At 73.0% G+C, this 89,184-nt stretch carries 78 protein-coding genes; 40 read left to right on the top strand and 38 right to left on the bottom strand.

Annotation, left to right across the window (positions count from 1 at the left end; genetic code table 11):
- Positions 1-90 precede the first annotated feature (90 nt).
- A complete protein-coding gene (locus ACZ6I1_RS27060) occupies positions 91-666 on the bottom strand; it encodes a DUF2231 domain-containing protein (protein ID WP_469291405.1) in 576 nt (191 codons plus the stop codon).
- Positions 667-831: 165 nt separating this feature from the next.
- On the opposite strand from ACZ6I1_RS27060, the gene ACZ6I1_RS27065 reads away from it, so the two are divergent.
- Positions 832-987: a hydrophobic protein gene (locus ACZ6I1_RS27065; RefSeq protein WP_469291407.1), complete on the top strand. Its 156-nt coding sequence runs from the start codon at positions 832-834 to the stop codon at positions 985-987.
- A gap of 53 nt (positions 988-1,040) precedes the next feature.
- Here ACZ6I1_RS27065 and ACZ6I1_RS27070 read toward each other — a convergent pair whose 3' ends face one another.
- The 3 genes from ACZ6I1_RS27070 to ACZ6I1_RS27080 all read right to left on the bottom strand — a co-directional run bounded on the left by ACZ6I1_RS27070 (position 1,041) and on the right by ACZ6I1_RS27080 (position 4,515).
- Complete coding sequence (locus ACZ6I1_RS27070) at positions 1,041-2,057, bottom strand: glutathione S-transferase family protein (protein ID WP_469291409.1); 1,017 nt, start codon at positions 2,055-2,057, stop codon at positions 1,041-1,043.
- Positions 2,058-2,134: 77 nt separating this feature from the next.
- Positions 2,135-3,775 carry a phospholipase D family protein gene (locus ACZ6I1_RS27075; protein WP_469291411.1) on the bottom strand — a complete coding sequence of 547 codons (1,641 nt, stop codon included), beginning with the start codon at positions 3,773-3,775 and terminating at the stop codon, positions 2,135-2,137.
- 71 nt (positions 3,776-3,846) lie between these two features.
- Complete coding sequence (locus ACZ6I1_RS27080) at positions 3,847-4,515, bottom strand: HAD family hydrolase (RefSeq protein ID WP_469291413.1); 669 nt, start codon at positions 4,513-4,515, stop codon at positions 3,847-3,849.
- 317 nt (positions 4,516-4,832) lie between these two features.
- On the opposite strand from ACZ6I1_RS27080, the gene ACZ6I1_RS27085 reads away from it, so the two are divergent.
- From ACZ6I1_RS27085 to ACZ6I1_RS27105, 5 genes are all read left to right on the top strand, one after another.
- Complete coding sequence (locus ACZ6I1_RS27085) at positions 4,833-5,486, top strand: nucleotidyltransferase family protein (RefSeq protein WP_469291415.1); 654 nt, start codon at positions 4,833-4,835, stop codon at positions 5,484-5,486.
- Positions 5,483-5,737, top strand: coding sequence for a hypothetical protein (locus ACZ6I1_RS27090; RefSeq protein ID WP_469291417.1), 255 nt, complete (start codon positions 5,483-5,485; stop codon positions 5,735-5,737). The genes ACZ6I1_RS27085 and ACZ6I1_RS27090 overlap by 4 nt, the downstream gene beginning before the upstream one ends.
- Positions 5,734-6,519, top strand: a complete 786-nt coding sequence (locus ACZ6I1_RS27095) for a metallophosphoesterase family protein (protein ID WP_469291419.1) — start codon at positions 5,734-5,736, stop codon at positions 6,517-6,519. Before ACZ6I1_RS27090 ends, ACZ6I1_RS27095 begins: the two co-directional genes overlap by 4 nt.
- 136 nt (positions 6,520-6,655) lie before the next feature.
- Positions 6,656-7,192 (top strand): hypothetical protein, encoded by a 537-nt coding sequence (locus ACZ6I1_RS27100; RefSeq protein WP_469291420.1) that lies wholly within the window; start codon positions 6,656-6,658, stop codon positions 7,190-7,192.
- Between the two features lie 45 nt (positions 7,193-7,237).
- Positions 7,238-7,717, top strand: a complete 480-nt coding sequence (locus ACZ6I1_RS27105; RefSeq protein ID WP_469291422.1) for a hypothetical protein — start codon at positions 7,238-7,240, stop codon at positions 7,715-7,717.
- A 437-nt stretch (positions 7,718-8,154) separates the two neighbouring features.
- On the opposite strand, the gene ACZ6I1_RS27110 is transcribed toward ACZ6I1_RS27105, so the two are convergent.
- Together ACZ6I1_RS27110 and ACZ6I1_RS27115 are read right to left on the bottom strand one after the other, a co-directional pair.
- Positions 8,155-8,388 carry a DUF6213 family protein gene (locus ACZ6I1_RS27110; RefSeq protein WP_469291424.1) on the bottom strand — a complete coding sequence of 78 codons (234 nt, stop codon included), beginning with the start codon at positions 8,386-8,388 and terminating at the stop codon, positions 8,155-8,157.
- A gap of 78 nt (positions 8,389-8,466) precedes the next feature.
- Positions 8,467-8,889 carry a CBS domain-containing protein gene (locus tag ACZ6I1_RS27115; protein ID WP_469291426.1) on the bottom strand — a complete coding sequence of 141 codons (423 nt, stop codon included), beginning with the start codon at positions 8,887-8,889 and terminating at the stop codon, positions 8,467-8,469.
- Positions 8,890-9,080: 191 nt separating this feature from the next.
- Here ACZ6I1_RS27115 and ACZ6I1_RS27120 point away from each other — a divergent pair, with 191 nt between their 5' ends.
- A complete protein-coding gene (locus tag ACZ6I1_RS27120) occupies positions 9,081-9,317 on the top strand; it encodes a hypothetical protein (RefSeq protein WP_469291428.1) in 237 nt (78 codons plus the stop codon).
- Here the strand turns inward: ACZ6I1_RS27120 and ACZ6I1_RS27125 are convergent.
- The 3 genes from ACZ6I1_RS27125 to ACZ6I1_RS27135 form a co-directional block, all read right to left on the bottom strand.
- The gene (locus ACZ6I1_RS27125; RefSeq protein WP_469291543.1) at positions 9,290-9,850 is read right to left on the bottom strand and encodes a type 1 glutamine amidotransferase domain-containing protein; all 561 of its coding nucleotides are present in this window, start codon (positions 9,848-9,850) and stop codon (positions 9,290-9,292) included. The two genes, ACZ6I1_RS27120 and ACZ6I1_RS27125, sit on opposite strands and share 28 nt — an antisense overlap.
- Before the next feature lie 14 nt (positions 9,851-9,864).
- Positions 9,865-11,139 carry a cytochrome P450 gene (locus tag ACZ6I1_RS27130; RefSeq protein ID WP_469291430.1) on the bottom strand — a complete coding sequence of 425 codons (1,275 nt, stop codon included), beginning with the start codon at positions 11,137-11,139 and terminating at the stop codon, positions 9,865-9,867.
- A gap of 157 nt (positions 11,140-11,296) precedes the next feature.
- Positions 11,297-11,809 (bottom strand): EF-hand domain-containing protein, encoded by a 513-nt coding sequence (locus tag ACZ6I1_RS27135; protein ID WP_469291432.1) that lies wholly within the window; start codon positions 11,807-11,809, stop codon positions 11,297-11,299.
- A 195-nt stretch (positions 11,810-12,004) separates the two neighbouring features.
- Here ACZ6I1_RS27135 and ACZ6I1_RS27140 point away from each other — a divergent pair, with 195 nt between their 5' ends.
- Both ACZ6I1_RS27140 and ACZ6I1_RS27145 read left to right on the top strand, forming a co-directional pair.
- On the top strand, positions 12,005-12,709 hold the full coding sequence (locus ACZ6I1_RS27140; RefSeq protein ID WP_469291434.1) for a dioxygenase family protein: 705 nt from the start codon (positions 12,005-12,007) through the stop codon (positions 12,707-12,709).
- Positions 12,710-12,870: 161 nt separating this feature from the next.
- The gene (locus ACZ6I1_RS27145) at positions 12,871-13,380 is read left to right on the top strand and encodes a DinB family protein (protein ID WP_469291545.1); all 510 of its coding nucleotides are present in this window, start codon (positions 12,871-12,873) and stop codon (positions 13,378-13,380) included.
- A gap of 57 nt (positions 13,381-13,437) precedes the next feature.
- Here ACZ6I1_RS27145 and ACZ6I1_RS27150 read toward each other — a convergent pair whose 3' ends face one another.
- A complete protein-coding gene (locus tag ACZ6I1_RS27150; protein ID WP_469291436.1) occupies positions 13,438-14,091 on the bottom strand; it encodes a DUF4232 domain-containing protein in 654 nt (217 codons plus the stop codon).
- 472 nt (positions 14,092-14,563) lie between these two features.
- Between ACZ6I1_RS27150 and ACZ6I1_RS27155 the strand changes: the two genes are divergently transcribed.
- Positions 14,564-14,842: a DUF817 family protein gene (locus ACZ6I1_RS27155; protein WP_469291547.1), complete on the top strand. Its 279-nt coding sequence runs from the start codon at positions 14,564-14,566 to the stop codon at positions 14,840-14,842.
- A gap of 10 nt (positions 14,843-14,852) precedes the next feature.
- On the opposite strand, the gene ACZ6I1_RS27160 is transcribed toward ACZ6I1_RS27155, so the two are convergent.
- Positions 14,853-15,938, bottom strand: coding sequence for a DUF5954 family protein (locus ACZ6I1_RS27160; protein WP_469291438.1), 1,086 nt, complete (start codon positions 15,936-15,938; stop codon positions 14,853-14,855).
- Between the two features lie 233 nt (positions 15,939-16,171).
- Between ACZ6I1_RS27160 and ACZ6I1_RS27165 the strand changes: the two genes are divergently transcribed.
- A complete protein-coding gene (locus ACZ6I1_RS27165) occupies positions 16,172-16,936 on the top strand; it encodes a class E sortase (protein WP_469291441.1) in 765 nt (254 codons plus the stop codon).
- An 11-nt stretch (positions 16,937-16,947) separates the two neighbouring features.
- Here ACZ6I1_RS27165 and ACZ6I1_RS27170 read toward each other — a convergent pair whose 3' ends face one another.
- The 6 genes from ACZ6I1_RS27170 to ACZ6I1_RS27195 form a co-directional block, all read right to left on the bottom strand.
- Positions 16,948-19,485 carry an ABC transporter permease gene (locus ACZ6I1_RS27170; protein ID WP_469291443.1) on the bottom strand — a complete coding sequence of 846 codons (2,538 nt, stop codon included), beginning with the start codon at positions 19,483-19,485 and terminating at the stop codon, positions 16,948-16,950.
- A gap of 118 nt (positions 19,486-19,603) precedes the next feature.
- Positions 19,604-20,371, bottom strand: a complete 768-nt coding sequence (locus ACZ6I1_RS27175; protein ID WP_469291549.1) for an ABC transporter ATP-binding protein — start codon at positions 20,369-20,371, stop codon at positions 19,604-19,606.
- 233 nt (positions 20,372-20,604) lie between these two features.
- Positions 20,605-21,885, bottom strand: a complete 1,281-nt coding sequence (locus ACZ6I1_RS27180) for a sensor histidine kinase (protein ID WP_469291445.1) — start codon at positions 21,883-21,885, stop codon at positions 20,605-20,607.
- A gap of 4 nt (positions 21,886-21,889) precedes the next feature.
- Positions 21,890-22,636 carry a two-component system response regulator CseB gene (cseB, locus tag ACZ6I1_RS27185; protein ID WP_469291551.1) on the bottom strand — a complete coding sequence of 249 codons (747 nt, stop codon included), beginning with the start codon at positions 22,634-22,636 and terminating at the stop codon, positions 21,890-21,892.
- A gap of 174 nt (positions 22,637-22,810) precedes the next feature.
- The gene (locus tag ACZ6I1_RS27190; protein ID WP_469291448.1) at positions 22,811-23,671 is read right to left on the bottom strand and encodes an FkbM family methyltransferase; all 861 of its coding nucleotides are present in this window, start codon (positions 23,669-23,671) and stop codon (positions 22,811-22,813) included.
- A gap of 69 nt (positions 23,672-23,740) precedes the next feature.
- On the bottom strand, positions 23,741-27,313 hold the full coding sequence (locus ACZ6I1_RS27195; RefSeq protein WP_469291449.1) for a tetratricopeptide repeat protein: 3,573 nt from the start codon (positions 27,311-27,313) through the stop codon (positions 23,741-23,743).
- Between the two features lie 122 nt (positions 27,314-27,435).
- Here ACZ6I1_RS27195 and ACZ6I1_RS27200 point away from each other — a divergent pair, with 122 nt between their 5' ends.
- A complete protein-coding gene (locus tag ACZ6I1_RS27200) occupies positions 27,436-27,864 on the top strand; it encodes a NosD domain-containing protein (RefSeq protein ID WP_469291451.1) in 429 nt (142 codons plus the stop codon).
- Between the two features lie 27 nt (positions 27,865-27,891).
- On the opposite strand, the gene ACZ6I1_RS27205 is transcribed toward ACZ6I1_RS27200, so the two are convergent.
- Positions 27,892-29,322, bottom strand: a complete 1,431-nt coding sequence (locus ACZ6I1_RS27205) for an amidase (RefSeq protein ID WP_469291453.1) — start codon at positions 29,320-29,322, stop codon at positions 27,892-27,894.
- Positions 29,323-29,441: 119 nt separating this feature from the next.
- On the opposite strand from ACZ6I1_RS27205, the gene ACZ6I1_RS27210 reads away from it, so the two are divergent.
- Positions 29,442-30,053 (top strand): TetR/AcrR family transcriptional regulator, encoded by a 612-nt coding sequence (locus ACZ6I1_RS27210; RefSeq protein ID WP_469291455.1) that lies wholly within the window; start codon positions 29,442-29,444, stop codon positions 30,051-30,053.
- A gap of 213 nt (positions 30,054-30,266) precedes the next feature.
- Positions 30,267-30,707 carry an RICIN domain-containing protein gene (locus ACZ6I1_RS27215; protein WP_469291457.1) on the top strand — a complete coding sequence of 147 codons (441 nt, stop codon included), beginning with the start codon at positions 30,267-30,269 and terminating at the stop codon, positions 30,705-30,707.
- Positions 30,708-31,054: 347 nt separating this feature from the next.
- Here the strand turns inward: ACZ6I1_RS27215 and ACZ6I1_RS27220 are convergent, their stop codons facing one another.
- Entirely contained in the window at positions 31,055-32,161 is a 1,107-nt protein-coding gene (locus ACZ6I1_RS27220) for a sugar ABC transporter substrate-binding protein (RefSeq protein ID WP_469291459.1), read from the bottom strand.
- Positions 32,162-32,516: 355 nt separating this feature from the next.
- On the opposite strand from ACZ6I1_RS27220, the gene ACZ6I1_RS27225 reads away from it, so the two are divergent.
- The 6 genes from ACZ6I1_RS27225 (at position 32,517) to ACZ6I1_RS27250 (ending at position 41,307) form a co-directional block, all read left to right on the top strand.
- On the top strand, positions 32,517-33,806 hold the full coding sequence (locus ACZ6I1_RS27225) for a ClC family H(+)/Cl(-) exchange transporter (protein ID WP_469291461.1): 1,290 nt from the start codon (positions 32,517-32,519) through the stop codon (positions 33,804-33,806).
- A 162-nt stretch (positions 33,807-33,968) separates the two neighbouring features.
- Positions 33,969-35,453 (top strand): aldehyde dehydrogenase family protein, encoded by a 1,485-nt coding sequence (locus tag ACZ6I1_RS27230; protein ID WP_469291463.1) that lies wholly within the window; start codon positions 33,969-33,971, stop codon positions 35,451-35,453.
- Between the two features lie 12 nt (positions 35,454-35,465).
- Positions 35,466-37,013, top strand: a complete 1,548-nt coding sequence (locus ACZ6I1_RS27235; RefSeq protein ID WP_469291465.1) for a GMC family oxidoreductase — start codon at positions 35,466-35,468, stop codon at positions 37,011-37,013.
- Entirely contained in the window at positions 37,010-38,098 is a 1,089-nt protein-coding gene (locus ACZ6I1_RS27240; RefSeq protein WP_469291467.1) for a quaternary amine ABC transporter ATP-binding protein, read from the top strand. The genes ACZ6I1_RS27235 and ACZ6I1_RS27240 overlap by 4 nt, the downstream gene beginning before the upstream one ends.
- A gap of 58 nt (positions 38,099-38,156) precedes the next feature.
- Positions 38,157-40,271 carry an ABC transporter permease subunit gene (locus tag ACZ6I1_RS27245; protein WP_469291469.1) on the top strand — a complete coding sequence of 705 codons (2,115 nt, stop codon included), beginning with the start codon at positions 38,157-38,159 and terminating at the stop codon, positions 40,269-40,271.
- Positions 40,272-40,401: 130 nt separating this feature from the next.
- The gene (locus ACZ6I1_RS27250; RefSeq protein WP_469291553.1) at positions 40,402-41,307 is read left to right on the top strand and encodes an ABC transporter substrate-binding protein; all 906 of its coding nucleotides are present in this window, start codon (positions 40,402-40,404) and stop codon (positions 41,305-41,307) included.
- 68 nt (positions 41,308-41,375) lie between these two features.
- Here the strand turns inward: ACZ6I1_RS27250 and ACZ6I1_RS27255 are convergent, their stop codons facing one another.
- Positions 41,376-42,590 carry a S8 family peptidase gene (locus ACZ6I1_RS27255; protein ID WP_469291471.1) on the bottom strand — a complete coding sequence of 405 codons (1,215 nt, stop codon included), beginning with the start codon at positions 42,588-42,590 and terminating at the stop codon, positions 41,376-41,378.
- Positions 42,591-42,929: 339 nt separating this feature from the next.
- Here ACZ6I1_RS27255 and ACZ6I1_RS27260 point away from each other — a divergent pair, with 339 nt between their 5' ends.
- On the top strand, positions 42,930-43,253 hold the full coding sequence (locus ACZ6I1_RS27260; RefSeq protein WP_469291473.1) for a putative quinol monooxygenase: 324 nt from the start codon (positions 42,930-42,932) through the stop codon (positions 43,251-43,253).
- A gap of 40 nt (positions 43,254-43,293) precedes the next feature.
- Here the strand turns inward: ACZ6I1_RS27260 and ACZ6I1_RS27265 are convergent, their stop codons facing one another.
- Together ACZ6I1_RS27265 and ACZ6I1_RS27270 are read right to left on the bottom strand one after the other, a co-directional pair.
- Complete coding sequence (locus ACZ6I1_RS27265; protein WP_469291475.1) at positions 43,294-43,911, bottom strand: 2'-5' RNA ligase family protein; 618 nt, start codon at positions 43,909-43,911, stop codon at positions 43,294-43,296.
- Positions 43,912-43,994: 83 nt separating this feature from the next.
- Positions 43,995-45,338 carry a phytase gene (locus ACZ6I1_RS27270; RefSeq protein WP_469291477.1) on the bottom strand — a complete coding sequence of 448 codons (1,344 nt, stop codon included), beginning with the start codon at positions 45,336-45,338 and terminating at the stop codon, positions 43,995-43,997.
- Positions 45,339-45,532: 194 nt separating this feature from the next.
- On the opposite strand from ACZ6I1_RS27270, the gene ACZ6I1_RS27275 reads away from it, so the two are divergent.
- The 5 genes from ACZ6I1_RS27275 to ACZ6I1_RS27295 all read left to right on the top strand — a co-directional run bounded on the left by ACZ6I1_RS27275 (position 45,533) and on the right by ACZ6I1_RS27295 (position 53,271).
- Complete coding sequence (locus ACZ6I1_RS27275; RefSeq protein WP_469291479.1) at positions 45,533-46,459, top strand: cyclase family protein; 927 nt, start codon at positions 45,533-45,535, stop codon at positions 46,457-46,459.
- Between the two features lie 108 nt (positions 46,460-46,567).
- Complete coding sequence (locus ACZ6I1_RS27280) at positions 46,568-49,393, top strand: SpoIIE family protein phosphatase (protein WP_469291555.1); 2,826 nt, start codon at positions 46,568-46,570, stop codon at positions 49,391-49,393.
- Between the two features lie 105 nt (positions 49,394-49,498).
- Positions 49,499-51,049 (top strand): sugar ABC transporter ATP-binding protein, encoded by a 1,551-nt coding sequence (locus tag ACZ6I1_RS27285; protein ID WP_469291481.1) that lies wholly within the window; start codon positions 49,499-49,501, stop codon positions 51,047-51,049.
- Positions 51,046-52,083: an ABC transporter permease gene (locus tag ACZ6I1_RS27290; protein WP_469291483.1), complete on the top strand. Its 1,038-nt coding sequence runs from the start codon at positions 51,046-51,048 to the stop codon at positions 52,081-52,083. The genes ACZ6I1_RS27285 and ACZ6I1_RS27290 overlap by 4 nt, the downstream gene beginning before the upstream one ends.
- A 51-nt stretch (positions 52,084-52,134) precedes the next feature.
- A complete protein-coding gene (locus tag ACZ6I1_RS27295) occupies positions 52,135-53,271 on the top strand; it encodes a substrate-binding domain-containing protein (RefSeq protein ID WP_469291485.1) in 1,137 nt (378 codons plus the stop codon).
- An 8-nt stretch (positions 53,272-53,279) separates the two neighbouring features.
- Here ACZ6I1_RS27295 and ACZ6I1_RS27300 read toward each other — a convergent pair whose 3' ends face one another.
- Positions 53,280-54,296, bottom strand: a complete 1,017-nt coding sequence (locus ACZ6I1_RS27300) for an alpha/beta hydrolase (protein ID WP_469291487.1) — start codon at positions 54,294-54,296, stop codon at positions 53,280-53,282.
- A 65-nt stretch (positions 54,297-54,361) separates the two neighbouring features.
- Positions 54,362-55,096, bottom strand: coding sequence for an SOS response-associated peptidase (locus tag ACZ6I1_RS27305; RefSeq protein WP_469291489.1), 735 nt, complete (start codon positions 55,094-55,096; stop codon positions 54,362-54,364).
- 110 nt (positions 55,097-55,206) lie between these two features.
- Here ACZ6I1_RS27305 and ACZ6I1_RS27310 point away from each other — a divergent pair, with 110 nt between their 5' ends.
- Positions 55,207-55,587 carry a hypothetical protein gene (locus tag ACZ6I1_RS27310; RefSeq protein WP_469291491.1) on the top strand — a complete coding sequence of 127 codons (381 nt, stop codon included), beginning with the start codon at positions 55,207-55,209 and terminating at the stop codon, positions 55,585-55,587.
- Here ACZ6I1_RS27310 and ACZ6I1_RS27315 read toward each other — a convergent pair.
- From ACZ6I1_RS27315 to ACZ6I1_RS27340, 6 genes are all read right to left on the bottom strand, one after another.
- The gene (locus ACZ6I1_RS27315; protein ID WP_469291493.1) at positions 55,574-56,992 is read right to left on the bottom strand and encodes an ATP-binding protein; all 1,419 of its coding nucleotides are present in this window, start codon (positions 56,990-56,992) and stop codon (positions 55,574-55,576) included. The genes ACZ6I1_RS27310 and ACZ6I1_RS27315 overlap by 14 nt on opposite strands.
- The gene (locus ACZ6I1_RS27320; protein ID WP_469291495.1) at positions 56,989-57,729 is read right to left on the bottom strand and encodes a response regulator transcription factor; all 741 of its coding nucleotides are present in this window, start codon (positions 57,727-57,729) and stop codon (positions 56,989-56,991) included. The genes ACZ6I1_RS27315 and ACZ6I1_RS27320 overlap by 4 nt, the downstream gene beginning before the upstream one ends.
- Positions 57,730-57,738: 9 nt before the next feature.
- Positions 57,739-58,326, bottom strand: coding sequence for a hypothetical protein (locus tag ACZ6I1_RS27325; RefSeq protein ID WP_469291497.1), 588 nt, complete (start codon positions 58,324-58,326; stop codon positions 57,739-57,741).
- The gene (locus ACZ6I1_RS27330) at positions 58,323-59,090 is read right to left on the bottom strand and encodes a thioredoxin family protein (protein WP_469291499.1); all 768 of its coding nucleotides are present in this window, start codon (positions 59,088-59,090) and stop codon (positions 58,323-58,325) included. The genes ACZ6I1_RS27325 and ACZ6I1_RS27330 overlap by 4 nt, the downstream gene beginning before the upstream one ends.
- A gap of 312 nt (positions 59,091-59,402) precedes the next feature.
- Positions 59,403-59,966, bottom strand: coding sequence for a hypothetical protein (locus ACZ6I1_RS27335; protein WP_469291500.1), 564 nt, complete (start codon positions 59,964-59,966; stop codon positions 59,403-59,405).
- Positions 59,967-60,092: 126 nt separating this feature from the next.
- A complete protein-coding gene (locus ACZ6I1_RS27340) occupies positions 60,093-60,944 on the bottom strand; it encodes a CAP domain-containing protein (protein WP_469291502.1) in 852 nt (283 codons plus the stop codon).
- A 297-nt stretch (positions 60,945-61,241) separates the two neighbouring features.
- On the opposite strand from ACZ6I1_RS27340, the gene ACZ6I1_RS27345 reads away from it, so the two are divergent.
- From ACZ6I1_RS27345 to ACZ6I1_RS27355, 3 genes are all read left to right on the top strand, one after another.
- Positions 61,242-62,375 carry a NucA/NucB deoxyribonuclease domain-containing protein gene (locus tag ACZ6I1_RS27345; protein WP_469291504.1) on the top strand — a complete coding sequence of 378 codons (1,134 nt, stop codon included), beginning with the start codon at positions 61,242-61,244 and terminating at the stop codon, positions 62,373-62,375.
- A gap of 107 nt (positions 62,376-62,482) precedes the next feature.
- Positions 62,483-62,989 carry a hypothetical protein gene (locus ACZ6I1_RS27350; protein WP_469291506.1) on the top strand — a complete coding sequence of 169 codons (507 nt, stop codon included), beginning with the start codon at positions 62,483-62,485 and terminating at the stop codon, positions 62,987-62,989.
- A gap of 111 nt (positions 62,990-63,100) precedes the next feature.
- On the top strand, positions 63,101-65,254 hold the full coding sequence (locus ACZ6I1_RS27355) for a protein kinase domain-containing protein (protein ID WP_469291508.1): 2,154 nt from the start codon (positions 63,101-63,103) through the stop codon (positions 65,252-65,254).
- A 26-nt stretch (positions 65,255-65,280) separates the two neighbouring features.
- On the opposite strand, the gene ACZ6I1_RS27360 is transcribed toward ACZ6I1_RS27355, so the two are convergent.
- Together ACZ6I1_RS27360 and ACZ6I1_RS27365 are read right to left on the bottom strand one after the other, a co-directional pair.
- Complete coding sequence (locus ACZ6I1_RS27360) at positions 65,281-66,510, bottom strand: PP2C family protein-serine/threonine phosphatase (RefSeq protein WP_469291557.1); 1,230 nt, start codon at positions 66,508-66,510, stop codon at positions 65,281-65,283.
- 129 nt (positions 66,511-66,639) lie between these two features.
- Complete coding sequence (locus ACZ6I1_RS27365) at positions 66,640-69,192, bottom strand: discoidin domain-containing protein (protein WP_469291510.1); 2,553 nt, start codon at positions 69,190-69,192, stop codon at positions 66,640-66,642.
- A gap of 195 nt (positions 69,193-69,387) precedes the next feature.
- Between ACZ6I1_RS27365 and ACZ6I1_RS27370 the strand changes: the two genes are divergently transcribed.
- Positions 69,388-69,804, top strand: a complete 417-nt coding sequence (locus ACZ6I1_RS27370) for a VOC family protein (RefSeq protein ID WP_469291512.1) — start codon at positions 69,388-69,390, stop codon at positions 69,802-69,804.
- A 161-nt stretch (positions 69,805-69,965) separates the two neighbouring features.
- Positions 69,966-72,359: an ATP-binding cassette domain-containing protein gene (locus ACZ6I1_RS27375; protein WP_469291514.1), complete on the top strand. Its 2,394-nt coding sequence runs from the start codon at positions 69,966-69,968 to the stop codon at positions 72,357-72,359.
- Between the two features lie 78 nt (positions 72,360-72,437).
- On the opposite strand, the gene ACZ6I1_RS27380 is transcribed toward ACZ6I1_RS27375, so the two are convergent.
- From ACZ6I1_RS27380 to ACZ6I1_RS27390, 3 genes are read right to left on the bottom strand one after another with little or no spacing between them, the layout of a single operon-like run.
- Positions 72,438-73,586: a winged helix DNA-binding domain-containing protein gene (locus ACZ6I1_RS27380; RefSeq protein ID WP_469291517.1), complete on the bottom strand. Its 1,149-nt coding sequence runs from the start codon at positions 73,584-73,586 to the stop codon at positions 72,438-72,440.
- The gene (locus ACZ6I1_RS27385; RefSeq protein WP_469291519.1) at positions 73,583-74,839 is read right to left on the bottom strand and encodes an anhydro-N-acetylmuramic acid kinase; all 1,257 of its coding nucleotides are present in this window, start codon (positions 74,837-74,839) and stop codon (positions 73,583-73,585) included. The genes ACZ6I1_RS27380 and ACZ6I1_RS27385 overlap by 4 nt, the downstream gene beginning before the upstream one ends.
- Positions 74,836-76,296 carry an MFS transporter gene (locus ACZ6I1_RS27390; RefSeq protein WP_469291521.1) on the bottom strand — a complete coding sequence of 487 codons (1,461 nt, stop codon included), beginning with the start codon at positions 76,294-76,296 and terminating at the stop codon, positions 74,836-74,838. Before ACZ6I1_RS27390 ends, ACZ6I1_RS27385 begins: the two co-directional genes overlap by 4 nt.
- A 176-nt stretch (positions 76,297-76,472) precedes the next feature.
- On the opposite strand from ACZ6I1_RS27390, the gene ACZ6I1_RS27395 reads away from it, so the two are divergent.
- The 5 genes from ACZ6I1_RS27395 (at position 76,473) to ACZ6I1_RS27415 (ending at position 82,100) form a co-directional block, all read left to right on the top strand.
- Positions 76,473-76,895 carry a YjbQ family protein gene (locus ACZ6I1_RS27395; protein ID WP_469291523.1) on the top strand — a complete coding sequence of 141 codons (423 nt, stop codon included), beginning with the start codon at positions 76,473-76,475 and terminating at the stop codon, positions 76,893-76,895.
- A gap of 110 nt (positions 76,896-77,005) precedes the next feature.
- Positions 77,006-78,217: a Shedu anti-phage system protein SduA domain-containing protein gene (locus tag ACZ6I1_RS27400; protein WP_469291525.1), complete on the top strand. Its 1,212-nt coding sequence runs from the start codon at positions 77,006-77,008 to the stop codon at positions 78,215-78,217.
- Between the two features lie 82 nt (positions 78,218-78,299).
- The gene (locus ACZ6I1_RS27405; protein WP_469291527.1) at positions 78,300-79,091 is read left to right on the top strand and encodes a DUF2785 domain-containing protein; all 792 of its coding nucleotides are present in this window, start codon (positions 78,300-78,302) and stop codon (positions 79,089-79,091) included.
- Positions 79,092-79,257: 166 nt separating this feature from the next.
- Complete coding sequence (locus ACZ6I1_RS27410; RefSeq protein ID WP_469291529.1) at positions 79,258-80,655, top strand: hypothetical protein; 1,398 nt, start codon at positions 79,258-79,260, stop codon at positions 80,653-80,655.
- Between the two features lie 122 nt (positions 80,656-80,777).
- Positions 80,778-82,100 (top strand): LCP family protein, encoded by a 1,323-nt coding sequence (locus ACZ6I1_RS27415; RefSeq protein ID WP_469291531.1) that lies wholly within the window; start codon positions 80,778-80,780, stop codon positions 82,098-82,100.
- Here the strand turns inward: ACZ6I1_RS27415 and ACZ6I1_RS27420 are convergent.
- Genes ACZ6I1_RS27420 through ACZ6I1_RS27430 form a run of 3 tightly spaced genes read right to left on the bottom strand, consistent with a single transcriptional unit; the run spans position 82,090 to position 83,761 of the window.
- Positions 82,090-83,061 carry an NAD(P)-dependent alcohol dehydrogenase gene (locus tag ACZ6I1_RS27420; protein ID WP_469291533.1) on the bottom strand — a complete coding sequence of 324 codons (972 nt, stop codon included), beginning with the start codon at positions 83,059-83,061 and terminating at the stop codon, positions 82,090-82,092. The two genes, ACZ6I1_RS27415 and ACZ6I1_RS27420, sit on opposite strands and share 11 nt — an antisense overlap.
- Positions 83,058-83,318 (bottom strand): helix-turn-helix transcriptional regulator, encoded by a 261-nt coding sequence (locus ACZ6I1_RS27425; protein WP_469291535.1) that lies wholly within the window; start codon positions 83,316-83,318, stop codon positions 83,058-83,060. Before ACZ6I1_RS27425 ends, ACZ6I1_RS27420 begins: the two co-directional genes overlap by 4 nt.
- Positions 83,312-83,761, bottom strand: a complete 450-nt coding sequence (locus ACZ6I1_RS27430) for a hypothetical protein (protein WP_469291537.1) — start codon at positions 83,759-83,761, stop codon at positions 83,312-83,314. The genes ACZ6I1_RS27425 and ACZ6I1_RS27430 overlap by 7 nt, the downstream gene beginning before the upstream one ends.
- 113 nt (positions 83,762-83,874) lie before the next feature.
- Here ACZ6I1_RS27430 and ACZ6I1_RS27435 point away from each other — a divergent pair, with 113 nt between their 5' ends.
- From ACZ6I1_RS27435 to ACZ6I1_RS27445, 3 genes are all read left to right on the top strand, one after another.
- Positions 83,875-84,969, top strand: a complete 1,095-nt coding sequence (locus ACZ6I1_RS27435; RefSeq protein ID WP_469291559.1) for a M20 family metallopeptidase — start codon at positions 83,875-83,877, stop codon at positions 84,967-84,969.
- A 131-nt stretch (positions 84,970-85,100) separates the two neighbouring features.
- Entirely contained in the window at positions 85,101-87,062 is a 1,962-nt protein-coding gene (locus tag ACZ6I1_RS27440) for a serine/threonine-protein kinase (RefSeq protein WP_469291539.1), read from the top strand.
- Between the two features lie 67 nt (positions 87,063-87,129).
- Positions 87,130-89,067: an MFS transporter gene (locus ACZ6I1_RS27445; RefSeq protein ID WP_469291541.1), complete on the top strand. Its 1,938-nt coding sequence runs from the start codon at positions 87,130-87,132 to the stop codon at positions 89,065-89,067.
- Positions 89,068-89,184: the final 117 nt, after the last annotated feature.

Raw genomic sequence — 89,184 nt, forward strand, 5'->3', positions numbered from 1 at the left:
CAGCGATCTGGCACAACCGGGCCAACGGCACAGCCATCACACGATCACTCATCGCCTACGACCACTGACGAAGACTTCGGACTTACTCGTCTAGGCCGCGGGATCGGCTCCGATGGCCTGCCGGTAGGCCATGTGGCCGCCGAGGGCCCCGGTGACGGCGACCGCCGTCATCCCGGCCCACGACCACAGCCTGCCCTTCACGGGGCGTCCGCGCAGGCGGGCGGCCAGGGACGCCGTGTAGCAGCCGACCGCGGCGACGTTCGACACGGCGTGGACGAGGCCGACGCGGGCCTGCTCGGGCGGCAGGTCGGCCCAGTCGACCCAGCCGGCGACGGCGGCCGGGGCCACGCCGGCCAGGCCGACGGCCGTCAGGGTGGTGACCGCGCGCTGCGAGCCCGGTACGACGTCCAGTACGGCAGCCGAGAGCCAGCACCCGATGGGCATCTGGACGAGCACGGGATGGAGGGGATGGCCCAGCGGCCGGCCCCGCAGCACGGCGCGTGCCGCACCCAGCGGAACCGCCCGGATCCCCCGCCGGAGGACCCGGATGGCCGGATCGGCCGCTGTGCTCCGCTCGATCCGGCCCAGGGTCGTCAGCCACCACGCCGACGCGGTGTCCAGGACCGGTGTGACCTTGGTGGGAGTGTCGAGAGCATGTGAGTCCATGCCTCCCGCCTACCCGGCTCGACGGGTCCGTCCCACGTTCCTGTGGGCCGAACGGGAAGCCGGCCGGTCACAGCGGCGGCCCGCATGAACGGGCCGAGCGGGGGCAGCCGCCCCATAGGCCGACGCGCCCATCCGGCGCGGGTTTCCGTTGATCGGAGGTAGACGATGGTTCCCCTTCTTCTGGTTCTGCTGTTGATCCTGGTGCTCTTCGGGGCCGGTTTCGCCCTGGAGGTGCTGTGGTGGGTCGCGATCGCCGTGCTGGTGCTGTGGGTGCTGGGCTTCTTCGTCCGGGGCTCCGGGGGGCGCTGGTACCGCTGGTGAGGACGTGCGCAGGACCGGACCGTGGGGGCGGTTGACGGCGTCCAGTCCAGGGTTCAGCCGAGGGGGTTGTGGCCGGTCGGTACGGCTTCGTCCGGAGCGACCGGCCCGGGTGCGGTGCCGTCGCCGAAGGGGCGGCCGCCCAGGCCGCCCAGGACGGCGCGGCCGTGCGGCGCGAGCCAGGCCGACGTGTCGGGGCCGGCCGGTACGACACCCGTGGGGTTGATGTCGGTGTGCACCAGGTAGTAGTGCCGTTTGATGTGGTCGAAGTCGACGGTGTCGCCGAACCCGGGCGTCTGGAACAGGTCCCGTGCGTACGCCCAGAGCACCGGCATCTCGGTCAGCTTGTGCCGGTTGCACTTGAAGTGGCCGTGGTAGACGGCGTCGAAGCGTACGAGCGTGGTGAACAGCCGTACGTCCGCTTCGGTGAGGGTGTCGCCGACGAGGTAGCGGGACCGTTCCAGCCGGGCGGACAGCCAGTCGAGCCGGGCGAACAGCCGCCCGTACGCTTCGGCGTACGCCTCCTGGCTGCCGGCGAACCCGGCTTCGTAGACGGCGTTGTTGACGTCGCGGTACACCACCTCGTTGACGGCGTCGATGTGCGGACGCAGGGCGGACGGGTAGAGGTCCGGCGCTCCGGGGCGGTGGTATTGCGTCCACTCCAGCGACATGTCGAGCGTGATCCGCGCGAAGTCGTTGGTCACCACCTTCCCGCTGGGTACGTCCACGATGGCCGGCACCGTGATGCCCCGGTCGTAGCCGGGGTCGCGCGCGAGGTACGCCTCCCGGAGCCGTTCGATGCCGAGCACCGGGTCACGCCCGCCGGGATCCAGGTCGAAGGACCAGCTGCGCTCGTCGTGCACGGGCCCGGCGACGGCCATCGGGAGTGCCTGTTCCAGCCCGAGGAGCCGCCGTACGATCACCGCCCGGCTCGCCCACGGGCAGGCCCTGCTGACGACCAGGCGGTAGCGGCCGGGCTCCACCGGGTAGCCGTCCCGCCCGTCGGCGGTGATCCGGGTGGTGATGTACCGGCTGTCACGGGAATAGCCCTTGCCGCGGCTCACATAGCTCACCCCCGGCGCCTACCCGCAATCGGCGGACGGACCCACTGCCCGACGCTCGACGCTCCACGCGGCCGCGGTGTGGTCGCTCAGAACGCGTTGCGGCGCCGCAGGAGCAGCGGGCGTCCGTCCGGGTCGACCAGGACGTGGTGCAGCGGCGTGGCGAGCAGCCGCTTCACCGCGGACAGCTCGGGCGGCACGTACCGGCGCAGGCGGCCCGGCGGCCGGGGCCCGCGGCCGCCGGCCCGGTGCCAGGCGTCCAGGCGGGCGGCGGCTTCCTCGAAAGCGTCGAAGGCCGTCGCCGGGTCGCACAGCGCGTCCTGCGCCCGCTCCTCCCGCTGCTCCTCCCGCTGCTGCTCCGGCTCGTCCGGTGCCTCCAGGTGCTCGCGCATGAGTTCCAGGCGCAGCTCGCGGGCGAAGACGCGCGCGCCGTCACCGAGGCCGCCGGGGTCGGACGGTTCCCGCAGGTCCGGGCTCTGGTCGAGCACGACGCAGCTGAGTTCCGAATCGTGCGTCCACGAGCGCAGGTTGATGTTGTCGGAGCCGACGGAGGCCCAGGCGTCGTCGATCACGCACACCTTGGCGTGTACGTAGACGGGGGTTCCGGCCGGGTTCTCCAGGCCGTACACCGCGACGCGGTCACCGCCGGCGCGGCGCAGTTCGTCGAGGGCCGTGATCCGCCCGATCAGGTTCATCGGCAGGGTGAGCCGCCCGTCCTGCTCGGGGACCGAGGGGATGACGGCGATCAGTCTCAGCTGCTGGTGCGTGCTCAGCGCCCGGGCGAAGCAGTCCACGACCCGCGGGGACCACAGGTACTGGTCCTCGAGGTAGATCAGGGACCGGGCCCGCCGCAGCGCTTTGAGGTAACCCCGTGCGATGCTGCGCTCGCCGTCGGGTGCGAAGGGGTAGCCGTACAGCAGACGGTTCGGGTACGTGCGCAGCACCTGCACGGTGTGCGTGCCGCAGGGCGCCGGATCGGCTGCCTGCGGCGGCAGGGAGCCCGCGCTGGTGTCCTCCCGGTGTACGCGCTCCCGCAGGCGGGCGAGGGGGCTGCGGCTGAGCGGCGCCGGGTCGTCCCAGCGTTCGCGGAAGACGGCCTCGATGTCGCCGACGACCGGACCGCGCAGGGCGAGCTGGACGTCGTGCCACGGCGGATGCGGCCCGTACGCGCGGGCCAGGGGCAGCGACTGGCGGTCGCCGCGGTGGGCAGCGTCGTCGTTGCGGTTGTGGCAGAGGTCGATGCCGCCGACGTACGCGACGTCCAGCTCGGGGCGGCCGGGGTGGCGCAGGACCACCAGCTTCTGGTGGTGTGACCCGCCGGGCCGCACCCGCAGGTCGAGCAGGCACTCGCCGCCGGCCTCCTCGATCTCCTCGCCGAGGTGGCGGTTCTCCTCTTCGCTGAAGTGGAGGCTGTCCAGGTGCGAGCGCCACAGCAGCCCCTTGACGGTGACACCGGCTTGCGCCGCCCGGCACAGGACGGTGCCGATCTCGGTGCCGGGTCCGTCGAGGCGTTCGTCGGGGTCGCCTCGCCAGTCGGTGAACAGCAGGAGGTCGCCCGCGTGCATCGCGCGGATTCCCGCCAGGAGCTCCGCGAAGTAGGCGGAGCCGTGGACCAGGGCCCGTGCACGGTTTCCCTCGGACCAGGCCGTCCCGCCCGGGTGGCGTGTGTCCAGGCGTGTCGCGGCGTTGCCCCGTTCGTCTGCTGTCAGCAGCCAGTCTGCGCGTGTCACGGCATCGGTCCTCCGGCTGGCGCCTACCCACGGCGTGCCCCCTCATCCGCCGGCGCTTCGGGGGGAGCCTGCTACCGCGGTGCGTCCGCGAACGGGCTGCGCTCGAGGCCGGCCAGCAAGTCGGCCGGATGGCGGTACACGGCGCGCGCCCCCGCCTCCTCGAGGTCGCGGCGGGGGATCCCACCGCTCAGCAGGCCGACGCAGGTGACTTCGGCGCGGGTGCCGGCCTTCATGTCCCACACGGTGTCGCCGACGAAGACGGCGTCGCTCCTGTCCGCGCCGGCGAGCTCGAGGGCTCGGATGACGGGCTCCGGATCCGGCTTCCCCTCGCTGACGTCGTCGGAGCTCGTGGTGGCGGCGATGGCGTCGTCGGCGTCGATGGCCCGTGTCAGCGCGTCGAGCTCGGTACCGCTCGCGGAGGTCACCAGGACCACCCTCCAGCCGCGGCGGTCGAGGGCGCGCAGCAGCTCGGCGGCCGAGTCGAGGGGAGGCAGCCGGTCGAAGTACGTGCCGTAGAGCGTGTCGTGCGCCGCGCTGATCCCGTCGTCCTCGTCCGTGTCACGGTCGTCTCCCAGGAGGTGGGCGAGCAGGTCCTCGCCGGGAAGGCCGATCGCGCGGTGGATGTCGTGCATGGCCACCAGGTGACCGGACTGCCGGAGCGCCTCCCACCAGCAGGTGACGTGCAGGTGGTTGGTGTCGGCGAGGGTTCCGTCGACGTCGAACAGCGCGGCGCGGTTCATGTCCGCCTCCAGGGTGAGTCCGTGGGAGGGCGCGCGCGGGAGCGGTCGGCCACGGGAGCGATCATGTCCGGCGCCTACCCGCCCGGCGCCGGCCCACTCGCCCGTACGCCTGCACTCCGGACGTTCCCACGACCACGCCCGCGACCCCGACCCCGACCCCGACCGCGGCCGCCACGGCGCCCGGGTTTCGACGGTGCGGAAACGGATAGGCGCCTGCCATGACGGCCGGGGCTCCGCAGGAGCCCTGCGCCCGTCCCGAGCGCATACTTGATTCCCCGGACGTGCGGGTGTTGTCGCCGTGAGTGAGCGAGGCCCCCATGAGCAGTCATCGTGTCCTCCAGCCGGGCGGCCTCGCGGCCGCGGAAGGCCTCGGCCCCCCGGCCCTCTCCAACGGCCAGCTGCCGAAGGACCACACCCAGGCGATCCTGGAGGTCACCAAGCACGTGGCGGCGCTCCTCAAGCAGTCCGGGCAGCCGTTCGCGCTCGCCGGCAGCGTGGCCGCGTTCGCCCATGGAGTACCGGCCCGCTTCCAGCACGACACGGACTTCTGCCTCCGCCCCGAGGACGCCGACGCCGTCATCCAATCGCTGGAAGCCGGGGGCATCGAGATGCGCAGGGCCCCCGAGGACTGGCTGGTCAAGGGCAGAACCGGCGGGGAGGAGATCGATCTGATCTTCGAGCTGGCCCGGAAGCCGGTGAGCACGGAGCTCCTCGACCGGGCAGCCGTGAAAGCGGTGGACTCGGTCTGGATGCCGGTCCTCTCCCCCACCGACCTCATGGACAGCCGGCTGGCCGCGCTGTGCGAGCACTACTGCGACTTCGGCGATCTGCTGCCGATGGCCCGGATGCTGAGGGAGCAGATCGACTGGGAGCGGCTCGACCGGGCCCACCGGGCCGACCCCCTGCCCGACGCCTTCCTGTACCTCCTGGAACGGCTGCGCGTCATCGATCCCCGCGAGGCGACGCCATGACCTCCGCCGACAACATCGAGTACCGCGTGGAGCACCTGCGCGAGCGCCTGGCGCGGGAGGAGGTGTCCGAGCTCGGTGTACGCATCGAAGTACGCGGCGCCGGGGCGTTGATCTGGGGAAACGTCTCCGGGGCCGACACCCGGGCGGCCGTTTTGCGGATCGCCGCGGAGGAACTGGCGGGCCTGCGCTGGCAGGAGGACCTGACCGTGAACCGCGCGGGTCCTCCCGACCACGCCGAGGAGCTGTCGTGATCCGCGTCGCGGCCGTGGGGGACATCCACCTCGGCCCGGGCAGCGCGGGCATGCTGCGCCCGGCGTTCGACACCCTCGGAGACTGCGCGGACCTGCTGCTGCTGGCGGGCGACCTCACCCGGCACGGCACCCCCGAGGAGGCACGGGTGGTGGCCCGCGAGGTGTCCGGGCTGCCGGTGCCCGTGGTCGCCGTCCTCGGCAATCACGATTACCAGAGCGATCAGCAGGACCTCGTCATCCGGGAGCTGGCGGAGGAAGGCGTCCGGGTCCTGGAGGGCGAGGGCGTGGTCCTCGACCTCGACGGTACGAGGGTCGGCGTCGCAGGGACCAAGGGGTTCTGCGGCGGCTTCGCCGGGCGCAGCGCGAGCGAGTTCGGCGAGCCGGAGATGAAGGCGTTCATCCGGTACACCCGGACCTGTGCGGACGGCCTGGCCGGGGCGCTGCGCGAGCTGCAGGCCGACGGCTGTGCGCTGCGGATCGCGCTGACGCATTTCTCTCCGGTCAGGGACACGCTGGCGGGCGAGCCGCTGGAGATCTACCCCTTCCTCGGAAGCTACCTGCTGGCGGAGGCCGTGGACGAGGCCGGTGCGGACCTCGCCGTACACGGGCACGCGCACCTCGGCACGGAACACGGCCTGACGTCGGGCGGCGTCAGGGTGCGCAACGTCGCCATGGCCGTCATCGACCGCGCGTTCGCGCTGTACCACCTGTCCCCTCACGGGAGTGCGGCCCTCGACACCGGCAGCGGTGCGGGCCTCTCCGACGGGCTTCGGCGCGAGTGAGCCGCGCCGGCGCAGGCGGACCCCGAAGACGGCCGTCGAGGCCGGCACGGCCGGGCATCCGTTTGAGCAGGCGGGTTCAGGGCAGACGCCGTTGCGTCGAACACCGGTACAGCAGAGACGGCTCTGGGAGGATCAGATGTCCACCAGCACACTTCTCGCCGTTCTGATCCCGGTCGCCGTCGTACTGGTCCTCGCCGGCATCGCCGCGTGGATGTTCCGGCGGCGGCGCCGGTTGCAGGAGCGGTTCGGTCCGGAATACGAGCGGACCGTGGATCGCATGGGCAGCAAGCGCGCCGCCGATGCCGAGCTGCGGGAGCGCGAGGTCCGGCACGACGACCTCGACATCAGGGAACTCCCCGCCGAGGACCGGCACCGCTACGCCGACGCGTGGACCACCGTCCAGCAGCGCTTCGTCGACCGGCCGGAAGGCGCGGTCTCGCAGGCGGACGAGCTGGTCACCCGGCTGATGCGGGACCGCGGCTACCCCACCGAGGGGTACGAGGAGCAGCTGCGCGAGCTGTCCGTCGAACACGGGCGGACCCTGGAGCACTACCGCGCGGCGCACGAGGTCAACATCCGCAGCAGCAAGGGACAGGCAACCACGGAGGAACTGCGCGGGGCCATGGTGCACTACCGCGCGCTCTTCGACGAACTGGTCGGGACGACGAGGTGACTCGAGATGCAGAGGGACGAAGAAAACCGGGCAGAGGAACAGGGCTTGACCACCGAGCAGCTGGCCCATCCGGGAGGCGGTGAGCCGCAGCCGGTGTTCCCGGGTGAGGCGACCCCCGGCGACACCCCGGCGGAGGAGACCCGGGGGGAGGACCGCGACGAGATGCGGCAGGAGGCCGACGCCACCGACGCGCAAGAGGCCGCGTACGGGGAGAGTCCGGCCGCGGAGGGCACGGCGGACGTCCCCCAGGAGGAGACCGAGGCGCTGCTCCCCGAGCAGGAGGCCACGGAGTACCAGAAGACCTGGGGTGAGATCCAGGCCCGCTTCGTGGACGACCCGCAGGGTGCGGTCCGCGACGCCGACGGCCTGGTCGCGGAAGTCATGCAGACCCTCGCCGCGACCTTCTCCGAACACAAGCGGGGGCTGGAGAGCCAGTGGCAGTCGGGTGAAGAGGTGGCCACCGAGGACCTTCGGCTGGCCCTGCAGCGGTACCGGTCCTTCTTCGGGCGGCTGCTGCGGACCTGACGTCACCGGCGCGCTCCGTGGCCGGGCGGAGCGGGGCAGGCCAGGGGCGGCTCGGCCGCTTCGAGAAGCCGGCGGAACTCGCGTCCAACGTCACGAGCTCCGGCGGCCGGGCTCGCACCGCTGGGGTTGTCGTTTGACACTGGGGGCGGGGGAAAGCGCGTCAGCGGGGGCTGACCGCCGGGCTCGGCGTCCTGAGGACGCCGTTGACGGAGCCCGGCTCGGACGACTGAGGTGAGAGCCTGATGGAGCGGACCGTGGAGTGGACCACAGAGCCTGGCCCCCAGGGCCCTGCGCCCGTACCGGAGCGACCGGATCCGGTCCCTCGCGATCCACAGCCCGCCGGTCCCGACGAGGAGCCGCCCCCGCCTCCCCCGGCGCCGCCCGAGCCGACTCCCAGCGAGCGGCCGGTGGTACCGGAGCCGCCCGACTGACGGCGGTCAGTCCTCTTCCTGGAGCGGCATGAAGGCGATGCACTCCACGTCGATCTGGTCGGCGAGTTCCATCAGGACGGTGGCCAGGCCGAGGGTCGTTCCCGGGTCGAGTTCCGTCTCCCCCGTGTACACGGAGTGCAGCCATCCCGAAGCGAGATGGCGCAGGAGGGCGGTCACCTCGTCGGCGGGGATGAGCAACCCGCCGCCCGGCAGGGAGATCAGGGGTACTGACGCGTTCACGGCGGCATCTCCTTCACTCCGGTTTCACTCCGGACCCCGGTTTCACTCCGGCGGGGACGGTCGAGGGTTCGAGGGGCCTCAGTGGTCGGGTTCGGCTGCCGAGATGGCTGCGAGAGCCGATCCCGGATCCCGTTCCACCGTGAGATCGCCCAGGGTGACGACGCCGACGAGTTCCCCGTCCTCGGTTTGGACGGGAAGGCGCCGCAGTGCGTGCCGGCGCATGAGGTCCATGGCCTGGTCGACGCCGTCGTCGGGCTGCACGGTGACCGGTTCGGTGCTGCAGATCGCCTGCACCGTGGTCTCGGCAGGGTCCCGGTTCTCGGCCATGGCGCGGATGACGAGGTCCCGGTCGGTCACGATGCCGCGAAGCCGACCCTCGTCGACGACCAGCACGTCCCCGATGTCGGCATCCCGCATCACCCGTGCGGCTTCGGCCAGCGAGGTCAGTTTCTCGACGGTCACCGGCTTTTCCGTCATCACCTCGTGGACTCGTCGGGTCATGGCTCCTCCCGCTGCTGGAAGCGGTTCCTGCCGGGCGCATACCCGCCACGGCGATCACTAAGCGCCCGCTGCACCGGGGCGCCGGAGCGTTTGGGGCATCGGGAAGGGGTTAGACGCTGCGAAGGACCGATCACCTGAAGGCCGCCTCCGGACCGGTGTCCGGAGGCGGCCTCCCCCACTCGGAGCGTGACATGAGCAAGCGAGAGCCGAGGCGTCGCAACAACCCGGCCACCTCTCCGCCGACGACGCCGACGACGCCGGCGGAGGCGGACGAGGCCCGCGAGGCCCAGGCCCCCACGGACCGCCCCGGGGACACCGCTCCGGGCGCCGGCAACGGGGGTGGACATACCGCCAAGCGGCAGCGGACCGGTGTGGGGCGCGAGGAGCAGATCCGCCCGCATCAGCGGCGTGCGGCCGAAGAAGGCTGACTGCCGGCGAACTCCCGCCCGAAGACGGTACAGAAGGCGTCCAGGTCGGCCGGTTTGCGGCTGGTGACGAGTGTCGCGGGCGCCGCGTGGCAGACCTGCACTTCCTCGTTCACCCAGGTGCCGCCCGCGTTGCGGATGTCGGTCGCCAGACTCGGCCACGAGGTCAGCGTCCGGCCCCGTACGACGTCCGCCTCCACCAGGGTCCACGGTGCGTGGCAGATCGCCGCGACCGGCTTGCCGGCCTCGAAGAAGCTGCGGACGAAACCGACGGCCCGCGCGTTCATGCGCAGGGCGTCGGGGTTGGCGACTCCGCCGGGCAGGAGCAGCGCGTCGAAGGCGTCCGAGGTGTCCCCGGCGAGTACGTGGTCGACGGGATACGTTCCCGCCTTGTCGAAGTGCCGGAACGCCTGCACCCGGCCGGGCGCCGTCGAGACCAGCTGCGGGTTCCAGCCGTTCGCCTCGACCGCCTTCCAGGGTTCGGTGAGTTCGATCTCCTCCACGCCTTCGGGCGCGGTCAGGAACGCGATGCGCACAACGCTCACTTCCTTCACTCGAGTCGGGACGGGAACGGCGGGGCATGGTGGCTGAGCGGCACGGGTTCGAGTGCGATGACGAACCCGCTGCGTGGCCGGGTGGGGATCCGGCTCAGCGGGATGGACAGGTCTTGCTGCGGTACGGCGAAGTCCCTGTGGGCGAGGGCCGACGCAACAGTGGCGAGCAGGGCGAGGGTGATGTCCTCGCCCGGGCACCGGTGGCCGGTCCGCGGATCGCCGCCGCCCTGGGGGATCAGTTCGCCGGGGCCGGGTTCGTGGCCCAGGAAGCGCGCCGGGGCGAAGTGGTACGGCCCCGCCCACAGCGCGGGGTCGTGGTGCTGCCCGTACACGTCCAGGAGGAGGAGGGTGCCGGCCGGGAGGTGCTCGCCGGCGTACGTGAGGTCCCGGGCGGCGAGGCCTCCGATGAACGGTACGAAGGGGTAGAAGCGGCGCACTTCGTGGGCGAACGCGCGGGCCTGGGCGGGATCGTCGGTGCGCAGCTTGTCGCGCTCGCCGGGATGGCGGTGGAGCGCGTGGGCGGCGAAGGTGACGAACCAGGCGATGGCGACGGTGGGGCGGATGATGTTGAGGAGCTCGACGGCCGCGGTGTGGGGATCGAGGAGGGTGCCGTCCGGCTCGCGGTGCAGGGCGACCGTCTCCAGCACCGTCCCGCCGATCAGGTGCGGGTCGCGTGCGCGGACGCGGGTGACGGCGGCCATGAGCGCCTGCTCCTGGCGGTGGCGGGCGCGGCGGGCCCGCAGGTGCCGGGGTCCGGCGGTGGCGAAGCCGTCGACCATGGCCACGCAGTCCTCGGCGACCTCACGGGCCGCGCCGTTCAGGGCGGGCATGCCCGCCCAGTCGCATATCGCGCCCGCGAGCAGGCTGGCCACTTCGTCGAAGAGCACCACCTCGCGGCCCTCCCAGCCGGCCACGGCCTCCCGCCAGCCGCTCTCGACGCGGGCGGTGAGGCCGCCGATGCCCTGCGGTGACATGAGGAGCGAGGCCAGCAGCTGCTTGCGCCCCCGGTGCTGTGCTCCGTCCAGGGTGTGCACCGCTCCCCTGCCGAACAGGGTGTCGAGTACGGGCGCGGGTACGGCGCCGTGCCGCTGTACGTGGTCCTCGTCGTAGAAGAAGGCGACGGCCTCGGGCCCGTGCAGCAGTGCCGTGGGCCGCCCCATCAGGCGGGTGTGGACCACCGGCGCGCCGTCATGGGCCCGACGCAGGTCCGGGGCCCATGCGTAGCCGTTGGCCAGCAGGGACAGGGTGCTGTCTATGACATGACCGGACATGCTGTTCGCCTACCCGGGGCCGGGTCGCCCATTCGGGCCCGCCTGCCGCGCAGGGCGCGGAGCGCCTTCCAGCGGGACGAAGAGCGCGGCCCCGGCGCGCCGGTCCCTCGCAGGGACCGCGCACCGGGGCCGCGGGTCAGCGCCGGTCCGCAGCGGGTCAGGCGCGCGCACCGGCGTGCAGGGCCTGCGCCATGGGAGAAGATCCGTCGGTGACGAAGGAGCGGATCTGCGCCAGGTACGCGTCCCGGTCCACATGCCCGTCACCGTCCTCGTCCAGCGCGTCGAACGCCTCGCGGGCGTTGTCGGCGGGGTTGCCCAGCGCGTGGCGCAGCCGGGTGAACTCCGCCCGGTCGAGGCGTCCGTCGCCGTCGGCATCGGCCAGGTCGAACAGCGAGCCCAGCGCCGGCCGGCACACCTCGTCGAAGGAGCGCTCCCCCGCCCACGCCTCGTACTCCGCGAAGGTCACCTGCCCGTCCCCGTTCGCGTCCATCGCCTCGAACACCCTCTCGTGCGCGGTACGCGCCGACGAGAGGAGCGGGTCGTCATCGGCGCGGCCCAGAGCCGCCGCCGCGCGTTCGACGCGGGCCAGGTACTCCTTGCGGGAGATGGTCCCGTCCCCGTCCACGTCGAGCATCGTGAAGATGTGCCGCTTCGCCGTGATGGTGCTCACTCTGATCCGCTTTCCGAGGGGGAGCGGCAGCGGCTGCTGCCTCTGGCCCGGTGAACGATCACCGGGACACCAGGTCACTGCCGCCGGCGCGGCCGGGCGACCACGGATGCCGGTGTGTCGGTGCCGGTCCGGAACGCCGGCGTCCGGCACGGTGGGGCGCAGTGATGGGACCCAGGGCACCTGTGAGGGGTTCGCATGGCCGAGAACGACACCTCCCGGACCAGCCGTCGTGCCGTGCTGCTGGCCGCCGGCTCGGCCGGCGCCGCCGCGCTGACCGCGGCCTGTTCCGGCCCGGCCGGCATCCGGGGTGCGGCCGGGCAGCCGTCGGCTCCGCCGTCCCGGCCCTCGGGGTCCGGCACCGCCCCGGCCTGTGTCCTGACCCCGGAGGCGGGCGCGGGCCCGTACTACCTTGACCTGGACCGGGTCCGGTCGGACATCACCGAGGACCGGCGCGGAGTCCCGCTCCGGCTGGACCTGACGGTGGTCCGGGTGTCGGACGGCTGCCGGCCCCTCGCGGCCGCCACCGTCGACGTATGGCATGCGGACGCCGCGGGGGCCTACTCCACCGGCGGGGAGACCTTTCTTCGCGGCACGCAGGTCACCGACAAAGCGGGCCGGTGCGTGTTCCGGACGATCGTGCCCGGCTGGTACGCGGGCCTGGCACCGCACATCCACTTCAAGGTGCGCCCCGACGCCCGCACCGAGACGACCTCTCAGTTCTTCTTCCCCGAGGACCTGCTGCTGAAGGTCTACGCGCGCCAGCCCTACGCCCGCCGCCCCGCACCCGAGCACCCCAACCAGCGGGACAGCCGCTACCGGTCCACGGGCGCCGCCATGACGCTGGCCCTCTCACCCGAGGGCGACGGCTACCGCGCCGCGCACACCGTCGGCATCGCCTGAGCCGGCCCGGCGCCGCCCCCGCAGCCGGACCACCAAAATCGATACCCCGTACGGCCGGAGGCTGAAAAGCTGTGCGGGTGACTGAGACGACCCCTTACAGCGACGGCGCGCAGCCGGGTGACGTACCCGCGCGATGGACCCAGGCCACCGTCTACCCCGACATGTGGGCCGACCCGGACGACGACCCCCGCAACAACGAGGACAGTCCGGAGGGCGAGCTCGCGACGCTGCAGGACTTCCTGGCGAACTACCGCATCACCCTGCGGATGAAGTGCGAGGGCCTGGATCCGGAGCAACTGGCCCGCCGGTCGGTTCCGCCGTCGACGATGTCGCTGCTCGGCCTGCTCCGGCACGTCGCCGAGGACGAACGGGACTGGCGCAACTGGATCACCGACGGGGAACCGCTGCCGAAGCTGTACGGCCGGCGTGACGCGGACTTCGACGAAGCCGTGGCCGACCAGGCCGTGGTCGACGCCGCCTACGCCGACCTGGAGCGCGAGCAGGCCGCGATGGATGCCGCGCTGGCCGAGCACCCGGATCTGAGCGAGCGTCTGGGGAAGGACAAGATCGCGGTTCGGGAGCTGATGGTGCACAGGATCGAGGAGTACGCCCGTCACTGCGGGCACGCCGACCTGTTGCGCGAGTGCATTGACGGACGGGTCGGGCAGTAGCGCGGGCCGGAACCGCGTACGGCGCCGGCCCGGCCCGGCCCGGCCCGCGACGCACCGTCAGGAGGGCTTGGTCGGCGAGAAGGCGGTGACGGTCGCCTTGTCGTCGCATTCGGCGAAGACGCCGTCGTCCATGGCGATCTGGTGCTTGCCCGCGCCGGGCACGCCGAGGACGAGCGTGGGGAAGCTTGACGGCGTGGCACCGGATACGCAGTAGCCGTCGGCCTCGCCTTGTACGTTGACGAAGGTGAGCTTGGTCCAGGCCCGGGCGCCCGGGGCCAGGGACACCGTGGAGGCCGGACCGCTGTGGGTCACGGCGAGCGGGACGTTCTTGTCCGGCGAGCCGTTGCCGGCTCCGGCGACCGTCGGGAACCCGTGGAGGGTGCAGGGCTTCGCCGAGGTGTTGGTGACCGAGACGATGGCCGCACCCGTCCCCGTACCCGGCGGTCGGACGTCGGCCTGGTGGGCTTCGGAGACCTTGACCTGGTCGATCGCGCAGGCCTTCGTACCGCCGCCCGTACCGCCGCCCGTGCTGCCGCCCGTACCGCCGCCCGTAGGCGTCGGCTTGGGGGCCTCCGAGGCCGCGGGCGGCGTCGACGGCCCGGCGATCGCGCCGTCGTCGCCGACGGGTGTGCAGCCCGCCATCACGGCGGTGACCGCCACCGCCGTCACCAGCGCCGCCGCGGTCCGACTGACGCCTGCTGTGTACTGCATGAGCGCTCCCCGAGGTTCGCTACCGGTCCCGCACCGGCACTCGCCGGGGGACACGGCTCCGCGCCCCGCCCGAGTTCCCCGGAGCACCACGCTGTGGCGGTTCCGTGACGCACCCATGACGTACGCACGTACGGCCCCCGGCCAGGCCCCGGTCGCCCCCTCGGCATGCGCCCCGCCCGCAGCCCGAAACACGCACCCCCCGCGGGCGTCCTGAACGGCATGCACCTGCCCACAGCCGCGCTCGTTCACGGGGTTGCCCACGCCCTGCGCCAACTGGTCCGCTTCGGCCTGCTCCAGGCCGCCGGCTGCACGTTCGCCGTGACCCTGCTCGCCGGGGTGGGGCTGTCCGGGCTGCTCCCCGGCCTGCCCGTGGCCCGCTTTCACGTACTCGAAGACCAAGCCCAGCAGATGGCAGCCGGCGAACATCAGCCACCACTGGCTCCCCGACCTGCGCTGGCCGCTCGCCGCCCTGCTGGTCGCGGTCACCGCCTCCGCCTCCGCCCGGGTGCACTACACCGTGGGCGAGCACACCTACTGGATGCCGATGCCGCTGACCTTCGTCCTGATCGGCTTCTTCCTCTGGCTGGCGGAGAACATCGCCACCTACGCCGGTGCCTGGCGGTACCCGTACCAGCTGGACGGCTGGGAGCCGGTGTCCCTGCAGAAGTTCGGCGCGTGGGCGCTGCTGGTCAGCGTCCTGTGCGTGCGGGGAGCCGCAGCGCACCACCGGACCGGGCCCGGGGCCGTCTGACCGCCCCGCCTCAGTCTTCGGGAACGACGCGGCCGTCCTCGTCGAGCGTGAGGTGGATCCGGGCCGGGGCCTGGCTGTTGACGTCGGAAGGGCGCGGTCCCTCGGGACCGTCGGGGCCCCAGCGCAGCAGGCGGCGGGTCCGGACGATCTGGTAGACGGTGCCCTGGAAGACGAGCCGGTTGACGCGTCCAGCCCTGAGCCTGTCGGCGGCCTCGGCGTACGCGGCCAGCTGCGCGGCCCGTGCGTCGGCCGCCGCCGCGCCGCCCGCCGCCCAGGTACGGGCGTCGCTCTGCGGGCCGGCGTCGTCGGGGATGTCCCCGCGCATCCGCGGCCACATCCACGTCAGGGCGAAGTCCAGCGACCTGCGGGCGGCGTGCGCCGATTCGTGCGGCCCGCTGACCGGCCTCCAGCCGTCCGCGTTCTGCTCCGCCACGGTGAACGTGGCGGGCAGGAGCAGGGTGTCCGGGTGCGTGTCCAGCGCCTGCCTGGAGTCGGCCCGGACGTCTTCGGGGAAGCGTCCACCCGTGTAGCACAGGTCGCGCAGCGCCAGCTGCTCGATGGCCTGGGTGGGGGTGACGGGCGCGTCCGGGTCCAGGACCAGCGCGTGGTCCACCTCCGGTCCCTTGGCGGCACGGTCCCAGTCGGGTACGGGGGGTTCCGGATCGGTCGGGCGCGGCGGTTCGATGCCGCCCGGGCCGGAGGCGGCGTACTCCTCGGCGCGCACGACCCGGTACCGGGTTCCGGCCGCTTCGAGTTCGTCGACCCGCTCGGTCTCCAGCCGGGCCACCGCCGCCAGCAGTGCGCGCCGCTCCGCCCTGTCCCGGGCCTCGTCCTTCGCGCGGAACCACAACCGCGAGTTCAGCGAGTCGCGCGCCTGCTGGGGGCAGCCGGCCGTCACCGGGACCACCACCTGCCACCGCGGCCCGTCCCCGGCCCGCTGCGCCGCCACCCCGAAGAGGGGGCCGCGCACGACGACGTCGCCCGCGAGCGTGACGGCGTCCGCCGCGTCGGCCTCCATCGCGGCTTCCACCGGTTCCAGCGGCACGCGCACCACGATCGGCCGCGACCCGGCCGGCCTCGCTTCCCCATGGTCCATGCCCTCATCTTGGCCACCACGGCAGGACTCCGTACCCGATTCGCCGATTCCCCGTCCGAAAGGTCCCGCGTGCTCGGGCTCGGACCCGGGTGCAGTCCGCGTCCGCGACGGTCGGCGCCGCCGACCCCGGCAGGGTGCTCGATGCCATAGGCCGGGGGGCTTATGGACGGCTTGCTCCGTATGTCACCCTGTCCGCACCCCTCGAGCCTCCGATCGACCTACGGAACGCGCCCATGCCCCTGCCGTACCCGCCCCGCGCGATGTCCGCCGCGCTCGCCGCCGCCGTGACCGCCCTGCTGGCAGCCTGCGCGCCCGAGGCCGCCGCCGGACCGGCGAGCTCCGCGCGGACGGCAGTGGCCCCCGTTTCGGCCCCTGCCCCCCAGGTCCCGGCCTCCCCCACCGCCACGGCCACGGCCACGCCCGCGGCGGCGCCGGTAGCGTCCCCGGCGGCCGCCGTGCCCCACCGGGAGTCCACGCTGTCCATACCCGCGGCCGGGGTCAGCGGGCTGCGCGTGGTCCCGTACGAGGGCACCACCGACGACGTGCCCGGTACCCGCATCCAGGACCTCGGCGTGGCCGCCAGCCCCTACGGCGAGCGGGGCGGAGTCGGACCGGGACAGGTCGGGAACTTCCTGGTCACCGCGCACCGGCTGTCCGCGGGCGGACCACTGCGCGACCTGCCCGCTCTGAAGAACGGCGACCCGGTCCTCGTGACGGTGGGTGACGTGGTCCACACGTACGAGATCGTGGCGACCCGCAAGACGTCCTTCCGGTCCGAGCGCTCACTGGGCGAACAGCGCGCCGCGGTGCCCGGCGAGCCCGGCACGCCCCCCACCCAGGCGATGATCACCCTCTCCACCTGCGCCACCCCGGAGGACCACGCCGAGGGGAACTACTGGAGCGACGCCCAGGGCAATCCGGAGCACCGCATCGACAAGATAGGCGTGCTCCGCAAGACCGCCGCGGTCGCGGCCCCCCGCCCGTCCGGCGGCGAGTAGCGCGGCCGCCGTCACTGCGCCGCCGTCGCGGCGGGAATGTCCACGCGGGCGGCCCTGCGGGCCGGCCAGAGCGAGGCGAGCAGCGCGCCCGCCAGGGCGATGAGCACGCCGAGGGCGAGGCGCCCCCAGGGGAGGACCAGCGCGTAGCCGGCGACGCTCTCCTGGAGGGTACGGCCGAGCGCCCAGCCCAGGAACACGCCCAGGGCGGTGCCGAGGGCCGCGCCGAGTCCGCCGAGGAGCAGGGCCTCCAGGCGGATCATCCGGGTCACCCCGGCACGGTCCACACCGAGGGCGCGCAGGGTGCCGATCTCCTTGCGGCGTTCGAGGACGGACATCGCGAGGGTGTTGGCGATACCGAGCGCGGCGATCGCCAGGGCCATGCTCAGCAGGGCGTAGAAGACGTTGAGCTGGTCGCCGATGGACCCGCTGTCCTGGGCCCGGATGCCCGCCTCGTCGAGGACGGCCAGGGCGGGGTTGTCACCGAGGGCGTGGGTGATGCTGCCGAGCGCGGCCCGCCCGGGTCCGCCGTCCGTGGCGATCAGGATCCCGTCGGTGTGCGGACTGGAGTCGTGGCGGGCGACGAGGGAGTCGGGTGCGGTGATGCTGGGCAGCAGGTTGCTCTGCTCGTCGGCCCGGTAGACGGCGCCGATGGTGACGCTGCCGCGGTGCTCGTCCTGGCGCTGGAGCGGGAGGGTCTGGCCGACGTGCCAGCCGGCTGCCGCGGCCTTGTAGTCGGCCACGGCGATCTGGCCCTTGGCCAGGCAGTCGAGCGAGCCTTCGAGCACGTCGTAGCGCAGCAGCCGCCCGATGGTGGCGGGGTCGACACCGGTCAGGACCGAGGGGGCGCCGGCGAGGCGGTATTCGGTGGACTGGTTGAGCGGGCTGAACACGGTCCCGGGCAGCTTCTGGAGGGGCGCCGCGGTGGCGGGGGTCATCCGCATGCCGCCCTCCGCGGGCTTCACCAGGTAGTCGGCGCTGAAGTCGTGGGTGGTGGCGCGGTCGAGGTACTGGGCGGCGGAGGCCCCGAGCACGGACAGTCCCGAGGCGAGGGTGAGGGCGATGGCGAGCGCGGCGGCGGTGGCGCCGGTGCGGCGCGGGTCGCGCACCGTGTTGCGGGCCGCGAGGGTTCCGTACACGGGGTGGAGGCGGGTGAGCAGCGGCTGGAGCAGGGCCACGAACGGCCGGGACAGCAGCGGGATGAAGCAGATCGCCCCGGTCAGGGTGAGGGCCGCGCCGAGGCCGATGACGGTCCGGGCGTCGCGTCCCGTGGTGAGGGCCCCGTACACCGTGGCGGCGGCGCCGGTGAGGACGAGGGCGGCGGCGAGGCCGGTGCGCAGGCTGCCGGCGCGCGCGGGCGGCGCGGGTTCGGCGGCGCTGAGCGCGGCGACGGGCGGGATGGCCATGGCCCGGCGGATCGGAAGCCACGCGGCGGCCATGGGCAGGGCGGTGCCGACGAGCAGGGCCGTGATCACGGTGGTCGGGGTGAGGACCAGCGGGGCGGCCGGGGTGTCGGCGGGGGCGAAGAGCCTCTGCAGCAGGGCGGCGGCCCCGGTGCCGGCGGCGAGTCCGGCGGCGGAGGCGACCGCGCCGACGAGGAGGGTTTCGGTCAGCAGGATGCGGCGTACCTGCCGGCGCGAGGCGCCGACGGCCCGCATCAGGGCCAGTTCCCTGGTGCGCCGGGTGACGAGCATGGTGAAGGTGTTGGAGATGAGGAAGGTGGCGACGAACAGCGCGACCGCGGCGAAGCCCAGCAGGATCTGGCTCATGGTGTCGCTGTCGCTGGTCGCGAGGTTCGCCTGGATCCGCGCGAGCTGGGCCCCGGTGGCTGCGCCGGTGTCCTGGGGCAGGGCCGACCGGACGCGACCGAGGAGCTGCTGCACGTCGGTGCCGGGGGCGGCGGTGAGTTCGATGGTCTGGTAGCGGCCGGGCTGCAGGAAAAGGCGCTGGGCGGTGTCGTTGCCGAACAGCGTCAGGCTGCCTCCGGAGGACCGCGTGGTTCCGTCGGTACGGAAGATCCCGCTCAGGGTGTAGGAGGAGGCGCCCTCGTTCGTGCCGACGCGCACGGTGTCGCCGATGCGGTATCCGCCCTTCGCGGCGGTGGTCTCGTCGAGGGCGATCGTGTCCTGGCCGGTCGGGCCGGAGCCCCGGGTGAAGCGGTAGGCGGGGTCCTTGCCGTCGGCGCCGGGGGCGAAGTTGCCGCCCCGGTGGGACGGGCCGTGCCCGATCAGCCGGCCGTCGCGGTCGGCGACGGCGGCGAACCCGTCGACCCGGCCCGTGGCGGCGGCCACGCCGGGGATCCGGGCGAGGGTGGTCACGGTGCCGGCGTCGACGCCTGCCGGTCCGGAGCTGCTGCGCCGCGCGTCCTCGGGGAAGACGCTGACGGCGATGCGCTCGAAGCCGGCGGTCACCCGGGCGGTGGCGGCACGGTGCAGGCTGTCGCCGTAGACGAGGCTGCCGGAGATGAAGGTGACGCCGAGCATGACCGCGAAGGCGGTCATGAGCAGCCGGGCCTTGTGCGCGAGCACGTTGCGCAGGGCGGTACGGAACATGGGGGTGCGGATCCTCGGAGGAGGCGGGCTCGGCGGGTGCGAGCCGGGTGGCTGGGTGACGGGGTGGCGGGGTGAGACCCGGCGCCGGGGTGAGGTCCGGCGCTGGAGTGACGGCGGGTCAGCTGGTGCGGGAACGGGCGTCGAACGCCTTCATCCGGTCCAGGACCCGGTCCGCGGTGGGCCGTGCCATCTCGTCGACCAGGCGGCCGTCGGAGAGGAAGACGACGCGGTCCGCGTAGGCGGCGGCGACGGGGTCGTGGGTGACCATGACCACGGTCTGGCCCAGCTCCCGTACCGAGTCGCGCAGGAAGCCGAGGACCTCGGCCCCGGCGCGGGAGTCGAGGTTGCCGGTGGGCTCGTCGCCGAAGACGATCGCGGGCCGCGAGACCAGGGCGCGGGCCACCGCGACGCGCTGCTGCTGTCCGCCGGACAGCTGTCCGGGCCGGTGGTCGAGGCGCTGGGAGAGGCCGACCATGGAGACCACCCGGTCCAGCCACTTCGGGTCGGGCCGGCGTCCGGCGATGGTCAGCGGCAGGGTGATGTTCTCCCGTGCGGTCAGCGTCGGCAGCAGGTTGAACGCCTGGAAGATGAAGCCGATGCGGTCGCGGCGCAGTTGCGTGAGCTGCCGGTCGTCCAGCGTGCTCAGTTCGGTGGTGCCGATGCGTACGGAGCCGGAGCTGATCGAGTCGAGGCCGGCGGCGCAGTGCATCAGGGTGGACTTGCCGCAGCCGGAGGGGCCCATGATCGCGGTGAACTCGCCCTCCCGGAAGGCGACGCTGACACGGTCCAGGGCGACGACGCGGGTGTCGCCGCTGCCGTAGGTCTTCGACAGGTCGGCGGTGGCGGCCGCGATCCCGGCCGTCGCGTGCAGGGCGTGCGGGGACAGGGGGTCGACGGTCACAAGGGGGTCGACGGTCACGGGGGGACTCCTCTTCGGGTGCCGGCGGGTGCACTCCGAAGGGTGTCCGGGGAACGTATCGGGGCCCGGGTCCGCCGTGTATCGGCGTCCGCGCCGCTTCGTAGCAGTTGTGTAGCGGCGCAGTCGAGTAGCGGCGCCAGGAGCGCGGTCCGCCGGTCAGCGTCCGCCGGTCAGGCCTCCGCCGGTCAGGCCTCCGCCGGTCAGGCCGGCAGCCGCAGCGTGGCGACCGCGCCGCCGTCCGCGGCATTGTCCAGGCGCAGCTCGGCACCGAGCACCCGGGCCTGCCCCTGGGCGATCGTCAGGCCCAGGCCGTGGCCCGAGCCGCGCTCCTCGGCGCCCGTGTGGAAGCGGCGGGGGCCGTCGAGCAGCAGGTCCGCGGGGAAGCCGGGGCCGTGGTCGCGCACGACGACCGTACGGCCCTCGACGGTGACCTGCACCGGGCCGGCGCCGTGCCGGTGGGCGTTGACGACGAGGTTGCCGACGATCCGTTCGAGGCGGCGCGGGTCGGTTTCCACGGTCTGCTCCGTCGCCGCGCCGTCCGCGGGCCCTGCGCCCTGCGGGCCGGTGACGGTGACCTGTGTGTCGAGGCCGGTGCGCCCCACGGCTTCGGTGACGACCGCGCCGAGCGGGACGCGGGCGCGCACCGGCCGTTCGGCGCCGGCGTCCAGCCGGGAGATCTCCAGCAGGTCCTCGACCAGGCCGCGCAGGTCGCGCACGCGGGCCCGGAGCAGATCCTCCGTCTCACCCGGCGGCAGCAGGTCGGCGGCGGCCAGCAGACCGCCGACGGGTGTGCGCAGCTCGTGGGCGACGTCCGCGGTGAACCGGCGCTCGGTGCGCAGCCGCCGGCTGAGGCTGTCGGCCATGAGGTCGACGGTGGCGGCGATGTCCGCCACCTCGTCGCGGCCCTTGGTGGGCCCGGTCCGGGCATCCAGGTCGCCGGCGGAGATCCGGCCCGCGGTCTCGGAGACCCGCCGCAGCCGGCGGCCGAGCAGCCCGGCCCCGTAGACCGCCAGGGGTGTGGCCGCCGCGAGCGCGACCAGCGAGGCCGCGGCCATGGTCACGTCGAGTCGGTAGAGGTCGTGGAGCTTCGGGCCCATGTTGACCCGCACGGCGAGCACCGGGCTGTCCGGGCCGCCGACGCGCTGGGCGGCCCACATGCTCGGGCCGAGGTTGCCGTCCACGCTCCCGTCGTAGGCCGTGTGCCGCTCGCCGTCGGCCGGATGGCGCAGGGTGCGGGGCAGCCCGGACGGATCGAGGTGGGCGCCCTCAGCGAGGGTTCCGGTGCGCCGGTAGGTGTTCATGGCCGAGTACACGGTGTTGAAGGCCTCCGCTTCGGCGCGGCCGCGGATGTCCTTCGCGGTCCATACGTGCACCAGCACGCCCACCACGGCCGCGACGAGACATGCCATGGCCGCGGCCAGCGCGGCGATCTTCCAGCGCAGGGGCACGCGGGTCGGCCGCAGCCGCCGGTACGGGGGCATCCGGTCAGCGCCTGAGTTTGTAGCCGAAGCCGCGGACGGTCTCGATCCGGTCCCGGCCCAGCTTGCTGCGCAGCCGCTGCACGCACAGGTCCACGACCCGGCTGTCCCCGTCCCAGCCGTAGTCCCAGACCTCGCGCAGGAGGGTGTGCCGTTCCAGGACGATGCCCGGGTGGGCGGCGAACTCCAGCAGCAGCTTCAGTTCGGTCGGGGTCAGCGCCACGGGGCTCCCGGAGACGAACACCTCCAGACCGCCGGTGTCGACGGTCAGGTCCCCGAAGACCAGCACCTCGCCCTCGGACCGTGCCGGCCCCTCGCCCGCGGAATGCCCGGGCCCGGGGGCGGGCGCGTAGGCCGCCCGCCGCAGCAGCGAGCGGATCCGGGCCACGAGCACGTAGGTGTCCACGGGTTTCACCACGTAGTCGTCCGCCCCGGCCTCCAGACCGGCGACGACATCGAGCCCGTCACCGCGGGCCGACATCATCAGCACGGGCACCAGGCTGGTCTCCCGGATCCTGCGGCACAGGCCGATCCCGTCCAGGCCGGGCAGCATCACGTCCAGGATCACCAGGTCGAAGTCCTCGTCGCGGAAGAGCTCCAGGGCTTCCAGCCCGTCGGCGGCGCTCTTCATCCCGTAGCCGTAGCGCTCGAGGGCGACGGTGAACGACCTGCGCATCAGGTCGTCGTCCTCGACCAGCAGCACGCGCACGGGTCCCGAGGAGGCCGGAACCGGGGCGGACGGGGACACGGGCAGAAGGCTCCTGTTCGGACGGTCGTGCCGCTCGGGTGCGGAGCGGGGTGGGGCGGAACGCCCGGAACGAACGATATGCCAGAGCTCCCCGCGACCCTCCCCGTCCCCGGGCGTGCGTACCGGTTCGATGGGCAACCAAGCGCTCGCCGATACCCGCCCGATACAAACCGCCGGTGTTCAGAGCAGGGAGAGGAAGCGGTTCGGCGCGTCGGGACCGATGAGCTCGCGCAGGACCAGCTGCCTGAGGCAGTGGTAGGCCAGGTCCGTCGAGCCGTAGACGTGGTGGGCGACCAGGGCCAGCTGCTTGAGCTGCTCGTCGGTCATGGACTCGGGGTGTCCGAAGTCGCGTACGTAGACGACGTCGGCCTCGAGGAGCTGGTGGCGGGCCTGCCGGAAGTCGCCCCCGAAGATCACGGGGGCGATCGGCCAGCGTTTGACCGCGGCGAAGGCGTGCGGGATGAAGCCCTGGCCGCGCAGCTCCCGGTCCACGTCGCCGAACACGGGCTGGTCCTCGTACAGGGGGACGAAGGAGACCTCGGTGTGTACGGCCACCGCCCCGGCCAGCTTGTTCCGGCCGCCCTGGAAGACCATGAGCTCGGCGCCCTGGATGTCGATCTTCAGCAGGTCGAAGGCGTCGACCGCGTCGACGTCGTCCAGCCGCTGAGTCGAGACCGGCACCTCCTCCCGGACACGGCCCCACTCGCCGAAGCCGTTGAACAGCCCGAGCCTGCTCGTGTCCGGGCGGAAGATGCTCGTCATTCCGGAACTGGCGGCGACGTAGAGGGTGTGGGCGCCGCCGTCGCCGAGGGCGTCGGGCAGGTAGGTCTCGTGCGGGCCCTTGCGGCGTTCCAGCTCGGCCAGGGCGTCGGGCTGCGGCTCGAACCCGGTCACCCGGCACAGGCCGGCCGCCAGCATGTCGCGGTACGGCGGGTCTCCGTCGATCGGGTTGGCCCCGACGTCGACGACGTGCGTCGGCCGGGCCGGCCGGAGCAGGTCGAGCAGAGGTGAGGCGGCATGGGCTGGGGCGGTGACGGTCATGGACGCTCTCCGGGTGTCGAGGGAGTGGGCCCCTCGGGAGAGTTTTCCGCAAACGGAGCCGATCGGAGCTCAGGCGCCCCGACGCCGATCAGGATCGGTCGCGCGGCCGGCCCGCGCGGCCTCCGCGGCCAGCTCGGCGGCTCGCCGCGTCTCGCCGCGGAGCTGGGCGACCTGGCTGAGGGACCTGAGCGCGCCGCTCTCGCCCTGCGGATCCGAGAGCGCCCGGTAGGCGTCCAGGGCCCGGGTGAGCAGCGTGGCCGCCTCATCCAGGTCGCCGCCCAGCAGTGCGGTGTCCCCGAGCAGGTCGAGGCAGACGGCCTCACCATGGCGGTCGTTCGTCCGCCGGTGGATCTCCAGGGCCCGGCCGAGCAACGCCGCGGAGCGTTCCAGGTCGCCGCACTGTTGGGCGATGTGCCCCAGCAGTCGGGCGGCGGCCGCTTCGGCGGGCTGGTGTCCGGTGGCGTGGGCGAGTTCCCGTGCTCGCCCCAGCAGTTCCTCGGAGCGCTTCAGGTCCCGTCGGCGGCGGGCGTTCTCGCCGAGGGGCACGAGAACGGCAGCCTGCCGGAACCGGTCGCCCGCGGCCTCGTACAGGGACAGGGCCTCCTTGAGGTGCCTTTTGGACCGCTTCAGATCGCCTTGCCCCAGGAGCAGCTCGCCGAGCTGGGCGAGGGTCCGTGCCGTGCCCGTGGAGTTGCCGGTGTCCCGGTGGATCTTGAGGGCGTCCGTGAACCTCTGCCGCGCTTCCTGCGGATCGCCCCGGCGGCCTGCGATCTCCCCGAGGGATTCGAGCATCTCGGCTTCGCCTTCGGATTCCCCGTGCGCTCGGCATGCCGCCCGCGCCTGCCGGTAGAGGTCCTCGGCCCGCGCGAGGTCACCGTGTTCGGCGGCGACCTGACCGACCTCGGCCAGGGCCAGCACCCCGTACGTCGGTTGCCCCACGCTCGTGAAGATCTTCAGGGCGTCCCCGAGCAAACGGTCCGCCCGCTCCTCGTCCCCGAGCGCCTCGGCGGTGACGGCCATTTTGGCGAGGGCGGTCCCCTCCCCCGGCGGGCGGTCCATTTGTCGGTACACGGCCAGTGCGCGTACGAGGAGGGCTTCGGCTTCCTGGAGATCACCGCGCCGCTGGGCGATGTCGCCGAGCAGGACCAGGGCGTTGGCCTCGCCCAGGGGGACACCGATGGCCCGGTGGATTGCGCGTGTGTCCCGGGCCAGCGTCCGGGCCTCGTCCAGACGGCCGCGCATGAGGGCGTCATCGGCGAGGAAATGCAGGGTGTTGGCTTGGCCGAGCCGGTCGTCGAGGTCCCGGTACTGCACCAGGGCACGGTCGAGATAGTCCTTGGCGCGCTCCGCTTCGCCGAGCATCTGAACGGTCGTACCGAGACGGAACAGGGTGTTGGCCATGCCTTGCCGTTCACCCCGCTCCTCGAAGATCTCCATCGCTCGGAGCAGGAGGCTTTCGGAGTGCTCCGCCCTCCCCAGCTGCCGCGCGATCTCGCCCCGCTGCAGGAGTGCATTGGCTTCGCCCATGCGCACGCCGACGGCCGCGTACAGGTCGAGAGCCCGCCCCGCCAGAGCGTCGGATCGGTGCAGGTCTCCGCGCAGCCCCACCGTCTCTCCCAGCGACAGCAGGGCGTTCGCCTCGCCGAGCCGGTCCCCGGCCTCCCGGTATCCCTCGAGTGCCAGTCCGAGGAGGTGCTCGGACTCCGCCAGGTCTCCCCGCCTCCGGACCACTTCGGCGAGACCCTCCACCGCGTTGGCTTCAGCCAGGTGGTTGCCGTGCACCCGGCTCAGCTCCCGCGCGTCCTTCAGCAGGTCCTGCGCATCGTCCAGTCTGTTCCTTTCGAGGGCGGTCTGGCTCAGGAAGACGAGGGTGTCCACCTGGTCGAGCGGCGCACCGACGTCCTGCTGGATCCGCAGGGCTTCCCTGAGCAGTTCCTCGGCGCGGTCGGGTTCGCTGCATTGGTGGGCGATGTGTCCGAGGAGCTGGAGAGCGGCGCCCTCACCCTCACGATAGGCATGGGCACGCGACCTCTCCAGGGACTGCGCGAGCAGGTCTTCGGCTCGTTGCCGATCGCCCCGCAGCCAGGCGGTGCGGCCGAGATGGAGCAGGGTCCCGGTTTCCCCGAATGCGTCGCCGAGCGTGAGGTACAGGTCCCGTGCGCGCTGCAACCAGCTCTGGGCCAGAGAGACGCCTTCCGACATCGCCAGACGCCCGCGCACGTGCGCCGCGCGGGCGGCGACGGCGGGGACACCCTCGGCAACGTGGGGGAACTGCTCCGGAGCCGTGACGATCTCACACAGGGAGCGCAACGCCGCCACGTCACCCTTGTCGCCGACGGACTTCAGCCGCTCGAGCCACTGCGGAGCGAGTGAGGCATCACCGGAGGCGAAGCGGTGGTACGCCTCGCCCGGGAAGTCGCCCGCGCGGCGGCAGTACTCCGCTGCCCGCCCGTGCAGTCTGCCCAGTCGCTCGGGTTCGTGGCGGCGGAGGAAGGCCAGGATGGCGGCGCGGACCCATGGGTGGACGAAGCTCCGGGTGCTGCCGTCGGGGGCGGTGCGGTCCTGGACGAAGGAGAAACGGGACAGCGCGGGGAACCACTCGTGCGCCGGGCCGAGGTCGGGGACGAGTGCCCGTACGGCCTCTGCCGTGACAGTGCGCAGCACTGCCGCGGCCTGGACGATCTCCGGCTCACCGCCCGTCAGGCGGCTCAGGACATCCGGCAGCCAGCGCTCGGCGGGGCGGTCCGCGATGACGGTGGAAAGTGCGGCCGTGGTGAGGAGACTGCCTTCACGGTGTGCCAGGCCGAGCGTTTCGGCCGCCATGGCCTCCCACACGGGAACCCCGCGACAGGAGTGGTGGATGAGGGAGGCCATCCCGCTGTCGTGGATCCCGCAGGAGGCGAGGAAGGACGCGCTGTGCCGGGCGGTCCAGCCCGAGAGCTCCAGAGACGGAGAGGATGCGAGCCGCGCGCCGAGGCCGGGGCGTTCGCGTCCGGCCAGGACGACGCGCAGCTCCGGGGCGGCATCGATGAGTCGGGGGACGAACACCATGGTGAACCAGGGGCCCTTGTCGCCCTCCTGGAACCTCTGTTGGAGGACGTCCAGCTTCTCCGTGGTGTCGATGAGCAGGATCCGGCGGCGCGTAACGGCTTTGCGTACGAGCTCGACGAGCGCGTCGGCCAGCGCTTCTTGATAGAGGGAGTGGCGGATCACGTCGTACTCGGAGGCCGCCAGGGTGGTCACGTTGCCGCTGATCGTGGAGTTCTGCGTGGCCGTACAGGTGACCGACAGCGGGGGCGGGGCGGTGCCGATCAGCCGGCCGGCGGCACGGCTGCCGGCACGCCGGAACCGGTGGAGCCGGTAACGGCGCAGCCACCACGGCGACCATTGCGCCACCTGGCCGGCGATGGCACCGAAGCTCGAACGGAGCAGGTCATCCGCTGCGGCGGCCTGCGCGTCGAGATCCACGAGCGCGTACCGGCTGTCGCGGGCGGCCACGTGGCGCAGGAAGGTCGACTTCCCCTGTCCGGTCACCCCGTGGATGACGAGGACCTTGTGCGGCGAGGGGGAAGTGGGGTCGGTCAGTGCGTCGAAGGCCGCCAGAGCCTCTTCGCGGTCGGTGAAGTCGCCCGGCATTCCCATGGATCCCCCTTTGGCTGGCCCGCCCGTTACGCCGTGCCTCCCACCCACGCCTTCCACAGTGTGCTCCCTTCAAGGGGGTTGTGGGCCTAGCCTGGAAGTCCTCGGAGGAGTGGGAGGCCGCCATGCCGTCGATCGGGATCCGTCTCCGTGCGGTGGCTTCGGTCGCGCTGGGGGTGGTGGCGGGCGCATTGACCAACATCGTGACCAGCAGCTTCAGTTGGGTGCTGATCGCCGCTCTGGTCACCGTGGTTTCCGTGTGGATGGTCCTCGTGTGGATCGACAGCGCCGCCGCAGGGCCGGCGCCCTCGGACTCGCGTCCCGCGCAGCACCGTTCGATCACCGTGGTCGCGAGCGAGGGCGGCACCGTGTCGGACAACGTTCTCGAAGCGCACCGAAGCTCCATCGACATCACGGCCACCAAGGGCGGGAGCGTGGAGAGCAACGAAGTCTCCGCCGAAGGAAGCGATGTTCGGCTGGACGCGTCCGAGAACGCCGTCATCAAGGACAATCGGTTCCTCGCGACCATGAGGCGACGATGGCGGAACCGATGACCCGGGTCCGGCCCGATCGGCCGGGTCTCATCCGCGCGGGTTGACCGGCGTCAGGACTCCGAGCCGGTCCTCGACCGCCTGGGCCGCGTCCAGGCACAGGTCCTCCCGGAAGGCGCGCCCGATGACCTGCACGCCGCAGGGGAGGCCGTCGGCCAGCCCGGTCGGAACGGCCACCGCCGGCACGCCCACGAAGCTGGTCGCGGTACACAGCCGCATGCCCGAGGCCACCCGGTCGCGTCCCGCCCTGTCACGCGACTCCAGCCCGGGCTCCACCGGCGGCTCGGTGAACGAGGGGCCGAGCAGCAGCGGGTACGCGTCGAGGAATTCCGCCCACGAGCGGCGGATGTTCATCCACGTGCCCATCAGCTTCATGAACTCGTCCGCGCCGACGGGCGGGGTCCGCTCCATGGCCATCGCGATGTAGCGGTCCCCGCCCTTGCCGAGCAGTGTGCGCACCACCGGCCAGGACGGGGCGAACTCGGTGACGGTGATCCGGTCGTACGTCTCGAGGGCCTCGTCCAGCCTCGGTACGTCCCCCACCTCGCACACTTCGTATCCGGCGTCACGGAGGGCGTCGGCCGCGGCCTCGACGGCGCGCTGGACGCTGGGGTGGACGCCGCGCCCACCGGGGTCCGCCACCACCGCGACCTTCACGGGTCCGGGGAGCGGCGGGCCGTACGCGGGTACCGGTACGGCCCTGGGGTCGCGGGGATCGGTACCGGCCAACACCTCGTAGGCCAGCCTCAGGTCGCCCACGGTCCGGGCCAGCGGGCCGTCGGTGACCAGCATCTGGGACGCCGGCCCGGGGTCGTCCGGGCCGATGACGCGGTGGTCGGCCGGGAAGCGCCCGGTGGTCGGCTTCAGGCCTGCCACACCGCAGAACTGGGCCGGGACGCGGATCGACCCGCCGGAGTCGTTGCCGAGCCCGAGCCCGGCCATTCCCGTGGCGACGGCCACCGCGTCGCCGCCGCTGGTGCCGCCCGGCGTGCGGGCGCTGTTCCACGGGTTGACCGTGTCACCGAACAGCTCGCTGCGCGTGTGCATGCCGGCCAGTACGAGGGTGGGCATGTTGCTGTGTCCGATGGGGATGGCCCCGGCGGCGCGCAGGCGTGCCACCGGCGGGGCGTCCGCCTGTGCCACGAGAGCGCGGAAGCGCTCGGCGCCGAACGTGGTCGGCACGCCTTCGACCGGGGTGGTCTCCTTCACCGTGAAGGGCACGCCCGCGAGCGGCCCGAGTGCTTCACCGGCCGCCCGCCGCCGGTCGGTCCGTGCCGCGGCCTCGCGTGCGCGCTCCGCCATGAGCTGCGTGACCGCGTTCACCTGCGGGTTGATCTCGGCGATGCGGTCCAGGTGGCTGTCGATCAGCTCGACGGCCGAGATCTCCCCGCTGCGCACCGCGTCCGCCTGCGCTGCGGCCGACATCCTCCAGGCCCGTTCGCGTCCCTGTCCCTGTCCCATGTGTGGTCCCCACTTCGTTCCGATGCAGTTGCATCGGAACTGTAACCTGGGAATCGATACAAGCGCATCGCATAAAGCGTGCTGCGTCAGTGGGACCGTGCGACAGGGAGGCACCGGGTATGCCCAGACAGGTGGATCACGAGGGCCGACGCCTCCTCATCGCGGAGGCCGTGTGCCGACTGGCGGACGAACGCGGGCTGGAGGGCGTGACCCTGCGCGATGTCGCCGCCAAGGCGCAGGTGTCCATGGGCGCCGTGCAGCGGTGCTTCCGCACGAAGGAAGAGATGCTCGTGTTCGCCCTCGGACACATCGGCGAGCGCATCGGCGAGCGCGTACGGGCGCGCCTCGTCAGGAGTCCCGCGCAGTCGGCCGCCACGGCCCTGGGCCATGCGGCCACCGAGGTCTCGCTGCTGCGCGACGAGCACCGGGCCGAGGCCAGGGTCTGGCTCGCGTTCGTCGCGCAGGCCGCGGTCAGCGAGGTGCTCGCCAAGCCCCTGAAGGAGAACTACGCGGGCCTGCAGGGCCTGTTCACCCGTCTCATCTCCGAAGCCGTCGAGAACGCCGAGGGGGCGGCCGCGACTCTCGACCCGCGCCTGGAGGCCCGTACCCTGCTGGCCCTTGCGGACGGACTCACGGCACACGTCCTGATCGGCCACCTCACCCCGCGCGCGGCACGGGAGGTCCTCCACGCCCACCTCACCCACCTCTGGGAGCGGCCGGCCCGGTCGTAGCCGAGGTGCAGTTCGTCAGGGTGGTGAAGTCGGCTGGGGGCCGCAGCCGCTGCATCCAAGGAGACCGGCCCGTGGCAACGTCCCTTCGCAGGGAGGACGTTGCCGGCGACCGCGTACTGGCGCACGAACCTCACGTTGCGACAGACTCCTACGGTCATGCTCTCGCTCCATCTATGGGTCCCGGAGAGTCTCTTGATGCGGAAGAAGTTGGCCGTGATCGTTGCAGCTGCCGGAATGATGATGGGGCTGAACGCCCCACCGGCGAGCGCGGCGGCGGCGAGGTCGGCGTTCGAGGCCATGCCGAGCACCAATAAATGTCTGGACTATCGAGCGGACTTCGGACCGTATGTGACCGGCTGCAACTGGGGCGGCTACCAGACGTGGTACTGGGACGACGGCATCCCCTACACGGCCCTGCGGCAGAAGGCGACGGGGTTGTGCCTGACGGCGCGGAACGGGCTGATCGCGATGAAACCGTGCCTGGCCGATGACGCGGCGGCGTACTGGTCGGTGGACGTGGACTTGGAGGGTGCGCTGATCAAAAACTCGGTCACCCACACGTGCCTGGCCAGGAACACGAACGACCGGGTGCAACTGTCGACGTGCACGGGTGGGCCTTCGCAGCGCTGGGGGGTCTGGAGCGTCTCCCCCTAGCTGGGACCTGTCCGGCCGGTCATGTCACTACTCCCGTCCCGAGTCGTTGCTGTGGGCATGGGGCGGGGTGACTGCACCGACCCGCCTCCGGCCCCGGGTGCACCGCCACCGCGCGGCCGTGGCGCCGGGCGCTGCTGACCAGAGCAGCCAGATCACCCACGATCGCGTCGGCGATCTCCGTGCCGATGACCTCGCCGTCCTCCGCACGCGGTGGACAGGCGGGGCGAGAGCGCGAAGACGACGCACCCGTCCTTGTCCTGGCCGGCGACGATGCGAGGCTCACCGGCTTCGATGCTCACGCGGGCATCATGCCCGACTGCCTGTGGCCGTGGTCGGCCGGGCACGTCCTAGTTCAAGCCGAGTTCCGCGCAGGCGGACTTGAGCTTGTCCGTGCAGATTTCGGCGACCGTGTAGACGCCGTCGTCGATCACGGTGGCCTTGACGTTGGCCTTGGTCAGCGAGATGCCCGGGACGAGGACTGAGGGCACGCGCTTGGTGGTCGGGCTGTCGACGAGCTGGTTGATGATGCCGTCGAACTTCTCGCCCTTGGCGAGGGCGACGGCCATCTCCGCCGCGGCCGCGGCCTCGGGGGCGTACCGCTTGTAGACGGTCATGAACTGCTCGCCCGCGACGATGCGCTGGACACCGGCGAGTTCGGCGTCCTGGCCGGTGACCGGGGGCAGGGTGGACAGGCCGGCGGCCTTGAGGGCGGTGATGATGCCGCCCGCCATGCCGTCGTTGGCGGAGTAGACGCCGACGATCTTGCCCTTGCCGAGCGCCGAGAGGGCGGCAGCCATGTTGGTGTTGGCGTTCTCCGGCTTCCAGTCGACGGTGTCGTACTCCTTGCCGATGTTCACCTTGCCGTCGAGGACGGAGTGCGCGCCGGACTTGAAGAGCTTGGCGTTCGGGTCGGTGACCGAGCCGTTCATCATGACGATCTGGCCGTCCTTGGCCTTGTCGCCCAGCGCGTCCAGCAGCGCCTTGCCCTGGACCTTGCCGACGTCCTCGTTGTCGAAGGAGGTGTAGGCGTCGATCGGGCCCTCGGCCAGGCGGTCGTAGGCCACGACCGGGATGCCGGCGTCCTTGGCCTTCTTGACCGAGCCGGCGATGGCCTTGGAGTCCACCGCGTCGATGATGAGGACGTTCACCTTGGCGGCGATCATCGTCTCCACCTGGGCAGCCTGGGTCGCGGCGTCCTGCTTGGCGTTGGCGTAGACGACCTGGCCCTTGCCGCGCGTGAGTTTGGCGACGGCCTTCTCGATGAGCGGCTTGTCGAACTTCTCGTAGCGCGCGGTCTGGTTCTCCGGGAGCAGGAGACCGACCTTGATCGCGTCACTCTTGACCGAGCCCCCCGGACCTCCGTCGGACTGCTCCGCGCCGCCGCAGGCGGAGAGCGAGACGGTCAGCGCCGAAGCAGCGACCACGACAACGGCGCGGCTCAGTGGTGAGTTCACGGGGTAAACCTCCCTGACGAGGCCGTATGCGGTGCGGCCGAGGTAGGCGCAGTCAACTCGGCGCGCCCATGATCGTCAAGAAGTGAACTATTAATGTGATGGCAACGTTGCCATCACGGTCCGCACGCGCACCTCGATTCAACTTGTGAATCGAGGGGCAGGGGGAAGCCCGGCCGTTGGACCAGTCGGGGAAGGTTTCGGCGCGGCCGCGGCGACGTCCGGTACGGCGCGTCTGCGGCGGGCCAGTCTGGCCGTTCCGGCCCAGTCTCCGAACAGACGTGAGCCACGGCCCGGCGGAGGTCCGTGCATGCCCCCTGCTGCCCCTGCTGTCCGCGCTTCCCGAAGCCGGTGGGCCGTGTACCTCGTCGGGGCGGTCGCGGGCGGCCTCGTCGGGCTGGTCGGCGCGGGCTTCCGCTGGTGCCTCGTACGGGCAGAGGAGCTGTACGGCTCCCTGCTGAGCACGTCGGAGCAGCTGGGCGGCCCGGGTTGGCTGCTTCCGGTGGCGGTCACGGCCGCGGGCGCCGCTGTCGCGTGCGCGATCGCCCGGCGGGTGCCCTCGGCCTCGGGGAGCGGCATCCACGACGTCGAAGCCGTGTGGCGCGCCGAGACGACGCCGCAGGGGTGGCGGCTGGTGCCGGCCAGGTTCGTGGGCGGCGTGATCGCCATGGGCTCGGGCCTGCTGCTCGGGCGCGAGGGCCCCACGGTGCACATGGGTGCGGTGATCGGGGCGGAGGCGGGGCGCCGTACGCGGCTCGGCGCACACGACATCAGACTGCTGCACACCTCGCTCGCCGGGGCCGGTCTCGCCGTGGCCTTCACCGCACCCCTGGGGGGCCTGCTGTTCGTGTGCGAGGAAGTGGCCAAGGTGGTCCGGCCGCGCCTGGTGCTCCTCACCCTGATCGGCACCGCGACGGCCGTCGGGTGCTCCCGGCTCCTGCTCGGCGGCCGGCCCGTCTTCCCGGTCCCGGCCATGGCCGACCCCTCGCTCGCGCTCCTGCCCGCCTTCCTCCTCTTCGGCGCGGCCACGGGCGTCCTGGGGGCCGGCTACAACCGGCTCCTCGTCGGGTTGTTGGCGTTCTGCGATCACGTGAGACGGATCGGGCCCGTCGCCCGGGCTGCCGGGATCGGGGCCGTCGTGGGCCTGCTGCTCTGCGTCGATCCGCTGCTGGGCGGCGGTGGGGAGCAGCTGAGCGAGCGCCTGCTGAACGGCGACATGCCGGTGGTCACCGTACTCGCGGGGTATCTCGTGGTGCGGTTCGCGGCCGGTCCGCTCAGCTACGCGGCCGGGGCGCCGGGCGGGCTCTTCGCTCCCCTGCTGGCGCTGGGAGCGGTGTGGGGGGCGCTCGTACACGGGCTGGCGCTGCCGCTCCTCCCGGACGGCGGCTCCGACAGCGGCTCCGCCGCCGTGGCCTTCGCGGTCACCGGTATGGCCGCGTTGTTCTCGGCGGTCGTCCGCGCCCCCGTCACCGGCATCGTGCTCACCGTCGAGATCACGGGTTCCACCGCGCTGCTCGTTCCGCTGTTCACCGCCTGCTTCGCCGCGACGCTGACCGCCGACCGCATGGGGAGCACGCCGATCTACGACAGTCTGCGCCTGCGCATGACCCGCATGACCCGCATGACCCGCATGAATCGGTCGTCCTGAACGCCCGCGCCCTGCGCATGCGTGCGGCCCACGTGACTCCAGTCACTTCGAGCAGCGGATGGGACATGACTTCCGGGGCAGGGGGCATGCGCGGAAATCGCCAGGTCACCGCGGGTCTCCCGGGGTGACGGAAACCGGGGGTACCTGGAGGTACGGAGCGTCGTGTCGGAGCAGAAGACCATTTACACAGCGGGGACGTGGAGGTCCGCGGCATCAGGAGCCGCACGGGAGATCCTGGATCCGGCGGACGCCTCCGTGCTCGCCGTGGTCGCCGAGGGCGGCGCCGCCGACGCCGACGCGGCCGTGAGCGCCGCCCGGGCCGCCTTCGACAGCGGGCCGTGGCCGGGCACGCCGGTCGCCGAGCGTGCGGCGGTGCTGCGCCGCACCGCCGACCTGCTCCAGCGCGACCGCGAGCGCATCGGCCTCCTGGAGAGCCGGGACGCGGGCAAGACCCTCGAAGAGGGGCGCGTGGACGTGGACTGCGTCATCGACGCCTTCCGCTACTTCGCCGGTCTCGTCGTCACCGAGAGCGGAGGCCGGGTCGTCGACGCCGGCTCCCCCGGCATCCACAGTGTCGTCGTCCACGAGCCGGTCGGGGTGTGCGCACTGATCACCCCGTGGAACTATCCGCTGCTCCAGGCCAGCTGGAAGATCGCCCCGGCCCTGGCGGCGGGCAACACCTTCGTGATCAAGCCCAGCGAGATCACCCCGCTGACCACCGCCGCCCTGATCGAGCTGCTGGCGGAGGCCGGCCTGCCCGCCGGAGTCGCCAACCTGGTCACCGGAGCCGGTGATCCGGTCGGCGCCCGCCTCGCCGCCCATCCCGATGTCGACCTGGTGTCCTTCACCGGCGGACTCGCCAGCGGTACGAAGGTCATGCACGCGGCCGCCGACACGGTCAAGAAGGTCGCCCTCGAACTCGGCGGCAAGAACCCCAACGTCGTCTTCGCCGACGCCTGCGCCACCGAGGCCGGCTTCGACACCGCCGTCGACCAGGCCCTCAACGCCGCGTTCATGCACAGCGGCCAGGTGTGCTCGGCCGGCTCGCGCCTGATCGTCGAGGAGTCGCTGCGCGAGCGCTTCGTCGCCGAACTCGCGCGCCGCGCCGAGAAGATCCGCATCGGCCGGGGCACCGACCCGGGTGTCGAATGCGGCCCGCTGGTCTCCGCCGCCCAGCTCGAGCGGACCGAGTCGTACGTCGCCTCCGCGCTCGCCGAGGGCGCCGTGCTGCGCTCCGGCGGCGAACGGCCGGACGGGCCGGGCTACTTCTACCGCCCCACCGTCCTCGACCGCTGCCACCGCCGCATGCGCGTCGTCCGCGAGGAGGTCTTCGGACCGGTCCTGACGGTCGAGACCTTCCGCACCGAGGACGAGGCCGTCGCGCTCGCCAACGACACCGAGTTCGGGCTGGCCGGCGCCGTCTGGACCGCGGACCAGGGCCGCGCCCGCCGGGTGGCGGGCCGGCTGCGGCACGGCACCGTCTGGATCAACGACTTCCACCCGTACCTGCCGCAAGCCGAATGGGGCGGCTTCGGGAAGTCCGGGATCGGACGCGAACTCGGGCCGTCCGGCCTGGCCGAGTACCGCGAGACCAAGCACGTGTACCAGAACCTCGCTCCGCGCCCCGTGCGCTGGTTCGCGGGCTGAGGCAGGAGAGACATGAACGAGAACACGACCCCCGCACAGCAGGACGAGTACGACTACGTCGTCATCGGCGGCGGCACCGCCGGCTCGGTGATCGCCTCCCGCCTCACCGAGGACCCGGACGTCACCGTCGCCGTCATCGAGGGCGGGCCGAGCGACGTCGACCGCCCCGACGTCCTCACCCTGCGCCGCTGGATGGGCCTGCTCGGCGGCGAACTCGACTACGACTACCCCACGACCGAGCAGCCGCGCGGCAATTCGCACATCCGGCACAGCCGGGCCCGCGTCCTGGGCGGCTGCTCCTCGCACAACACCCTCATCGCCTTCAAGCCGCTCCCGTCCGACTGGGACGAGTGGTCGGAGGCGGGCGCGGAGGGGTGGCACGCGGCCGCCATGGAGTCGTACTTCGACCGGCTCCTCAACAACATCGTTCCGGTCGGCGAGGCCGACCGCAACGCCATCGCCCGCGACTTCGTGGACGCGGCCCGGTCCGCGCTCGGCGTGCCGCACATCGAGGGCTTCAACCGGAAGCCGTTCCACGAGGGCGTCGGCTTCTTCGACCTCGCCTACCACCCGGAGACCAACAAGCGCTCGTCCGCCTCGGTGGCGTACCTCCACCCGGTGATGGACGAGCGGCCCAACCTGCGGATCATGCTCGAGACCTGGGCGTACCGCCTCGAGCTGGACGGCACCCGGGCACGCGGCGTCCACGTCCGCGCCGCGGACGGCACAAGGGCGCTGATCACCGCCCGCCGCGAGGTGGTGGTGTGCGCGGGCGCCGTGGACACCCCGCGCCTGCTGCTGCATTCCGGCATCGGGCCCCGCGAGGACCTCGCGGCCCTCGGCATACCCCCCGTCCACGATCTGCCCGGCGTCGGCGAGAACCTCCTCGACCACCCGGAGTCCGTGATCGTCTGGGAGACGGACGGCCCGATCCCCGAGAACTCGGCGATGGACAGTGACGCGGGCCTGTTCGTCCGGCGCGACCCTGACTCCCCCGGTCCCGACCTGATGTTCCACTTCTACCAGATCCCCTTCACCGACAATCCGGAGCGGATCGGCTACCAACGCCCCGAGCACGGCGTCTCCTTGACCCCGAACATCCCCAAGCCGCGCAGCCGCGGGCGCCTCTACCTCACCAGCGCGGACCCCGAGGTCAAACCGGCCCTCGACTTCCGCTACTTCACGGACGAGGACGATTACGACGCCCGGACGCTGGTGGACGGCATCAAGCTGGCCCGCGAGATCGCCGCGGCCGAGCCGCTGGCCGGCTGGCTGAAGCGCGAGGTGTGCCCGGGCCCGGAGGTCACCGGCGACGAGGCGCTGAGCGCGTACGCCCGCGCGGTGGCGCATACGGTCTACCACCCGGCCGGCACGTGCAAGATGGGCGCCGCCGACGACGAACGGGCGGTGGTGGGACCCGACTTGAAGGTGCGGGGGCTGGACGGCCTCCGCATCGCGGACGCGTCCGTCTTCCCGACGATGCCCGCGGTCAACCCGATGATCGGGGTGCTCATGGTCGGTGAGAAGGCCGCCGAGCTGCTGGGCGGTGAGCTCCGGTGACCGGTACCCCCAACACCGCGTCCGGCGCGGACGCCGCGCCCGTGTTCTCCGTCCAGGGCCTGTGGAAGGTCTTCGGCCCGCGGCGCAAGGCCGCCCTGGTACCGGGCTCCGAGCACGCCTCGCTGTCCGCCGCCGAACTGCGCGAGCGCACGGGCTGCACGGCCGCCGTGCGGGACGTCACCTTCGACGTCCGCAAGGGCGAGGTCTTCGTGGTCATGGGCCTGTCGGGTTCCGGCAAGTCCACGCTCGTGCGCTGCCTGACCCGGCTGATCGAGCCCACGGCCGGATCCCTGGCCATCGACGGGGAGGACGTCCTCGCCATGGACCGGGCCCGGCTGCGCGGACTGCGCCGCCACCGCGCCTCCATGGTCTTCCAGCACTTCGGCCTGCTGCCGCACCGCACGGTCCTCGACAACGTTGCCTACGGCCTGGAGATCCAGGGCATGAGCCGCGCCGACCGGCGGGCCAAGGCGGCCGAGATGGTCGGCAAGGTCGGCCTCGAAGGACTCGAGGACCGCCGGCCCGGCCAGCTGTCCGGCGGGCAGCAGCAGCGCGTCGGACTCGCGCGCGCCCTGGCCGCCGACCCGGAAGTGCTGTTGTTCGACGAGCCGTTCAGTGCGCTCGACCCGCTGATCCGCCGGGAGATGCAGGGCGAGGTGGCCCGGCTGCACCACGAGGAGGGCCGCACGATGGTCTTCATCACCCACGACCTGTCCGAGGCGCTGCGCCTCGGTGACCGGATCGCGCTGATGCGCGACGGCCGGATCGTGCAGCTCGGGACCCCGGAGGAGATCGTGGGCTCGCCCGCCGACGACTACGTCCGGGACTTCGTCCGCGACGTGCCGCGCGAGCAGGTGCTCACCGTACGCAGCGCGATGCGCCCTGCGACGGACGGCGAGGCCGGTCAGGGCCCGGCGCTGACTCCGGCGACCACGGTGGTCGAAGCCATCGAGGCCGTGGCCCGCAGCGGTGGCCCGGCGCGGGTGGTCGACGACGGCCGCTGCCTGGGCGTGGTCGACGACGCGGGACTGCTCGCGGTGGTGGCCGGTCTGCCGGCCGCGGCCGGACGGGGGGTGGCGGCATGACGCGCCGGTCCCCCGCCCACGGCGTCACCCCCCTCACCGGCGCGGGGAGGCGGCGCGGATGACCACGACCACCAGACCCGTACGGGACCCCGGAGGCGCCGGGCGCCCCGGCCGGTCCGGACACGCGGACGGACGGCCCGGACATGCGGACAAGCGGTCCGGCCGCGCGGACGGGCGGCCCGGCGGCGGACATACCGATCGCCCGCTGTCCGCCGCCGTCCGTGCGCCCGGCCGGCGCCTGCGGGCCCTGCTGCTCGACCACCGCGCCGGCCGCAGGGTCCTGCCCCTGGCCGTCGCCGCGCTGGTGCTGCTCCCGCTCGCGGTCGCCTTCCCGGGCGCCGGGAGCTGGCCCGCCGCCCTCGCCGTCGACCTCTCCGGGCCGCTCGGACGGGCCGGGGACTGGATCATCGACAACCGCGACGGCCACCCGCTCTTCCTCTACTTCTTCGGGCACGTCAGCAACGCCGTGGTGGTGTCGGTCCGCGCGGTGTACGTCGTCCTGCTCGCCGCGGGCTGGACCGGCGTCACCGCGCTGGCCGGCCTGATCGCCCTGCGCCTGGCGGGCCTGCGGCTCGCCGTCACCTGCGTGGCCGCGTTCGCCGTGTGCGGGCTGCTCGGCATGTGGGTGCCGACCATGCAGACCTTCGCCCTGATGGTCGTGGCCGTCGCCGCGTCCGTCGCGGTCGGCGCCCTGCTCGGACTCGCCGCCGGGCTGTCGCCGCGTGCCGACCGCGTGCTGCGCCCCGTACTCGACACCATGCAGGTGCTGCCCGCCTTCGCGTACCTGCTGCCGATGGTGCTGGTCTTCGGGATCGGCGTACCCGCCGCCGTACTCGCCACCGTGGTGTACGCGGCGCCGCCGATGGCCCGGCTGACGGCGCTGGGCCTGCGCAACGCCGACGCCGGGGTGCTGGAGGCCGCGGACTCGCTGGGCGCGACCGGGCGCCAGCGCCTGCTGACGGCTCGGCTTCCGCTGGCCCGCCCGCAGATCCTGCTCGGCGTCAACCAGGCCATCATGATGGCGCTGTCGATGGCCGTCATCGCCTCCGTGATCGGTGCCGGCGGCCTCGGCGACCGGGTCTACCAGGCCCTCGCCTCCGTGGACGTCGGTGCGGCGCTCGCCGCGGGCATCCCCATCGTGCTGCTCGCGGTGGTCCTGGACCGCACGGCCGACGCGGCGGGCGCCCGGCTGGGCGCCGCCCCCGTTCCCCCGTCCCGGCAGCCGCTGCTGCGGCGGGTCTTCGAAGGCTGGTACGGGCGGCTGCTCACCGTCCTCACGGCCGTCGCCGCGGGCGTCGCGGGCCGGATGGCGGGCACGTCCCTGTGGCCGGAGTCCTGGACCGTGCCGATCGCGGAGCCCGTCAACCGGGCGGTCGGCTGGATGACCGACCACCTCTACTCCGGGGTGCCCGTGGTCGGCGGCACCGCCGACTGGGCGGCCCGCTTCACCGGCTGGATCCTGGACCCCCTGCGCTCCGGTCTGCAGGCCACCCCCTGGTGGCTGCTGCTGCTCGCGGTCTGCGCCCTCGGCCTGCTGGCCGGTACCTGGCGCACCGCGCTGACCGCCGTACTCGCCCTGGCCGCCGTCGGTGTGCTCGGCGTGTGGGAGCCGTCCCTCGACACCCTGTCGCAGGTGGTGGCCGCCGTGGCCGTCACCCTCGTCCTCGGTTTCGGGATCGGCATCGCGGCGGCCCGCAGTGCGCGCGCCCAGCGTCTGCTGCGTCCGGTGCTCGACGTGTGCCAGACGATGCCGCAGTTCGTCTACCTCATCCCGGTGGTCGCGCTGTTCGGCGTGGGCCGGGCGCCCGCGGCGGCCGCCGCCGTCGTCTACGCGCTGCCCGCCGTCGTACGCATCACCGCCTCGGGCCTGCGCGAGGTGAGCCCGGCGGCGCTGGAGTCGGCCCGCTCGCTCGGCGCCACGGGGTCGCAGCAGCTGCGCCAGGTCCAGCTTCCGCTGGCCAGGCACGCGTTGCTGCTGGCCCTGAACCAGGCGGTGGTGCTGGTACTCGCCGTCGTCATCATCGGAGGCCTCGTCGGCGGTGGCGCGCTCGGGTACCAGGTCGTACTCGGCCTCGCCCAGGGTGACTTGGCCACCGGTCTGGTGGCCGGCGCCGCGATCGTCTGCCTCGGTCTGATGCTCGACCGGATCACCCAGCCCGCGAAGGAGGCCTGACATGCCCGACAACCCTGTCACCGACACCACTCATGTGAACGGGAGCCGTCGGCGGCGCGGGCGTCGCGGCCTCGGCGCGTTCGCCGCCGTGACGGCCCTGGCCGTGCTCACCGGGTGCGGCGCGGCCGACATGACCCGCCAGGCCTCCCCGTATGCGGCCGCCGAGGGCGCGAAGACCGTCACCCTCTCCGTGCAGTCCTGGGTCGGCGCGCAGGCCAACACCGCCGTCGCCGCCTATCTGCTCGAACACGAGCTGGGCTACCGGGTCGACACCGTGCAGGTGGACGAGGTTCCCGCATGGGACGCGCTCAGCCAGGGCCGGGTCGACGCGATCCTGGAGGACTGGGGTCACCCGGAGCAGGAGAAGCGGTACGTCCAGGAGAAGGGGACCATCACCGCGGGCGGGGAGCTGGGCGTGACCGGCCACATCGGCTGGTACGTGCCCACGTACTTCGCCGAGGCCCATCCGGACGTCACGGACTGGAAGAACCTCGACACGTACGCCGACCGGCTGCGGACCGCCGAAAGCGGCGGGAAGGGCCAGCTGCTGGACGGCTCCCCGTCGTACGTCACGAACGACAAGGCGCTGGTGAAGAACCTCGACCTGGACTTCGAGGTCGTCTTCGCCGGCTCCGAGGCCGCGCAGATCACCCAGATCAGGCAGTTCGCGAAGGAGCGCAAGCCGTTCCTCACCTACTGGTACAAGCCGCAGTGGCTGTTCGAGCGGGTTCCGATGACGGAGGTGAAGCTGCCCGAGTACCGGGAGGGCTGCGACGCGGATCCGGAGCGGGTGGCCTGCGCCTACCCGCACACGCCCCTGCAGAAGTACCTCAACACGCGGTTCGCGGACGCGGGCGGGAAGGCCGCCGAGTTCCTGAAGCGGTTCCGCTGGAGCGTCGAGGAGCAGAACGAGGTGGCGCTGATGATCGCCGAGGAGAAGCTGGCGCCCGAGCAGGCGGCGAAGAAGTGGGTGGAGCGCAACGAGCCGGTGTGGAGGCCGTGGGTGCGTGAGGCAGTGTCACCAGACACCCCCTGACCCGAACGCCGGGGCCTCCGCATCCCCCTCAGGTGCGGCGGCCCCGGCGCGTTCGCGGGTGGTGCCTCCTACTGCGCGGACACCTTCAGCAGCTTGTTCGGGGTGCCGCTGCTCGGGTTCGTGATCTTCCCGGGAGTGGCCCCGGTGGTCAGGGCCTGTGCGACCTCGGCGGGCGAGGCCTCCTTGTGCCCGGCCAGGTAGAGGGCGGCGGCTCCGATCACGTGCGGAGTGGCCATGGACGTGCCGGAGATGGTCTTCGTACCGCTGTCACTGTCGTTCCAGGCGGACGTGATGTCGGAGCCGGGTGCGTAGAGGTCCACCACCTTGCCGAAGTTGGAGAACGAGGACTGGGAGTCGTCGGCCGCGCTGGAGGCCACCGTGATGGCCTCGCGGACCCGTGAGGGCGAGCCCTGGCCGGCGTCGGAGGATTCGTTGCCCGCCGCGACACCGAAGGTGACACCGGCGGCTATCGACCGGCGTACGGCCTCGTCGAGCGCCTCGTCGGCGCCGCCGCCGAGGCTCATGTTGGCGACGGAGGGCCCGCTGTGGTTCTTCGTCACCCAGTCGATGCCCGCCACGACCTGCTCGGTGGTGCCCGAGCCGTTGTCGTCGAGCACCCGGACGGCGACGATCTTGGCCTTCTTGGCCACCCCGTGGGAGGTGCCCGCGATGGTCCCGGCGACGTGCGTGCCGTGCCCGTTGCCGTCGTCGGCGGTCTGGTCGTTGTCCACGGCGTCGAAACCGTGGGCGGCCCGGCCGCCGAAGTCCTTGTGGCTGATCCGTACGCCGGTGTCGATGACGTACGCCGTGACGCCCTCGCCGCCCGCGTCGGGGTACGTGTACTTCTTGTCCCCTGCGGTCGCGGTCTGGTCGATGCGGTCGAGGCCCCAGGACGGGGGGTTGGGCTGGGTGGTGCTGATGGAGAACTTCTTGTTCTGGACGACCTTGCCCACGGCCGGGTCGGCGGCGAGGCGCTTGGCGGCCGTCTCCGAAAGCCCGGCTGCGGAGAAGCCGTTGACGGCGGAGGTGTAGGTGCGCTTCAGCTCGCCGCCGTACTTCTTGACGAGCGCCTGCCGGTCCGCGTCCTTGTCGAGGATGACGATGTAGCTGCCGCTGAGCGCACCGGGTGCGCCGAGCCCGTACACCGTTCCCTCGGCGGGGGTGGTCGCTCCGGCGAGGGGGGACAGCAGCATGCAGACACCGGTTGCAGTGGCGACTCCCGTGGCCACTGCAAGGACTCGGAAGCCGCGCGAACGGGTGCGTGCGTGCTTGTGAGTTGACATGAAGGGAGTACTCCTCGTGTTGACGTGTGGGGCGTCAATGCGTGTTGCACGACCCCTCTGGAGCCGAAAGATCTCCGGGGGGTCGCTCGAAACCCTGACCGATTACCGGAGTTGATTCAAGGGCGCCCCGCGCGTCGGCCTTGTTCAACAAGCTTTCTTAAAGAGACCTCCCCGCGGGCCCCTCGGAATGACCACACTCTTCGAATCACCCACACATGCGTGTCACTTGCCGGTGCATTCGCGAACACACGCCTGAAACACAACGGATCACGACCCGGCCGGGGAAGATCGACACAGGACGCCGGCGTGACCCGTGGGGCCCGTGCCTACAATGGCCGAATGATCTTCATTGTGGTGAAATTCGCCGTCAAGCCCGAGTACGTCGACCAATGGCCCGAGAGGGTCGCGGAGTTCACCCGCGCCACCCGGGCGGAGCCCGGCAACCTGTGGTTCGAGTGGTCCCGCAGCCTGGAGGAGCCGGACACCTACGTCCTGACCGAGGCGTTCCAGGACGACGCGGCGGAGGCCCACGTGACCTCCGAGCACTTCCGCACCGCCCTGGAAACCATGCGGCCCCTGATCACCCGTACGCCCGACATCGTCAGCACCACCATCGCGGGCGCCACCGGCTGGAGCCGGATGGGCGAGCTGCAGATCGACTGACCCCGGCGCAGCGCCGCGTCGTGGATCCGGTGGCGGGCGGCTATCGGGCCGGGCCGTCCCCGCCGCCGGAGCGTACGTCGCCCGTGCCCAGGGTGATCGTGAAGCGGGGCCGCATGGGCTCCTCGCCGCGGCGGGAGAGGAGCACGATGTCGTGGACTTGCGCCGACATGCTGCCCAGGCGGGCGGCGCACTCCGCGGCCAGGTTGCGCGGGTCGTGGGTGCGGCCGAGTGACAAGTGCGGCGTGAACCGCGGGAACCGGCCGCGACACAGGGGGAAGGGCTCGGCCAGGGCGCCCTGGAGCCTGGTCCACGGGGCCAGGCCGGCCGCGGCGGGGTCCAGCCACACGGTGGAGTACGCGCGGTGCCGGAAGGCGTGCACTCCGCCGAGGCGGACGGCGAACGGCTCGCTGTGCGCGGCCGCGGCGGCCAGGAGCGGGAGGGCCGCCGGGAAGTCGGCCTCCGGGACGAAGCCGAAGAGCAGGTTCACGTGGGGTGGCCAGCGGCGGATCTGGGGGTCGTGCTCGGCACGGATGCTCTGGATCGCGGGCCACAGCCCGTCCGGCGGGAGCCACACCACGGCGGTCCGCGGCGTGGGCGCGACCTGGAGGAGCCCTGGGATCCCGGTTCCTCCGCCACGGGAGCTCGGGGACACGTTCACACGGCCATGATGCCCGCCCGCACACCGTCGGCGTGAGCCGTACGACCGCCGGTTCCCCCGGGGTCGTACGGCTCAGCGGCGCGTCAGAGGCGCGCGGCGCGCTGGAGCGTGCCCCAGTCGACGAACTTGAAGTCGGTGTCGGTACGGGCCTCCCCGTCGGGTCCGGGGGTCTCCGGGGTGTTCGCGCCGTCCTGGACGACCAGCAGGCCGGACGGGAACCTCCTGCCGAGCGGTGCGCTGGTGACGGCGGCGCCGTCGCACATTTCCGAGCCGTCCGGCGCGCCGGGCCCGCTGCCCGCGGTGATCCGGAAGCTGCGGACGAAGGCGTTGCGGTCGTCGCGGTCGAACACGGCGAAGGTGTTGTCGCCCTGGCCGGAGGCGATGAGGTAGCCGTCGCTGCGGAGGTCCTCGGGGTCCCGCCAGATCGTCAGACCCTCCACGTCGGCGCTGAGGTGCCCGCCTCCGAAGCCCGGGTCGGCGCCCGCGTCGCACTCCTCGGTCTGCGGGTTCCAGGTGCCGGGCACCCCGTAGGAGCGGACCTTCTCGATCAGGCGGGCCGGGGAGCGCAGGTCGGCGTCGAGCTTCCAGATGCCCACGTCCTCCTGGCCCGCGTACAGGTCGCCGCTGTCCGGGTCGACGACCATGCCCTCCACCTGCGGGAGTTCGCCGGGTTCGGCACACGGGGTCCAGCCGGTCCCGTCGGGCAGGGTGAAGGAGGACGGCAGGGTGACGGTCCGGACGAGGCGGTAGCCGACCTTTCCGCGGGCGTCCGGTGCGAGCTCGGCCAGCGCGATCGTGGTGTCGTGGCGCCGGCTGGCCACCGCGAACGAACGGCCGCGGCGGCGGTCGGTGTACGCGGCCAGCCCGTACGCGGTGCGCTGGTCGGCGACCTCCTCCTGATCGGCGGAGAAGACCAGCGGGGCGGCCGCCTCGTCGGTGACGTCGACGAGGGGCCCGCTCGGGCGGTGGGGGTCGATCCGGTAGAAGCGCAGCTGGTCGCGGCCCCGGTCGGAGACGACCGCCACGTCGTGGCGGCCGTCGGGGAAGCGCAGCCCGGCGATCAGGTCGACGTTGTTGAAGCGCCCCGGCTTGTCCCCGTCCCGCGGGGGCGGCGGCGCCGGCAGGCTCTGGACCTGGCGCCCGTCCAGGTCGTACACCCGCAGGCCGCCTTCCTTGGCGGTGGCGATCACCAGGCTGCGGTCGGGATCGGCGGCGTTCCGCCAGATCGCCGGGTCATCGGCGTTGGCGTTGCCGCCCGCCTCGTCGTCGAAGAGGGACGGCGTCTCCACGGAGGCAGACACCTCGGGCAAGGACGGGGCCTGATGATGCGGCTGTGCCTGTGCGTGCGCCGGTACGGCGATCATGCCGAGGGCGGCGACGGTCGCCGCGGCGACGAACGGCGATCTCCTGCTCGGGGTCACACTCATGGTGCCTCCTGGTCACGGAGCCCGGTTGAGGTGCTGGGCGCCGTCACCCTGGTCTCCTCATGAGGAGCCGATGTGGAGGTGATGTGGCGCGCGCATGAGCGTGCGATGAACCCCGGTGGGATGCTGCCCGGGGAGCCGCGGCGCACCCGGTGCCCCGGGCGGCAGCCGCACGACCATTGGAGCGCTGAGCAGACATGACCAGCAACCCCGCCGCCGTCTCCCGCCGGGAGTTCGACGCGCTCTTCGCGTCGGTCCGTACCTGGGGCCGGTGGGAGGCGCCCGACCGCGGCGCCTGGAACAGGGTGACGGCGGGCCACGTACGCAGGGCCGGCGCGCTGATCCGTTCCGGCACCGCCGTCCCGATGGGGCGGCCCTGGGACACCCGGCCGGGACCGGACAACGAGAAGCCCGCACTGCACTACATGTCCGACCTCGGCGACGTGGAGGGACCGGAACCGGCCGTCTACAAGGACTTCCTCGCCGTCGACTACCACGGCAAGGGCGTCACCCATCTCGACGCGCTGTCACACGTCGCCTACCGGGGGCTGCTCCACGACGGCCGGGTCGCGCGCGAGAGCGTCGATGCCGCGGGCGCCAGGTTCGGTGCGGTGTCGGCGCTCGGCCCCCTGGTCACCAAGGGCGTGCTCCTCGACCTGCCCGCCGCCCTCGGGGTCCGGTGGCTCGAGCCGGGGCAGGCGGTGCACGCACAGGACGTCATCGCCGCGGAGCAGGCACTCGGCGTGACGATCGAGGACGGCGATGCGGTGCTGCTGCGCTCCGGCGCCTTCCGCCGCCGCCGGGAGACCGGCCCCTGGGACCCCGCCGCCGCGAGTGCGGGCTGGCACGTGAGCGCCATGCCGCTGCTGGCGGAGCGGGGCATCGCCCTGCTGGGCGGGGACGGGGACAGCGACGTACGGCCGTCGCCGGTCGAAGGAGTGCACTCCCCCGTCCACGCGCTCGCCGTCGCCGCGATGGGAGTGCCCCTGCTCGACAACCTGGACCTCGAGCCGCTCTCCGCCGCCTGCGCCGAGGCGGGCCGCTACGCGTTCATGCTCGTCGTGGCGCCGCTGAACGTCCCCGGCGGTACGGGCTCGCCCGTCAATCCGGTCGCGGTCCTGTGAGGGCCGGCCCCGTCTCCACCCTTCGCTGCTCCACCCCTCACCCGCAAAATGTGAGGAATATACTCAAATCGGGCGATCGAGAGCGTTCCGGTGAGGGAAGTGGTGCAGATGGGGGTCGTGGGCGAACGCATCGGCCCCGTACGTTCCCGTGACCGCTTCCTGCACGGCGAAGCGATCGAATCCGTCGAGGGGAGCGTGAGGAGTCCGATCCTGAGCTCCTGGCAGCGCAGCCTGCTGCTGGGGCTGTCGCCGGACCAGTCCGAGCTTCCCTTCACCGCCGACTTCGACGCGGACGGCCGGCTCGTCCGCGCCGCCCGCCCCGTGCTCGACCGGCTCCAATCCATCTTCTCGGGCAGCCGGATGAACATCTGCCTCGCCGACGGACACGGCACCGTGCTCGAACGCCGTTTCGGCGAGAAGTCGATGGTCAGGCATCTCGCCGCGATCCAGAGCGTCCCCGGGTTCGTCTTCGCCGAGCGGTTCGCCGGGACCAACGGCATCGGCCTCACCCTCGCGGAACGCCGGCTCTGCCAGGTCTACGGCGCCGAGCACTTCGCCGAGCGGTCCCAGTCGAGCGCCTGCACCGCGATCCCCGTGCGCGACCAGCTCAACGGGCACATCGAAGGCGTCCTGTGCCTCGGCTACCCCTACACGGATGCGGACCCGGCCCTGGTCCCCGTGGTGCGCAGGGCGGCCGAAGCCATCGAGAGACGGCTGATGGAGCAGAGTTCGGCGCGTGAACGCGGCCTGCTGCACGCGTACCTCGATGCCGAGAGCCGCGCCCGGACCGGCGAGGACGCCCGGAACGGGTACCCGATCGGCATGGACGAGCTGCTCCAGAGCGAGCTGGAGCAGAGCGACCGGATGACGCTCAAGGAGAAGGCCACGGAGCTGATGTCCGCGGCCCGGCGGGCCGCCGCCGAGGTGCCCCTCTCCCGCGGCCGCCGGGTCACGCTCGTGAGCCGTCCCGTGACGAGCACCTCCGGAGTGGAGGGCATGGTCATCGAGGTGCTCCTCCCCGACGAGTCGTCGGAGCGGCACGCCCCCGCGCCCGCCCACACGCCGGCCCCCGCCACCGCCCCACCGCCCGGGCCCCTTGCCCGCGGCGCAGCCGGCGCCCCCGGTCCGGCCCCGCCCCGCCCGACCGCACCCGGCACCGCCGACTCCGCCGACTCCGCCGACGGCATGGTCAGAGGGCTCGTGCTGGTGGGCGAGCCCGAGGTGGGAAAGTACGCCGTCGCGGCGCGCCGCCGCCTGGAGTTGCTGGCCGAGGCCAGCAACCGCATCGGCACCACCCTGGACGTCGGCCGCACCGCCCGGGAACTCGCCGAGATCGCGGTACCCCGCCTGGCGGACTTCGTCACCATCGACATGCCCGAGGCCGTGCTGCGCGGCGAGGAGTCCCCCCGCCCCACCACGCACATGCGCCGCACGGTGGTCCACGGCATCCGCGAGGACTGCCCCTTCTACCCGGTGGGCGAGCAGGTCGACCTGCGCCCGACCACCCCCCACATGCGCTGTCTGATCACCGGGCAGCCCGTACTGGAACCCGACCTGAAGACCGCCTTCGGCTGGATCGCCCAGGACCCCGAGCACGCCGAGCTGCTCCTCGCCCACACCATCCACTCCCTCATCACCGTCCCCCTGGTCGCCCGCGGCGTCCTCCTCGGCATCGCCGGCTTCTACCGTTCGCAGGACCCCGCCCCGTACGGCGACGACGACTGCTCGCTGGCCCAGGAGCTCGCCGCCCGCGCCGCCCTGTGCATCGACAACGCCCGCCGCTACACCCGTGAACACACCCTGGCCCTGTCCCTGCAGCGCAGCCTGCTCCCGCGCGGCCTCCCCGCACTGGACGCCGTCGAGGTCGCCCACCGCTATCTGCCCGCGGAGCACGGAGTGGGCGGCGACTGGTTCGACGTCATCCCCCTCTCCGGCACCCGCGTCGCCCTCCTCGTCGGCGACGTCGTCGGCCACGGACTGCACGCCGCCGCCACGATGGGCCGGCTGCGCACCGCCGCCCGCAACTTCGCCGAACTGGAACTCGCCCCCGACGAACTCCTCACCCACCTGGACAACCTCATGGTCCGCCTCGACCGCGAGGAGGGCGGGGAGGACAGGGACGACGGGGGCAGCGGGGGCGACGGCCATCCCCCCGCCGGCATCGTCGGCGCCACCTGCCTGTACGCCGTCTACGACCCCACCTCGCAGGAGTGCACCATGGCCCGCGCCGGCCACCCGCCGCCCGCGCTGGTCCGGTCCGACGGCACCGTGACGTTCCTCGACCTGCCCCCAGGACCCCCGCTCGGCATCGGCGGACTGCCCTTCGAGTCGGTCACGTTCCCCGTCCCCGAGAACAGCCAGCTGGTGCTGTTCACCGACGGACTCATCGAGGACCGGCACCGCGACATCGACCTCGCCCTCGACGACCTGCGCCGCGTACTCGCCCACCCGGACCGCGCCCCCGAGGAGACCTGCCGGGCGGTCCTCGGCGCGATGGCGCCCGAACACCCCGGCGACGACATCGCGCTCCTCGTCGCCCGTACCCACGCCGTACCCCCCGACCGGATCGCCACATGGGAGCTGCCCGCCGACCCCGCCCGGGTCTGCGACGTCCGCTCCGCCGCCGTGGACCAGCTGAGCCGGTGGGGCCTGGACGAGTCCGCCTTCGCCACGGAACTGCTGCTCAGCGAACTGGTCACGAACGCCGTCCGCTACGGCGCCGGACCCATCCGGGTACGCCTCATCCACGACCGCACGCTGATCTGCGAGGTGTACGACACCAGCAGCACGGCCCCGCGCATGCGCCATGCGGCGACCACCGACGAGGGCGGCCGCGGCCTGTTCCTCGTCGCGCAGCTCGCCCAGGCGTGGGGCACGCGCTACACCACCGACGGCAAGGTCATCTGGGCCGAATGCGCCCTGGCCGCGGCATGACCCGTATCGGCACCTCTGGGTGAGATACCGGAAATGCGCTGCATGTCCCCGTAGGATTCCCCGTGCAGTCGGGAAGAACTCGGAGGCCGACCCCCGGAGAAGTCTGTGCACGACGCTCCCGACACCTCGACGGGCCCGCCCTCGCGCTTCGGCGGTGAACCGCTCGTCCGCGTCCGCGGTCTGACCAAACGATTCGGCGGCACCCTGGCGCTGGCCTCGGTCGACCTCGACCTCCACCGGGGCAGTGTCCTCGCCCTGCTCGGTCCCAACGGTGCCGGGAAGTCCACGCTCATCAAGGTGCTCGCCGGGGTCCACCCCGCCGACGAGGGCGAAGTGACCGTGGCCGGACACCCGCTCGGCTCGCACGCCGCCACCCGGAACATGTCCTTCATCCACCAGGACCTCGGTCTCGTCGCGTGGATGACGGTGGCCGAGAACATCGCCCTGGGCACTGGCTATCCGCGCCGCCGGGGGCTGATCTCCTGGCGGCAGACCCGGGAGCGCTGCCGCGAGGCTCTCGCCCTCGTCGCCGGGCACCTGGACCCCGACACCCGGATCGCCGGCCTCGCCCCCGCCGAGCGCTCGCTGGTCGCCATCGCCCGCGCCCTCGCGACACGGGCCGAGCTGATCGTCCTCGACGAGCCGACCGCCACCCTCCCCGCAGCGGACTGCGCCCGGCTCTTCGGCGTTCTGCACGCCCTGCGCGACCGGGGGCACGGCATCCTCTACGTCAGCCACCGGCTCGACGAGGTGTACCGGGTCGCCGACACCTTCGCCGTCCTGCGCGACGGCCGCGTGGCCGACCGGGGTCCGCTCGCCGGCCACAGCCCGGCCCGTCTGGTGCACGCCGTCGCGGGCAGCGAACCGGCGGCCCGCGCACCGGCCGCGCGCCCGGCCGCCGGCCCGCCCCTCCTGAGCCTCGACGGGGTGCGGACCGCGTCCGCCGGGCCGGTCCGCCTGGACCTGCGCAGGGGTGAGGTCCTCGGCATGGTGGGCCTGACCGGCGCCGGCCACATGGAGCTGGGCCGCGCCCTCGCCGGTGCCCGGCCGATCCTCGCGGGGCGCGCGGTACTGGACGGGCGCCCGTACCGGCCGCGCACGGTCGCCGGCGCGCTGCGCTCCGGCGTCGGCTTCGTGGCGGGCAACCGCCAGGAGGAGGGCCTCGCCGCCGAACTGACCGTACGCGAGAACTTCCTGGCGAACCCCCGGGCGGCCGGCGTGCCGGGGTGGCAGTGGATCAGCCCGCGGCGCGAGCGCGCCGAGGCCGCCGCCCTGATCGACCGGTTCGCGGTGCGGCCCCGGGACAGCGAGGCGCCGATCGCCACCCTGTCCGGCGGCAACCAGCAGAAGGTCATGGTCGGCCGGTGGCTCCGGGGGAACCTGCGCCTGCTCGTCCTCGAAGAGCCGACCGCCAGCGTGGACGTCGGGGCCAAGGCCACGATCCACCGGCTGCTCGACGACGCGCTGTCCTCCGGCCTGGCGGTCCTGCTCCTGTCCACCGACTTCGAAGAGGTCGCGGGCGTCTGCCACCGCGCCCTGGTGTTCGTCCGCGGGACCGTGGCCGCCGAGCTGTCCGGCGCCGCCCTCACCGTCGCCGAACTGACCCGAACCGCCTCGGCCATGCCCCCCATCACCGGAGCTGCGACGAGCCGATGACCCCCACCCCCTCGCCCCGATCCGTACGCGGACGCCTGCGCGGGCACCACATCGGCGCCTACGGGCTCCCCGTGCTCGCCGCCCTCCTCTTCCTGGTGTTCTCGCTCGCCCTGCCGAAGACGTTTCCCACGCAGGACACCATCTCCTCGATCCTGTCCAACCAGTCCATCCCCGCCATCCTGGCGCTCGGTGCGACGATCCCCATCGCCACCGGCCGGTTCGACCTGTCCCTCGGCTACGGGCTGGGCCTGGCCCACGTGATGGTGATGCGGCTCATCGTCGACGGGGGCTGGCCCTGGCCGCTCGCCTGCCTCGTGGTCGTGTGCGCGGGGGCGCTGGTCGGCGCGCTCAACGGCGTGATCGTCGAATTCGGGCAGATCGACTCCTTCATCGCCACGCTCGGCACCGGCAGCATGATGTACGCGGTCACCGGCTGGATCACCGGGGGCGGCCGGATCGTGCCCGGACCGGACGGCCTGCCCTCCGCCTTCACCGGCCTCTACGACTCCCGCTTCCTCGGCCTTCCGGTGCCCGCCTTCTACGTCCTGGCCCTCGCGGCCGTGCTCTGGGTGGTCCTGGAGCGGCTGCCGCTGGGCCGGTACCTGTACGTCATCGGCTCCAGCCCGCGCGCCGCCGGCATCATCGGCATCCCCACCCGCACCTACTCCGTCTACGCCTTCGCCGGATCGGGCCTCGTCGTCGGCTTCGCCGGCGTCCTGCTCGCCGCACAGCAGCAGACCGGCAATCCGAGCGTCGGGCTGGACTACCTGCTGCCCGCCTTCGTCGGCGCCCTGCTGGGGTCCACCACGATCAGGCCCGGCCGCGCCAACGCCCTCGGCACCGTCGTGGCCGTCGCCGTCCTCGCCGTCGGCCTCGCCGGGATCGGGCAGCTCGGCGCGGAGTTCTGGGCCACGCCGCTGTTCAACGGCGGCACGCTGCTCATCGCGGTCGGCCTGGCCGGGTACTCGGCGCGCCGCCGGCTGCGCACCGGCCGAAGACAGCCACCCCCGGAACCCGTCCGGAACACGTCGTGAGCACGTTGTGAGCACGCCGTACGCGTACCCGCGTCAGGAGCACCGAGCACCGTGTACCCGAACCGCACCACCCACCGCACCGCCGCAGCCCTGCTGATCGCGGCCGCCGCCCTCGCCTCGGGCTGCGCGCCCGGCCCGCCGGCGGGCAGCGGCCCGTCCCCCGCCGGCTGTCCCGGCACCCTCGAGCGGGCCGAGGCGGCCGTGCGGCAGGCCGAGCACACCGACGCCTCCTGGCGCGGGCCCACCGGCGGGCCCGCGGCGGTGCCCGGCAAGACCGTCGTCTACGTGGCGCAGACCATGACCAACCCCGGCGTCGCGGGCGTCGCGAAGGGCGTCGAGGAGGCCGCGAAGGCCATCGGCTGGCAGGTCCGGGTGATCGACGGGGAGGGCACGCCCGCCGGCATCCAGGCAGCGCTCAGCCAGGCCGTCACGCTCAAGCCCGCGGGCATCGTCATCGGCGGTTTCGATCCCCGTCTGACCTCGCAGCAGATGGCGCGGGCCGAAGCGGCACGGATCCCGGTGATCGGCTGGCACGCCGTGGCCTCCCCCGGCCCGAGCGAGGATCCCCGGCTGTTCACGAACGTCACCACGAGGGTGGAGGACGTGGCGAGGATCAGCGCGGACTGGGTCATCGCCCGGTCCGGCGGGAACGCCGGGGTCGTCCTGTTCACCGACGACTCGATCCCGTTCGCCAGGAACAAGGCCGAACTGATCCGGCGGGAGCTCGCCACGTGTTCCGGCGTACGGGTCCTGTCGTACGAGAACATCCCGATCCCCGATGCCGGCAGCCGTACCCCGCAGGCGGTCTCCTCGCTCCTGTCCCGCTTCCAGGACGCGTGGACGTACTCCGTGGCCATCAACGACCTCTACTTCGCCGATGCCGCCCCCGCCCTGCGCGCGGCCGGCAAGCCGGGCTCCGGACCGCCCTTCAACATCGGTGCGGGCGACGGCGACGCCTCCGCCTTCCAGCGCATCACCAGCAGGCAGTTCCAGGCGGCCACCGTGCCGGAGCCGCTGAACGAGCAGGGCTGGCAGATCGTCGACGAGTTCAACCGCGCCTTCGCCGGCCGGCCCGCCAGCGGCTACGTCGCGCCCGTCCACATCGCCGTGGCCGGGAACAGTGCCGGCGCCACGTTCTGGGATCCGTCCGGCTACCGCGAGGCGTACCGGACGATCTGGGGCACGTGACGCCCTGCTCATCCGCCCGGTCGGCGTGTGAGGAGGCGCCGGAGCCAGCGGGTACGGGCCTCGCGGGCGTCCCGGCTGATCGCGGCCTGCGGTGCGAAGGTGTCGAAGGCGTGGCAGGCGCCGGGCCATACGTGCAGTTCGGCCTGGCCCCCGGCCTGCCAGATCGCCTGGGCGTAGGCGACGTCCTCGTCCCTGAAGGTCTCGGCCGATCCGACGTCGATGTAGGCCGGGGGCAGCCCGGACAGGTCCGTGGCGCGGGCGGGAGCCGCGTAGGGCGGCAGGTCCGCGGCGCCGTACCGGTCGCCCAGCAGCGCCTGCCACGCGGTGGCGTTGGAGGTGCGGTCCCAGGTGTCGGTGCCGGCCATCTGGTGGCTGGAGAAGGTGTCGCCCCGGTCGTCGAGCATCGGACACAGGAGCAGTTGCCCGATCGGTGCGGGGCCGCCCCGGTCGCGGGTGAGCAGGGCGAGTGCCGCGGCCAGGCCGCCGCCGGCGCTTTTGCCTCCGATGATGAAGCGGTCCCGGTCGATGTCCAGTTCGGCCGCGTGCCCGGCCGCCCAGACGAGTCCGGCGTAGCAGTCCTCCAGTGGTACGGGGTACTGGGTCTGCGGGGCCAGCGGGTACTCGACGGAGATGACGGCCAGCCCCAGCGGGAGAGCCCATTCGCCGAGCAGCCGCGGCAGGACGGACCACGCGTTGCCGGAGATCATTCCGCCGCCGTGCAGGTAGTACAGCAGCGGCAGCGGCCCGGTGAGCCCGGCGGGCCGCGCGCTCACCAGCGTGACCTCCCGCCCTCGCGAAGCTGCCGGCACCCGTAGCTCCTCCACCGCGAACCGGCCGTCCGCCCGCAGGTCCCGGACCGTCGGCCTGGGCCGGGTCGCGGCATCCCGCCCTTGCCGGGCCGCGAGGTTCTCCGGGGTCAGCGGCTCCCGCGGCCCGTCCCCCAAAGCCGCCAGTGCCAGCGCCAGTTCGGGGTCGAGCGGGGGCGCTGCGCCGGCCCCCGGGCCCGGCCCGGGCTCTGACGGCATGCCAGGAGGGAAGGCGCGTACGAGATCCATGCGGCCCAGTCAACCACCCGCACCTGCCGACGCCGTCAGGAACCGGCGGGGTCGAGGAGGTGCGGGCCGTTGTTGCGGACGCTGTTGACCGCGGTCGATACCGCCGTCACCTCGAGGCGGCCGTCGGCCGGGGTGTGCAGGAGGGCGCGGAGGCCGGCGGGGTCCTGGTGGGCGGGGTCGAGCCAGGTGTCGTAGTCGGCGGGGTCGAGGGCCAGCGGCATGCGGGGGTGGACCCGGCCCGCCCGGTCGGTGGCCTCGGTGGTGATGATCGTGGCCGTGGTCAGCCAGGCCGACGGATCGTCGTCGTCCTTGACGGCCGGGTCGCGCCAGAACTCGTACAGCCCGGCCATCGCCATCACCCCCGCGTCCTCGGGGCGGATGAAGTACGGCTGCTTGTACGCCTTCGCGGAACCGGTCGCGGGCACGGCGACCCATTCGTAGAAGCCGTCGGCGGGGAGCAGGCACCGCCGGCGGGTGAACGCGCGCCGGTACGCCGGCTTCTCATGCACGGTCTCCACGCGGGCGTTGATCATGCGTGAGCCCACCGAGGGGTCCTTCGCCCAGGACGGCACGAGCCCCCACCGGACCGGCCGCAGCCGGCGCGCCACCTCCCCGGTACCGCGGTCGGCGCGTTCCAGGACCGCCCACACGTCGTCGGTCGGGGCGACGTTCCAGGACGGCTCCAGCGCCTCGGCGCCGGGTTCCCGCTCGGCGCCGAAGAGCCCCGCGAGGTCCTCCGGGGCCCGGGAAGAAGCGTAACGACCGCACATGCCCACACTCTCCCACGCCGGCCTCCTCATGCGGCCCCGATAATGGCACCGCGCCGCGCATCGGTCCGAGAGCCGGGCAACGAGACACGAGAGACGAGAGACGAAGAACCATGACGCTGAAGGAAGGCCAGCGGGTGAAGCTGGCGTCGGACACCCGGCTGACCGGTGCGGCGGTGACCGAGGACGCGCCGGGGGCCGTGGCCGGGTTCCTGTCGCTGGCAGCGGGCACCGAGGGCACCTTGGAGCGGGTGGTCGAGCACCGGCACCAGAGCGAGGGGGTCCGCGAGTACGAGCGGCTGAAGTCGCTGCTCGACTCCTTCGGCCACGACATGCCCGCCGAGAGCAGGAAGCAGCTCGAGGAGAAGGTCGCCTCCCTGGAGCCGGAGTGGACCGCCTACCAGGAACGCGGGCCGGTGGTCACGGTCCGGGTGCGCTTCGACAACGGGTTCATCCTCGACGAGGCGCAGGAGGACCTCTTCACGTCCGCCTGAGGGCCCGCGGCCATCCCGTACGCCGCCGGGAGACGCGCGGCCCGCGCCCGGACGGCAGGGGCGGAGCGAGGGCGAACACCACGGTGATGTGCGCGCCGCCGCGGGGGCCGTGTGCGATGCGCAGGGAGCCGCCGGTGACGGCCGCGGCCCTGCGGGCGATGTCGAGGCCGAGCCCCGACGAGCCGGTGCTGCTGCCGCGGGACAGGGCCCGGTCCGGATCCGGGATGCCCGGACCGGCGTCGTCCACGACCAGCTCCACGGCCTGTGCGGTGCGGACGACGCGGACGCCGAAGGGGGTTCCGGAGGCGGTGTGGCGGAAGACGTTCCCGATGAGCGCGTCCACCACGGCGGCGACATCGTCGTCGGAGAGGCCGACGGCCGAGGGCTCCTGCGTGAGGTCGAGGGAGAAGGGCCTGCTCTGCTGCTCCGCCAGCACCGCCCAGAAGGCGGTGCGGCGGCGGACGACGTCGGCCGCCTCGCAGCGGGGTCCGTACGGTCCCCCGCCGGCGGCGTGGTGGCCCGCGCCCGGTTCGGCGTCCGTGCCGAGCAGCCCCTGGCCCATGGGTCCCACGGCGAGCGGGGTGCGCGCGGCGGTGATGATGGCCTGGAGTTCCGCTTCCAGTTCGCCCACCGCCGCCTCGACCCTGGCCGATTCCGGTGAGCCCGCCATGCGCTCCGAGGCCAGGTGCAGGGCGGTCAGCGGGGTGCGCAGCCGGTGCGACAGGTCGGCGACCAGTTCGCGTTCGACGGCGAGCAGTTCGGTCATCCGGTGGGCCATGGCGTTGAAGGCGACGCCCGCGTCGCGCAGTTCCTTGGGGCCCATCGGGTCCACGCGGGCGTCCAGGTTGCCCTGGCCCAGCGCGTGGGAAGCGTGCGCGAGTCGCTTGGAGGACCTGACGACCTTCGCGCCGAGACGGTCGGCGACCAGCACGGAACCGCCGATCAGCCCCACGGCGAGGAGGAGCATGACCGCCCAGGAGGCCTTGACCCCGCGGCTCAGTTCCGCTTCGGGGACGAAGTTCTCGATGACGGCGACCCGGTCGCCGGGCAGCACCACCGGCTGCAGGCAGATCCAGCCGCCGGGGATCTGCTGGGAGATCGACTCGCGTCCCCGCTGCGCCCGTTCGAGCAGTGCCGCGGGGGCCCGGGAGCTGCCGAGGGCGGGGGCGTCGGGCAGGTGGACGACCAGGTGCTCGGTCGCGTCCAGACTGGCGGCGGATTCCTGCAGGGCGGACGGGTCCGTGGTCAGCGTCAGTACGGGGGCCAGGGCGGCGGCCCGCTGCTCGGCCGCGGTGACGCTCTGCTCTTTGACCAGGGACATCACCAGTGCGGCCAGCGGTATGAGGAAGGAGAGGGCGACCATGGACGTGACGGCGAGCGCCACTCCGGCCAGTGAGCGTCTCAACGCGGCGCCACCAGCTTGATGCCGACGCCGCGGACCGTCAGCAGGTAGCGGGGGGCCGCCGCGCGTTCGCCGAGCTTGCGGCGCAGGGACGACAGGTGCACGTCGACGGTCTGGTCGTCGACGTACGGCTCGCGCCAGACCTCGGTGAGCAGCCGCCGCTTGGAGACGACCTGGCCGGTGTGGTGGGCGAGGAAGGCCAGCAGGTCGAACTCCCGGCGGGTGAGGCGGAGCTCGCGGCCGGCCAGGTGCGCGGTGCGCGCGCCGGGGTCCACGGTCAGCTCGCCCACGGTGGTGGCGTGCAGCGGTGCGGCTGCCGGCGCCGGGCGCGCACCCTGACCGGTGGGCGCGGCGTGGGAGGCGTGGGCGGGGGGAAGGTGGCTGGTGCGCCGGAGGACGGCGGAGAGGCGTGCGATGAGCTGTCCCCCGGAGAAGGGCTTGACCAGGTAGTCGTCGGCGCCGGCGTTGAGGAGCTTGATGATCTCCGTCTCGTCGTCGCGGGCGGTGGCCACCAGTACGGGAACGGAGGATATGCCGCGGATCATGCGCAGTGCGTCTCCTCCGTCCAGATCGGGCAGCCCCAGGTCGAGTACGACGGCGTCGACGGACACCTGGGTGATCTCGCGCAGGGCGCCGAACCCGTCGCCGGTGCTGCGTACGGCGTATCCGTGCTCCGCCAGGACCTCTATCAGGGACTGGCGGATGCTGGGGTCGTCTTCCACGACCAGGACGCTGGGCATGGGCACACCCTAAGTGAACGCCCGTTCCTGGTCCTCGGCGAAGGCCGGGCCGTCGGCGGTGACGCGCAGGCGCACGGGGCGGTCGGAGACCGGGATGGTGCAGCCTTGCTGCGCACTGCAGCTGGCGTACCCGAGCAGGACCGTCGCCTCCCCGTCGCCGTCGGCGCGTACGGGCAGTGTGAGGGTGACGGGTCCGTCCGGGTAGACGGGGACGGGGGCGTCGACACCGGCCACGCTGATCGTCCGTACCTCCGCGGCGGCCGTCGGTGGCCCGTCCGCCCGCAGGGCGCCGGTGACGTCCATGGCGGTCGGTCGGCCCACGCCCTCGATCCCGGTGGCCGGCAGGTCGGTGCTGTAGAGGTGGAAGCCCTTCTCCTCGGGGGCGAAGACCGCGGTCAGCGTGCCCCTGGGGGCGTGCCATGCGGACACCGAGAGCGTGACGGTGACCCCGTTCTCGGTGAAGCGGAGCGTGGGCGCGGCGCCGCCCCCCGGGGGCCGGCCGCCGCATGCGGCGAGTGCGGCCAGGGAGAGCACGGCGGCCGCCACACGGGCCTTCGCGGAATGCCGCACGGCACGGGCCGGGAGCGGTCCTGTCATGACGCCCACCGGCGCAGGAAGGAGTTGATCCCGTCGGAGGTCAGGGCGGGGTTGCCGGTGGCGTGGGTATCGGTGCGGACCGTACCGGACGGTGTGACGACGATCAGGACGGGCATCTTGTACGTGCCGCCCGAGGGGCTGTACGTGCGCAGGAGCGCCGAGTTGGCGGTGCTGTCGCCGCCGATGTCGATCTTGACCAGGTGGTACGAGGCTGCGAGGATCGCCGCCGTCTGCGGCTGGGCGAACACCTTGTCGGCCGCCTTGCAGTTGCCGCACCAGTTGGCGCCGAAGTCGAGCAGCACCATCCTCCCGTCCGCCTTGGCCGCGCTCAGGGCGGCGTCGATCTGCTTCTGCGCATCGGCCGAACTGTCGTAGCCGGGCCCGGGTATACGGGCCGGCGCGGGCGCGGCCGACGTGCGGGGCGGCTTGGGGGCGGCCGGAGCGGTCCGGGTGCCCGAGGGGGTCGGCGAGCCGGCCGGGGCGCCGGCGGTCGCCGACGGCGAGGCCGGGGCCGTCGGGGACGCCTCGGCGGTCGGCGAGGCCGACGCCGGCTCCGTCCCGGCGGGCAGCGACTGCGACGACGGTGCGACCGCGGACGGCGAGGCCGCCCCGACGGGCTGCCCGGACGGCCCGCAGGCGACGGTCAGCCCCGCGGCGGCCACGGCCGCGGCGAGCAGCGGCAGGCGCACCCCCGGGAGCGCCGTGGAGCGGGGCTGCGCCGTGCGGCGGCCGGCGGGGACGGGTCGGAGTATGCGAGAACTCATGGCGAAGACACTCCAAGGCACGGTTCGTCTGCGGGAACGGCGCATGCGCGTCCCGGCTCGGTGAAGCCGGCGGTCCGACGGTCGCGGGGGCAGTACGCCCGGGCGACGCCGGGGGCCGCTCGGCTGACGCGAGCTTAGGACCGCGGCGGGCCACCGGAACCCGTTGCGCGTGATCTTGAGGTTCCCCTAAGGAAGGGCTCACCTTCCGCTTCGCCGGAGCTCGGGTGACGAACCGGCACAGGCCGGCGAAACGGGCAAAGGGAACGTGCGAGTCGCGTGGTGCGGATCGGCCGAAGCGGCCGGCGTGTCCGCTCAGAAGGAGGTCTCGCGGACGCTCGCCTTCGCCGTGGGGTCGATCGTCGCCGTGATGACCGAGCGGTGGTCCGCGCTGGTGAAGGTGACCGTCAGGGTGTCGTCCGCGGTCTGTGAGGTGGTGGCCTTGAACCCGCGGGCGGGGACCGCGGAGATCAGGCACACGCCGCGGCTCCCGTACCGCACCGTGACCTTGCCGCCCTGCGAGGGGACGGTGTGCAGGCCCGGTCCGCCGTCCTCGCAGTCGACGGGGGCCTTCGGCGCGGTGGCCCGCGGGGCTCCGGTAGAGGCCTTCACGGGGGTGGTCACCGAAGCGGAGGGGGCCGGTCGACCGGTCGGCGTGGGCGAGGCCTCGGGGGACGCGCTCGCGGACGCCGGGCCCGGGGACTGTCCGTGGCCCGCCTGCCACGCCGGCGGCGAGTCGAACACCATCGGGGCGGACCGCGCCACGGGAGGCGTATGCCGGGTCGAGCCGACCACGAACTGGACCGTGCCGAGCACGGCGGTCACGCTGGCGGCCGTACAGGACAGCCATAGGAGCAGGTAGCGCGGAATTCGAGGCACGGCCCCATAGTGGCCGACGCGCCGGGCCGCCCGTCACCGCCTCCCCCGGGAGCCCGCGGGCGGACGCCGGCGCCCTCCTGGCCCGCGTTCGGGTCGGAGGGCGTGCGGCGCTCGGCGGGAGGGGTGCTACTTCGGCGTACCGAAGTTCTGCGTCCACCACGGGCCGCCGTCGCCCTTGTGGACGCCTATGCCGATCTCCCGGAAGGCGCAGTTGAGGATGTTGGCCCTGTGGCCGGGGCTGTTCATCCACGCGTTCATGACGGCGCCGGCGTCCGCCTGGCCGCGGGCTATGTTCTCGCCCAGGCGGGACCACTTGTAACCGGCGGCCTCCACGCGGGTGGTCATGGTGGACCCGTCGGGTCCGGTGTGGGACATGACGCCGCTGCGGGCCATGGTGTCGCTGTACGCCCTGGCCGCGGCGGTCAGCTGGGCGTTCGCGGCCAAGGGGCCGCACCCGGCCGCCGCCCGCTCCTTGTTGACCAGGGCGAGGACCGCCGACTCGGAGTCGCCGGAGGCACTGCCGGAGGAGCCGCCCGAGGCGCCCGACCCGCCGGATCCGCCGACGGGCGCGGCGGACGTCCGCACGGGCTTGCGGGTCTGGGCGGCCGCCTCCGTGGCCGGGGTGCTCTCCTCGGCCGCGGGCTTCGTGGGAGCGGCGGATTCCGTGGCGCCGTCGCCGGGCGTTGCCGACGGCATCGCGCCGGTGGCGGACGCGGCGTCGGCGGTGAGCGGGGAGGGGAGCGGTGAGGGAGTCGCCGTGGCCTCGCCGGGAGCGGGGCCCGCCGTCCCGGACTTCGGGCCGGTGGCGCCACCGGCCCGCTGGTCCGCGTGCGCACCGCCGTCGGAGTCGGCCACCGCGACCCCGACCGCCACGGCCGCGGCCGCCGCGGTGAGGGACAGCACGATGCGCGTGCGCACCGCCTTCTTCCGGCGCGCCTCGACGCGGGACGTGGTTCCGGGAGTTCGGCTGCGGCTCATGCCGGGAGCACCTCACAGAGAGAGGGGGAGGTCGGTCCGACTGAGCCTAGGGCGGTGACCAGCCAAAAGAGGCGGTCGGAGGCGTTCTTCAAGGTCCCTTAAGGAAGCCCGCAGGGTCGGCGCAGGTCCGTTTGCGCGGTGTGCGGAGGTACAGGTTCCCGTGGTGCGGAGTGTGCGCACGCGTCGGGGGGTTTGCGTGAGGAACTCCCGTAGATCTCAACGATCCGTTGACCCCGCGCCGTTGGCCGTTTCAGCATGCACGGGTCCATCTGTTCGACTGACGAAGGACTCACCCGCATGGGTAAAGGATCGTTACGCAGGACACGCGCGGCAGTCGCCGCCATCGGTACGGCCCTGCTGGTCTCGCTGGCAGTGGCCTCGCCCGCGCACGCCGCGCCCGAACCGGGCGACTCGGCACCGGGTCGCCTCGCCATCACCCTGGGCACGCCGGAGGAGCCAACCACCCTCACGGACACCGAAGGTGAGGTGGGCGCCCAGGCACTGGACTGTGCCCAGGGAACCATCCGGCTCGCCCGTACCGCATCGTGCTCGAACCAGAAGATCCCGGTCGTCTACACGGTCAACGGAACACCGGCGGGGACGGCGACCCTGCACTCCAAGGTCACGTCCACCCTCGACCCCCGCAACCGCTACCGGTCGACGTACAAGGTCGAGCTGAAGCTCACGGACCCGTCCTCCTGGGCGGGATATCTGACCAACGGCCGGGTCGGCTTCGAGTGCAACCACTGCGAAGTGGACGAGTCCGGTGAGCAGTTGCTGTTCCCCGACCAGACGCGGACGTACGAGTTCACCGTGTCCTCCCCGGGCCGGGAACGGGTCGACGACAGCATCCGCCCGTACGCCACCCTGGACGCGCCCCGTCACGACGAGGGCAGCGCGCTCATCGGGCAGACGGTCCGGCCGCGCTGCGACAGCACGCCGCGGATCACGCCCGTCCGGACCGGTGGCTGCGTGTACCCGCAGGTCCCGGCCGTGTGGGTGCTGGACACCGGCAACCCGAGGGTCGACGCGGTGGCATGGCACGTCGACTGGGCGCAGCGCAACCTCAAGCAGCCGTGGGGGAAGCCGGGCACCCGGTACCCGCTGCACCGCACCTTCGACGACGCCGTCATCGACGCCAACCGTGACGTGGCCTGCGGCCGCGACGTGCCGAGGCCTCCGCCGGGCAGCGGGCTGGCGTGCGACGAATACCCCTTCGCCCAGTCGCTGGAGGGGGCCAGCCGGAACCCGGACTACTCCTGCCACTTCCTCGACGGGGGCGACAACTCCCGTGAGGGGAGCCTGCGCAAGGCCTCGCTGAACGGCCAGCGGGTCCTGGAGGGCGACGCGTTCTACGTCCGCGTCCTCAAGTCCGCGGGCGCGCAGGCGCCGCCGCAGGCCATGGGACCGGTCGGCTGCGGCCGGGACTGATCCGGCTCGTCCGCCGGCAGTTCCGCTGACCGGTGGCCCGAGAGCAGGGGCCGCATCCACCATGGGTGCGGCCCCGTTCCGTTCCGACACCGAGGGGAAGACCCCGTATGCCCGCCCCGCAGTACACGACCACCCGCACCGTCCACATCGACGCCGGCACGATCGATCTGACGGGGGAGGACCTCGTCGCCGAGTTCGAACCCGGGTGGACGCTGAACGGCCTCGTCGAGGCCGACCCCGACGACGGCAGCGCGCGCATCCTGTGCGGGCAGGAGATCGGCCACATCGCCGTCACCGCCCAGCTGTGGGCCGCGGCCCCGCCGCTGGACGCGGACCGGTGGCAGGACGTCGCCGAGGTGCCCGTCGCGTGGGACTCCGCGTTCATCGACTTCGCCACGACCGGCACGGAAGCGGACCCGGCCGGCCGGCTGGACCTTCCCGGGCCGGGCTCCTATCGGATCCGCGTCCACGGCAGGAACCGCGACGACGGCGATCCGCGCCTCGCGGGCGATCCCGTCGAGGAGTACCTGATCCAGGTGTGGCCCGCCCCGGCCGGGCAGCCCGAGCTGTGGAAGGCGACCAGCCGCACGGCCGCTCGGTGGCGCACGAACTGATGGGTACGCCGGCACTCCCCCGGGCCTCCGCCCGGTCCTCGCTTGACTGGTGTGCGGCGCGACAGATAGGAGAGGGGCTGTTCATCGCGCGAAGTGTGGAACGGGGGACCCATGAAGCCGCTCGAAGCGGGCGATCCCAGGTCGGTCGGCGAGGGCCGCTACCGGCTGGTGGGACGGCTCGGGCAGGGGGGCATGGGCGTGGTCTACCTGGGCCGCTCCCAGTCCGGCCGCGCCGTGGCCGTCAAGGTCGTACGTCCCGAACTGAGCACGGAGCCCGGCTTCAGGCGCCGGTTCGCCGACGAGGTGGCGGCCGCACGGCGGGTCGGCGGCTTCCACACCGCGCCGGTCGTCGACGCCGACCCGGACGGGGATCCGGCCTGGCTGGTCACGGCGTTCGTGCCCGGTCCCACGCTGCAGGCGGTGCTCGCGCGGGTCGGCGCACTGCCCCTGGACACGCTCACCGTCCTGGCGGCGGGACTGGCCGAGGCGCTCGAGGCGATCCACCGGGCGGGGGTCATCCACCGCGACCTCAAGCCCGCGAACATCATCGTCGCGGAGGACGGGCCGCGGGTCATCGACTTCGGTATCGCCCGCGCTCTGGACGGGACGGCGCTGACGCAGACCGGACTGCAGATCGGCACGCCGGGATTCCTGGCACCCGAGCAGCTCACCAGTGGCGCCGTCACCCCGGCGGTCGACATGTTCGCGCTGGGGGTGGTGCTCACGCAGGCGGCGGGCGGCTCCCCCTTCGGCGACGGCCCGTCCGCGGCCAGGCACTACAAGGTGGTCCACGAGGAGCCGGACCTGACCGCCGTCCCCGCCGAACTCCGCGCGGCGGTCGGCGCCTGCCTGTCCAAGGACCCGGGGGCGCGGCCCACTCCGACGGCCTTCCTGGGCGGCCTGACCGTCCGCCACCCGGCGGGTGACGGCTGGCTGCCCGACGCGGCCACCCGACTGCTCCCCCGGCCGGAACCGACCGCACCGGGCGCAGCGGGCGCACCGGGCGCACCTCCGATCGCACCGGGAGCACCGGGCGCGCCGCAGGACATCCCGGACGGGCCGCAGGACACCCCGGCGGCGGAGACCGCCCGGCCGTCCGGCACGGAACCCGGTACGGGCCCCGGTACGGCACCCGGTACGGCACCGGAGACCCCGCGGCCCGTCGCTGGGCCCCGTACGGAACAGCCCCCGACCGTGACGGGGACCGGGGCACCCGTCTCCCCGGGACCCGCGCAGGTGCGGCCGCCGGCGGCCGTGCAGCCCCGGCGCCGCCGCGCGGCCGTGGCGGCAGCCGTGCTCGTGGCCTCGCTGGCGGCCGCCGGCCTGCTGGTGTGGCAGCCCTGGAACGGGGGTACCCGGGACGACGCCAAGACCGGCGGCGCCACACCCGCCCCCACCGGATCCGTACCCGCCTCTGACCCGGCCCCGGCCCCGGCCCCTTTCCCGACCGAGCCCCTGCTGATCCGGCAGGACACCGCGCCCGGCTGGCCCGGCACCTGTCACGGCGTCATCGCCCGCCGGGGCCCGTCGACGGACTCGCCCGTGCGGCTCCTCGCGGGCGGCGCGTGCGACACCCTGCCCCAGTGGTCCCCCGACCGCAGGTCGTTCGCGTTCACCCGCAGCACCCCCGAGGGCACGGCCGTCTGGACCGCCGCGGCCGACGGTTCGAACCCGCGCCGGATCGCCTCCATCTCCGGCGGCAGGGTGGCGTGGTCGCCGGACGGCAGCCGGCTCGCCGTCCTGCGCGAGAAGGACGGCGTCCAGCAGCTGTTCGTGGTCGACGTCGCCGACGGCTCCGCCCGCCAGCTCACCTCGGGCACGGGCCAGGTCGAGGACCCCGCGTGGTCGCCGGACGGCCGGCGCATCGCGGTCTGCCTGGAGGCGGGGCCCGAGAACTGGCAGATCCATGTGGTCGACCCCGCCGCGCCGGACCGCGCCCCGCAGCAGGTGACCCGGCTGCCCCACCCGGCACTCGACCCCGTGTGGTCCCCCGACGGCACGACCTTCGCGTACACCGCGGGAACCTACGGCGCGGGGGCCCAGGGCGACATCCGCCTCGTGGACGCCGACGGCAGCGACGATCGCGCCCTGGTGGCCACCGGCGCCCACGAGATGGACCCGTCCTGGTCCGTGGACGGCACGTGGGTGGCCTTCGTCCGCGGCCCGTACGAGAAGCCGGTGGTCTGGGCCGTGCGAACGGACCGGACCGGGGAGCGCGCGATCACCACCGGCACGGCGGCCGAGGGCCATCCCGCCTGGCGCTGAGCCCGGGCGGGCGCCGGTCCGCACCGTCACAGGCGCAGGACGACCAGGGCCGTGTCGTCGGTGATGCCGGCCGGCGGGATGAGGTCGGCCAGCAGGGCCGTGGCCAGGGTCTCGGGGTCGGCGGTCCGGTGTCGTGCGAGGGCGTCGGCGAGCCGTTGGAGGCCGGCGTCGATGTCCTCGTGGCGGCGTTCGACGAGTCCGTCGGTGTAGAGGACCAGCACGGAACCGTCGGCGAAGGCGGTCCGGGCCTGGGGGCGGGGAGCGTGTTCGGGCCGGGCGCCCAGTGGGGGGTCGGTGGCCTGGTCGAGGAAGGTGACGGTGCCGTCGTGGTGGCAGAGTGCGGGCGGGGGGTGGCCGGCGCTGCTGTAGGTGAGCGTGCGGCCGTTCCAGTCGATGAACACCGACACCACGGTGGTGGATTCGGCGCCGTCGATGGAACGGGCATACAGGCCGAGGCCCTCGAGGGCCTGGGCGGGCCCTTCGGTGACGCGGGAGGCGGCGGACAGGGCGCTGCGGAGCTGGCCCATCACCCCGGCCGCGAGCAGTCCGTGGCCCACGACATCACCCACGGCGACAGCGGTGCGGCCGGGCATGTCGACGAGGTCGTACCAGTCGCCGCACACGTTCAGGGCTCCGATGGCGGGCAGGTAGCGCACGGCGGCCTGGTGGTGGCCGAGCGGGCGGGGCGTGGGCAGCAGCGCCTCCTGGAGGTGGAGAGCGACCTCGCGTTCACGGGCGTGGGCCCGGCGCAGACGTTCGTTGACCGCTTGCAGCTCCCGGGCGCGGGTGTAGAGCTCGGACTCCAACACCCGGGCGCGGTCCCCTTCGCTGCGGCTGCCGCGGGCCCGGATGAGTTCGGTGACCTCCTCCACACGGTGCAGGAGCAGCGCCACGGTGCCGTCGGGGGCGGGCACGGGGACGTTGACGGGGCTCCAGTACCGCTCCTGCCAGACCCCGGGCCGGTCGGCGTACTCCACGTCGTAGCGCTGCAGGGCCATGGTGTCGGGCTCTCCGGTGGCCGCGACCCGTTCGAGGGAGGCGCGCAGGTTGCGCATGCCGGTCGCGGCCGGATCGGAGGGGTTGTCGGGGAAGACGTCGAACAGGTGGCGGCCGACGATCTGCTCGCGCGTGCGGCCCGACATCGACAGGAACGCCTCGTTGGCGTCCAGGTACACCAGGTCGGTGGTGAGCAGCGCGACCGCGCCCGGCAGGGCGTGGAAGACCGCCTGGTAGTCGATCCCGGATCCGTTCACGATCCACCCGTCCGCGTGCTGCTTTCGGCCATGAGGCTGCCCACGATAGGTACGGCCGCGGGGGCGGACTCGCCACGACCCTCCGCCCTTGGGCCGTTCGGCCCCGGGTCACCCGGTCACCCGCTCGCCGGGTCAGGAAATGGTGACGAACCGCGCGTGGCTCGGCACCCCCTGCGCGTCGAGGGCGAAGAGCATGTACGTGCCCGGCAGGACCACGCCGGTGTCCGCGGGCACGGACACCGTGTACGTGCCGGTTCCCGTGGCCGTGGAGACGAGGGGGACGCGCCGCTGGTCGTTGTCGGTGGAGTGGGTCGCGGCGGCGGCCCGCATCAGGACGAAGGACGCCACGGGGGCCTGGGTGCTGACCGTGAGCGAGGTACCGGGGGCCGTCCTGGAGGGGACGCCTCCGGTGATGACGGGGCGCGGCTTCGGCGATCCGTCCGCGTTGAGCAGGTACGGCGGGGTGAAGACGGCCCCGTCGGCGTGGTTGGTCGCGCAGTCGCCGCACAGGCCGCCGCCGCCGGAGAAGATCCTCCCGTCCGGCAGGAGGTTGGCCACGCTGTGGTAGTTGCGCGGGATGGCCATGGTGGCGAGCGGGGTGAAGCTGCCGGTCGACGGGTCCCACAGCTCGGGGGTCAGCACGGAGGTCGCGTCGCTGAACGGCACCGGGTGGGCCTGTCCGCCGAAGACGGCCACCGTGCCGTCGGGCAGGACGACGCTGTTGCCGAAGGCGCGGGCGTGGCCCATGTCCCCGGTGCGGGCGGCCCGGACCTGGCTGCCCGCGATGTCCACGGTGTACGCGCGCCGCGTGGCGGGGGTCTTCTCGTAGGCGGGGGAACCGCCCAGGGTGAGCAGTTTCCCGATGTCGTAGGCGACGGCGTTGCCGGTCATGGCGTCCTGGCTGTCGGCCCGGGTGCCGGCGGGGGTGATGCCGCCCTGGCCGGCGGTCGAGATCCAGTTCATCTGTTTGCTCGGCCCGAGGTGCAGTACCTTGCCGCCCGAAGTGGCGTGCAGCCACATGTGGTTGTCGGCGCGGTAGGGTCCGGCCGGGTCGGCCGTCAGCGCCGGGGTGGCCGCGACTCCGGGGAGCGCGCGCCAGGTGCGGGTGTCCGGCGACCAGACCTCGCCGGCCTTGTCGCCGGCGGTCCCGCTCCAGGATCCGCCCAGGACGAAGGCCTCGCCGGTGGAGAGCAGGGTCATGGCCTGGTAGCCGCGGCCGATGTTCATGCTGGCGGTGGCGGACCACTCGTCGGTGGCGGGGTCGTAGATGCTCGCCTTGTCCGCGTTGCTCCCCCCGGTGACCAGGACCCGGCCGTCGGCCAGCATGGCGATGCCGGGGCAGAACATGTCGTGGCCGGTGTTGTCGATGCGGCGCTGGGTGACCTTGCCGGTCTTCAGGTCCAGGATCGCGGTCTGGGTGTAGCCGCTGCTGCCGCCGAAGCGGTCGGCCGCGTACGCCGACCACGCGAGCAGCTTGTCGCCGGGCAGGGCGGCGGTGGCCACGGGCACCAGGGGGAAGCCGATGATCCGGTCCCAGGACCCGTGGACGGCCGGGGCGGCCGGTCCGCTCAGGCGTATCTCGCCGGCCGAGGTCCACGGGCCGCGGCCGCCGGCCTCGGTGGTCACGGTCAGACGGAGGAAGCGGGTGTGCTCGGTGCGGGTGAACGTGGCGGTCTTGACGGTGTCGTCGTCCCGCCAGGTGCCCGCGGCGACCGGCGCGCCGAAGGCCGTGCCGTCGGTGCTGGTGGTGACGGTGTAGGCACCGGCCCTGCCGTTGGCCCCGTTGGTGCGGGGGTGGTAGACGAGCGCGGAGACGGCCGTGGTGCTCTTCAGGTCGAGGGTGATGCTGTGCGGCAGCGGGGCGGGAGTCCCCGTCCACTTGCTGTGCCAGATGGTGGCGGTGTCACCGTCGAGGACATGGGCCGCGCGGCCGTCCTCGCCGACGGTCTCCTCGTCGCTCGCGGTGGCGGTCCAGCCGGTCCGGGGCAGGTCGACGGTGGCGGCCGGGGTGCCGGGGTCGCCCAGCAGGTTGATCTCGGCGGCGGAGGTCCAGGGTCCGCGGCCACCGGCCTCGGTGAGCGCGGTCAGCCGTACGAACCGGATCCCTTGCGGGGCGAAACCGAGGGTCTTGGCACGGGCGTCGTCCGCGAGCGTGCCGGTGGCGACGGGGCTTCCCCAGGTGTGTCCGTCCGTGCTGACGCTGATGGCGTACTCGCCGACGCGCCCGTTGGCCCCGTTGGTGCGGGGGTGGTAGACGAGCGCGGAGACGACCGTGGTGCTCTTCAGGTCGAGGGTGATGCCGTGCGGCAGCGGGGCGGGAGTCCCCGTCCACTTGCTGTGCCAGATGGTGGCGGTGTCACCGTCGAGGACATGGGCCGCGCGGCCGTCCTCGCCGACCGTCTCCTCGTCGGTGGCGGTGGCGGTCCAGCCGGTCCGGTCGAGGACGGGGGCCGTGGGTTCCATCGCGTTGGCGGGCGCGATGCCGTGGTGGGGTGACTGGGCCGCCGTCTGCTGGTCGAGGGCCACGGGTGCGGGGCGGGGTGCCGGGGCGGGGCCGGCCGCTGCCGGGCCCGCGACCCCGAGCCACGGCGTCAGGCCGATGAGCAGGGAGCCCAGGCCGAAGGCTATGAGCAGGTGGGAACGGCGTAGCAGGCGTGGAAGGGCGAGGAAGCGCCTGGACTGCAATCTGACCTCCCGGAGCGAAGGGGCATGCTCCAGGAACATAGGCCAATGAACCGCCAACTCAGGTTCGATAACGGATAGTTGGCGTGAAGCTACGACACGGGTCGGTGGTTCGGCTGGGCAGGGCCGCGCACCCGCCCCGGTAACCGGTCAGGATCGGAGAAGCGCGATCCGCCGCCGCCTCGTAGCGTCGACGGCATGGACATCACACTCTCCCAGTGCTTCATCGCAGTCGACGACCACGACAAGGCGCTCTCCTTCTACCGCGACGCCCTCGGTCTGGAGGTCCGCAACGACGTCGGATACGAGGGGATGCGCTGGGTGACCATCGGGTCGCCCGCGCAACCGGACGTGGCGATCGTCCTCGAGCCGCCGCTCGCCGACCCCAACGCCTCCCCGGCCGACCGGGCGGCCATGGCCGACCTGCTGTCCAAGGGCCTGCTGCGCGGGGTGGTCTTCTCCACCGACGACTGCGACGCCGCCTTCGAACGCATCCGGGCGGCCGGGGGCGAAGTGCTCCAGGAACCGATCGACCAGCACTACGGCGTACGCGACTGCGCCTTCCGCGACCCGTCCGGCAACATGATCCGCTTCGCCCAGCCCCGCGGGCGGTGAGCGGCGCCGATAACGGCGTTGCCGCGATCGCCGCGACGAAGTAGAACCAGACGTGCTGCTCGACCCGGTCGGATCGAACCGGTCGGATCGAAAGGGTCGGATCGAGCCAGGCGACACCCAGGGGGCCGCGGCAGCGGCCCCCGCCCGACGGATGGAGAACCATGAGCAAGGTCACGAGGACGGACACGCAGTCGCCTGCGCGCCACGATGCCGACAGCCACGACCTGATCCGCGTGCACGGAGCGCGCGAGAACAACCTCAAGGACGTGAGCGTCGACATCCCCAAGCGCCGGCTGACGGTCTTCACGGGCGTCTCCGGCTCGGGCAAGAGCTCCCTGGTGTTCGACACGATCGCCGCCGAGTCGCAGCGGATGATCAACGAAACGTACAGCGCCTTCGTCCAGGGCTTCATGCCGACACTGGCGCGCCCTGACGTGGACGTACTCGAAGGGCTGACCACCGCGATCTCGGTGGACCAGCAGCGGATGGGCGCCGACCCCCGCTCCACGGTCGGCACCGCCACCGACGTGAACGCGATGCTGCGCATCCTCTTCAGCCGGCTGGGCAAGCCGCACATCGGCCCGCCCAGCGCGTACTCCTTCAACACCGCCACGGTCCGGGCGAGCGGCGCGATCACCGTCGAGCGCGGCGACAAGACCAAGGCGGAGAAGGCGACGTTCAGCCGCACGGGCGGCATGTGCACGCGCTGCGAGGGCCGGGGCACGGTCTCCGACATCGACCTGACCGAACTGTACGACGACACCAAGTCGATCGCGGAGGGCGCGTTCACCATCCCCGGCTGGAAGTCGGACAACGTGTGGACCGTCGGCATCTACGCCGCGTCGGGCTTCCTGGACCCGGACAAGCCGATCCGCAGGTTCACGAAGAAGGAGATGCACGACTTCCTCTACCGCGAGCCGACCAAGGTGAAGGTCAACGGCGTCAACCTCACCTACGAGGGCCTGATCCCCAAGATCCAGAAGTCGTTCCTGTCCAAGGACAAGGAGGGCATGCAGCCGCACATCCGGGCCTTCGTGGAGCGGGCGGTCACCTTCACCACCTGCCCGGAGTGCGACGGGACGCGGCTCAGCGAAGGGGCCAGATCGTCGAAGATCAAGCGGATCAGCATCGCCGACGCCTGTGCGATGGAGATCCGCGACCTGGCCGAATGGGTCCGCGGCCTCGACGAGCCCTCGGTGGCGCCGCTGCTCACGGCGCTGCGCCAGACGCTCGATTCGTTCGTGGACATCGGGCTGGGCTACCTCTCGCTCAACCGGGCGGCGGGCACGCTGTCCGGCGGTGAGGCGCAGCGCGTCAAGATGATCCGCCACCTCGGCTCCTCCCTGACCGACGTCACGTACGTCTTCGACGAGCCGACGATCGGGCTGCACCCCCACGACATCCAGCGGATGAACGACCTGCTGCTGCGGCTGCGCGACAAGGGCAACACCGTGCTGGTCGTGGAGCACAAGCCGGAGGCGATCGCGATCGCCGACCACGTCGTCGACCTCGGCCCCGGCGCCGGCCAGGCGGGCGGCACGGTCTGCTTCGAGGGCACCGTCGAGGGCCTGCGCGCCAGCGACACGGTCACCGGCCGCCACCTCGACGACCGGGCCCGTCTCAAGGAGACGGTGCGCACGCCCGCCGGGGCACTGGAGATCCGCGGCGCGACGGCCAACAACCTGCGCAAGGTCGACGTCGACATCCCGCTGGGCGTGCTGTGCGTCATCACCGGTGTCGCCGGCTCCGGCAAGAGCTCGCTGGTGCACGGCTCGATCCCGGCCGGCTCGGAGGTCGTGTCCGTCGACCAGAGCGCCATCCGCGGCTCGCGGCGGAGCAATCCGGCGACCTATACCGGACTGCTCGACCCGATCCGCAAGGCGTTCGCCAAGGCCAACGGGGTGAAGCCGGCGCTGTTCAGCGCCAACTCCGAGGGCGCCTGCCCCACGTGCAACGGTGCGGGCGTCATCTACACCGACCTGGCGATGATGGCCGGCGTCGCCACCACCTGCGAGGACTGTGAGGGCAAGCGGTTCCAGGCATCGGTGCTGGAGTACCGCCTCGGCGGGCGCGACATCAGCGAGGTGCTCGCGATGTCGGTGACCGAGGCCGAGGAGTTCTTCGGTTCCGGCGAGGCGGCCACCCCGGCCGCGCACAAGATCCTCGACCGGCTCGCCGACGTCGGCCTCGGCTACCTCAGCCTCGGCCAGCCGCTGACCACGCTGTCCGGCGGCGAGCGGCAGCGGCTCAAGCTGGCCACCCACATGTCGGAGAAGGGCGGGGTCTACGTCCTCGACGAGCCGACGACCGGCCTCCACCTCGCCGACGTCGAGAACCTGCTCGGTCTGCTGGACCGGCTCGTCGACTCCGGCAAGTCGGTCATCGTCATCGAGCACCACCAGGCGGTCATGGCGCACGCCGACTGGATCATCGACCTCGGGCCGGGTGCCGGCCACGACGGCGGCCTGGTCGTGTTCGAGGGCACGCCCGCCGATCTCGTCGCCGCCCGCTCCACCCTCACCGGTGAGCACCTCGCGGCCTACGTCGGGGCCTGACCGGCGCCGTGTGAGGACGGGGTCCGGCTGCCCGGTCGTCCGCGGCCCGGCGGCCCGGCTGCCCGGCTGCCCGGCGGGTCAGTTGCCGCCGAGCAGCCGGGTCTCCGCGGCAGGGAGGCCCTTGGCCCACCAGTGGTCGTAGCGACGGTAGGCCCGGGGGTCGCGGGGCGAGAGGAACGCGATGAGCGATCCGGCCTCCGCGGCCAGCCCCTCCCAGGCGTCGTCCGGCAGGGGGTGGAAGGCGGCGGCCTCGATCCCGCCGTCGACGGGGCGCCAGACGCCGGCGACGTGGCCGTCGACCAGGAGGGTGGGCAGGACGTCGCCGTTCACGCGGGTCACGTGCTTGCGGTAGGCGGGCGGGATGACGCGGCTGCGGTCGGCGTAGGCCAGCAGGACGCTGTCCCACATCGCCATCAACCGGGGTGGGGCGGGCGTGTCCCCGGCCGGTCGCGGTGCGCCGGGGAGGTCGTACAGCACCGTGCCGTCCGGGCCTTCCAGCCGCTCGAGCCCGTCACCGAGCGCGTGGACCGCCGCGCGGACCCGGGCCCGCTGGACCAGGGCGAACTGCGCCATGTCCACCACCGACGCGGGCCCGAAGCCCTCCAGGTAGCGGCGTATCAGGACCTGCAGGCCGGCAGCGGCGGCGGCGGCGTCCGCCGGCGCCGGCCGCACCCCCGCCGCGACGTACGAGGGCCGGGTCTCGAACGACCAGGGGCCTCCCGTGGGCGCGTGCCACAGCGGCGCGTACTGCCGCAGCATCCGCTGGGCCGCCGGGTCCATCGGTGAACCGAGCAGTTCCCCGAGCCGGCGCCCCAACTCGGCGGCGGTGCGCGGCACGTCCGCGTACCCCAGCAGCTCACCGACCAGCACCGCGGCCTCCTCGGGGCTGATCCCGGAGGAAGTAAAACGGGAGTCGCCGAGCCGGGACCCGCGCAGGGTCGGCTCCATGGCCTCGCGGAAGGGCCGGTAGTCGTCGGCGTGGACCGCGTGCAGGGTGAGCCGCATCAGCGTCGACTTGACCGTTCGCCGACCCGCCAGGGCGGCGTCGAGGCCCGCCGGATCGAAGCCGCTCAGCCTGTTCCACAGGGCGACGTACGGCGAGGCCGGCTCCTGCGCCTGCAGGGCGACCACCCTGCGCACCGCGTCGGCGACGTCGAGCGACTCCCGCCGGAGCAGCAACTGGCGCGCCAGCGTTGCACGGTTGAGGGCCTGAGCGGTGATCGTCATGCGGACATTCTCGCCCCACCGGCCGCCGGTGCGGTGATCTTCAGGGCGTCGGGCACCTCCGTCAGGGGCGGGGGCAGACGGAGTGGCGCGCGGCCCGGGGTGAGGCTGCCGAGGACCCGGGGGCCCGCTGCGCCCGTGCATTCCGGCAGGGTGCCCGGCAGGCCGTGCAGGGTGAGGTAGCCCAGCACGGCGAAGGCGTACGCCTCCTTGGCGGCGCTGGGCAGCCCGAGCGCGTCGGAGGTGCGCAGCCGTACCGCGGGGCCGAGTTCCTGGCGGAGTGCGGCCATCAGGACGGGGTTGCGGGTGCCGCCGCCGGAGGCCAGGACCTCCGTGACGCCGAACGGGCGCAGCGCGTCGGCGACCGTACGGGCGGTGAGCCGGGTGAGGGTGGCGAGGACGTCGGGAGCGGGGAGCGGGCCGACCGCGTCCAGGGCCGTGCGCAGGTAGCCGGTGTGGAACAGCTCGCGGCCGGTGGTCTTGGGCGCGGGCAGCCCGTAGTACGGCTCGGCGAGCAGCCGCTCGAGCAGCGGCCCGTGGACGGTGCCGCGGGCCGCCAGGCGGCCGTCGGTGTCGTGGTCGAGGTGCCCGGCGGTCAGGTGGCGGGCGGCGGCGTCGAGGAGGGCGTTGCCGGGTCCGGAGTCGAAGGCCGCCGGAGTGCCGTTGCGGGTGCCGTCCGGGGTGAGCACGGTGGCGTTGGCGATGCCGCCGACGTTCAGGGCGGCCGGTACGCCCGGGCGGCCGCGGAGCAGCATGCGGTCGATGAGGCCGACCAGGGGTGCGCCCTGCCCGCCCGCGGCGACGTCGCGGGTGCGGAAGCCGGAGACGACGGGCAGGCCGGTCGCCTCCGCGATCCACGCGGGTTCGCCGAGTTGCAGGGTGCCGTGCACCCGGCCGCGGTCGGACCAGTGGAACACGGTCTGGCCGTGGGAGGCGATCAGTTCGGCCCGGCCCGCGCAAAGTTCGCGGTCGGCCCGGACGGCGAGACGGGCGAAGGACTGCCCGATGCGGGTGTCGAGGCGGCACACGTCGGCGAGGTCGGTGCGGCCGGGCGGCAGCGCTGCGGCGAGTGCGTGGCGCAGTTCGTCGTCGTACGGTTCGCTGACCATGCCGAGCGGGGTGAGGCGCAGCTCGGGGCCGTCCCGTGTGATGCGGGCGGCCGCGGCGTCGACGGCGTCGCAGGAGGTGCCCGACATCAGGCCGATGACGGTCGTCTGTGTCGCGTCCGGTGCGGGCGGTGCGGCGTGGTGGGTCATCGCAGGGGCCTCAGGTGGTCGTCGGGGCGCAGGGTGAGCAGGGCGGGTACGGCCAGCGCGCAGGCGCCGGCCGCGTAGAGGGCCGGGATGTCCGGGTTGCCGGTGTGCCGTACGAGGGCGGTGACGATCAGGCCCGCGCAACCGGAGAAGACGGCGTTGGAGAGTGCGTAGGCCAGGCCCAGCCCGGTGCTGCGCACACGGGTCGGGAACATCTCGGCGAGCAGGGCGGGGCCCGGTCCGGCCAGCAGTCCGATCATCGCGCCGGCCGCCGCCAGCAGCGCCGCCTTCGCCGCGACGGGGGTGCCGGGGTCGCGCAGGAGGTGCAGGAGCGGTACGGCGGTCAGGACGACGAGTACGCTGCCGGTGACCATGACGGCGCGTCGGCCCACCCGGTCGCTGAGTGCCCCGGCGGGCAGGATGGCGGCGGCGAATCCGAGGTTGGCGACGAAGGTGGCGGCCAGGGCCTGCTGGAAGGTGGTGCCGAGCGTGGCCTGGAGGTAGGAGGGCAGGACGACGAGGAAGGTGTATCCGGCGGCGGACCAGCCCATGATCCGCCCGACACCGAGGACGACGGCGCGGGCGGTGGCGGCCCCGCCGGCACTGACGGCGCGGGCGGTGGCGGCCCCGCCGGGACTGACGGCGAGCGCACTCGCGTCCCCGCCGGGGGCGACGGCTCCGGCAGGGAGGCCGGCCGGGCTCCCGTCCGGACCCGTGGCCTGTGCCGGAGCGGGGGCGTCCGCCCGGCCCCGGAGGCCCGCCGGGCGCTGCGCGTCCGCCGTGGTGCCGGCTTCCGCGGTCGGGGGCGCCCCGGCGGCGGGCGCCAGGCTCTCCGGCAGCCGCAGCCTCAGCCACAGCGCCACGCCGCCCAGCGGCAGGGCGAGCAGGAAGGGGATGCGCCAGCCCCACGCGTACAAGGCGCTCTCGGAGAGCAGGGTCGCCAGTCCGGCGGCGATGCCCGCGCCCGTGAGGAGCCCGAGGGCGACGGTGAACGACTGCCAGGCCCCGTGGCGGCCCCGCCGGCCCGGCGGTGCGGTCTCGGTCAGCAGGCTCACCGCTCCCCCGAACTCACCCCCGGCGGAGAGGCCTTGGACACTGCGCAGCAGGGTCAGCAGCCATGGTGCGAGGGCGCCCGCCGTGGAGTGTGCGGGCAGTACGCCGATCAGGGCGGTCGCGCCGGTCATCAGGGAGACGGCGAGCACGAGCGCGGGCCGGCGGCCCGCCCGGTCCGCGAGCCGCCCGAAGAGCAGGGCGCCCAGCGGGCGGAAGAAGAAGGCGAGGGCGAAGGCGGCGTAGGTCGCGATGAGCGCCTCCGTCCGGTCCCCGCCGTCGGGGGTGAAGAAGCGGGCGGCGATGACGGTGGCGAAGGATCCGTAGACGCCGAACTCGTACCACTCCGCGAAGTTGCCGACGGACCCGGCGATCAGGGCGTGCCGGGCGGAGGGCGGACGGACGGGCACGGCAGCCACGGCGGGGGCCGCGGGCCGGCTCTTCGGGCGGGGAGCGGGGCGGGCCACAGGGGCTGGCTGCCCGGCCGGGCGCCCGGCGATGCGCGGCGCGCCCGGTTTTCAGCGGTTCGGCCGCACGCCGGGCGCGTTTGTGGCGCGCCCCGCCCGGTGCGGCACACGATGGACGGATGGCAGACACCTTCACCAGCCGGACCATCGACGTCGTCACCGGCACCTCGGAGACCGTCCACGACCTGACCTCGGCGTGTGCGGAGTTCCTGCGGACGGCCGCCCGTGGCCGGGACGGGCTGCTCAACGTGTTCACCCCGCACGCGACGGCGGGCCTGGCCGTCATCGAGACGGGCGCGGGCAGCGACGAGGACCTCCTGGAAGCCCTGCGCGCCCTGCTGCCCGCGGACGACCGCTGGCGCCACCGCCACGGCTCCCCCGGGCACGGCCGCGACCACGTGCTGCCCGCGTTCGTGCCACCGCACATGACGCTCCCGGTGATCGGCGGTGCGCTCGCGCTGGGCACCTGGCAGTCGGTGGTACTCGTCGACACCAACCGGGACAACCCCCAGCGGCAGGTCCGGTTGTCATTCCTCGGGTGAGGGCCGGACCCCAAGCGCTACGAGCCCTGGACCGCCCCCGGTGAGGGGCGACGGCCCCAGCAGAACCTCCGTCAGGTGGTCTGTCAGACCCATGGGTCAGGATCCTGCTCATGTCCACACGATCCGACATGGCTCTGGAGCTCCACCTCGACAAGATCCTCTCCGGCGCAACGGCGGAGACCGTGAGGAGCGCGGTCACGGCTGCCCTGCGTCACGTACGGTCCGGCACCGGCGGAAAGCGAAGGGGAGGAAAGCAGCTGACGGAACTTCTCGTCGGGGCGCGCCTTTCGGCGGCACGGGCAGAGGAATGGGAGATCGTCAGGTCCCTGCAAGACGCCCTCCACTACACGGAAGGGCGGCTCCTCAGGCCCGATTACGAGGAGAAGTACCGGTTGCACTATGTGGATCACGGCCCGCGGGACACATTGGGGCTTGATTCCATCGCGAGGACCGTGGCCATGACCAACGCATTCTGGTGCATGGAAGCCGAGAAGTACCTGAGCGAACATCCTGACGCTGGTGTTGCGGAGGTTTTGGAGCACGTGCGCAAGCTGGGCCAGGACGCCCGGTTCATGCAAGCCCCCGTGGAAGATCCGGCGCGCTACCACATCCCTCGCGGAATCGCCGAGCGCGCGCTGTGGACGGAGCGCGTGCTGAAGAACCGGGTGGAGGTGACGGATCCAGCGGAGGCTGCCCACCGCATCATGTCGTCTCCTGAGGCCCTGTCCGTCCTTGCAGCAGACGAAGACGGCCGGACGATCCTGCGTGCGGCAGAACTACAGCGCCGATCTGCCCATCTCCGCGAGCTACGCCGGGTGGCCGAAGACGTGACCGCTTCCGAACACGCTGTGCAGCGGGCGCTGAAGGGGATGCACTGGGTGTTCGGCGGACGCTTCATCGGTGAGGCGCAGCAGCGAAGGCTGGTACCCGGGGACGAGGTTGACATCCCGCTGATCCGTGGCGATGGCTCGCTTCAGATAGTCGAGCTGAAACAATCCGCGGCGGTGAAGCTCGTCAAGGAACATCGGGGCTCCTGGGTGCCCAGGAGAGCGGTGCACGACGCCGTAGGTCAGGCCATCAACTACCTCGTCGGCCTGGACGAGAATCGAGAACGCATAGCCATGGAGTTCGGCATCGACACCCGCCGCGCCAGCGCGATCGTTCTCATCGGGCATCCGCTGGGTCAGCCAGAAGTCGACGAAAAGGAAATCAATGAGGCTCTGCGCGTTCACACGTCGCACCTGAACCGGGTCGAGATCCTCACCTACAAGGAGCTCATCGACAGTGCAGAAAGAGCCCTCGCCTCAGGTGAAGTGATGTAGCCCGGAGCCTCGAAGTGGTGGCACCACGGGGGCCGGCGTTAATGGGGGGCGCGGCACGGCGGTGCGCGTCTATCCTGCCCCCGTGATCGACTGGAAGAGCATCGAGGCCGCCGACTGCGCCGTGCCCGGCGACCGCCCCATGGAAGAACTGGTACGGGGGCTCTCCCGGGCCCTGGCGGACCCCGATCCGCTGATCCGGGACGGAGCGCCCTACTCCGTCCTCTCCACCTGGATAGCCCGCGGGGTGATCGACACCCCCCGGCGGCTCGAGCTGGGGGACGAGATGGCCGGCCGCTTCCTCGACCGGGAGGTACAGGCCCGCACGTTCGCCCCTCTCGTGCTCGACATGCTGGTGTGCAAGGGGGACTTCCGGGCCGGCTGGGTGGATGCGTTCGAGCGCTGGTACCGGGAGGAGACGGACCTGCGCGGCCATGACGAGAAGCTCGGCTGGCTCCATGCGGTCGCGCACGGCGCGGACCTGCTGGGCAGCTTCGGGTGCCATCCCGAGGGGGCACCGGAGCGGATGCTGGAGCTGGCCGCCGCCCGGCTGACGGCGGACACCGCGTACGTGTTCGACCAGTTGGAGGACGACCGCCTCGCGAAGGCGATCGCCCTCATCCTCGCCCGCCGCGACCTGGACGAGGGCGGCGCGACGGCGTGGCTGGACCCGATCGCCGCCCGCTTCGGAGCCGATCGCGTCGCGGGGCCGGCTCCCGCACACCTCAGCAACTGCCTGCGCACGCTTCGCGCGCTCTACGTCTTCGCCGACCGGGGTGTGCGGTGGTGTTCCGCGTCGGCGCCGGAGGCCCTTCGTCACCGCGAGGCGGTCAAGGCCCGGCTGGCCGGGGTCCTCGATCTGATCGCACCCGTCTGAGGCATCGCCGCGCAGCCGGATGACTGAATGAACGATCAACCATCTTGCGGATCAGGTCAGTTGGCCGAATCCGCGAGATGACTGCCGCTGTGCGCCCATGGCATGATCGACCTTCACGTTACTTGCGGGTAACGACTCCCCCTCCCCACACGAAGGTCACACCCACGTGCGCACGCTCGCCAGCCGCCTCCTGCTCCCCGGCCTGACCGCCCTCGCGCTCGCCGCCACCGGCTGCTCCTCGCCGGCCCCCGCGGCCGCGCCCGCGTCGCCCGGCACGGCCGCCCCCACCGCGCCCGCGGCCGACGGCACGCAGCAGCTCGACGTGGCCGCCGCGCCGCAGGCGTCGGCCGCGCCGACGGCCGTGGCCCGCGCGAGCGGCGGCACGGGCCGGCCCGAGAAGTCCTCGCTGCAGGTGGCCTCGTACGACAAGGCGAGCGGACGGGCCGTCATATCCGCCCCCGCCCGGAAGCCGACCGCCCCACCCGACCGCTCCCCCGCGTCCGACAAGCCGGTGGCGGTGGGCGACGTCATCGCCAGCGCGCCGGCCCCCGGCGCACCCCACGGCCTGCTCGCGAAGGTCACCGAGGTCGTCGGGAAGACCGACCGCGGCACCGAGGTGGCGACCGCCGCCACGACGCTGGCCTCCGTACTCGACGACGACAAGGCGGAGGGGAAGGTCCCGGTCGACCCCGCCTCGGTCACCGTCGAGCCGCTGATGGAGGGCGTCACCTTCTCCTGGGCGAAGAGCCAGGGCGTACGCTTCGGCCCCCAGGGCGCGACCCTGCCCCTGGGCAGCCTGCGGCTCGACGTGAACGCCGCCGTGGACACCGCCAAGGACGCACCCGCCTCGGCCGGCGCCTCCGTGTCCGGATACGTCCAGCTCTCCCCGCAGGTGGAGTTCTCGTACGACGGCAGCTCGGGCGGATTCGGACCGAAGTCGGCCTTCCTCGGCATGAGCGGCGACTGGTCCTCGCGGTGGGCCCTCAAGGGCCGCGCCGCCGCGAGCACCGGCGACGCGCCCAAGCGGATCCCGTTCGCCAAGCTGCACAGCACCCCCGTCATCCAGGTGGGCCCGGTGCCGGTCGTCGTCAACCTCGACCTGACCTGCTACGTCCATGTCGAGGCGGACGGCCGCGTCACCCTCGAGGTCCAGCAGGAGGTCAAGGGCGACTTCCGGGTCGGCGGCAGCTACGCGTCGGGGCAGGGCTGGACTCCGGTCAGCACCTCGGCCGTGCAGAGCTCCCCGGTGAAGGCGGCCGTCACCGCCGCCGGACGCGTCAAGGGCGCCCTGGGCGCCGAGGCTTCCGTCGGCCTGTACGGGGCCGTCGGCGTCAGCGCCGACTTCGCCCCCTACCTGCGGGGCGAGGCCGACGCCAAGGCGACCGCGTCCACCGACGGGAAGAACACGCTGAGCGGAGCCTGGGCGCTGTACGGCGGCTTCGACCTGAGCGGGCAACTCCACTTCCAGCTGTCCCTGTTCGGTACGCCGGTCCTCCAGCACCGCATCCCGCTGGGCACGCTCCACCGCGAGTGGGCGCTCGCGAACGGCCGCGCCGCCCAGTAGCGCTGCACAGGAGCGCCCGCCCGCACCCATGAGGCGGCTCGCCCGGCGCGTAGCCCCGTCGCTCGCACATCGAGCCACTACTGTCCGTTTCACCACAGAACCGGACGATTTGGAGATGTGCGGTGCGTCGTCTCACTGTTGCCCTCACCCTGCTCGCCACCCTCGGCTCCGCCACCCTCCTGGGCTCGCAGGCCGTCTCGGCCGACCAGGAGGGGCCGGGCCGGGGTACGAACATCCTCGTCGTGGGCATCGACAGCCGCGCCGGCCTCTCCGCCGCCGAGAAGGTCCGGCTCCACGCCGGCGGCAAGGGCTGCAACTGCACCGATGTGATGATGCTCGTGCACCTGTCGGAGGACCTGCGCCGGGCGAGCGTGGTGTCCATCCCGCGGGACTCCTACGTCCCGTACGCCGGCGCCGCCGGTGACACCGCACCCGCCCGGTGGGGCAAGATCAACGGCGCGTACGCGATCGGCGGCGGCCCCCTGACGGTGCGCACCGTCGAGAACGTGACCGGCCTGCACATCGACCACTACCTGGAGACGGGCTTCACCGGCTTCGAACAGGCCGTCAACAACCTGGGCGGCGCCACCATCTGCACGGACCGGCCGCTGAAGGACGAGAACTCCGGCCTCGACGTCCCCGCCGGGGTCCACCGCACCGACGGCAACGGCACGCTGCGCTACGTCCGGGCCCGGCACGTCAACCAGCGGCCCGGAGACCTCGGCCGCGTCCGCCGCCAGCAGCGCGTGGTCAACGACCTCCTGGCCCGCCTGACCGCCGAGGGCGCGCTGGACGGTCCGGTGAACACCGCGCGCACCGCACGGACCCTGCTGAAGTCCGTACGGACCGACGAGCGGACCGGCCTGCGCGACCTGGTCCGGATCGGATGGGCGCTCGGCCGGCTGCGCCCGGACCGCACCGAGTTCGCGACCGTTCCGATCCGGCTCTTCGACCACCGCGTACCCGGCGTGGGCTCCACCCTGCTGTGGGACGAGTCCCGGTCCGCGGCCCTGTGGGACGCTCTCGGCGCCGACCGCCCCATCACCGGCGACACCCGCATCCAGCCCGTCCCGCAGACCCCGGTCGCGAGCAACCCGGCGGCCATCGCGGTCCGCGTGGACGACGAGGACGTGGCGGCGGCCCTCCGCGCGACCGGTTTCGCCGCCACCAGCAGCCAGCCCGCACCGACGGCGCGTCCCGACGGTCCGCCGGTCATCACCTATCCGGCCGGACGGGAGGAGGACGCCGCGACCCTCGCGGCCGCCCTGCCCGGCGCCCGGCTGCGGCCCGGCCCGGAGCAGGACAAGGTCTTCGAGGTCGCCGTGGGTACCCGGCCCGCCCGGGTCACGACGGTCACCTACGACCGCAACGTCGCCGACGGCGCCCCCGTCACCGCCGACCGCCTCCGCTGCGCCGGCGCGTCCGCGACACCCGTCACACGCTGACCGCGATCTTGCCGCGTACCTGGCCGGACTTCAGGCGGCGTATCGCGTCGGGGACTTCGGCCAGCGGGACCGTGCGGTCGATGGACGGGGTGAGCGCGCCGGACTCGATGAGCTCCCCGAGGGCGCGCAGGTCCTCGGGCTTCGGAGTGGAGGCGAGGACGCGCACCCGGTGACGGATGAAGGGGGACCGCAGCAGGGCCCCCAGCGCGCGGTGGTAGCCGCCGAGCCAGCGGCCGTCGGTCTCGCCGCCGACCATGACCAGGGCTCCGCCGGGGGTGAGCACCCGGCGGAGCCGGCGCACGGGATGGTTGCCGGCGATGTCGAGGACGAGGTCGTAGCGGCTGCCGCCGTCCGTGGGGTCCTCGCGGGCGTAGTCGAGGACCTCGTCGGCTCCGAGGGAGCGGACCAGTTCCGCCTTGGAGGCGCTGCAGACCCCGGTGACGTGAGCGGCCCCCAGGGCCTTGGCCAGCTGGACGGCGTAGGTGCCCACCCCGCCCGAGGCGCCGATCACCAGGACCCGCCCGCCGGGCCGCAGCCGGCCCGCGTTCAGGGCCTGGAGGGCGGTGGATCCGGAAATCGTGACGACGGCCGCCTGCTCGGGCGTCAGCCGGGCCGGCCGGGGAGCCAGCTCGTCCTCCTTGGCGCAGGCGTACTCGGCGAAGGAGCCGGTGCAGGTGCCGTACACCTCGTCGCCGGGCCGCAGCCGGGTGACGTCCGGGCCGACGGCTTCCACGCGGCCCGCGACGTCCATGCCGGGGACCCGCTGCTTGGGCGCCCGCAGACCGAAGCCCGCCACCCGGATCGCCATGGGCATGCCCGCCGTGAGGTGCCAGACGCCCATGTCGACACCGGCCGCCTGGACGCGCAGGAGGACTTCGCCCCGGCCGGGCACGGGCGGGGCGATCTCGTCGAGGTGGAGGACCTCGGGCGGTCCGTAGACGTCCTGGACGATGGCTCTCATGAACTGCCTCTCTCTGTACCGCTGTTGTCCGAGCTGCCCGGATGGGCGGAATACTGGAAGACGCCGTCCAGGGGAACGCCGAACACCTGGGCGATCTGGAAGGCCATCTCCAGGGACGGCGAGTAGCGGCCCTGTTCGATGGCGATGACGGTCTGCCGGCTCACGCCGATGCGGCGGGCGAGCTCGGCCTGGGTCATCTCGCCGTGGGCGAAGCGCTGGGCCCTGATGGTGTTGGTGACCCGCGTCGGCTTCACCACGGGTGGAATCCGAACCGGTAGGAGATGACCTTGACCGCCGAGCCCAGCACCGACGACAGGACGAACGCCAGGTAGATGGCGTTGGCGATCCAGAACGGAGCGGCCTCGGCCATCGCCAGGACCAGGCCGGCCACCGCGCCGATCACGACCAGCGACTGCCCCACGTACTCGCCGAAGCGGTGGATCTCGCGGTCGCGCTGGTCCTTGACGTTCGCCTCCCGCGGCGAGAACGCGGCGATCACGATGTGTGCGGCGATCGACACGGCGATCGCCAGGCCCACCGTCCACAACAGGGCCGCCACGTACGGCGCCTGGGCCAGCGGCACCGCCGCCGGGCGCCCCAGCACCACCCACAGGTACGCGGCGTACGAGCCGACCGCGACCACGAGCATGCTCCAGGCACGCTTCTCCTCCACTGCCACGTCCGCTCCCACTCTCCTCATGTCAAGAAAACCTGACATTCGGAGTGTCAAGGAACCGCGACAACATGTCAAGCATTCTTTACTCCGCCGACGCGACCGGCGGATGGGCGGCCACTAATCTGTGCGGCATGACGATGCACAGGACCACCCAGGTGACCGTGGACGCGATGATCGAGGACCTCCGGGCGCTCGTCGAGACCGAGTCGCCCTCGCGCGACCTCGACGCGTTGGCGGCTTCGGCCAAGGTGGTCGCCGCGGTCATCGAGAGCCGCCTCGGCGGGCGGGCCGAACTCGTCGAGAGCGGGGCCGGGCCGCACGTCCACTGGTCGGGCGGCGGCGATCCCAAGGTGCTGATCCTCGGTCACCACGACACGGTGTTCCCGCTCGGCACCCTGGAGCGCCGCCCGTTCCGGGTCGAGAACGGACACGTGACCGGCCCCGGGGTCTTCGACATGCTCGGCGGCCTGGTCCAGGCCGTCCACGGCCTGGCGAGCCTCGAGGACCGCTCGGGCGTCGAGATCCTGATCACCGCCGACGAGGAGGTCGGCTCGCACTCCTCCCGGGCCCTCATCGAGGAACGGGCCCTCGCCTGCGGCGCGGTGCTCGTGTTCGAGGGCGCCGCCGACGGCGGAGCCCTGAAGACCGGCCGCAAGGGCTGCGGCACGTTCCGGGTCTCCATCGCCGGCCGGGCCTCGCACGCGGGCCTCGAACCCGCGGCCGGCATCAACGCCCTGATCGAAGCGGCCCACCAGGTACTGGACATCACGGCGCTCGGCCGGCCCGGGATCGGCACGACCGTCACCCCGACCGTCGCCTCCGCCGGAACCCTGGACAACGTCGTTCCCGCCGAGGCGACCGTCATCGTCGACGTCCGGGTCGAGTCGGCCGCCGAGAAGGAGCGCATCGAATCCGCCTTCGCGGCGCTCGCTCCGCACCTCGAAGGGGCACGGATCTCGGTCGAGGGGTCCATCGGCCGGCCCCCGATGCCCGAGTCGGCGTCGGCCGGACTCTTCGCGGTGGCCCAGCGACTGCTTCCCGGCCTCGAAGGCAAGGCGGTCGGCGGCGGCAGCGACGGCAACTTCACCGCCGCGCTGGGCGTGCCCACCCTCGACGGCCTCGGAGCGGTCGGGGGCGGCGCCCACGCCGACCACGAGTACCTGGAGGTCGAGGCGATGGCCGAGCGGGCGCGCCTCGTCGCGGGACTGGTGACGGAGATTCAGCACCGGTAGCCGGTGGCCGCCACACCGGCAAGTCGGCGCCCGCACCGGTAAGTCGGCGGCCGCCCCGGCGTGTTGCCCGAGAGGGGTATCAGGTAGATTTCTAGAAACTGATTCCATTTCCTAGCGGGGGCGGGGCTGACGTGCTGGAGCTGACGGGGAGCGGAGCCGAGCCACTGGAGGCGGAGGACCCGCGCCGGATCGGCCCGATCGCACTGGCGGGCCGGCTCGGGGCCGGCGGCATGGGACGGGTGTACCTGGGCGTCCACGAGGGCCGGTACGTCGCCGTCAAGCAGCTGCTGGCCTCCGTGGTCGGCGAGGACGCGGACTTCGTGCGCCGTTTCGGGCACGAGCTGGACAACCTCGCCCGGCTGCCCGCGGAGGCCACCGCGCCGCTGCTCGCCAGCGACCGCACGGCAAGGCCCCCGTGGTTCGCCACCGCGTACATCCCCGGGCTCACCCTGCGGGAGGCCATCGGACTGCACGGCGGCCCGCTCCCCGCGGACGCGCTGTGGCTGCTGCTGCGGAAAGCGGCGACGGGCCTGGCAGCGGTGCACGCGCTGGACATGGTGCACCGGGACCTCAAGCCGTCCAACGTCATGCTGACCCTCGACGGCCTCACCCTGATCGACTTCGGCGTCGCCCGGGCCGCCGAACAGAGCCAGCTGACCCGGACCGGCATGGTCGTGGGCACGCCCGCCTACATGGCGCCCGAACAGGCCACGGGGAGACGGCGGTTGAGCGGCGCGACCGACGTGTTCGCGCTGGGCTCGGTCCTCGCGTACGCGGCGTGCGGCCAGCCGCCCTTCGGCGACGAGTCGGGGCACGGCGTGCTGTACCGCATCGTCCACGAGGCTCCCGACCTGGAGCCGCTGCGGGAGCTGGAACCGGAACTCGCCGCCCTCGTCGCGTCCTGTCTCGACAAGGACCCCGAGGGCCGTCCCACGGCGGCCGAACTCCTCGAACGCGCCACCCGGCACGGATCGGCCGGCGCCCCGCTGTGGCCCGCGGCCATCACGGAGCGCCTGACCGAGCGGGCCGCCTTCGCCGCGCACGTGCAGGACGTCGACGTGCCGACGCTCCCGCTCGCCGGCGGAAATCCGGAACCTGAAGCGGAACCCGAATCAGAACCGGAATCGGAACCGGGAGAGCCCGCCACGGAAGCGGGAAAGGAACCGGAGCGGGCCTCGGAGAAGGACCCCGCGCCGCAGCCCGTGCCCGAGACCGCGTCGCGCCCCGAGCGCCCCGGACGTCCCGAACGTCCCGAGCGCCGCCGCCGTACCCGCGTCGTCCTCGCCGTCGTCCCCGTGGTCGTGGTCGCGGGCGGTACGACCCTCGCCATCCAGCACCTGCCGTACGGCTCCTCGCCGCAGACCGGCGCACAGGGCGCCCCGAGCACATCGGTCTCCGCGCCGGCCGATCCGTCGGCCCCGGCGGCCGGCGCCGGCCCGTCCGCTTCCGCGCCCGCGCAGCCGCCCGGTCAGGAGACGGCCGGAGCGGACGGCCAGGGCCCGGGACAGGGCGGGACGGCCGGAGCCCCGGCCACCGGCGCCGGGGGCGCCGGAACCGGGACCGGAACAGGAACCGGAACCGGCACCGGTCCCGGAAGCGGGAACGCCGCCGGCGGTACGCAGCCCGGACCGGGCGGCTCCGGAAGCACCGCGAACGGGGGCGGCGCCGGCAGTCCGCGCCCTTCCGGCGGCGGGACGACCACGGCCCCCTCGGCCCCGGCGCCCCCGGATTCCGGCACCTACCGCTACCGCAACGGCAACAACGGCAGGTGCATCACCCAGGTCTACGGCTCTTCGGACCACGGTGACTGCGCGGACCCGACCGCGCGGTGGACCGTGCAGAGCAGGCCGGACGGCAGTTTCAAGCTCGTCAACAAGCAGACCGGCGGGTGTCTGTACGCCAACATGCTCGGCCAGGCCGTCTTCGTGGGCGACTGCACCTCGGGGAGCACCAGCATGCTGTGGCGTACGGGTTCGAACGGCAGCTTGCGGAACGACTACAGCGGCGGCTGCCTCGACCTCGCCATGGCCAGCGGGCTCGTGACGAACACCTGCGGGGGCCAGGCGTCCCAACGCTGGACGAAGCAGACCTAGGGCTGTGGCGGAAACTCGCCACACAGCGCGGCTTGGACGACTCGAACCTGAAGGGCTGACCTCTACCGTGGAACAGCTGACGGGGCAGGACCCCGCCTCCATAGGCCCGTACCGCCTGATCGCCCGCCTCGGCGCCGGCGGGATGGGCCTGGTCTACCTGGGTCGCTCGGACCTGGGACGTACGGTCGCGGTCAAGGTCGTCCAGGCCGAACACGCCCAGCACACCGAGTTCCGCCGGCGGTTCGCCCGCGAGGTGGCCGCGGCCCGGCGGGTGGGCGGGGCCTGGACCGCCGACGTCCTGGACGCCGACACCGAGGCAGCCGTGCCCTGGGTGGCGACCCAGTACATCCCGGGGCCGGACCTGACGACCGTCGTGGCCGAGGACTTCGGGCCGTTGCCCGAGTACTCGGTCCGTACCCTCGCCAACCGGCTCGCCCTCGCCCTGCAGGCCGTGCACGAGGCGGGCCTGATCCACCGTGACCTCAAGCCGTCCAACGTCCTGATCACCGTGGACGGCCCCCGCGTCATCGACTTCGGCATCGCACGCGCGATGGACAGCCTGGCCGGGGACAGCCTGCACACCCGCACCGGCATGCTGATCGGCTCCCCCGGCTTCATGTCCCCGGAGCAGGTCCGCGGCCTCGAACTCACCCCCGCCAGCGATGTGTTCTGCCTGGGCGCGCTCCTCGTCTACGCCGCCACCGGACGCCTCCTCTTCGGCGCCACGGACACGGGTCTGAACGCCCACCTCTTCCGGATCGCCGAGGAAGAGGCGGACCTGACCGGCGTTCCGGATTCCCTCGTCGATCTCGTGGGCGCATGTCTGCACAAGGACCCGGCCGAGCGGCCCACCCCCCATGAGGTGGCCTCGCGCACGGCGACCGGCCAGGCCGGCGAGTGGCTGCCGGGTGCGGTGCTGGCCCAGCTCGGCCGCCGCGCCGCCCATCTGCTGGACTACTCCCCCGCCGTACCCGCCGATGCCGTCGCCGCACGGCCGACGCCTCCGCCGCCCGCGTACGTCCCGACGGCCCCCGCGCACTCCGGCGCCGCCCCCGGCTTCGGTGCACCCCCGCCCCCGGCCCCGTCGCCCGGAGTCTGGGGCGCACCCACCTCCCCGGCCCGGTTCCCGGACCCGGAGGTCCCCCATCCCCGGCGCTGGCGGGGCCTGTGGGCGCTGGCCCTGGCCCAGCTGGTCGTGCTGATCGATGCGACGTTCTCCAACGCGGTGATGATGGCGACGGGCGCCGTCGCGGACTTCGGGCTTCACCCCGTGCGGGTGTCGTCCACCGTCTACCTCGACGTGATGCCCATCGCCTATGCGCTGGCCTTCCTCGGGGTGCTGCTGTTCGGCGCCCGCGTCGCGGACCTCGTGGGCCGCAAGAGGGTGCTGATGATCGGCCTGGCGGGGTTCGCGGCGGCCGCCGTCCTCGCGGGCATGGCGCCCTCCTCGGGCATGTGGATCACGGGCCGCGCCCTGCAGGGCGCCTTCGCCGCGCTGGTCTCGTCGGCCGCACCGGTCCTGGTGTCGACCTCCTTCACCGACCCGCAGGAACGGCGCCGGGCATTCGGGATCTACGTCGCGATCGCGGGCGGCGGCCCGGCGCTCGGCCTGCTGGCGGCCTGGTGGTTGCCGATGATCCTGAGCTGGCGTGTGTGGCTGCTCGCCGCGATCCCCTTCGCCGTGGCCGCCGCGATCGGCACGGCTGCCCTGGTGCCCGACCGCCCGGGTCCCCTCGGCATTCGCTTCGACGGGCGCGGGGTGCTGCTCGGCGCCGCCGGCATCGCCGGAATCTGCGGGGCCGTTCCGCACTTCACGGGCCAGGAGATCTTCCAGCTTCCGGTGGCCTGCATCCTGCTCGCGGCCTTCGTGTGGTGGCAGACCAGGACGGCCGGCGCCCTGGCTTCCCCGTCCGGCGTCAGAACCCGGGCGCACCCCGGGTACCTCCTCGCGACGGCCTCGGCCAACGTCGTGGCCGGGCAATTCGTGGAGTACCTCTACCACTAGGGGGTGTCTGACGGAGGTCCGTGGCGTCGCGATGCCCGGCACGCACTCTCGCCGCACCGGCCGAAAGCCCAAGTACGTCCAGTACGCGGGCATCCGGCCGGCACGCCGAGAGCACGC

The sequence above is a fragment of the Streptomyces sp. NPDC046303 genome (assembly GCF_055588085.1).

Bases quoted from the DNA above. Each gene is read 5' to 3' on its own strand.
- ACZ6I1_RS27065 (WP_469291407.1), top strand. From the start codon at position 832: ATGGTTCCCCTTCTTCTGGTTCTGCTGTTGATCCTGGTGCTCTTCGGG.
- ACZ6I1_RS27300 (WP_469291487.1), bottom strand. From the start codon at position 54,296: ATGCCGTCAGAGCCCGGGCCGGGCCCGGGGGCCGGCGCAGCGCCCCCG.
- ACZ6I1_RS27100 (WP_469291420.1), top strand. From the start codon at position 6,656: ATGTCCACCAGCACACTTCTCGCCGTTCTGATCCCGGTCGCCGTCGTA.
- ACZ6I1_RS27150 (WP_469291436.1), bottom strand. From the start codon at position 14,091: ATGCAGTACACAGCAGGCGTCAGTCGGACCGCGGCGGCGCTGGTGACG.
- ACZ6I1_RS27190 (WP_469291448.1), bottom strand. From the start codon at position 23,671: ATGACCGTCACCGCCCCAGCCCATGCCGCCTCACCTCTGCTCGACCTG.
- ACZ6I1_RS27375 (WP_469291514.1), top strand. From the start codon at position 69,966: ATGAGCAAGGTCACGAGGACGGACACGCAGTCGCCTGCGCGCCACGAT.
- ACZ6I1_RS27195 (WP_469291449.1), bottom strand. From the start codon at position 27,313: ATGGGAATGCCGGGCGACTTCACCGACCGCGAAGAGGCTCTGGCGGCC.
- ACZ6I1_RS27160 (WP_469291438.1), bottom strand. From the start codon at position 15,938: ATGGACCATGGGGAAGCGAGGCCGGCCGGGTCGCGGCCGATCGTGGTG.
- ACZ6I1_RS27395 (WP_469291523.1), top strand. From the start codon at position 76,473: ATGGCAGACACCTTCACCAGCCGGACCATCGACGTCGTCACCGGCACC.
- ACZ6I1_RS27305 (WP_469291489.1), bottom strand. From the start codon at position 55,096: ATGTGCGGTCGTTACGCTTCTTCCCGGGCCCCGGAGGACCTCGCGGGG.
- ACZ6I1_RS27165 (WP_469291441.1), top strand. From the start codon at position 16,172: ATGCCCCTGCCGTACCCGCCCCGCGCGATGTCCGCCGCGCTCGCCGCC.
- ACZ6I1_RS27290 (WP_469291483.1), top strand. From the start codon at position 51,046: ATGACCCCCACCCCCTCGCCCCGATCCGTACGCGGACGCCTGCGCGGG.
- ACZ6I1_RS27085 (WP_469291415.1), top strand. From the start codon at position 4,833: ATGAGCAGTCATCGTGTCCTCCAGCCGGGCGGCCTCGCGGCCGCGGAA.
- ACZ6I1_RS27325 (WP_469291497.1), bottom strand. From the start codon at position 58,326: ATGACAGGACCGCTCCCGGCCCGTGCCGTGCGGCATTCCGCGAAGGCC.
- ACZ6I1_RS27180 (WP_469291445.1), bottom strand. From the start codon at position 21,885: ATGCCCCCGTACCGGCGGCTGCGGCCGACCCGCGTGCCCCTGCGCTGG.
- ACZ6I1_RS27060 (WP_469291405.1), bottom strand. From the start codon at position 666: ATGGACTCACATGCTCTCGACACTCCCACCAAGGTCACACCGGTCCTG.
- ACZ6I1_RS27170 (WP_469291443.1), bottom strand. From the start codon at position 19,485: ATGTTCCGTACCGCCCTGCGCAACGTGCTCGCGCACAAGGCCCGGCTG.
- ACZ6I1_RS27260 (WP_469291473.1), top strand. From the start codon at position 42,930: ATGATCTTCATTGTGGTGAAATTCGCCGTCAAGCCCGAGTACGTCGAC.
- ACZ6I1_RS27205 (WP_469291453.1), bottom strand. From the start codon at position 29,322: ATGGGACAGGGACAGGGACGCGAACGGGCCTGGAGGATGTCGGCCGCA.
- ACZ6I1_RS27435 (WP_469291559.1), top strand. From the start codon at position 83,875: ATGCACAGGACCACCCAGGTGACCGTGGACGCGATGATCGAGGACCTC.
- ACZ6I1_RS27250 (WP_469291553.1), top strand. From the start codon at position 40,402: ATGACCCGCCAGGCCTCCCCGTATGCGGCCGCCGAGGGCGCGAAGACC.
- ACZ6I1_RS27280 (WP_469291555.1), top strand. From the start codon at position 46,568: ATGGGGGTCGTGGGCGAACGCATCGGCCCCGTACGTTCCCGTGACCGC.
- ACZ6I1_RS27370 (WP_469291512.1), top strand. From the start codon at position 69,388: ATGGACATCACACTCTCCCAGTGCTTCATCGCAGTCGACGACCACGAC.
- ACZ6I1_RS27115 (WP_469291426.1), bottom strand. From the start codon at position 8,889: ATGACCCGACGAGTCCACGAGGTGATGACGGAAAAGCCGGTGACCGTC.
- ACZ6I1_RS27140 (WP_469291434.1), top strand. From the start codon at position 12,005: ATGGCCGAGAACGACACCTCCCGGACCAGCCGTCGTGCCGTGCTGCTG.
- ACZ6I1_RS27245 (WP_469291469.1), top strand. From the start codon at position 38,157: ATGACCACGACCACCAGACCCGTACGGGACCCCGGAGGCGCCGGGCGC.
- ACZ6I1_RS27380 (WP_469291517.1), bottom strand. From the start codon at position 73,586: ATGACGATCACCGCTCAGGCCCTCAACCGTGCAACGCTGGCGCGCCAG.
- ACZ6I1_RS27080 (WP_469291413.1), bottom strand. From the start codon at position 4,515: ATGAACCGCGCCGCGCTGTTCGACGTCGACGGAACCCTCGCCGACACC.
- ACZ6I1_RS27420 (WP_469291533.1), bottom strand. From the start codon at position 83,061: ATGAGAGCCATCGTCCAGGACGTCTACGGACCGCCCGAGGTCCTCCAC.
- ACZ6I1_RS27090 (WP_469291417.1), top strand. From the start codon at position 5,483: ATGACCTCCGCCGACAACATCGAGTACCGCGTGGAGCACCTGCGCGAG.
- ACZ6I1_RS27340 (WP_469291502.1), bottom strand. From the start codon at position 60,944: ATGAGCCGCAGCCGAACTCCCGGAACCACGTCCCGCGTCGAGGCGCGC.
- ACZ6I1_RS27210 (WP_469291455.1), top strand. From the start codon at position 29,442: ATGCCCAGACAGGTGGATCACGAGGGCCGACGCCTCCTCATCGCGGAG.
- ACZ6I1_RS27145 (WP_469291545.1), top strand. From the start codon at position 12,871: ATGTGGGCCGACCCGGACGACGACCCCCGCAACAACGAGGACAGTCCG.
- ACZ6I1_RS27320 (WP_469291495.1), bottom strand. From the start codon at position 57,729: ATGCCCAGCGTCCTGGTCGTGGAAGACGACCCCAGCATCCGCCAGTCC.
- ACZ6I1_RS27235 (WP_469291465.1), top strand. From the start codon at position 35,466: ATGAACGAGAACACGACCCCCGCACAGCAGGACGAGTACGACTACGTC.
- ACZ6I1_RS27330 (WP_469291499.1), bottom strand. From the start codon at position 59,090: ATGAGTTCTCGCATACTCCGACCCGTCCCCGCCGGCCGCCGCACGGCG.
- ACZ6I1_RS27355 (WP_469291508.1), top strand. From the start codon at position 63,101: ATGAAGCCGCTCGAAGCGGGCGATCCCAGGTCGGTCGGCGAGGGCCGC.
- ACZ6I1_RS27255 (WP_469291471.1), bottom strand. From the start codon at position 42,590: ATGTCAACTCACAAGCACGCACGCACCCGTTCGCGCGGCTTCCGAGTC.
- ACZ6I1_RS27310 (WP_469291491.1), top strand. From the start codon at position 55,207: ATGACGCTGAAGGAAGGCCAGCGGGTGAAGCTGGCGTCGGACACCCGG.
- ACZ6I1_RS27350 (WP_469291506.1), top strand. From the start codon at position 62,483: ATGCCCGCCCCGCAGTACACGACCACCCGCACCGTCCACATCGACGCC.
- ACZ6I1_RS27385 (WP_469291519.1), bottom strand. From the start codon at position 74,839: ATGACCCACCACGCCGCACCGCCCGCACCGGACGCGACACAGACGACC.
- ACZ6I1_RS27345 (WP_469291504.1), top strand. From the start codon at position 61,242: ATGGGTAAAGGATCGTTACGCAGGACACGCGCGGCAGTCGCCGCCATC.
- ACZ6I1_RS27120 (WP_469291428.1), top strand. From the start codon at position 9,081: ATGAGCAAGCGAGAGCCGAGGCGTCGCAACAACCCGGCCACCTCTCCG.
- ACZ6I1_RS27430 (WP_469291537.1), bottom strand. From the start codon at position 83,761: ATGAGGAGAGTGGGAGCGGACGTGGCAGTGGAGGAGAAGCGTGCCTGG.
- ACZ6I1_RS27270 (WP_469291477.1), bottom strand. From the start codon at position 45,338: ATGAGTGTGACCCCGAGCAGGAGATCGCCGTTCGTCGCCGCGGCGACC.
- ACZ6I1_RS27275 (WP_469291479.1), top strand. From the start codon at position 45,533: ATGACCAGCAACCCCGCCGCCGTCTCCCGCCGGGAGTTCGACGCGCTC.
- ACZ6I1_RS27130 (WP_469291430.1), bottom strand. From the start codon at position 11,139: ATGTCCGGTCATGTCATAGACAGCACCCTGTCCCTGCTGGCCAACGGC.
- ACZ6I1_RS27200 (WP_469291451.1), top strand. From the start codon at position 27,436: ATGCCGTCGATCGGGATCCGTCTCCGTGCGGTGGCTTCGGTCGCGCTG.
- ACZ6I1_RS27400 (WP_469291525.1), top strand. From the start codon at position 77,006: ATGTCCACACGATCCGACATGGCTCTGGAGCTCCACCTCGACAAGATC.